Origin of the sequence: Nocardia sputorum (genome assembly GCF_027924405.1) — a bacterium.
Classification (GTDB): Bacteria; Actinomycetota; Actinomycetes; order Mycobacteriales; family Mycobacteriaceae; genus Nocardia; species Nocardia sputorum.
On sequence record NZ_AP026978.1, the window covers coordinates 3078876 to 3194218 of the forward strand.

At 68.3% G+C, this 115343-nt stretch carries 100 protein-coding genes and 3 pseudogenes (2 of these 103 cut by a window edge); 53 read left to right on the forward strand and 50 right to left on the reverse strand.

The window, feature by feature from the left end:
* The 3 genes in view from kstD to QMG86_RS14110 are tightly spaced (at most 58 nt apart) and all read left to right on the forward strand, a layout consistent with a single transcriptional unit that may run on beyond the window.
* Positions 1-148, forward strand: the end of a protein-coding gene (gene kstD / locus QMG86_RS14100; RefSeq protein WP_281880007.1) for a 3-oxosteroid 1-dehydrogenase. Its footprint begins 1553 nt before the window's first position; the window shows 148 of its 1701 coding nt (coding positions 1554-1701); its start codon lies beyond the left edge, outside the window; it ends in the stop codon at positions 146-148.
* Positions 148-879: a glucose 1-dehydrogenase gene (locus QMG86_RS14105; protein ID WP_281880008.1), complete on the forward strand. Its 732-nt coding sequence runs from the start codon at positions 148-150 to the stop codon at positions 877-879. The genes kstD and QMG86_RS14105 overlap by 1 nt, the downstream gene beginning before the upstream one ends.
* A 58-nt stretch (positions 880-937) precedes the next feature.
* Positions 938-1756: an SDR family NAD(P)-dependent oxidoreductase gene (locus QMG86_RS14110; protein ID WP_281880010.1), complete on the forward strand. Its 819-nt coding sequence runs from the start codon at positions 938-940 to the stop codon at positions 1754-1756.
* Between the two features lie 121 nt (positions 1757-1877).
* On the opposite strand, the gene QMG86_RS14115 is transcribed toward QMG86_RS14110, so the two are convergent.
* From QMG86_RS14115 to QMG86_RS14130, 4 genes are all read right to left on the reverse strand, one after another.
* Positions 1878-2258 (reverse strand): peptidase inhibitor family I36 protein, encoded by a 381-nt coding sequence (locus QMG86_RS14115; protein WP_281880012.1) that lies wholly within the window; start codon positions 2256-2258, stop codon positions 1878-1880.
* A 127-nt stretch (positions 2259-2385) separates the two neighbouring features.
* Positions 2386-3354, reverse strand: coding sequence for an AraC family transcriptional regulator (locus tag QMG86_RS14120; protein ID WP_281880015.1), 969 nt, complete (start codon positions 3352-3354; stop codon positions 2386-2388).
* A gap of 434 nt (positions 3355-3788) precedes the next feature.
* Positions 3789-3992 (reverse strand): hypothetical protein, encoded by a 204-nt coding sequence (locus QMG86_RS14125; protein WP_281880016.1) that lies wholly within the window; start codon positions 3990-3992, stop codon positions 3789-3791.
* 250 nt (positions 3993-4242) lie between these two features.
* Positions 4243-4551: a hypothetical protein gene (locus QMG86_RS14130; protein WP_281880019.1), complete on the reverse strand. Its 309-nt coding sequence runs from the start codon at positions 4549-4551 to the stop codon at positions 4243-4245.
* A gap of 930 nt (positions 4552-5481) precedes the next feature.
* On the opposite strand from QMG86_RS14130, the gene QMG86_RS14135 reads away from it, so the two are divergent.
* Positions 5482-6507 carry an NsdA family TPR-like regulatory protein gene (locus tag QMG86_RS14135; RefSeq protein WP_281880021.1) on the forward strand — a complete coding sequence of 342 codons (1026 nt, stop codon included), beginning with the start codon at positions 5482-5484 and terminating at the stop codon, positions 6505-6507.
* Between the two features lie 10 nt (positions 6508-6517).
* Positions 6518-6904: a hypothetical protein gene (locus QMG86_RS14140; protein WP_281880024.1), complete on the forward strand. Its 387-nt coding sequence runs from the start codon at positions 6518-6520 to the stop codon at positions 6902-6904.
* A 30-nt stretch (positions 6905-6934) separates the two neighbouring features.
* Here the strand turns inward: QMG86_RS14140 and QMG86_RS14145 are convergent, their stop codons facing one another.
* A complete protein-coding gene (locus tag QMG86_RS14145; protein WP_281880026.1) occupies positions 6935-8536 on the reverse strand; it encodes a FadD3 family acyl-CoA ligase in 1602 nt (533 codons plus the stop codon).
* 367 nt (positions 8537-8903) lie between these two features.
* On the opposite strand from QMG86_RS14145, the gene QMG86_RS14150 reads away from it, so the two are divergent.
* Both QMG86_RS14150 and QMG86_RS14155 read left to right on the forward strand, forming a co-directional pair.
* Positions 8904-11066 (forward strand): pyruvate, phosphate dikinase, encoded by a 2163-nt coding sequence (locus tag QMG86_RS14150; RefSeq protein ID WP_281880028.1) that lies wholly within the window; start codon positions 8904-8906, stop codon positions 11064-11066.
* Complete coding sequence (locus QMG86_RS14155) at positions 11056-11841, forward strand: tyrosine-protein phosphatase (RefSeq protein ID WP_281880030.1); 786 nt, start codon at positions 11056-11058, stop codon at positions 11839-11841. Before QMG86_RS14150 ends, QMG86_RS14155 begins: the two co-directional genes overlap by 11 nt.
* A 51-nt stretch (positions 11842-11892) precedes the next feature.
* Here the strand turns inward: QMG86_RS14155 and QMG86_RS14160 are convergent, their stop codons facing one another.
* The 3 genes from QMG86_RS14160 to QMG86_RS14170 all read right to left on the reverse strand — a co-directional run bounded on the left by QMG86_RS14160 (position 11893) and on the right by QMG86_RS14170 (position 15898).
* Positions 11893-12093 (reverse strand): DUF7489 domain-containing protein, encoded by a 201-nt coding sequence (locus tag QMG86_RS14160; RefSeq protein WP_281880031.1) that lies wholly within the window; start codon positions 12091-12093, stop codon positions 11893-11895.
* Between the two features lie 417 nt (positions 12094-12510).
* Complete coding sequence (locus QMG86_RS14165) at positions 12511-13416, reverse strand: tyrosine-protein phosphatase (RefSeq protein WP_281880033.1); 906 nt, start codon at positions 13414-13416, stop codon at positions 12511-12513.
* Positions 13417-13495: 79 nt separating this feature from the next.
* Positions 13496-15898 (reverse strand): PEP-utilizing enzyme, encoded by a 2403-nt coding sequence (locus tag QMG86_RS14170; RefSeq protein WP_281880034.1) that lies wholly within the window; start codon positions 15896-15898, stop codon positions 13496-13498.
* 162 nt (positions 15899-16060) lie between these two features.
* Between QMG86_RS14170 and QMG86_RS14175 the strand changes: the two genes are divergently transcribed.
* The 3 genes from QMG86_RS14175 to QMG86_RS14185 all read left to right on the forward strand — a co-directional run bounded on the left by QMG86_RS14175 (position 16061) and on the right by QMG86_RS14185 (position 19657).
* On the forward strand, positions 16061-17542 hold the full coding sequence (locus tag QMG86_RS14175) for an FAD-dependent oxidoreductase (protein ID WP_281880035.1): 1482 nt from the start codon (positions 16061-16063) through the stop codon (positions 17540-17542).
* 97 nt (positions 17543-17639) lie between these two features.
* Positions 17640-18803 carry a 3-hydroxy-9,10-secoandrosta-1,3,5(10)-triene-9,17-dione monooxygenase oxygenase subunit gene (hsaA, locus tag QMG86_RS14180; protein ID WP_281880036.1) on the forward strand — a complete coding sequence of 388 codons (1164 nt, stop codon included), beginning with the start codon at positions 17640-17642 and terminating at the stop codon, positions 18801-18803.
* Positions 18803-19657, forward strand: a complete 855-nt coding sequence (locus QMG86_RS14185) for an alpha/beta fold hydrolase (protein ID WP_281880037.1) — start codon at positions 18803-18805, stop codon at positions 19655-19657. Before hsaA ends, QMG86_RS14185 begins: the two co-directional genes overlap by 1 nt.
* Positions 19658-19673: 16 nt before the next feature.
* On the opposite strand, the gene QMG86_RS14190 is transcribed toward QMG86_RS14185, so the two are convergent.
* The 4 genes from QMG86_RS14190 to QMG86_RS14205 form a co-directional block, all read right to left on the reverse strand.
* On the reverse strand, positions 19674-21953 hold the full coding sequence (locus tag QMG86_RS14190) for an ATP-binding protein (protein WP_281880039.1): 2280 nt from the start codon (positions 21951-21953) through the stop codon (positions 19674-19676).
* 141 nt (positions 21954-22094) lie between these two features.
* Positions 22095-23324 carry a bifunctional 3,4-dihydroxy-2-butanone-4-phosphate synthase/GTP cyclohydrolase II gene (locus QMG86_RS14195; protein WP_281880040.1) on the reverse strand — a complete coding sequence of 410 codons (1230 nt, stop codon included), beginning with the start codon at positions 23322-23324 and terminating at the stop codon, positions 22095-22097.
* Positions 23325-23385: 61 nt separating this feature from the next.
* A complete protein-coding gene (locus tag QMG86_RS14200) occupies positions 23386-23961 on the reverse strand; it encodes a PadR family transcriptional regulator (RefSeq protein WP_281880041.1) in 576 nt (191 codons plus the stop codon).
* Between the two features lie 37 nt (positions 23962-23998).
* A complete protein-coding gene (locus tag QMG86_RS14205; RefSeq protein WP_350356388.1) occupies positions 23999-24829 on the reverse strand; it encodes an IclR family transcriptional regulator in 831 nt (276 codons plus the stop codon).
* Between the two features lie 223 nt (positions 24830-25052).
* Between QMG86_RS14205 and QMG86_RS14210 the strand changes: the two genes are divergently transcribed.
* The 6 genes and pseudogenes from QMG86_RS14210 (at position 25053) to QMG86_RS14235 (ending at position 28198) form a co-directional block, all read left to right on the forward strand.
* Complete coding sequence (locus QMG86_RS14210; RefSeq protein WP_281880042.1) at positions 25053-25559, forward strand: flavin reductase family protein; 507 nt, start codon at positions 25053-25055, stop codon at positions 25557-25559.
* 93 nt (positions 25560-25652) lie between these two features.
* Complete coding sequence (locus QMG86_RS14215) at positions 25653-26795, forward strand: 3-ketosteroid-9-alpha-monooxygenase, oxygenase component (RefSeq protein ID WP_281880043.1); 1143 nt, start codon at positions 25653-25655, stop codon at positions 26793-26795.
* Positions 26796-26806: 11 nt separating this feature from the next.
* Positions 26807-27034 carry a hypothetical protein gene (locus QMG86_RS14220; RefSeq protein ID WP_281880045.1) on the forward strand — a complete coding sequence of 76 codons (228 nt, stop codon included), beginning with the start codon at positions 26807-26809 and terminating at the stop codon, positions 27032-27034.
* Between the two features lie 104 nt (positions 27035-27138).
* A pseudogene (locus tag QMG86_RS14225) lies at positions 27139-27788 on the forward strand (FAD-binding oxidoreductase); the annotation flags it as partial.
* Between the two features lie 23 nt (positions 27789-27811).
* Positions 27812-27967: pseudogene (locus QMG86_RS14230) on the forward strand (2,3-dihydroxybiphenyl 1,2-dioxygenase); the annotation flags it as partial.
* A gap of 84 nt (positions 27968-28051) precedes the next feature.
* Positions 28052-28198, forward strand: a complete 147-nt coding sequence (locus QMG86_RS14235) for a DUF1059 domain-containing protein (protein WP_159840470.1) — start codon at positions 28052-28054, stop codon at positions 28196-28198.
* A 22-nt stretch (positions 28199-28220) separates the two neighbouring features.
* On the opposite strand, the gene QMG86_RS14240 is transcribed toward QMG86_RS14235, so the two are convergent.
* Positions 28221-28820: a TetR/AcrR family transcriptional regulator gene (locus QMG86_RS14240; protein WP_281880047.1), complete on the reverse strand. Its 600-nt coding sequence runs from the start codon at positions 28818-28820 to the stop codon at positions 28221-28223.
* A 65-nt stretch (positions 28821-28885) separates the two neighbouring features.
* On the opposite strand from QMG86_RS14240, the gene QMG86_RS14245 reads away from it, so the two are divergent.
* The gene (locus tag QMG86_RS14245) at positions 28886-30181 is read left to right on the forward strand and encodes a YhgE/Pip domain-containing protein (RefSeq protein WP_281880048.1); all 1296 of its coding nucleotides are present in this window, start codon (positions 28886-28888) and stop codon (positions 30179-30181) included.
* 15 nt (positions 30182-30196) lie between these two features.
* On the opposite strand, the gene QMG86_RS14250 is transcribed toward QMG86_RS14245, so the two are convergent.
* Positions 30197-32428 (reverse strand): glycoside hydrolase family 3 C-terminal domain-containing protein, encoded by a 2232-nt coding sequence (locus QMG86_RS14250; RefSeq protein WP_281880050.1) that lies wholly within the window; start codon positions 32426-32428, stop codon positions 30197-30199.
* A gap of 481 nt (positions 32429-32909) precedes the next feature.
* Between QMG86_RS14250 and QMG86_RS14255 the strand changes: the two genes are divergently transcribed.
* Positions 32910-35813, forward strand: a complete 2904-nt coding sequence (locus QMG86_RS14255; RefSeq protein WP_281880052.1) for a UPF0182 family protein — start codon at positions 32910-32912, stop codon at positions 35811-35813.
* Between the two features lie 31 nt (positions 35814-35844).
* Here the strand turns inward: QMG86_RS14255 and QMG86_RS14260 are convergent, their stop codons facing one another.
* From QMG86_RS14260 to QMG86_RS14280, 5 genes are all read right to left on the reverse strand, one after another.
* On the reverse strand, positions 35845-36396 hold the full coding sequence (locus tag QMG86_RS14260; protein WP_281880054.1) for a DUF2165 domain-containing protein: 552 nt from the start codon (positions 36394-36396) through the stop codon (positions 35845-35847).
* Positions 36397-36639: 243 nt separating this feature from the next.
* Positions 36640-37107, reverse strand: a complete 468-nt coding sequence (gene msrA, locus QMG86_RS14265) for a peptide-methionine (S)-S-oxide reductase MsrA (RefSeq protein WP_434085684.1) — start codon at positions 37105-37107, stop codon at positions 36640-36642.
* 44 nt (positions 37108-37151) lie between these two features.
* On the reverse strand, positions 37152-37607 hold the full coding sequence (gene msrB, locus QMG86_RS14270) for a peptide-methionine (R)-S-oxide reductase MsrB (RefSeq protein WP_281880056.1): 456 nt from the start codon (positions 37605-37607) through the stop codon (positions 37152-37154).
* Between the two features lie 113 nt (positions 37608-37720).
* Entirely contained in the window at positions 37721-38881 is a 1161-nt protein-coding gene (locus QMG86_RS14275) for a DUF7802 domain-containing protein (RefSeq protein ID WP_281880057.1), read from the reverse strand.
* Positions 38882-38892: 11 nt separating this feature from the next.
* Positions 38893-39819: a metal-dependent hydrolase gene (locus QMG86_RS14280; protein ID WP_281880058.1), complete on the reverse strand. Its 927-nt coding sequence runs from the start codon at positions 39817-39819 to the stop codon at positions 38893-38895.
* 231 nt (positions 39820-40050) lie between these two features.
* On the opposite strand from QMG86_RS14280, the gene QMG86_RS14285 reads away from it, so the two are divergent.
* Positions 40051-40671 carry a TetR/AcrR family transcriptional regulator gene (locus QMG86_RS14285; protein ID WP_281880059.1) on the forward strand — a complete coding sequence of 207 codons (621 nt, stop codon included), beginning with the start codon at positions 40051-40053 and terminating at the stop codon, positions 40669-40671.
* A 100-nt stretch (positions 40672-40771) separates the two neighbouring features.
* Here QMG86_RS14285 and QMG86_RS14290 read toward each other — a convergent pair whose 3' ends face one another.
* The gene (locus QMG86_RS14290) at positions 40772-41128 is read right to left on the reverse strand and encodes a hypothetical protein (protein ID WP_434086181.1); all 357 of its coding nucleotides are present in this window, start codon (positions 41126-41128) and stop codon (positions 40772-40774) included.
* Positions 41129-41352: 224 nt separating this feature from the next.
* Here QMG86_RS14290 and QMG86_RS14295 point away from each other — a divergent pair, with 224 nt between their 5' ends.
* Entirely contained in the window at positions 41353-42576 is a 1224-nt protein-coding gene (locus tag QMG86_RS14295; protein WP_281880060.1) for a cytochrome P450 family protein, read from the forward strand.
* A gap of 175 nt (positions 42577-42751) precedes the next feature.
* On the opposite strand, the gene QMG86_RS14300 is transcribed toward QMG86_RS14295, so the two are convergent.
* Entirely contained in the window at positions 42752-43210 is a 459-nt protein-coding gene (locus QMG86_RS14300; protein WP_281880062.1) for a winged helix-turn-helix transcriptional regulator, read from the reverse strand.
* Positions 43211-43324: 114 nt separating this feature from the next.
* On the opposite strand from QMG86_RS14300, the gene QMG86_RS14305 reads away from it, so the two are divergent.
* Positions 43325-44233 carry an NADP-dependent oxidoreductase gene (locus QMG86_RS14305; RefSeq protein WP_281880064.1) on the forward strand — a complete coding sequence of 303 codons (909 nt, stop codon included), beginning with the start codon at positions 43325-43327 and terminating at the stop codon, positions 44231-44233.
* Between the two features lie 270 nt (positions 44234-44503).
* A complete protein-coding gene (locus QMG86_RS14310) occupies positions 44504-46306 on the forward strand; it encodes a CocE/NonD family hydrolase (protein WP_281880066.1) in 1803 nt (600 codons plus the stop codon).
* Between the two features lie 97 nt (positions 46307-46403).
* Here the strand turns inward: QMG86_RS14310 and QMG86_RS14315 are convergent, their stop codons facing one another.
* A complete protein-coding gene (locus QMG86_RS14315) occupies positions 46404-47183 on the reverse strand; it encodes an SDR family NAD(P)-dependent oxidoreductase (RefSeq protein ID WP_281880068.1) in 780 nt (259 codons plus the stop codon).
* A 117-nt stretch (positions 47184-47300) separates the two neighbouring features.
* On the opposite strand from QMG86_RS14315, the gene QMG86_RS14320 reads away from it, so the two are divergent.
* From QMG86_RS14320 to QMG86_RS14330, 3 genes are all read left to right on the forward strand, one after another.
* The gene (locus QMG86_RS14320) at positions 47301-47984 is read left to right on the forward strand and encodes a TetR/AcrR family transcriptional regulator (protein ID WP_281880069.1); all 684 of its coding nucleotides are present in this window, start codon (positions 47301-47303) and stop codon (positions 47982-47984) included.
* A gap of 169 nt (positions 47985-48153) precedes the next feature.
* The gene (locus tag QMG86_RS14325) at positions 48154-49449 is read left to right on the forward strand and encodes an FAD-binding domain-containing protein (protein ID WP_281880070.1); all 1296 of its coding nucleotides are present in this window, start codon (positions 48154-48156) and stop codon (positions 49447-49449) included.
* Between the two features lie 95 nt (positions 49450-49544).
* Positions 49545-50108: a hemerythrin domain-containing protein gene (locus QMG86_RS14330; RefSeq protein ID WP_281880071.1), complete on the forward strand. Its 564-nt coding sequence runs from the start codon at positions 49545-49547 to the stop codon at positions 50106-50108.
* A 107-nt stretch (positions 50109-50215) separates the two neighbouring features.
* Here the strand turns inward: QMG86_RS14330 and QMG86_RS14335 are convergent, their stop codons facing one another.
* The 3 genes from QMG86_RS14335 to QMG86_RS14345 form a co-directional block, all read right to left on the reverse strand.
* Positions 50216-51106 carry a manganese catalase family protein gene (locus tag QMG86_RS14335; protein ID WP_281880072.1) on the reverse strand — a complete coding sequence of 297 codons (891 nt, stop codon included), beginning with the start codon at positions 51104-51106 and terminating at the stop codon, positions 50216-50218.
* A gap of 165 nt (positions 51107-51271) precedes the next feature.
* Complete coding sequence (locus tag QMG86_RS14340) at positions 51272-52348, reverse strand: NAD-dependent epimerase/dehydratase family protein (protein WP_281880074.1); 1077 nt, start codon at positions 52346-52348, stop codon at positions 51272-51274.
* A gap of 52 nt (positions 52349-52400) precedes the next feature.
* Positions 52401-54089, reverse strand: coding sequence for a glycoside hydrolase family 13 protein (locus tag QMG86_RS14345; protein ID WP_281880076.1), 1689 nt, complete (start codon positions 54087-54089; stop codon positions 52401-52403).
* Positions 54090-54215: 126 nt separating this feature from the next.
* Here QMG86_RS14345 and QMG86_RS14350 point away from each other — a divergent pair, with 126 nt between their 5' ends.
* Positions 54216-55043: an SDR family oxidoreductase gene (locus QMG86_RS14350; RefSeq protein ID WP_281880077.1), complete on the forward strand. Its 828-nt coding sequence runs from the start codon at positions 54216-54218 to the stop codon at positions 55041-55043.
* Positions 55044-55052: 9 nt separating this feature from the next.
* Here the strand turns inward: QMG86_RS14350 and QMG86_RS14355 are convergent, their stop codons facing one another.
* The 6 genes from QMG86_RS14355 to QMG86_RS14380 all read right to left on the reverse strand — a co-directional run bounded on the left by QMG86_RS14355 (position 55053) and on the right by QMG86_RS14380 (position 61334).
* Complete coding sequence (locus QMG86_RS14355) at positions 55053-56402, reverse strand: family 1 glycosylhydrolase (RefSeq protein WP_281880078.1); 1350 nt, start codon at positions 56400-56402, stop codon at positions 55053-55055.
* A 79-nt stretch (positions 56403-56481) separates the two neighbouring features.
* Positions 56482-57063 carry a TerD family protein gene (locus tag QMG86_RS14360; protein WP_281880079.1) on the reverse strand — a complete coding sequence of 194 codons (582 nt, stop codon included), beginning with the start codon at positions 57061-57063 and terminating at the stop codon, positions 56482-56484.
* A 101-nt stretch (positions 57064-57164) separates the two neighbouring features.
* Complete coding sequence (locus QMG86_RS14365) at positions 57165-58088, reverse strand: phytoene/squalene synthase family protein (RefSeq protein ID WP_281880957.1); 924 nt, start codon at positions 58086-58088, stop codon at positions 57165-57167.
* 17 nt (positions 58089-58105) lie between these two features.
* On the reverse strand, positions 58106-59641 hold the full coding sequence (crtI, locus tag QMG86_RS14370) for a phytoene desaturase family protein (RefSeq protein ID WP_281880080.1): 1536 nt from the start codon (positions 59639-59641) through the stop codon (positions 58106-58108).
* A gap of 16 nt (positions 59642-59657) precedes the next feature.
* Positions 59658-60773: a polyprenyl synthetase family protein gene (locus tag QMG86_RS14375; RefSeq protein WP_281880081.1), complete on the reverse strand. Its 1116-nt coding sequence runs from the start codon at positions 60771-60773 to the stop codon at positions 59658-59660.
* A 66-nt stretch (positions 60774-60839) separates the two neighbouring features.
* Positions 60840-61334, reverse strand: a complete 495-nt coding sequence (locus QMG86_RS14380; protein WP_281880082.1) for a DUF6764 family protein — start codon at positions 61332-61334, stop codon at positions 60840-60842.
* Positions 61335-61550: 216 nt separating this feature from the next.
* On the opposite strand from QMG86_RS14380, the pseudogene QMG86_RS14385 reads away from it, so the two are divergent.
* A pseudogene (locus QMG86_RS14385) lies at positions 61551-61706 on the forward strand (MerR family transcriptional regulator); the annotation flags it as partial.
* An 817-nt stretch (positions 61707-62523) separates the two neighbouring features.
* Here the strand turns inward: QMG86_RS14385 and QMG86_RS14390 are convergent.
* The 3 genes from QMG86_RS14390 to QMG86_RS14400 form a co-directional block, all read right to left on the reverse strand.
* Positions 62524-63891 (reverse strand): NtaA/DmoA family FMN-dependent monooxygenase, encoded by a 1368-nt coding sequence (locus QMG86_RS14390; RefSeq protein WP_281880084.1) that lies wholly within the window; start codon positions 63889-63891, stop codon positions 62524-62526.
* Positions 63892-63902: 11 nt separating this feature from the next.
* On the reverse strand, positions 63903-65117 hold the full coding sequence (locus tag QMG86_RS14395) for an LLM class flavin-dependent oxidoreductase (RefSeq protein ID WP_281880085.1): 1215 nt from the start codon (positions 65115-65117) through the stop codon (positions 63903-63905).
* Between the two features lie 256 nt (positions 65118-65373).
* Entirely contained in the window at positions 65374-66039 is a 666-nt protein-coding gene (locus QMG86_RS14400; protein ID WP_434085585.1) for a TetR/AcrR family transcriptional regulator, read from the reverse strand.
* A 68-nt stretch (positions 66040-66107) separates the two neighbouring features.
* Here QMG86_RS14400 and QMG86_RS14405 point away from each other — a divergent pair, with 68 nt between their 5' ends.
* Both QMG86_RS14405 and QMG86_RS14410 read left to right on the forward strand, forming a co-directional pair.
* Positions 66108-66614: a DUF6463 family protein gene (locus tag QMG86_RS14405; RefSeq protein WP_281880086.1), complete on the forward strand. Its 507-nt coding sequence runs from the start codon at positions 66108-66110 to the stop codon at positions 66612-66614.
* The gene (locus QMG86_RS14410) at positions 66611-67642 is read left to right on the forward strand and encodes an aldo/keto reductase (RefSeq protein WP_281880087.1); all 1032 of its coding nucleotides are present in this window, start codon (positions 66611-66613) and stop codon (positions 67640-67642) included. Before QMG86_RS14405 ends, QMG86_RS14410 begins: the two co-directional genes overlap by 4 nt.
* Positions 67643-67687: 45 nt before the next feature.
* On the opposite strand, the gene QMG86_RS14415 is transcribed toward QMG86_RS14410, so the two are convergent.
* The 5 genes from QMG86_RS14415 to QMG86_RS14435 form a co-directional block, all read right to left on the reverse strand.
* Positions 67688-68752, reverse strand: a complete 1065-nt coding sequence (locus QMG86_RS14415) for an LLM class flavin-dependent oxidoreductase (RefSeq protein WP_281880088.1) — start codon at positions 68750-68752, stop codon at positions 67688-67690.
* A 234-nt stretch (positions 68753-68986) separates the two neighbouring features.
* The gene (locus tag QMG86_RS14420; RefSeq protein ID WP_281880089.1) at positions 68987-69334 is read right to left on the reverse strand and encodes a hypothetical protein; all 348 of its coding nucleotides are present in this window, start codon (positions 69332-69334) and stop codon (positions 68987-68989) included.
* Positions 69325-69960 carry an MspA family porin gene (locus tag QMG86_RS14425; RefSeq protein WP_281880090.1) on the reverse strand — a complete coding sequence of 212 codons (636 nt, stop codon included), beginning with the start codon at positions 69958-69960 and terminating at the stop codon, positions 69325-69327. The genes QMG86_RS14420 and QMG86_RS14425 overlap by 10 nt, the downstream gene beginning before the upstream one ends.
* A 101-nt stretch (positions 69961-70061) precedes the next feature.
* Positions 70062-72047 carry a glycoside hydrolase family 15 protein gene (locus QMG86_RS14430; protein WP_434085586.1) on the reverse strand — a complete coding sequence of 662 codons (1986 nt, stop codon included), beginning with the start codon at positions 72045-72047 and terminating at the stop codon, positions 70062-70064.
* 126 nt (positions 72048-72173) lie between these two features.
* On the reverse strand, positions 72174-72755 hold the full coding sequence (locus tag QMG86_RS14435; RefSeq protein ID WP_281880093.1) for a TetR family transcriptional regulator: 582 nt from the start codon (positions 72753-72755) through the stop codon (positions 72174-72176).
* 84 nt (positions 72756-72839) lie between these two features.
* Here QMG86_RS14435 and QMG86_RS14440 point away from each other — a divergent pair, with 84 nt between their 5' ends.
* On the forward strand, positions 72840-73316 hold the full coding sequence (locus tag QMG86_RS14440) for a DUF4334 domain-containing protein (protein WP_434086182.1): 477 nt from the start codon (positions 72840-72842) through the stop codon (positions 73314-73316).
* A gap of 3 nt (positions 73317-73319) precedes the next feature.
* Positions 73320-74411 (forward strand): NAD(P)-dependent alcohol dehydrogenase, encoded by a 1092-nt coding sequence (locus tag QMG86_RS14445; RefSeq protein WP_281880096.1) that lies wholly within the window; start codon positions 73320-73322, stop codon positions 74409-74411.
* A gap of 225 nt (positions 74412-74636) precedes the next feature.
* On the opposite strand, the gene QMG86_RS14450 is transcribed toward QMG86_RS14445, so the two are convergent.
* On the reverse strand, positions 74637-75242 hold the full coding sequence (locus tag QMG86_RS14450) for a DUF3558 family protein (RefSeq protein ID WP_281880098.1): 606 nt from the start codon (positions 75240-75242) through the stop codon (positions 74637-74639).
* Positions 75243-75441: 199 nt separating this feature from the next.
* Here QMG86_RS14450 and QMG86_RS14455 point away from each other — a divergent pair, with 199 nt between their 5' ends.
* The 3 genes from QMG86_RS14455 (at position 75442) to QMG86_RS14465 (ending at position 78242) form a co-directional block, all read left to right on the forward strand.
* On the forward strand, positions 75442-76863 hold the full coding sequence (locus tag QMG86_RS14455; protein WP_281880099.1) for a cytochrome ubiquinol oxidase subunit I: 1422 nt from the start codon (positions 75442-75444) through the stop codon (positions 76861-76863).
* Positions 76864-76866: 3 nt separating this feature from the next.
* Positions 76867-77901, forward strand: coding sequence for a cytochrome d ubiquinol oxidase subunit II (locus QMG86_RS14460; RefSeq protein WP_281880100.1), 1035 nt, complete (start codon positions 76867-76869; stop codon positions 77899-77901).
* Between the two features lie 200 nt (positions 77902-78101).
* The gene (locus tag QMG86_RS14465; RefSeq protein WP_281880101.1) at positions 78102-78242 is read left to right on the forward strand and encodes a hypothetical protein; all 141 of its coding nucleotides are present in this window, start codon (positions 78102-78104) and stop codon (positions 78240-78242) included.
* Between the two features lie 266 nt (positions 78243-78508).
* Here QMG86_RS14465 and QMG86_RS14470 read toward each other — a convergent pair whose 3' ends face one another.
* Together QMG86_RS14470 and QMG86_RS14475 are read right to left on the reverse strand one after the other, a co-directional pair.
* Positions 78509-78766, reverse strand: coding sequence for a hypothetical protein (locus tag QMG86_RS14470; RefSeq protein ID WP_281880102.1), 258 nt, complete (start codon positions 78764-78766; stop codon positions 78509-78511).
* A 450-nt stretch (positions 78767-79216) separates the two neighbouring features.
* Complete coding sequence (locus QMG86_RS14475; RefSeq protein WP_281880961.1) at positions 79217-79948, reverse strand: IclR family transcriptional regulator; 732 nt, start codon at positions 79946-79948, stop codon at positions 79217-79219.
* A gap of 204 nt (positions 79949-80152) precedes the next feature.
* On the opposite strand from QMG86_RS14475, the gene QMG86_RS14480 reads away from it, so the two are divergent.
* From QMG86_RS14480 to QMG86_RS14495, 4 genes are all read left to right on the forward strand, one after another.
* Positions 80153-80974, forward strand: coding sequence for a 2-keto-4-pentenoate hydratase (locus tag QMG86_RS14480; RefSeq protein WP_281880104.1), 822 nt, complete (start codon positions 80153-80155; stop codon positions 80972-80974).
* 4 nt (positions 80975-80978) lie between these two features.
* The gene (locus tag QMG86_RS14485; RefSeq protein WP_281880105.1) at positions 80979-81959 is read left to right on the forward strand and encodes an acetaldehyde dehydrogenase (acetylating); all 981 of its coding nucleotides are present in this window, start codon (positions 80979-80981) and stop codon (positions 81957-81959) included.
* The gene (gene dmpG, locus QMG86_RS14490; RefSeq protein WP_281880107.1) at positions 81956-82981 is read left to right on the forward strand and encodes a 4-hydroxy-2-oxovalerate aldolase; all 1026 of its coding nucleotides are present in this window, start codon (positions 81956-81958) and stop codon (positions 82979-82981) included. The genes QMG86_RS14485 and dmpG overlap by 4 nt, the downstream gene beginning before the upstream one ends.
* Positions 82982-83070: 89 nt before the next feature.
* Positions 83071-84003 carry an undecaprenyl-diphosphate phosphatase gene (locus tag QMG86_RS14495; protein WP_281880109.1) on the forward strand — a complete coding sequence of 311 codons (933 nt, stop codon included), beginning with the start codon at positions 83071-83073 and terminating at the stop codon, positions 84001-84003.
* Positions 84004-84059: 56 nt separating this feature from the next.
* On the opposite strand, the gene QMG86_RS14500 is transcribed toward QMG86_RS14495, so the two are convergent.
* The 4 genes from QMG86_RS14500 to QMG86_RS14515 all read right to left on the reverse strand — a co-directional run bounded on the left by QMG86_RS14500 (position 84060) and on the right by QMG86_RS14515 (position 93579).
* Positions 84060-91208: a non-ribosomal peptide synthetase gene (locus tag QMG86_RS14500; protein ID WP_281880110.1), complete on the reverse strand. Its 7149-nt coding sequence runs from the start codon at positions 91206-91208 to the stop codon at positions 84060-84062.
* 462 nt (positions 91209-91670) lie between these two features.
* Positions 91671-91886: a hypothetical protein gene (locus QMG86_RS14505; protein ID WP_281880111.1), complete on the reverse strand. Its 216-nt coding sequence runs from the start codon at positions 91884-91886 to the stop codon at positions 91671-91673.
* Positions 91887-92103: 217 nt separating this feature from the next.
* The gene (locus tag QMG86_RS14510; protein WP_281880112.1) at positions 92104-92829 is read right to left on the reverse strand and encodes a cache domain-containing protein; all 726 of its coding nucleotides are present in this window, start codon (positions 92827-92829) and stop codon (positions 92104-92106) included.
* A 3-nt stretch (positions 92830-92832) separates the two neighbouring features.
* The gene (locus QMG86_RS14515) at positions 92833-93579 is read right to left on the reverse strand and encodes a FadR/GntR family transcriptional regulator (protein WP_281880113.1); all 747 of its coding nucleotides are present in this window, start codon (positions 93577-93579) and stop codon (positions 92833-92835) included.
* A 325-nt stretch (positions 93580-93904) separates the two neighbouring features.
* Between QMG86_RS14515 and QMG86_RS14520 the strand changes: the two genes are divergently transcribed.
* A complete protein-coding gene (locus tag QMG86_RS14520) occupies positions 93905-94162 on the forward strand; it encodes a hypothetical protein (RefSeq protein ID WP_281880114.1) in 258 nt (85 codons plus the stop codon).
* 119 nt (positions 94163-94281) lie between these two features.
* On the opposite strand, the gene QMG86_RS14525 is transcribed toward QMG86_RS14520, so the two are convergent.
* Complete coding sequence (locus QMG86_RS14525) at positions 94282-95883, reverse strand: aldehyde dehydrogenase (NADP(+)) (RefSeq protein ID WP_281880115.1); 1602 nt, start codon at positions 95881-95883, stop codon at positions 94282-94284.
* Positions 95883-96797, reverse strand: a complete 915-nt coding sequence (kdgD, locus tag QMG86_RS14530; RefSeq protein ID WP_281880116.1) for a 5-dehydro-4-deoxyglucarate dehydratase — start codon at positions 96795-96797, stop codon at positions 95883-95885. The genes QMG86_RS14525 and kdgD overlap by 1 nt, the downstream gene beginning before the upstream one ends.
* A gap of 104 nt (positions 96798-96901) precedes the next feature.
* Here kdgD and QMG86_RS14535 point away from each other — a divergent pair, with 104 nt between their 5' ends.
* The 14 genes from QMG86_RS14535 to QMG86_RS14600 all read left to right on the forward strand — a co-directional run bounded on the left by QMG86_RS14535 (position 96902) and on the right by QMG86_RS14600 (position 111361).
* A complete protein-coding gene (locus QMG86_RS14535) occupies positions 96902-97825 on the forward strand; it encodes a LysR substrate-binding domain-containing protein (protein WP_281880118.1) in 924 nt (307 codons plus the stop codon).
* A gap of 125 nt (positions 97826-97950) precedes the next feature.
* Positions 97951-99345, forward strand: a complete 1395-nt coding sequence (locus QMG86_RS14540) for an MFS transporter (RefSeq protein ID WP_281880119.1) — start codon at positions 97951-97953, stop codon at positions 99343-99345.
* Positions 99342-100688, forward strand: coding sequence for a glucarate dehydratase (gudD, locus tag QMG86_RS14545; protein WP_281880120.1), 1347 nt, complete (start codon positions 99342-99344; stop codon positions 100686-100688). The genes QMG86_RS14540 and gudD overlap by 4 nt, the downstream gene beginning before the upstream one ends.
* 151 nt (positions 100689-100839) lie before the next feature.
* Positions 100840-101400 carry a hypothetical protein gene (locus tag QMG86_RS14550; protein WP_281880121.1) on the forward strand — a complete coding sequence of 187 codons (561 nt, stop codon included), beginning with the start codon at positions 100840-100842 and terminating at the stop codon, positions 101398-101400.
* Complete coding sequence (locus QMG86_RS14555) at positions 101400-102080, forward strand: prolipoprotein diacylglyceryl transferase (protein WP_281880123.1); 681 nt, start codon at positions 101400-101402, stop codon at positions 102078-102080. The genes QMG86_RS14550 and QMG86_RS14555 overlap by 1 nt, the downstream gene beginning before the upstream one ends.
* 18 nt (positions 102081-102098) lie before the next feature.
* Positions 102099-102974 (forward strand): lysophospholipid acyltransferase family protein, encoded by an 876-nt coding sequence (locus QMG86_RS14560; RefSeq protein ID WP_281880125.1) that lies wholly within the window; start codon positions 102099-102101, stop codon positions 102972-102974.
* A gap of 90 nt (positions 102975-103064) precedes the next feature.
* Positions 103065-104927, forward strand: a complete 1863-nt coding sequence (locus QMG86_RS14565) for a hypothetical protein (RefSeq protein ID WP_281880126.1) — start codon at positions 103065-103067, stop codon at positions 104925-104927.
* Positions 104924-105112, forward strand: a complete 189-nt coding sequence (locus tag QMG86_RS14570; protein ID WP_281880128.1) for a hypothetical protein — start codon at positions 104924-104926, stop codon at positions 105110-105112. Before QMG86_RS14565 ends, QMG86_RS14570 begins: the two co-directional genes overlap by 4 nt.
* Positions 105112-105498, forward strand: coding sequence for a hypothetical protein (locus QMG86_RS14575; protein WP_281880129.1), 387 nt, complete (start codon positions 105112-105114; stop codon positions 105496-105498). Before QMG86_RS14570 ends, QMG86_RS14575 begins: the two co-directional genes overlap by 1 nt.
* Positions 105495-106832, forward strand: coding sequence for a hypothetical protein (locus tag QMG86_RS14580; protein ID WP_281880131.1), 1338 nt, complete (start codon positions 105495-105497; stop codon positions 106830-106832). Before QMG86_RS14575 ends, QMG86_RS14580 begins: the two co-directional genes overlap by 4 nt.
* Positions 106833-106865: 33 nt before the next feature.
* Entirely contained in the window at positions 106866-107297 is a 432-nt protein-coding gene (locus QMG86_RS14585) for a hypothetical protein (RefSeq protein ID WP_281880132.1), read from the forward strand.
* Between the two features lie 910 nt (positions 107298-108207).
* A complete protein-coding gene (locus QMG86_RS14590) occupies positions 108208-108522 on the forward strand; it encodes a hypothetical protein (RefSeq protein WP_281880133.1) in 315 nt (104 codons plus the stop codon).
* A 467-nt stretch (positions 108523-108989) separates the two neighbouring features.
* The gene (locus tag QMG86_RS14595) at positions 108990-110324 is read left to right on the forward strand and encodes a cytochrome P450 (protein WP_281880134.1); all 1335 of its coding nucleotides are present in this window, start codon (positions 108990-108992) and stop codon (positions 110322-110324) included.
* A gap of 179 nt (positions 110325-110503) precedes the next feature.
* Positions 110504-111361 (forward strand): terpene synthase family protein, encoded by an 858-nt coding sequence (locus QMG86_RS14600; RefSeq protein ID WP_281880963.1) that lies wholly within the window; start codon positions 110504-110506, stop codon positions 111359-111361.
* A 187-nt stretch (positions 111362-111548) separates the two neighbouring features.
* Here the strand turns inward: QMG86_RS14600 and QMG86_RS14610 are convergent, their stop codons facing one another.
* Together QMG86_RS14610 and QMG86_RS14615 are read right to left on the reverse strand one after the other, a co-directional pair.
* Positions 111549-114113 carry a helix-turn-helix transcriptional regulator gene (locus QMG86_RS14610; protein WP_281880136.1) on the reverse strand — a complete coding sequence of 855 codons (2565 nt, stop codon included), beginning with the start codon at positions 114111-114113 and terminating at the stop codon, positions 111549-111551.
* Positions 114114-114447: 334 nt separating this feature from the next.
* A protein-coding gene (locus QMG86_RS14615) for a methyltransferase (protein WP_281880138.1) crosses the window boundary here: on the reverse strand, positions 114448-115343 show its 3' portion. It continues 133 nt past the right edge of the window; only the last 896 of its 1029 coding nucleotides appear in the window; the start codon falls outside the window, past its right edge; it ends in the stop codon at positions 114448-114450.

Consider the following 115343-nt stretch of genomic DNA (forward strand, 5'->3'; position numbering starts at 1 on the left):
GAACAACTCGGCCTCGGTGATGGGCAACGACTACGCGGGCGCGGGCGCGACCATTGGTCCCGCCATGGTGTTCGGCTACATCGCGGCCGGTCACCTGGCCGACAACCAGCCTGGCGCGACTGCGCGGGCAGTGGAAGGAGAACGTTGATGGGACGGGTGGACGGCAAGAATGTCATCGTGACCGGCGGCGCCCGGGGCATGGGCGCGGCGTTCGCGCGGCGGCTGGTCGCCGAGGGCGCCACGGTGGCGATCACCGACGTTCTGGTGGACGAAGGCGTGGCGCTGGCTGCCGAGTTGGGCGATGCCGCGACCTTCCTTCCGCTCGACGTCACCGACGAGTCGGCGTGGAACGATGTGGTCGCCTACACCGAGAAGGTGTTCGGGCCGGTCTCGGGTTTGGTCAACAACGCGGGCATCGTGCACGTCGATCCGATCGAAAAGCTGTCGGAAGCCGACTTCCGCAAAGTGATCGACGTCAACCAGGTCGGGGTGTTCCTCGGCATGAAGGCGGTGCTGGGGTCGATGCGCCGAGCCGGAAGCGGCTCGATCGTCAACATCTCCTCGATCGGCGGCATCATCGCCTTCTCCAACATCCTCGGCTACACCGCGTCCAAATGGGCGGTGCGCGGCATGACCAAGACCGCCGCGCAGGAGTTCGCCGCCGACGACATCCGCGTCAACTCGGTGCATCCCGGCGTCGTGGTCACGGAGATGACCGCGGACTCCGCGCGCTCGCAGGGCATGTCGGGCAACCAGCCGATCCGCCGAGCCGGCCGACCCGAGGAACTGGCGAACCTGGTGCTGTTCCTGATCAGCGACGAGTCGAGCTTCAGCACCGGCTCGGAATTCGTGGCCGACGGCGGCTACACGTCCCTGTGACGACGTCCGGCAGGGCAACCCGGCGGACCTACCGCCGACCGAGACAAGGAAAACAACCGTGAAGAACTTCGAGGGCAGAACCGCCGTCATCACCGGCGCGGGCGCGGGCATCGGCCGGGCGGTGGCGATCGAACTCGCCCGCCGCGGCGCCCGGCTGGCGCTGTCGGGCCGCAACGTGGACAACGTCGCCGAGACCGCGGCGCTGTGTGGCAAGGAAGACGCCCAAGCCCGCGCCTACAAACTGGACGTGACCGACCGGGACGCGGTCTATCGGCACGCCGACGAGGTGGCCGAGGACTTCGGCCGGATCAACCTGGTCGTCAACAACGCCGGAGTCTCGCTGACCGCGAACGTGGAAGAACTCAGCTGGGCCGACTTCGAATGGATCGTCGGCATCAACTTCTGGGGCGTCGCGTATGGCACCAAGGCGTTCCTGCCCCATGTCATCGCCTCCGGTGACGGGCACATCGCGAATGTGTCCAGCATGTTCGGCCTGGCGGCCTGCCCGAGCCAGGGCGCCTACAGCGCGACGAAGTTCGCCATCCGGGCGTTCACCGACGCGCTGCGCCAAGAGATGACCATCGCCGGACACGCGGTCGGCGTCAGCAGTGTGCACCCGGGCATGATCAAGACCGACATCGCCTGGAAGGCGCGGGCGGGCGGCGACCGCGATCGCGACGCCTTGGCCGCCAACTTCGACCGCCTGGCCAAGACCACCCCCGAGCACGCCGCACGGGTCATCGTGAACGGCATCCGCAAGAACAAGGCGAAGATCCTGATCGGCACGGACGCCCATGTGATCGATTGGCTGCCGCGCCTTTTCGGAGCCGGCTACCAGAAGATCCTGACCGCGCAGATGAAGAACGAAGTCGCCTGACGGTCCGGGGCCTTCCCGCCGAGGTGGTCCTACCGCGCTCGAGAAGTTCGAGAACTTCGATGACGTAGACCCTCCCGGCTGCGCGCCGGGAGGGTCTACCGAGTATTGCGAATCGCAACTCTCAGTGGCAGACCCACAGGGCGTCGGCCTTGTTGTCACCGCCGGCGGGCACATTGCCCTTGCTGTTGTCGGGGACCGAGACGAGAAGTTGCCATTCCTGACCGGTCCAGTTGTAGACCCCGACCGTCTTTCCCGTGCGGTTCCAGTACGAGCTCAGACGATCTCCAAGCCCTTCGTTGCCGATGTCGTGCAACAGGCAGTTGTTGTCGACCTGCACGAACATGCCGGTACCGCCGCGCTGGTCGTAGCCGCAGAACAGTCCGCCGGGGCAGTCGTAGGCCGCAGACGCCGGTGCAGGCGCGAGGGCTGCGCCGTACCCGGCGACCGCGAGGGTGGCCGCCGCCGCGACACTGAGACGGCGGAACAGTTTGAGTGAGGACATGATTGACCCTTCGAAGCCGATGGGATCGGGTATCGGTGCGGCGGGAATCCGCCGCACTCATGATGGGTGGACCGGACCGCCCGCGACTATCCACCTCGCGCGAGTTCTGTCCGGGCTGCGCGGCGGGTCAGGCGCGCAGCGTCACCGACGGCGGCACATCCCATCGCCGCCGGTACAGGGCCGAAAAACGGCCCAGATGCCAGAATCCCCAGTCTGCGGCTACCGCGGCGACCGTGGTCTTGGTGGGGTCCGCGGCGGCCAGCGCGGCGTGCACGCCCACCAGCCGAGCTTCACGCAATCGCGCCGTCGGTGTGGTGTCGAGGTATCGCCGGAAGCCCTCCTGCAGGCTCCGCACCGAAAGTCCTACTGCCTCCGCGATATCGGTGACGGTGAGCATTTCGTGCGCGTGGTCGGCGATGAGTTGTTCGGCGAGGCGGATGGGACGCGGCGTCGAGTTCCCTGGGGCACCGTCGAGCAGGAGCTCCGAGTAGCTGTTCGGCTGCGCCAGCAGGAGTTGGGACATCATCAGCTGCTCGACCTGCGGCCGCAGCCGCGGATCCAGGAACAGGCCGGGGCCTTCGGCGTCGGCTTGCAGCATGCGCAGCGATTCGAACCAGATCCGGGCGGCCGGTGACCGCAATTGCATCGCGACGGCCATCCGCAGCGGACGATCCGGCGGCCGGCCCAGCATCCGCCGCAAATGGTCGTCCAACGCGGCACGGTCGAATCGGACGAGTAGTTGCCTGCTGCTCTCGTGCCAGTTCATGTCCAGGGGCGCGTCCGGGTCCGGAACCGAGGCCACCGCCGGGTCGGAGGCGATATCCGTGGTCCCGTTGAGCACCCGGGCCCACCCGGCCAGCGGAATTTGAACCAGGCGGAAGGTTTCGATGGGTTCGGTCCGGATCCGAACCTGAACCCCGTAATGCTTGTAGACCAGGCCGACATCACCGTACCGGACGACATTGCAGCTGGCCTCCATGGTGGAGGCGCCCGGATCGAGCCGGTGCTCACGCAGAATGCCGCTCATCCCCGCCCGGGCCACGTCGGGGTCAGCGGTTCGGAAATAGCGATGCCCCGACAGCGGTTCAACGAACATTCCGACTGCCCTCCAAGCAGCAGGCGCCGCGCCAACGGGCCTGGATCAGCGGATGTCGAAGGTATTGTCCGCCGACACCTGCGGATACACAATCGGTTTCGCATCGCGCCCCGAAACCCCGGCCAGCCCGCCAAGAACGGCGTCCCCACGATCACCGGATGAGTCGCCCCCCTACGGCAATCGTCTTGCAGGCACCGGCGCCACCCCGAGCGCGCCGCCCGGGTCATCGTTAACGGCATCCGCAGGAACAAGGCGAAGATCCTGATCGACAGGGATGATCGCGTAATCAATTGGCTGTCGGACCGTTTCGAGCCGGTCACCAGAAGATCCTGACCGCGCAGATAAAGAACGAGATCGCTTGACTTCGCCTCTAGCGGGTGGCCGTGAAGTTCGGATCGGAGCGGAGGTGAGCGCCACGCGTGCGACGCCATCATTCAACGGCCATCTTCGATCAGTAGCAGATACGCCGACTCTAGATGCACGATGCACTCATCCGGATTGTGAAGGCGGTGAATGTGCCGCAGTTCGCGAGCGCGTTCGACAGTCAGTTCGAGTAAGTGCACTCGGCACATGAATTCGGCGAGCATGCCGTCAGCTTGGACGAAGGTCCTGTGATGCAGAGGATCGGGCAATGTCACGACGACGCTCCTGCTTGTGGTGGCACAGCTCGTGGAGAAGAGAGCGGCGCCCTGTCGGTCTTGACACCCAGCCGAGAAACGGGGCAGTAGGTCGCCGCTGATTCCGGTCGAGCTGCGACAGATGACGGAATGTGGTCGGCTCGTCCGGGGCAATGCCGCATGCCACGTGATCCGGAAGCTGGAAAAGATAGTGACGTCCGCTCCGGCTCATCTGCACGGCGGCAATCGGCGAACGAGTGACGAACGGGGGTCAGTCCCACAGTTCGGCACACGGGAGCGTCGGTAGATCGATACTCACATCGTCGTCGACCGTGATCACAAACTCCGGAAAACCCTGTGCGAGTGCTTCTGCAACGCTCTGCGCTTGTTCGGCGCTGGCTTGGTAGTCCAGCGTCAAAGCACCCATCTCGATGTGGAGGTGGCGGATGCGCCGGCTGGAGCGAGGAGGCCACACGGCGCGGATCACCGAGAGTTGTCGACGGGAGACACAACCCGGACAGCTGTGAATGACGCTCGAAGTGCGGCTGGCATGCATCCGCATTTCGGGCTTGACCAGCAATGCGGAACCGCACCGTCGTGTGCGCGGGTTCGGTCATGCATGGGCTGTTCGGGTCCACGGCGGGTCTCGGGTCGAGTCAACGTGGCGAGTTGGTGGATAGCGAGGGTCGTATAGAGCATCGCGGGAGAACCTTCCCAGAGCATCGTGGATCGAAAGGCGCCCGATACCAAGGGCTTTCGCCACCAGCTCTGGCTCACCGCAGCGGGTGCGCCGACCGAGGAGGTGCGGCGTCAGCTTGGTACCGGGCACGGGTCTAACCATGCCCGCGCGGCCGTATTCGGCTCGATCGCGTATTGGTTGGGTATTGTCCGGCTATCGGGTGTGTTCTACCGGTTCGCACGGCGTGCAATACGGCCACGCGACGGTCAGAGATCCGATGGCCTGGTCCGGGACGCTCGGCGAGGTAGTCACCAAATCAGAAGCTGGCGGCTTCGGAGGGAAGCGGGATGCGTTACGCTGCCGTGAGCGTTTTCCCAGGTCAGATGACGTAACGTAGGTGGGGCAATGGTCAGGGGATGGCAATGGACCGGGTTCGAGGCGGCGGCGCTCCAAGAGGCGATGCGGCGCTCGGTACGTGACTTCGCGGTACTGCTCGGCGTCGAGACCACGACAGTCGTCAATTGGCGCACGGGCCTGAGCGCTGTGCGGCCACGCTCGAACACCCAAGCACTTCTCGACATAGCTCTCGATCAACGAGCGACAAGTGATGATCGTGCCCGGTTCGAACAGATCCTCACTGAGGGGGAAGTCGCTTGGCGGCAGCGACACCCGGTAACACCACACAAAGAGGTCGCGGGCAAATCAGGTACCGATCTGCTCGAACCCCTAACTGATCGATCGTGCGGCTCCCCGGCTCCTTCATGTTCGAGACCAAGCACGCGGACTACTGTGAATCCTGGCCACCCCGCCGGGCACGGCGGTGACTACCCCATGGAGATCACGGATATGAACCGGCGCGAGTTGTTGCGGCTACTGAGTATCGCCACAACCACGCTCCCGGCTCCGGGGGCCGTCGACTGGGAGCGCGTGCACTTTGCTGCAGAGTCCGGCCGCGTCGACTCGACCGTCCTTGATCAGTACGGCCACTTGAATGAGCTGCTCTGGAGGAACTATGCGGAAGCGGAGACGAAGTCGGCAGTATTCGTCGCCGCACGTGAGCACTTGGCCGTCCTAGTCGAAAGCCTTCGCAGTTCCAGGAGCGCAGAGCTACGACGTCGCCAGCTCCAACTGACCGCAGATGCGCTCCAGTTGACCGGCGAGATCCTCCTGGACAGTACGCATTTTGCCGAGGCCGCATACTGCTACGCCCTGTCCGGCACATTCGCGGCCGAAGCTCGCGCGTTCGATCTGTGGGCCTGCGCATTAACTCGACACGCTTACGTCGGCATCATCGATGATCGCTTCGGTGACGCGCTGCCACTGGTGGAAGAGGCATCTGAGGTTGCCCGCCGTGGTGACAGTCTCCTGCCGACGCGCTACTGGGTCGAGAGTGTCCGTGCACAGACCGAAGCCGGCCTCGGCAACGCCAGTGAATGCGAAAGGTCGTTCGATGCCGCCCGAGGCGTACTCGGATTGGTAGAGACGCACTCGTTCGGCTGGCTGCGCTTCTCTGGGGCGCGTATCGACGAGGAACAAGCCAGCTGCCTGATTCGCCTTCATCGACCAGAATCGGCCGAGCGCATCTTGAGCCCACTCCTAGATCGTCCCCTCTCCACTCGTCGCCGTGCCAGCGTCTTGGTTGATCTCGCCGCCGCTGGGGCGCTCCGAAGCGATCCGATCCAGGCAGTCTGGTATGGCGGCCCAGCTGTCGATATTGCCCGCCGGACCCGTTCCGGGTACTTGGGGCGACGTCTGAATCAGTTGCGGCCGCATCTGGCTGACTTGCGGGGTGATCGTCACGTGGCCCACCTCGAGCATCGGATCACTACGCTGACCACGTCGACTGCACATGGATAAGGAGCGCACTGTGAGCAATAGCGACGACCACGGCGGTAGGGTCTTCCGCGAAGCGTGGATTGCCGGCGTCACCACGCACTACCCGGGTACGCCGAAGGATAGTTACATCGCGCCCTGGGAGGACACGCCGGACTGGGAGCGCGCCAGTGCGGCGGCGGTCTACCGCCAGGTGGTCGACTTCATCGGGCTCACGCAGAACGCGGCAGCTCGCCTGAGTCCGGAACTGAAAGGGCAGTTCGTCGCGATCTGCTGGATCGGGCAGATCTTGGCGCGGATACCTGATCCGAAGCCTAGTTATATCGCGCCCTGGGACCAGTTGCCCGAGTGGCAGAAGAAGACGGATATCGGAATTTTCGAGGCAATTGAGCGCCAAGTGAAGTCCTCGGCCGCCTCGTAGCCATACCCAACGGATGCATTCTCGCAGTGCTCAGGGCTGCGGCTCACGCGAACGTAGGACGCGTTTCAGGACCTTGCCGTTGGCGTTCCGGGGTAGTGCCGCTACGACCTCGATGCGACGCGGGAGCTTGTAGGCGGCCAGATGAGGTCGGGCCCACGCGATTAGCTCCGCGGGGGCGATTTCGGCGATGCGGTCGATGACGACGAAGGCGTGGCCGACTTCGCCGAGACGGGCGTCGGGGACGCCGATCACTGCGGCCTCGGCTACGTCGGGGTGGGTACGAAGGATGCGCTCGATTTCGGCGGGGTAGACGTTGAAACCGCCCACCACGAACATGTCCGTGCGGCGGTCGGTGACGCGCAGGTAGCCGTCGGCGTCGAGGGTGCCGATGTCGCCGGTGTGTAACCAGCCGCCCGCATCGATGGCGGTCGCTGTTGCCGCGGGATCATCGAGGTAGCCGTGCATCACATTCGGGCCGTGCAGCACTATCTCGCCGGGGTGACCGATCGGCAGCGGCTGCCCGGCGTCGTCCACGATCTGAATCCGCACGTCCGACAATGCTTTTCCTACGTTGTTTCCGAGCTGGATCGCAGGGGCATCGGGTGGGCAGACCGTGGCGACACCGGTTGATTCGGTCAGTCCGTATCCGGTGAAAACTTCTCCGGCACCCAGTTCACGGCGGATTCGCTCCACCATCTCCGTCGGCACGCTGGAACCACCGGTGCCCGCCAGGCGTAGCGAGCTCAGGTCACGAGGGACGCGCCGGTCGTGGGCGAGCAGGTCGTGGAAGAGCGTCGGAGGACCGGTCAGCACGGTGATCCGCTCGCGCTCGATGACGCCGAACACCCGCTCCGGGTCGAAGCGGTCCACCGGCACCATGGTGGCGCCGCGCAGCAGGCACGCGATGATCCCGGCCTTGTAGCCGAAGGTGTGGGCGAACGGGTTGACCAGCAGATATCTGTCGTCGCCGGAGAGCGTGACCGCATCGGCCCAGTGGGTGAAGGCCTCGATCGTCTGCCGGTGCGTGGTCGGCACACCTTTCGGTACGCCCGTGGTGCCGGACGTGAACAGGATGTCGGAGATCGACTCCGGGGCCACGGACGCACTCCGCGCGTCGGCTTCCGCGACGGTTATCACCTCGCCGAGGGCGAGGAAGTCAGCCCAGGAGAGGTCCTCGGGTCTGTCTTCGCGGGACTTGTCGAGAAAGGCGACGGTCCGCAGCTCCGGCAGCGCGTGTCCCGATTCCCGGAGCATTCCCGGGTAGTCGTTGCCGAGGAAGTCGCCCACGGTGAGCAGCATGCGGCACCGGCTACGAGCGAGGATGCCCGCTGCCTCGGGACCGCGCAGTCGAGTGCTGAGCGGAACCAGCGTCGCGCCCGCACCCAGCACGCCGAGCGCGGCGATCACCCAACGCGCGGTGTTGGGCGCCCAGATCGCCACCCGCTCGCCGGGCCGCACCGATCGCGCCATCACCGCCTGTGTGACACGCCGCGCTTCCGCGGCGAGCTCGGCGTAGGTGAGCTGCCCCTCCGGTGACACCACCGCGATCCGGGCGCCGTCCCGCTGTGCCCGCTCGGCCAGCACTGCCGGAATCGTCGCGAGTTCACCGGTCGCTGCACCGCGTCGATCCATGCCGTGATCGTGCCGCATCGACTGTTCCACGCGGTGTGATCGCGGCCGAATATCCCGTTGACCGGGAATTCTTTCCCGGTCACGCGTTCGCGGGAGCCCGTGCGCCGCCGCACGGGTACCGGTATCAGCGCGGCAAACCGATCGAGCCACGGCCAGCGGAGTCGGACGACACGCCGCATCCGGCGGCTCATCGGGACCGTCCTGCTCAGCGGGACCACGGGTACGGCAGGTGACCGATGGCACGGCAGGCTCGAAACGAGCGACCGGTGTGTGCGCCGCGGGTTCGCGTCCGGTCCGGCACGGACCGGTGTACGAGGTTCCGAATCGCGCTGGGGCGCGGAGTGTTCAGTGAGTGCTAAGGAGTGACATGACGGCCGGAGCAGAGCTAGCGGAGCGAAACGACGAGGCAGCGGGCGCGGGGCCGGTCGTCGAACTCGACGGCGCCTGTTCGCTGTCCCGGGAACGCATCGGCGGGAAGGCGTGGAGCGTCAACCGCATGCGCGCGCTCGGTCTGCCGGTGCCGCCCGCGTTCGTCATCACCATCGAGGGATGGGCCGACTTCTCGGCGCACGGGGAGATCGGCGAGGACGTCTGGCACGGTGTCGAGGCGGCCATCGCCGCCCTGGAACACGGCACTGGGAGGAGCTTCGGAGCCGGCGCCCGTCCACTGCTGGTGTCGGTCCGCTCCGGCGCCGTGGTGAGCATGCCGGGAATGATGGACACGGTACTGAACCTCGGCATGAACGACGCGGTCGCGCGGGCCCTGGCGGCGGAGACCGGGAATCCGGGCTACGCGGTGGATACGCGGGAGCGGTTCCGGACCCAATATCGCGAAACCGTGCTGGGTGATCCCGCCGGTGTGGTGCCCGAGGATCCCTGGGAGCAGTTGCGGGCGGCGATCAGCGCGGTGTTCCGGTCCTGGGATTCGCCTCGGGCGCAGACGTATCGGCGCAACCGCGGCCTCTCCGGAACCCTCGGCACCGCCGTGACGGTACAAGCCATGGTCTTCGGCAATCTGGACGAGAGATCCGGCACCGGGGTGCTGTTCAGCCGCAACCCGAACACCGGCGAGCGCTCGCTGTTCGGCGAATGGCTGGTCGGTGGGCAGGGGGAGGACGTGGTGTCCGGCCGGACCACCCCGCGACCGCTCGATGAACTGGCCACCGTGCTGCCCGAGGTGCACGCCCAACTCGTCACGGCCGCCGACTTGCTGGAACGCGACGGCCGCGACATCCAGGACATCGAATTCACCGTCGAATCCGGCGTCCTGTGGTTGTTGCAGTCCCGCGCCGCCAAGCGATCGGCGCGCGCGGCGGTGCGCGCCGCGGTGGCGATGGCCGAGGAAGGACTCATCGGCGCCGAGGAAGCGCTGAACCGGGTCACCGCCGAACAGGTGCGGACCGTGCTGCGTCCGGCCACCGGCGAGTATTCGGGGACGCCGCTGGCACGCGGTGAATCCGCGTGTCCCGGGCTGGCGTCCGGCGTCGCCGTCAGCGATCCGCATGAGGCCGAACGTCGTGCGGAAGCCGGCGAGGACGTGATCCTCGTGCGCCCCACCACCAGCCCCGATGACCTGCACGGCATGATCGCCGCGCGGGCGATCGTCACCGGGCTGGGCGGCGCCACTTCGCACGCCGCGCTGGTCAGCCGCGAGATCGGCAGGCCGTGCGTGGTCGGCTGCGGCCCCGGCGTCGTCGCGACACTGGCCGGTCGGGTGGTGACCGTCGACGGTGGCGCGGGCACGGTCTGGCCCGGGCGGGTCGAAGGCAAGCCCGTCGACGCGAGCACCCTCGCGGACGTCGGCCGACTGGCCGAGTGCGCGGGCACCGACCGGGACGGGTTGGCGGCCTGGCTGGACGCGCGGGCGAGCGAGGACGCGCCGAAGGTGGACGTGGCGCCCCCGGCGACGGTGACGGAAATACCCGAACTCGATCTGCTGCGGCTGATCGGGATCAAAGGCCGGGCCGCCCACGACGCGCTGGCCGCAGGCGTAGGTGCGCCGACCGAGATCGTCGCCGCTCGATGTGCGGAACTGGTGGCCGGAGGATGGTGCGCCGCGACGCCGATCGGTGTACGGCTCACGCCGGAAGGCAGACAGCACTTGCACGGCCTGCTGGCGACGGAACGACGAACGGTCGACCGCGCCGCGATCGCCTCCGTCTATGCCGAATTCTGCGATTTCAACGGGGTTTTCAAAGAAATCGTCACCGCGTGGCAGATGAAAGATCCGGCCACCGTCAACGATCACGCCGACGCCGATTACGACGGCGCGGTACTGACCCGATTGACCGATCTGCATCGCGCCGCTCAGCCGCTGCTGCGGCGGATCGGCGTGGTCGCACCGCGGCTGGCCCGGTACTCCGACCGGTTCGCGCAGGCGATCGAGCGGATCGCGGCCGGTGATCACGCCTGGGTCGCCCGGCCCGTGCTGGACAGTTACCACACCGTGTGGTTCGAGCTGCACGAGGACCTGATCGGACTGTGCGGCCTGAGCCGCGCCGACGAGGCGGCGGCCGGCCGTGCCCACTGACATCGCGGGGGAGTCGACGGTGCCCGGTGACCGGTGGGTCGAGTTCGCGCAGATCGACAACGTGCGTGATATGGGCGGGCTCCCGGTGCAGGGCGGCGGCACAACCCGGTTCGGCGTGGTCTACCGTTCCAGCACACCACAGAATCTCACCGAGTCCGATATGGCGAAACTGCTCGGACCGATCGGTTTGCGCACCTTGATCGACCTGCGGCTGCCCGACGAAGTGGAGCGCGAGGGCTACGGACGGCTGGCCACCGCCGACGTGCGGCGGGTCTGCCTCCCGGTGCGGAAGTCGCCGCAATCCTCACTGGCGGCACGCGATCTGGTGCCGGACTCCACCCGCGTCGATCTGGTGGACCTGTACCAGAAGCTGCTGGCGGGCAGTGCCGATTCCATCGTGGCGGCGGTACGGCTCGTCGTCGACGCGGAACGCCACTCGGTGCTGTTCCACTGCGCCGCGGGCAAGGACCGCACCGGAGTGCTCGCAGCGGTGCTCCTGGACGCGGTGGGCGTACCGCCCGAGGCGATCGCGGCCGACTACGCGCTGACCGGCGAACGCATGCACCGAGTCCGCGACCGCCTCGACGCGCTCCCGTCCTATACCGGGCTGCCCCCGGTGAGCACCGGCATTCTCGGCGTGGAGGCCGAGGTGATGGTGCGTTTCCTCGCGAATCTGTCGGCCGAGCACGGCGGCGCCGCCGAATGGTTGCTTAGCAGCGGCCTCACCCCGGTGGAGTTGGCGCGACTGCGTGAAGTGCTGATCGCGCCGGAATAGGAGTCGCGTGGGCGGCGCCCGGCACACGGGCGCCGCAGAGGTGGCGACTGATCAGGCCTGCACGGGATCGGCTCCGTCGCGCTGGACGACCGAGTCGCCGACATCCAGCATCTTCCACGATTTCCGATTCACACGGACCTTTATCGTGCTGCCATCCTCCAGCCGGATATGCAGTCGCCGATACAGATTCGCTCCATCGAGCAATCCACGCGACTTCTTGACGACCGTCCCGCGCAACTCTCGCTGTACCACTGCTCGTCTCCTCATTCGTCTCGGCCGCTGACGCCGTAGCGATTCCCCGACCGGCGCAGTTCCAGTGTTGTTTCCCCTCACGTTCGGGACATCAGCAGTGAGAGGCATCTTTCCTATGACGAAAGTCGGACATCGCAGGTGGGTGGCCGCACCTTCAGTCGTACGAATACTCATCCACGGCGGTGACCGCGCGGTCTCCTGCGCACGTGAATCGCCGCGGACGACTCGGCGGGAGCCCGCTCGGGCAACCGATGCACTCTCGTCTACGGGTCAGCACGCCCTGATCCACATCGACGAACTCGTCGCACGGCTGAGTGCACGCCCGACCAGCGATACCGCCGCGGTTCACCTCCGGCGGGTCGAACGACTGAGCGGGCCCGGTGGACAACATCCACCGGACCCGCTCTTGGTCTTCGACTACCGAGGCAGGAGTTTCGATTTCAGCGCCTCGAGCGTCGCACTGTCCACGCCCAGCCCCTCGGTGACGAACCGGTCGAACGATCCGAAGGACGCGCCGGCCTGGTCGAACGCGGCGTCGAGGAAGTCGCTCTGCACGCCGAGGATCGGATCGAGCAGCGCAGGGTCGGTAACCAGGCCCTTGGCCACCAGCCCGTCCACCAGCGCCTTGTTGCCCGCGGCCAGGTTGTCGTTCGATTCCAGATAGTCCTTGTAGACCTGGCCCTTCGGCACGCCGAGCGCCGTCATGAGGATCGCGGTCAGCCACCCGGTGCGGTCCTTGCCCGCGGTGCAGTGGAACAACACCGGACCGCTCGCGTTGGCGACATCCCGGATGGCGGTGCCGAACTGAGCGCGCGCCGTGGTGTCGGTGACCATCCAGCGGTAGTAGTCGCGCATGATGCCTGCGGCCTTACCGTCGCCGAACGTCTGTTGTTGCACGGCCGGACCGCCCTGTATCGCCTTGCCCACCATCAGGTAGAAGTCGTTGGCCGGGTCGTACACCGGACGCGCGAGTGCGGGAATCGACGCCGGAAGCTTGTCGGGGTTGGCTCCCGACTCGTTCGGGCTGCGGAAATCGATCACCGCGGTGATGCCCGCCGCCACCAGCTTCTGCTGGTCGGCAGCGGTGAGCTTGTCGAGGGCGTCGGTGCGGAAGACCACGCCCGTACGCAATTTGCCGTTGCCCTGGGTGGGATAGTCGCCGATGTCCCTGGCATTCGGCGCCGTCGAGAGCTGCATCGAGCGGTCGTGCACTGTGTGCACGATCGCAGGGCCCGCGAAAGCGCTGGTGGTGGACGGGAACACGGCGATCAATGCGGCGGCGACACCGGTCATCGCCCCGCGTAGAGCACGCGAAATCGTCACTGAATCATTCCTTCCATGGGATCGCGGCCCGGCGACGCCGAACCGGTAAGGGGCCGGGGTGTGCCACCCCGGCCCCGGCTCAGGCGTCGACGAGCAGGGTGACCGTGCCGGCCGACCCGTCGACGCGCACCCGCTGCCCATCGGCAAGCCGCGTGCTGGCGGTCTTGGTGTCGACGACGCAGGGGATGCCGAATTCCCGGGCTACGATGGCGGCGTGTGAGGCGGAACCCCCGATGTCGGTGACCACGGCCGCGGCATAGGCGAACATCGCGGTGTGCCCGGTGTCGGTGACCGAAGCCACCAGGATGTCGCCCGGTTCGATGTCGTCGTCCAGCGACAGCACGCGTTTCACGGTGCCTTCCACGACGCCGGGGCTCACTCCGATGCCGGTGAGGCTGTCTCCGGGCGTCAACGCGTCCGCGGCCGGGAGCGGTTCCCAGTCGCCCGCGATCACATCCGGCATGCGGACGCCCTGCAAGCGGGCCAGTTCCGCGCGCCGTCGGGCTACGCGCTCGGCCAGGTCGGCAGGCGCCCAGAGGATCTCGTCGAGGGTCAGGAAACAGGCGTCCTCGGCCTGTCGCAGCAGCCCTTGCCGGATCAGCCGTTCCGCCCGCTCGCGCACGGCGAGACGCAGGCAGTGGGTATACCGGACGACGGCGTCGCGGACGCGTTCGCGCGCCATGGTCGCGCCCGCCGCCATCCGCGCGGTGCGGCTCGGCGACGGGTCGACCGGTTCCCGCTTGGGCGCGGGCATTTGGGCGGCGCGGGCGGCGGCGGTCACCAGCAGTTCGGGCCGGTCGCCGAAGGTGGGGTTGATCAGCTCGCACTCGCCCGGGCCGCGATGCCCGATCCGGCGCAGCTCCTCGTCCAGCGCGGCGGAGAACGCGGGCGAGGCGGCCCGCGCCGCCGCGACATCGCCGGAATGCGCCGCGTCGTGCAACGCGGCGTCGGCACGGCACAGCGCGGCAAGGCGTTCCACCGCGAGCATGGTCCTGGCCGACTCCAACCGCTCCAGGTCGATGGGCACGTCGGCGGCTTCCTTGCCGCGGGAGTGGATGGCAGTGGCCGCGCCGGTCATCATCACACCGATGGACGCCGCCGCCCAAGACTGGTTCAGTCGGTCCCGCCACAGCAGGGCCCGCGCGTGCAGTTGCTCGTCGGTGAGCTCGCGGATCGCGGCGGCGCCCAGTGATTCCTGATGCGCGGCGGCGTTGATGCCGTCGGTGGTTTCGCGATAGCGCAGCGCGGTGCGCAGCACCCGGCCGGCTGCGCGCCAGGTGGCGCGGGTGCTGGCGAAACCGCTCGGGGTGGGTGGCTTGCCGTGCGGGGTCAGCGAAATCTCGGGTGGAATGTTGCCGTAGACGTCGCGGCGGATGCTCTGCTCGTCCCAGCCCGGCATGTTCTCCGCGGCGAGCACCCCGATGGAGGCGTTGATGTAGATGTGGTGCCCGAGCACGGTGGTGACCCGGCTGGTCCAGTGCTCCAGCGCGATCCCGTCCAGCGCGATCATCCTGCCCATCGCGGCGTTGGCCAGCCGGATCGCGCCCGCCTGCAGATCCACGGTGAGCGGCGTGAGCGGTCCGGGCAGCGCTTCGGACGTATTCGTCGCGGTGTGCACCGGGTAGGCCGGATCGACACGGTCGTCGAACTCGCCCTCGAGACCTTCCGGCGCCACCGACACCAGGGCATGGCCGTCCGAGGTGGCCGCGCGGGCGGGAATCAGATAGCCGGGCAGCGGAATCGCCCCGGTCCGCGCGACGAGTTCGTCGCCGTCGACCTTGCGGCCGGCCAGTCCGCGGAGGACGTCCGCCGCGACTTCGGACGCGGTCCATCCGCAGCGGAATCCCCATTCGTCCTGTGCGGCGCTGGTATCCACCTCCGGCACAGTCCGACCACCTGCCATCCGCCGGACCGATCGTGTTCCGATCGCGGCGCGGATATGACGCACGTCCGCACCGGAGACCACGCCGGGCGCGGCGAGTTCGACCACGCCGACGCGTGCCGACTCCGCCGCCAGCACCAGGAAACGCTCGAAGTCGTCGGTGTGCAGCACCTGGAATCCGCCCGCCCGGCGAGATCCGAGCAGCCGCCGCAGGATGCGCCAGCTCTCGCGCTCGACGCACCTGCCCGCGACCGGTGCGGTGCGCACGATCAGAGCCCGCGCACCGCTGGACCGCACGATATCGTCGGCGGCCGAATCCGTCCCCGCGATGGTGGGAACCACGATGCGCGCTCCGGCCGCTCGGGCTGCCGTCGCGATCGCGGCGAGCGAACCGCCCAGATGCACCACCACCGCGCACTCGGCGACGGCCCGCGCACAGCTCGCCGGATCGTCCGGGTCACCGGTGAAAACCTGGACCCGAGGGTCGACGTACCGGTGCCGCGACCGGTCCGACCCGACTACGTCGTGGCCCGCGGCCAGCAGCATGCGCGCCACCGCGCGGCCGGTCGGATCGGACACTCCGGTGACCAGGACCCGCATGAATTCTTCCTCCTCGCTGGCGCCCACGCAGACGTGACGCCGTTCACACACCATCGCCACCCGGCGCGCCCGCGACGGTCCGCAGTCCCGCTGATCGGGACCGGAAGGTCGCTCACCAAGATGGGCGCCGGGCCACCGAGTGCCGAGCGGGAAGGTCGACATATGAGTGATCGGAATTCGGTCGTGCCGAGGGCCGCCGCCGATGTGCGCGCCTACGACATCGAGACCGATGTGCTGGTGGTCGGTTACGGATGTGCCGGGGCGGCCGCGGCGTTCGAGGCGGCAGCGGGCGGCGCGCAGGTGCTGGTACTCGATCGGATGAGCGGTCCCGGAGGCGCGTCGGCGCTGTCGGGCGGCGAGATCTATCTCGGCGGTGGCACGCCGATCCAACGGGCGTGCGGGTTCGACGACGACCCGGCCACGATGGCCGCGTTCCTGTCCGCCGCGCTCGGCCCGGGCGCCGACTGGGCCAAGATCACGCGCTACAGCGCGGACAGCGTCGCGCATTTCCACTGGCTCGCCGACCGTGGCGTGCCGTTCAAACCCAGCCTGTGGGATGCGCCGGTGTGGGTCCCGCCGACGGACGACGGGCTGATGTGGCTGGGGGAGAACAGCAAGCCGTTCGCCGACCTCGCCGCGCCTGCGCCCCGCGGCCATCGCCCGGCCGCCGCCGACTTCGGCGGCAAGCTGCTCATGGACTGCCTCGCCGAGGCCGCCCGATCAGCCGGTGCGACAGCGCTTTTCGACACCAGGGCCGCCTGCCTGATCGTGGCCGGTGACGGCACGGTCGTCGGCGTGGTGGCGCGGCGGTACGGCACGGAGCTGACCATCCGCGCCCGCCGCGGCGTCGTCCTGACCACCGGCGGATTCGTCGACAACGACGCCATGCTCGCCGCCCACGCGCCGCGATTGCTGGGACACACCAAGGTCAGCGCGGGCACCGACGACGGCAGCGGCATCCGGATGGCGCAGGCGCTCGGCGCGGCGGTGCGGCACATGTCGGCGGGGCAGGTCGGCATCTCGCTGATTCCCGGCCTGGCCGCGCGCGGCATGGTGGTGAACGGGCACGGGCAGCGGTTCATCAACGAGGACACCTATCCCGGCCGGATCGGCCAGGCGGCGCTGTTCCGGCAGGGGATGCGGACCTGGGTCGTGCTCGACGAACGGGCCTTCGACGAAGTGCCGGAACCACAGCGCTGGGGTGTGCGGCCCACCCATGTGGCGGAGACGCCCGAGGAACTCGCCGGGCTGATGGGCGTGCCCGCCGCGGCGCTGGCCGACACCGTCCGTCGCTACAACAGCCACGCCGCGGACGGCGCGGATCCCGAATTCGGGAAAGCGCCACGCTGGGTGCGGCCGCTCACGCCACCGCTGGCCGCGATCGACGCGCGGGCGGGAGTGCGGCCGCCGTCGGAGTCCGGCGATCGCCGCGGAACCGGCGCGTCCGTCTTCACCCTCGGCGGTCTGCACACCTCGCTCGACGGCGCCGTGCTCGACCTCGACGGCGTCCCGATCCCGGCCCTGTTCGCCGCGGGCCGCGCCGCGAGCAACCTGCACGGCGAGGGCTACATCAGCGGCACTTCGCTCGGCGACGGCACCTTCTTCGGCCGCCGCGCCGGCGCCGCCGCGGCCCGCACCAGCTGATCCGGGTGGCGGGTTCCGGTCATCGGGATGGATCGGATTCGACGGCACCGCACCGGCCTAGCGTCGAAAGACGGCACTACGAGGAGGACTACCGCATATGACCAACAAGGTGCTCGATCGGGTACGGGATCTGCTGCCCGCGATCCGAGAACGAGCGGCCGACGCCGATCTGCAGCGCAGAGTGCCCGAGCAGAGCATCCGGGAGCTGACCGAGGCGGGGGTGTTCCGCATGCTGCAGCCGTCCCGATTCGGCGGCGACGAATCCTCACCGGTCGCGTTCTACGAGGTGATTCGTGCCATCGCCACCGCCTGCCCGTCCACGGCGTGGGTGTCGTCGGTGCTGGGCGCGCACCCGTGGCAGCTGGCGCTGTTCCCGCTGGAAGCGCAGCAGGACGTGTGGGGCGCCGATCCGGACACGCTGGTGTCGTCGTCGTACGCGCCGACCGGCAGGCTCACCCCCGTCGAGGGCGGCTTCGAGATCAGCGGTCGCTGGAGCTTCTCCTCCGGGTGCGATCACGCCCGCTGGGCGTTCCTCGGTGCGGTCGTGCCGAACGACGAGGGGGGAGCGGAATACCTGACCGTTCTGGTGCCGCGCACCGATTACCGGATCGAAGACGTCTGGCACGTGTCGGGGTTGTCCGGCACCGGCAGCAACGACATCGTCATCGAGCACGCGTTCGTGCCCGCCTACCGGACCTACAGCGCGAGTGAGCAGGCCGAGCTGCGCGGACCCGGTCAGGAGGTCAATACCGCTCCGCTGTATCGCATCTCGTTCGGCGCGGTGTTCTCCAACACCATCACCGCCCCCATCATCGGCGCCGCGCAAGGCGCGTACGAAGCGCACATCGAGCGCATGCGCGAGCGGGTGCGGATCTCCTATGGCGGGCAGAAGGCCGCCGAGGATCCGTTCGCGCACGTGCGGGTCGCGCGCGCCGCTTCCGAGATCGACGCGGCCGTGCTGCAGATGGAGCGCAACATCAGCGAACAGCTGCGCTACGCCGAAGCGGGGGAGGAGATCCCGTTCGAACTGCGAGTGCGCAGCCGGCGCGACCAGGTGCGCGGCACCGAACGCGCCATCGAGGCCGTCGACCTGCTGTTCGACAACTCGGGCGGTCACTCGATCCGCAAACCCAACCCGATCGAACGGCACTGGCGCGACGCGCACGCCGGCAGCGTGCACGTCATCAACGACGTCGAGCGCGCGCTCGTCCTCTACGGCCGGGACGCGTTCGGGCTGCCGGTCACGGATCGGATGATCTGATGACGCTCACCGCCGAGAACACCACGCGTTGGAGCACGACGGACGGTCTTCGGCTGCGTTACCACGAGGCGGGGTCGGGCGCGCCGCTGGTGTTGTTGCACGGCTCCGGACCGGGCGTCTCGGGCTGGGCCAATTTCGGCGCGAACCTGCCGGTGCTGGCCGAACGGTTCCGCTGCCTGATCGTGGATCAGCCGGGCTTCGGCGCCAGCGGCCGCCCGGCGGTGTACGAACGCAACTACCTGCGCATCTCCGCCGACGCGCTGCTCGGACTACTCGACGACCTCGGCCTGGACCGGGTGCACCTGCTGGGCAATTCGATGGGCGGCGCCGTCGCGACGCTGCTGGCGCTGGAACATCCCGAGCGGGTCGACCGGCTGGTGCTGATGGCGCCCGGCGGCGTCGGGGTGAACGTGCTGGGGCCGGAACCGTCCGAGGGCATCACGCGGTTGCTGGAGTTCAGCGCCGATCCCACCAGGGAGCGCCTCATGCCGTGGCTGCGCACCATGGTGTCGAATCCCGCGACCTTGACCGAGGAACTGGTCGCTGCCCGGCTGGCCGCCGCCGCGGATCCGGACGCCATCGCCGCGCTGCGCGACGCTTACGCGACGTTCGCCGATCCAGCGCTCGCCGAACCTGTCCCGCTGTGGGCCAGGTTGCGCGGCCTGCGCCCGGAGACGCAGATCCTATGGGGCCGCGACGACCGGGTGACACCGGTGGAGGCGGCGCTGTTGCCCGCACGCCAGATACCGAATGCCGATCTGCGCGTTTTCGCCCGCTGTGGCCATTGGGTGCAGATCGAGCGCAAGTCGGCGTTCGAACGCGCCGTCGCCGACTTCCTCACCGGCGGGTTGTGATCGCGGCCCACGTCGATCACACCTCGTGATCGCGGACCCATCCCGCGATCTGGGTCCGCGAGGTGAAGCCGAGCTTGGTGAGGATGTGCTCGACGTGGGTCTCGGCGGTGCGCACCGAGATGACCAGGTCCGCGGCGATGCGTTTGTTGCTGTGGCCCGCGGCCACCAGGCGGGCGACGTCCTTCTCCCGGCGCGTGAGGACGTCCGCCGCCCGCGGCTCGGTCGCGGCGGCCCGCGGCGGCCGCGCAGCCGCGGGCGCGCGCCCGAGCGCGTAATCGATCGCCTCGCTCAGCGGCAGCGTCGCGCCGCTGTCGAACAGCTCCTGGAACGCTCGCTCGCCCAATGCTTCACGCACACGGCCACGCATCTTGTCACCCAGCACGCCGGTGATGGCGTGGGCGAGGCGCACCGTACTCCGAGCGAGGATCTCCGCGGCGCCGAGCAGACGTGCGGCGCGTTCGAAGTCGGCTCGGGCCACCGCCGTCCAAGCCAGTCCTTCGAATCCGGAGGCGAGCCAGACGCACCGGTCGAACAGGCTGAACATCTCGATCGAGCGGGCCAGATAGCCGGTGGCGGCGTCCTGATCGCCGCGTCGCCAATGGTCCAGGCCCATCGACCACTGCGCCAGCCCGCCGAGCAGAGACGGTCCGCGTTCGGTGGCGACCCGCAGTAGCCGCTCGGCGAAAGCGGTGGAGCGCGCGTCGGAGAGCACCAGCGCGCACACGAAAGCGAAGGCGAGACTGTCCATCTCCATCGCGTGGTGCCCGCATTCGGCGGCCAGGTGCGTCGCCGTCTCGGCCAATTCGAGGGCGCGGGCGGTGTCCCCGTCGTTGAAGGCGAGCAACGCCGAGTCGAGCATCGCCTCCGCGAGAATGTCGGGCGCGTTGACTTTGCGTGCCAGCGCGACGCATTCGTCCACCAATTGCCGCGCGGACCCGCGATCGGACAGCAGCGCCGCGAGTGAGGCGGCCGCGGAGAGCCCGCGTGCGCGCAGCTCGGTCGGTTCCTCGAACTTCGCCAGCGCGTCGGTCAGCCAGCGGTAGCCCTCGGTGAGGAAACGGTTGTGCTCCCAGAACGGCCGCAGCACGGCGGCCATCTCGAGTGCCGACTGCGGTGCGTCGCCGAGGCCGAACTGCAGCGCCGCGCGCAGATTGGCGTGCTCGCGGTTCAGTTCGCGGAACCAGACCACGTCGTCGGAACTCCAGTACGCGGTCCGGCCGCGCAGCGCCAGCCGCCGATAGTGATCGTGGTGGCGCGCGCGGACCGCGAGCTCGTCCCCCCGTTCGGTCAGCCGGTCGTGGGCGAACTGGCGGATCGGCTCCAACATCGAGTACCGGCCGACATCACCGTCGTAGCGCAGGCTCAGCACCGATTTGTCGACCAGGCCGGTCAACGCGTCGAACAGCGTCCGCGCGCCAGGAGCAGGCAGGCACACGGCTTCGGCGGCGTCGATGTCGAAGCCGCCGGAGAATACCGACAGCTGCTCCCATAACCGCTGTTCGGCCGGGGTACACAGGTCGTAGCTCCAGCGGATCGCCCCCTCGATGGTCTGCTGCCGCTCGGGCGCCAGGCGCGGCCCCGCGCTGAGCAGGCCCATGGTGTCGTCGAGCCGGGCGAGGATCTGCTCGGGAGTGAACATCCGGAAGCGCAGGGCGGCCAGTTCCAGCGCGAGCGGAATACCGTCCAGCCTGCGGCAGATCCCCGCCAATGCGTCCCGGTTCGCGGGGGTGGCCGCGAAACCCGGGTTGGCCGCGCCCGCCCGCTCGGCGAGCAGTCGCATCGCATCGCTGTCCTCGGCCCTTCCGTCCGGTAGCGGCAAGGGCGCCACGGGCATGACCTGTTCCCCCTGCACACCGAGCACCTCCCGGCTGGTCGCCAGCACCCGCACCTCGGGAGTGGTGGCGACGATACGGCCGACCAGTTCCGCGCACGCGTCGATCAGGTGCTCACAGTTGTCCAGGATCAGCAGCAACCGTTTGTCCGCGAGGAACTCGGTCAGCCGCCGCAGGGGCGCCGCCGTGTCGTCGCGCAGCGCCAGCGCCTCCGCGACGCTCACCGTCACCAGGTCGGGGTCGTGCACGTCGGCCAGTTCGACCAGCCACACCCCGTCCGGGAAAGCGCGCGCGACCGCGACGCCGATCTGGCGGGACAGCCGGGTCTTGCCGACGCCGCCCGGACCGAGCAGCGTCAGGACCCGTGTCGTGGGCAGCAGACGCTTCGCCGCGGCGAGTTCCTCCTGGCGCCCGACGAAGCTGGTGACCTCGGCAGGGAGGTTGCCGATGGGACGCCGCGCCATGGGTGTCAACCCTAGGTACCGCACGTGGCGCGCAAGAGCGTTCTGGACAAATTCAACTCCGGTGGGCGTACCCGCGTGGTCCGCCGGCCCGGGGGCTGCGACGGCGTCCCCGGGACAGCGGACCGATCGAACCGTTGCCGCTCATCGGACGGCGACAGCGGTGTCGACCTCGGTCAACTGGTGGCGCATGCGGTCGCGCTTGGCGCGCAGATAGCGCACGTTGTGCTCGGTCGGGCTGGCCTGCAAGGGGATTCGCCGTTCGACGGCGATGCCGTATTCGGTCAGGCCCGCCTGTTTGGCCGGGTTGTTGCTGAGCAACCGGACCGACCGCACACTCAGGTCGGCCAGGATCTGCGCCGCGGCGCCGTAGTGGCGGGCGTCGACGGGCAGCCCGAGCCGCAGGTTCGCGTCGACGGTGTCGGCGCCCCCGTCCTGCAGCTCGTATGCGCGCAATTTGTTCAGCAGTCCGACACCGCGTCCCTCTTGGCCGCGCAGGTACACCACGACTCCGCGGCCTTCGGCGGCCACGGCCCGGAGGGCGGCGTCGAGCTGCTCGCCGCAGTCGCAGCGCAGGGAACCGAACGCGTCACCGGTGAGGCATTCCGAGTGCACCCGGGTCAGCACGTCGTGCTCGCCCGGCGCGCCGAACACCAGCGCGAGATGCTCGGCGTGGTTCGTCGCGTCCCGATAGCCGATCAGCCGGAACTCGCCGAACGGGGTCGGCAGCCGGGTCTCCACGATCCGGGCGACGCCCGGATCGCGCCGGCGGCGGTAGTCGACCAGGTCGGCGATGGAGATGATCGGGATGCCGTGGACCCGGGCCATGGTCAGCAGCTCGGGCAGGCGGGCCATCGATCCGTCGTCGCGGACCACCTCGGCGATGACACCGGCCGGGCGCAGACCCGCCATCCGCGCCAAGTCGACGGCGGCCTCGGTATGCCCGCGCCGACCGAGGACGCCGCGCGGATGCGCTCGCAGGGGAAACACGTGCCCCGGGCGGGTGAGATCCCGGGGTGTGGCGGCGGGATCGGCCAGCAGGCGCATGGTGCGCGCCCGGTCGGCGGCCGAGATGCCGGTGTCCACACCCGCCGCCGCGTCCACCGAGACCGTGTAGGCGGTGCCCTTCGGGTCCTGGTTGACCGCCGTCATCGGCGGCAGTTCCAGGCGGTCCAGATCGTCGCCCGCCATGGGCACGCACAGCACGCCACTGGTGTGCCGTACCAGGAATCCGATGTTCTGCGGGGTCGCCATCTCCGCGGCGAGCACCAGGTCGCCTTCGTTCTCGCGGTCCTCGTCGTCCACCACGAGCGCCATGCCGCCGCTCGCGATCGCCGCCACCGCGGCAGGCACCGTGTCCAGTTCACCGGTCATCGTCCGCCACCTCCATATGCCTAATAGAAATATGGCGAGGCTGGAACAACCAGGCGGCGTCTCACTCAGTGAGGCGATCGATATCCGCGAGCAGTTCGCGGGCGAAGTCGACCTCCGCCTCGTAGTGCCGGACGCACCAGCGCAGCACCAGTTCCGGATAGGCCCAGTCCGGATTCGCCTCGGCGCCTTTCGCGTCGGCTTCGGCGCGCTTGCGCATCCTCTCGGCGTAGGCGATGTGCTCGGTGAGGATGTCGCGCAGCCGGTCGGGCTCGGCGAGATTGCCGAGCCATGCCCGCAACATCACACTGTGCTTGAGCACCGGCGCCTCGACCGGCGCGTGATTGACCCAGTTCGCGGCGGCGGCACGGCCTTCCGGCGTGATGGCGTACATCCGCTTGCCGCGCACGCCGTCCTCCTGCACCACCGTGCGCGAGCTGGCGTAGCCGTGCTTCTCGAGGCGTTTGAGTTCGGCGTAGATCTGGCTGAACGACGGGCTCCAGTAGAAGAACTGCAGACTCCAGTCGGCCCATTTCTTCAGGTCGTAGCCGGAGAGCTCGTCGGCGTGCGAGAGCATGCCGAGCACGGCCCACGCGGTGGTCGGCAGGTCGGGCACCGCGGGTGTGCCGCCATCGGTCATGGTCGGACTGTACCGGTCAGGCATATGCGGATTCGAACTATCGCCAGCGCGCCCGGCGCGGGAACAGCGTCCGGCCCGCCTCGTGCGAGATCTCCAGCAGCACCCGCGCGAGCTTGTCGAAACTCATCGCCTCGGCCCGCCCGGACAGCGACAGCGCCGCGGGGGCCGTGCCGCGACCGCGCAGCGGCGCTGCGACACAGGCGATTCCGTCCATCGATTCCTCGCGGTCCAGCGCCACGCCCTGGCGCAGCCGGATCTGGGCCAGCGCGCGGTGCAACGCGTCGGGCTCGGTGATGGTGTGCGCGGTCAGGCGCGGCAGCCGGGAATGGAACGCGGCTTCGGCGATGCTCGGTTCCAGGGCGGCCAGCATCGCCTTGCCCAGGGCCGTACAGTGCGCGGGCATGCGGCCGCCGAGGCGGGTCGGCAGCATTGCGGCCAAGCGGCCACCGGCCTTGTCCAGGTAGACGACCTCGCGTCCGTCGAGCACCGCGAGGTGGCCGACCATGCCGGTGCGCTGGCACAGCTCGTGCAACAGCGGACTGACGGCGTCGCGGATCTCGTTGTGATCCGCGGTGAGCCCGCCCAGCTCCAGGGTGCGCATGCCGAGCCGGTAGCCACCGGACGTGTGGGCCAGCCAGCGCAGCCGGATCATCTGGTCGAGGATCCGATGGACCGTCGAGCGCGGCAGGCCGGTGCGCTCGACCAGGCCGAGCAGCGTCAGCGTCGGCGTGGCGGCGTCGAACGCGTCCAGGATGAGGGTCATCCGCTCGATCATCGAGACGGGGACGTCCGTGGGGCCGGATTCGACGCTTCCGGGCCGGGCGCGGTGAGGCGCCCGGGTGGCTTCGGGCAGCATGGTGACGGTCATCTGAACCTCCGTCGGTCACATTCGGGCAGGTCGGCCAGGCATTACCTGCCCGGACTCCTGTGTCTCCCATCACACTGACGAATTCGCGACCGGGATGAATCGGGAGAACTACGTAGCTTCCACGGATCTGTATCTCGGTGACCGGACTCCGTTCTTGACCTCCCGCGGGCGGCAGCTGCTGTCATAGCTGTCAGGTATATGCCTGATCGAAATAGGAGGCCCGATGGAACCGGTGCTCGAGATGGACGGATCGCCGCTGGACGTGCGCGACTTCAAAGCCGTGCTGGGGCGCTTCTGCACCGGCGTCACAGTGATCACCGCGCACTCGGAAGACGGGCCGGTCGGATTCACCTGCCAGTCGTTCTCGGCGCTGTCGCTGGAGCCGCCCGCGGTCTGCTTCTGCCCGGCGCGCACGTCCACGTCGTGGCCGCGCATCCGCGCGGTGGGCCGGCTCTGCGTCAACATCCTGGCCCACGACCAGCAGGACATCTGCCGTCGGCTCGCGCGCAGCGGCACGGACAAGTTCGCGGGGGTCGACTGGGAGCCTTCGCCGAACGGCTCGCCGCGGCTGGCCGGAAGCATGGCGTGGCTGGACTGCGAGGTCGAGCAGGAGGTCGACGGCGGTGACCACACCATCGTGATCGCGCGCGTCACCGCCCTGTCGGAGCACCGTGAAGCCGCGCCGCTGCTGTTCTACCGCTCCGCGTTCGGGCGGCTCGGTGGAGCCTGAGCGCCTCCCGGCCAGTGGGACTGCGCATTTCCGCCCCCGCATGCCGAACCGAAATATCGAGGTGACAAACGTGCGCGAATTGTGGAGGAACCGATGACTACCGACACCGAGGTCCGAGTGATCGACGCGGGCGCTCCGCCCGCCCGGTACGCGCGCGGCTGGCACTGCCTGGGCCTCGCGCAGGACTTCCGGGACGGAAAACCGCACACCGTCGAGATCTTCGGCACCGAACTGGTGGTCTTCGCCGGTGCCGGCGGACAGCTCCACGTGCTGGACGCCTACTGCAGGCATATGGGCGGGAACCTGGGCGACGGCCGGATCAAGGGGGACTCGCTCGCCTGCCCCTTCCACGACTGGCGCTGGGGCGGCAACGGCCGCTGCACCGGCATTCCCTACGGCCGCCGCGTGCCACCCCGGGCGCGGACCCGTTCGTGGCCGACCCTCGAGCAGAACAAGCAGCTGTTCGTATGGAACGACCCAGAGGGCAATCCGCCCCCGGGACAGGTGACGATCCCGCGCATCGAGGGCGCGTTCAGCGACGAGTGGACCGACTGGACCTGGAACACCATGACGATCGACGGCGCGAACTGCCGCGAGGTGATCGACAACGTGGTGGACATGGCGCACTTCTTCTACGTGCATTTCGGTTTCCCGACCTACTTCAAGAACGTCTTCGAAGGTCACATCGCCAGTCAGTACATGACGTCGGTGTCACGCGAGGACATGATGGGGGAGACCGCGAAGGCGCTGGGCGGCAAGAATGTCCTGCACTCCGACGCCTCGTACTACGGCCCGTCCTACATGATCGATCACCTGCGCAGCGAGAGTGCCGGACTGACGGTCGAGGGCGTGCTCATCAACTGCCATTACCCCGTGTCACCCACGAAATTCGTGCTGCAGTACGGCGCGATCGTGAAGAAGCCCCACGGCGTGTCACCGGAGCAGGCCGAGGACATCGCGGCGAAGTTCGCCGGCGGTCTGGGCCGCGGCTTCGAGCAGGATGCGGCGATCTGGCAGCGCAAGACCCGCATCGACAACCCGCTGCTGTGCGAGGAGGACGGGCCGGTCTACCAGTTGCGCCGCTGGTACGAGCAGTTCTACACCGACGTGGCCGAGATCGACCCGAAGATGACCGACCGTTTCGAGTTCGAGGTCGACACCACCCGGGCGGTCACGGCCTGGGAGGCGGAGGTCGCCGAGAATCTCGCCGGGCAGCGCGCCGCCGCCGGAGCCTGAGCGAGATCGCGATGGAACGGATCACCTGCCGTACCTGCGACACCTGCGTGCTGGTCGAGAAGTACAGCCCGCAGCACACCAGCGTGCAGTGGACCACCGGCGCGGTGGCGGCGTGCGCCGAGTTCGCCGGGGCGGACAGCGCGCGGGTGCGGACCTGCGTCGCGCTGCGCGACAGCATCGATGCCGCCGTCGCCGGGGGTCGCCTCGGCATCGCCACCCGGGACGGGGACGTGCCGTGAGCGCGGCACACGCCGTGGACGACCGGAGAGGAGACAGAACAGTGGATCGGGCGGCCGTGGTGACGACGCAGGTTTCCGGCGACACCGACAGCCACCCGAGCGCGATGGTGCCCCTGCGCGTGCTGCAGGTGATCCGGGAGACCGACGATGCGGTGTCGCTGGTACTGGATCCGGCCTCTGGAGAGTCGAATTCGATCGCCTATCGGCCGGGTCAGTTCCTGACGCTGCGGATACCGAGTGAGCTGACGGGTTCGGTCAGCCGGTGCTATTCCCTGTCGAGTGCGCCGCATGAGGAAGGGCCGCTGAAGGTCACCGTCAAGCGAACGCCCGACGGCTACGGATCGAATTGGCTGTGCGACAACGCCGTCGCGGAACGGTTCTGGACGCGCTGCCGCCCGCCGGTGTCTTCACTCCCGCGTCGCTCGACGACGATGTGCTGTTGTTCGCGGCCGGCAGTGGGATCACCCCGGTGCTGTCGATTCTGAAATCGATACTGGCCGCCGGGGCCGGGCACTGCACGCTGATCTATGCCAACCGCGACGAACGATCGGTGATCTTCGCCGCCGAACTCGCCGATCTCTCCGCCCGCTATCCCGGTCGCCTGGTCGTGGTGCACTGGCTGGAGAGCGTGCAAGGGCTGCCGACCCGCGCGCAGCTCGCGGCGCTGGCCGGACCGTGGTCCGCGCGGGAGGCGTTCGTCTGTGGCCCCGGTCCGTTCATGGACGCGGTATCCGCGGCGCTGATCGGACTGGGCGCCTCGTCATGCGCGCGGGCTGCCCGCTGTCGTCGACGCTCGGCAGGCACACCAACGACAAGATGATCTCCTTCTACGTCCGCCCGCCCGGTGGCTGGGATCTCGAATACGGCACCGAGGGCATGCTGGTCGACGAATCCACCTACAGCGCCGAGGAGATCACCGCCGACAGCTACTAGGGCCACGAATGGTCGCGCGGCTGACTCGGCGGGTCTGCCACGCGGCGGCGTCCTAGACTGTCGATTCGAGGAGGAAGGACGCTGATGAAGCGAAATCTCAATTGCCCCTGCGGAGAGCGGATCGTCGGAACCGACGAGGACGATCTCGTGGCCAAGACGCAAGCCCACCTGGCGGAGAACCACCCCGGGCACGAGTACTCGCGCGACGAAATCCTGTTCATCGCGTATTGAGCGACGAGGGCTGCGCTCGGACTCACGCTCTCGGGCGCAGGCCTTCGATCATGTGGGTGGTGGTTTCGTCCACCAGTTCGTCGGCGGTCTCCGCGGCGATCACCCCCGAGCCGACGAAGGTGGCCAGACCTTGTAGCGCGGCGACCGCGGACAGCGCGATGCGCCGCGGATCGCCCGCGATCACTTCTCCCCGCTTCTGCGCTTCGGTGATGAGCGCGACCGGCGTCGCGAACGCCGCGTCCACGGCCCGGGACATCGCATCACCCGCGGCGGGGCTGTGCCTGCGCGCGAACATCAACGCGACGAGTTCCGAATTCTCGGTCGCGAAATGGAGATAGGTCCGGGCGAGGGCCCGGATGTGCCCGTCGGCCGAACGCGCGGCCGCCGTCTGCTCCAAGGCGGCGGCGAGACGTTGGAATCCGGACACCGCGATGGCGTCCAGTAGCGCCTGCTTGTCCTTGAAATGCCGGGTCGGAGCGGCGTGACTGACTCCGACGTCACGGGCCAGTCCGCGCAGTGACAGGCCGTCGACGCCGGATTCGCGCAGCGTCGCCTCGGCACGCTGGAGCAGCTCGGCCCGCAGGTCGCCGTGGTGGTAGGACCGGCTTCGAGTGATCGGCATGGTGTATGCAGGATAACAAAATGTAGGCGTTGCCTACTTTGTAGGCAGTGACTACATTGACTCGCATGACGGTTCGGACCTTCACCGCCCCGATCGCAGTGCTGACGGTCTTCGCGGCGCTGCTGGGCACGATGTACCTCGGCTACGCGAGCAATACCGAGAAGAACCTGCACGACTTTCCGATCGCCCTGGTCAATCAAGACGTCGGCGACACGCTCGACGGCAAGCCCGCCAATGTCGGCGCCCAGGTCACCGACGCACTGGTCGCGGGTATGCCGGCGGACAAGATCGACCTGCACGTCGTCGGCATCGCCGAGGCGCGCAAACAATTGCAGCAGGGCGAGGTCTACGGCGCGATCGTCATCCCGTCCGATTTCACCAAGCGGCTGGCGATCCTGGGCGCGGGCGCCGTGGTGCCCGGGCAGATCGAGCGCCCGGTGATCACGATCAACACCAACCCGCGGATCGGCCCTTACACGACCGGCATCATGCAGCGCATCGCCGATCGTGCGCTGAGCCAGGTGGACGAGACCGTCGGCAAGAACCTGACCGACCAGGTGAACTCCGCCCTCGCCGCGGGGCCGGGCACGCCGGTCGAGGTCAGTGGCGCCGCCCGCCTGATGCTCGCCGACCCGGTGCAGATCGTCACCGCGCCGTATCGTCCGATGGACGACGGGGCGGGCCAAGGCCTGGTCGCCTTCTTCTACACCTTGATCCTGCTGCTGGCGGGCTTCACCGGAGCCATGATCATCCACACGCTCGTCGACTCCGTCCTCGGATTCACTCCCACCGAGTACGGCCCCTGGTTCGTCCACCCGCCCGCCACCGGGATCTCCCGGCTCCGCACTCTGCTGGTGAAGTGGGCGGTCATCATCACCGCGGCGCCGATACTGTCCGGGATATTCCTCGCCGTGGCCGCGGTGCTGCGGGTTCCGCTGGACAACCCACTGCTGCTGTGGCTCTACGGCATCCTCGCCATCGTCGCCGTCGGCGTGACCGCATTGGCCGTCCTGGCCACATTCGGGACCGCCGGACTGCTGGTCAACCTGATCCTGTTCGTCGTCCTCGGCCTGCCGTCGTCGGCCGCCACGGTCCCGCTGGAGGCGACGCCCGCCTATATCGCGAAGCTGGCCGCCTTCGAACCGATGCACCAGATCTACCTGGCCGTGCGCGCCATCCTCTTCTTCGATGCCCGCGCCGAAGCCGGTTTCGGTGCCGGGCTGTGGATGACGTTGCTCGGTCTCGGCATCGGCTTGGCGCTCGGTGTCACGGCCACCTACGCCTACGACCGCCGCGGACTGCACCGCGCGACAGCGCCCGGCAGCGCTCCGGTCGTGGGTGCGCCCGCTGTCGCCGGGTGAGTCGGAACCGGGTGATCAGTCGTCGGCGGCGGCCAGGAGCGCGTCCAGCCGCTCCGGGTCGACGCCGAAGCCGGTGAGGCGGTCGAGCGGGATGGAGGCGATCATCCGCATCATGTCCACGCCGAGCGCCGTCGCGTCACCCATGCTCGCGGACATGCCGCCGAACACTTCGGCCAGCGCGGCCGCCGCCTTCGGATCGGCCAAGGCCTCGCCGAGCGTCGACTCCGCCGTGATCGGGATACGCAGTTCGTCTCCGGCGACGTCGATCGACGCGGTGGCGCGCAGGTCACGGCTGGACGCGCCCGCCCACACCTGGTAGGCGCCGCCTTCGACGACCCAGCGGTCGACCCGAGTGTCCCAACAGGCCAGATCGTCTCGCGGAAGAAGCAACGAGACCTCTTCGCGCGCACCGGGTTCGAGTTCGGCGGTGACTGCGACACCCTTCAGTTCGCGGGCAGGACGCGCGACGGGCGAGCCGGGCAGCGTCGTATACACCTGCACCACTTCCCGGCCTGCGCGCGAGCCCGTATTGGTGATGCCGACGCGGACCGTGATCCCCGCTTCGTCTGCCTCGAGGGTCAAGTCGGAGTAGTCGAACGTGGTGTAGGACAGTCCGTGCCCGAACGGATAGCACACGTCCATATCCCGGCTGTCGTACCAGCGGTAGCCCACGTATAGGCCCTCGCCGTAGCGCACGTGCGAATGCTCGCCGGGGAAGTTCAGATAGGCCGGGGTGTCCTGCAACCGCATCGGCACGGTCTCCGCGAGCCGTCCCGACGGATTCACCACGCCGAACAACACGTCGGCGAGTGCGCCGCCCCCGGCTTGGCCGAGTAGCCCGCCATCCAGGATCGCGGGCGCGAGGGCGGCTACCGGGGCCAGCCGCACCACGCCGCCGTGCGCGAGGACCACCACCGTGTCCGGTTGCGCTCGCACCACCGCGTCCAGCAGTTCGAGCTGCTCACCGGGCAGCTCCAGGTGCTCTCGGTCGAATCCTTCGGATTCTTGCGCGGCGGCCGAGCCGAGGAACAGGATCGCCACGTCCGCATCCCGGGCTGCGGCGACAGCGTCCGCGCGCAGCGCGTCGTGGTCGGTGTCGGTGCGGTTCGTGGTGAATCCGGGACTGTAGGAAACGGTTCCGGCGCCCGCGAGCGCGCGGATCTCGTCGAGCGGCACATCGAGCCGGGTCGGGGTGACGTGCGAGCTGCCGCCGCCCTGGTATCGCGGTTCCACCGCGAATTCGCCGATCACGGCGACCGAGCGCCCCGGGGCGAGCGGCAGGAGGCCGCGGTGGTTCCGCAACAGCACCACGCAGCGTGCGGCGACCTCTCGGGCCAGGCGGTGGTGCTCGTCCGCGGTGTACCGCGTTTCGTCCTGCTCGCGTCCGGCTGCGACCCGTGCCGCCAGTGTCGCAACGTTCCGCGCGGCGCGGTCGACGTCGGCCGGGTCCAGTGTGCCCGACGCCATCTCCGCGACCACTCGTGCGTCGGAGATGCCGGTGCCGCCCGGCATCTCCAGATCCAAGCCGGCCGTCACGGCCGCAGGACGGTCGGCCACCGCACCCCAGTCCGAGATCACCGCGCCGTCGAATCCCCATTCGCCACGCAGCACGTCGGTGAGCAGCCATCGATTCTGCGCGGCGGGCACACCGTTGATCCGGTTGTAGGAGCACATCACCGTCCACGGCCGGGCGGTGCGCACGATGTGGGCGAACGCGCGCAGGTATATCTCGCGCAGCGGGCGTGGGTCCACGTCGGAACTCGACCGCATCCGGTCGTGTTCGGCATTGTTGGCGGCGAAATGCTTCAGGGAGGCGCCCACTCCGGTGCCCTGCACACCCGTCACCCATGCCGCGCCGAGCAGACCGGTCAACAGCGGATCCTCCGAGTAATACTCGAAATTGCGGCCCCCGCGCGGATCGCGCTTGATGTTGACTCCTGGCCCGAGCAGCACGTCCACGTCCAGTGCGCGGGCCTCCCGGCCCAGCGCCGCGCCCACTCGGCGCACCAACTGGGCGTCCCAGCTCTGCGCGAGCCCGACCGCGGGCGGGAAGCAGGTGGCGGGCAGGCTCGCGGCCAACCCGAGGTGATCGGTCGCGCCGGCCTGCCTGCGCACACCGTGCGGGCCATCGGTCATGGTCACCGAGATGACGGGACCGATCGCCTTGGTGGTCCAGAAGTCGGCGCCGCTGCCGAGCGCGGCGCGTTGCTCCGGGGACAGATCGGTGAGGTCGGGTTCGCTCGTCATCGAGGCTCCTCGGGTCGAGACCGGTACCGAAAACAGTATGCGAGCTCTACGCCCTTTCTCCGTCGAAGCGACCCCGCCTGGCCACCCGCCCACGAGTATTCTCGCGACCGCTACCGCACGGTCCGCGACGCCCTCGCCCGCGCTGTCGCCGACCTCCGCGAAGCGGGCCGCCTGTCGGCAGATCTGGGACCCCGATCGCTGCGCCGTGCTCGCCATGGCTCTGCTCGACGGACTGCAGACGCAATGGCTGTACGACTCGGACGTGGACATGGCCGACCACGTGGCCGCCGAAACCTGGCGCACCCGGCTGTCGGCAAGGTCGTGCACGACGGTCTCGCGGCCGCGCCGGCCGGATCGTTCGCGGCCCGCGAACCCGTGCGTGATCGGGCACGATGCTGCGACCCGCCCCCGGTAGTATCGGGCTTGGTGGTTCGCCTCGGCCGTCCCTCGCTCGGCCGGGCGGCGGCCACGGGAGTGGGAGATGAGCGCGCGCGACGGCCCCAGCCTGCGGCGGTTGCATCGCAGCACCCGGGTGCTGGTGATCGCCGCCACGGTGTTCGTCGTGTCGTTGCTGGTCGTTCCCCGGCTGATCAGGGCCTATGTCGGCTGGCTGTGGTTCGGCGAAGTCGGATTCCGTGGTGTCTGGCTGACCGTGCTGCTCACGCGGCTGTCGGTGTTCCTCGTCATCGCATTGCTCATCGGTGGCGTCCTTTTCACGGCGATGTGGCTCGCGTTCAGATTCCGCCCGCTGTTCGTTCCCGAGTCCGAGGAAGAAGACAGCCTCCGCCCGTATCGGGCCGCGGTGCTCCGGCGGCCGCTGCGGTTCGGTCTCGGCGTCGCCGCCACGGTGGGGCTCATCTGCGGCCTGGCCGCGCAGTCGAGCTGGATGACCATCCAACTGTTCCTGCACGGCGGGTCCTTCGGTGTGTCGGATCCGCAATTCGGTCACGATGTCGGGTTCTTCGTCTTCGACCTGCCCTTCTACCGATTCGTCGTCAACTGGCTGTTCATCGCCGTCGTCCTCGCCTTCGTCGCCGGGCTGGTGACGCACTATCTGCTCGGCGGACTGCGGCTGTCCAGGAAAGCGGGCGGCCTGACCCACTCGGCCCGCGTCCAGCTCGCGATCTTCGCCGGCGCGTTCATCCTCTTGAAGGCGATCGCTTACTGGCTCGACCGGTATTCGCTGCTTTCCAGCCGCAGCAAGGAGCCCACCTTCGCGGGACCGGGCTACACCGACATCAACGCGGTGCTTCCGGCTCGCCTGATTCTCTTCGCGATCGCCCTCATCTGCGCCGCGGCGGTCTTCGCCGCCGTCGTCGTGCGCGATTTGCGGATTCCGGCGATGGCCGCCGCGCTGCTGCTGTTGTCGTCGATCCTGGTCGGCGCCGTCTGGCCGTGGGCCGTCGAGCAGTTCTCCGTCCGCCCGAACGCCGCCGACATGGAGCGCGTGTACATCGAACGCAACATCGCGGCCACCCGGCAGGCGTACGGGATCGGCGGCGATCGAGTCGAGTACCAGCCATATTCCGGCGTCGGTAGCAAGCCGCCGTCCGAGGTCCCCGCGGACGTCACCACGCTCGCCGACGTCCGCCTGCTGGACCCGAACGTCCTCTCCCGGACGTTCACCCAGCAGCAACAGCTGAAGAACTTCTACAGCTTCCCACCGCATCTGGATCTGGACCGCTACCGCATCGGTGGGCAACTACGCGACTACGTGGTCGCGGCGCGCGAGCTGACCCCGAGCGCGCTGAGCGGCAACCAGCGCCATTGGGTCAATCGGCACACCGTCTACACGCACGGGAACGGATTCGTCGCCGCACCGGCCAACCGGGTGAACGCGGCGGTCCGCGAGGCCGCGGGCGACGCCGCCAGCAGCAACAGCGGGTACCCGATCTACGCGGTCGGCGACATCGCGTCGCAAGCGTCCGGTCATCAAGTGATCCGAGTGGATCAGCCGCGGGTGTATTTCGGCGAAGTGATCGCCCACGCCAGTCCGGACTACGCCATCGTGGGCGGCGGCGCCGAGCCCCGGGAGTACGACACCGACACCACCAAATACACCTACACCGGCGCGGGCGGGGTGCCGATCGGGAATTGGCTCAACCGCCTCGCCTTCGCCGTGACGTACACCGAACGCAACATCATCTTCTCCAAGGCGATCGGTCCCGAGTCGAAGATCATCTTCAATCGCGATCCGCGCCATCGCGTCGAACTCGTCGCCCCGTGGCTGACCACCGACAACAACCCCTACCCAGCCGTCGTGAACGGCCGCATCGTGTGGATCGTCGACGCGTACACCGCGATCGACGGCTATCCCTACGCCAAGCGCAGCTCGCTGGAAGCCCTCGAACCGGGGGACGACAACCCCCGCGGGTCTCCCCGTCAGGTGTCCTACGTGCGTAACTCCATCAAGGCCACCGTCGACGCCTACGACGGCACGGTCACGCTGTACCAGGTCGATCGACAGGATCCCGTCCTGGCGGCGTGGATGAAGGTCTTCCCCGGCACGGTCGAACCCGAGGACGCGATCACTCCGGAGTTGCGCGCCCACTTCCGGTACCCGGAGGACTTGTTCACGATCCAGCGGGAGATGCTCGCCAAATACCACGTCGACGAACCGCGAGAGTTCTTCACCACCAACGCTTTCTGGTCGGTCCCCAGTGACCCCACCGTGGAAACCAACCCGCACCAACCCCCGTTCTACGTCCTGATCGGCGATCAGAGCAGCGCCGAACCGTCGTTCCGGCTGGCCAGCGCGATGGTCGGATACAACAGGGAATTCCTCTCCGCCTACGTCTCGGTCCGCTCCGACCCCGAGAACTACGGCAAGATCAGCGTGTTGCAGCTGCCCACCGACACGCTCACCCAGGGCCCGCAGCAGATCCAGAACTCGATGATCTCCGACACCAGAGTGGCCTCCGAGCGGACGCTGCTCGAGCGCTCGAACCGGATCCAGTACGGCAACCTGCTCACCCTGCCGATCGCCGACGGCGGCGTCCTTTACGCCGAACCGCTTTTCACCGAGCGGATCTCGACCGCACCGAACGCCTCGACGTTCCCGCAGCTGGCGCGAGTGCTGGTCAGCTACCGCGAACCCGGCACGGGCGGCGTCCTGGTGGGCTACGCGCCGACCCTCGCCGAGGCGCTGGACCAGGTCTTCGGTCCCGGCACCGGCCGGCTCGCCACACCACCCGGCGGCGGCCCAGGCGCGCCACTGCCGCCAGGTCAGCAGCCCGCGCCGCCGCCGGCAGCGCAACCGCCCGCGCAGGCGCAACCGCCGGATCGCGCGAAGATCGCCGAACTCAACGCGCAGATCGACGAAATCCGGGCCGCCCTGGAACGTCTGCAGAAGCAGCTCAACGAACTCGAGCGCAACGGTCGCTGACGTTCGCGTCCTGGACCTGTCGACTGCGGCCCTACTCGGATTCGGCTGCGGCCGAGGCGCTTTCGACGGACGGGGCAGGCCGCGCGTCCGGCAGGTGGACGAGGATCAGGCCGACGCCTGCGATCAGGAAGTTCTGCAACGCGGCCGACGACGCGTTCACGTCGTCATTGGCCCACATGCGGAACCACTCGCCGCCGACGGTCAGGAACCCGCCCGCGAACAGCATCACCGCCATGGTCCAGCCCAGGCTCGACAATTTCGCCGCCACCTCGAGTCCGGCTCGGATCCGGCGCGGCCGTCCGCTCAGCGCCCGCACCCACGCGGCTCCCGCGGCCAGCAGCACGAAGGCGATCAAGAACTCCCAGATCACCACCAGGATGTAGGCGACGAGCGCGACATTACCGTTGGTGATCGCGCGCCAGTCCGTTCCCGGATTGTGGATGGTCGCCTTCATCGACAGCACCGCCGCCACGCCGTTGCGGTTGGTGTCGGTGTCCACGCAGTTGGTGAACGCGACGAACAGGTAGTAGAAGCCGGTGATGGTGGCCAGTGTCGCCACCGCCATCCGACGGCTGCCCACCACATCGAGAACCTTTGCGCCGCTGCGCATCATCTGGCCTACCTCGGGTCGATGGCATGGATGTCCGGACTTGAAGGCGTCGACGATCGTATAGGCCGCCGAACGCGGTCTCTCCCCACAGCGGGGGAGCCGGATCGCGTCCGAGCCCGGAAACGCGGCGACTGCGCCACCGGGCACGGTGACGCAGTCGCATACTGCGGGCTCGAACGTCTCAGCGGGGGGCGCGATCCCGCCGAGCTGTCCGTCTTACTGTGCGGTGGTCTGCCGCTTCGGCAGCTTCCATCCCGGCCGCGGGAAGTGGCAGGTGTAGCCGTCCGGGTAGCGCAGCAGGTAGTCCTGATGCTCCGGCTCGGCCTCCCAGAACTCGCTCGCCGGCGTCACCTCGGTGACCACCTTGCCGGGCCACAGGCCCGAGGCGTCCACGTCGGCGATGGTGTCCAGGGCGATCCGCTGCTGGTCGTCATCGAGATAGAAGATCGCCGAACGGTAACTGGTCCCGATGTCGTTGCCCTGACGGTCCTTCGTCGTCGGATCGTGGATCTGGAAGAAGAACTCCAGCAATTCCCGGTAGTCCGTCCGGGCCGGGTCGTAGACGATCTCCACGGCCTCCGCATGGCCCGGGTGGTTGCGGTACGTGGGATGGTCGTTGCGCCCACCGGTGTAGCCGACGCGCGTCGACACCACCCCCGGCTGCTTGCGGATCAAGTCCTGCATGCCCCAGAAGCATCCACCGGCCAGAATCGCCTTCCGCGTGTCGGTCACGCCTCCTCCTTCGCGAAGAGAGTCCTGTACTGCCCGTAGCCTTCCGCCTCGAGGTCGTCGAGGTGGATGAACCGCAGCGCTGTCGAATTGATGCAGTACCGCAAGCCGCCCGCCGCGCGGGGACCGTCGGTGAACACATGCCCGAGATGGCTGTCCCCGAACGCCGAACGCACCTCGGTCCGGACCATCAGATGACTGAAGTCCCGCTTCTCCACCACGTTCCCGGCTTCGAGCGGTTTGGTGAAACTCGGCCATCCCGTGCCACTGTCGAACTTGTCGACCGAGGCGAACAACGGTTCACCGGAGACCACGTCCACATAGATGCCCGGCTCGTGGTTGTCCCAGTACTCGCCCGTGAACGCCCGCTCGGTCCCGTTCTCCTGAGTGACGTGGTACTGCTCAGGGGACAAGGCGGCGACCGCCGCAGGATTCCGGTTGTACTCCCGTGCCACATGACCTCCTCATATCGGCCCCAGGTACAACCCGCGCGCCCGGCCGGAAAATCCCGGCGAGCCGGGCGTCACACCCCGCTGCGGCCGCCCGTGCCCGGCGGTTCGGTTCGCGGCTACGCCGTGGGGCTCACGGTGGCTTCCGCGGCTGCCGGAGCAGCGCTTTCCGGTGCCATTCTCCGCGGCACCGTGAACACGGCGAACAGGCAGAAGATCGCGACGACGAAGCAGGCGAGGGTGTACCACAGATTTCCGATAGGGTCTCCTTCGCCGGTCACCCCGTCGACGGCACCGAAGAAATCGGGCAACGCGGTCACCCAGAGGAAAGCCATCACGCACAGGTACACCGCGCTGCAAATACGGATGAAGTCGTTCCGATAGGGCACTGCGTCCGCCGCGTCGCGCCGTAGCCGTAGCCATTGGCCGCAGAGAACGACGACGGCGACAACGGTGACGACGACCAGTTCGGCGGCGTAGAGAATTCCGCGCACAGTCGTGCTACCCATGCCGAATACCGTCGCGGGAATGGGCAGCACGGCGGTGCCCAACGACGCGAGTACGCCGATGACGATCGTGCGCCCTACCAATTGCGGGCCGGAGAAGATTCGTCCCCGGTCGACGTGGCGGCCGACGAACAATTGGACGCAGAACGCGAGGGACATCGGCCACAAGGCGGCGAACACGACCACACTCGGGAGCGGCACGGAATCGAACATCGGCTGATTCATCGGGTTGTCGGTCGACCACTCCCACCAGCGCAACTGCGGGCCGAGATGGTCGAAGATCTCGTAGAACGCGTGGTGGACGAAACCCACGCACGCGGATCCGACGAGAACCCCGTACTGCCGGAATACCCCGAGCATCCTGACGATCTCGAACGCCAGCGTAGCCATGAACGGGTAGATCGCGATGATGTAGAGCGGTAATCGACCCCAGAGGAATTCCACGGTGAACAGGTTGTGCGCGAACATCGTGTCGACGTGCGCGTCGATGCCGAACGCCGCGGGAAAGTACAGCGGTGGCTCGATGATGAACAGATACGCGGTCGCGCCGAACCAGAGCACCAGATTGGTGGGGTCGCCATGGCGGCGTAATCGCACGATCGCGTAGACGAGCGCGAGGATGGCGCCCAGGACGATGGTGAATTCGAGGACGGGCAGCGTCCAGTTCTCCAACGCGAACGGGTTTCGTATCTCGACCGGTCCGCCCGCCTCCTCGCATGAGAAGCCGAGCGCCGTGGCGAGCCGGTCGAAGGTGGGTGCGCAATGATCAGCCATCGGTCCGGCTCCTAGCGCGCGACCGCGTCGGCGGTGTACCAATGTGAGACGTCGTAGCCGGCTTCGTAACGCTCGAACCACACGTCGGCGAGCGCGGGCAGCTTCTCGTGATCCGGGTTGTGCTTGGGCAGCTGGCTGCGGATGATGCCCACGAGAGCCACGAGTTGCTCGCCGAGCGGGAGATGGTCGAACGCGCGCGGCATCGGGCCGTTGTCTTCCGCGTGCAGAAACGGCAACCATTTACGCAGCTTCTGCCCGCGCCGGTACGTCGCGAACATCGATAAGGCGTCGACCTTTCGTTCCTCCAGGGGGACATGCTTGTTGAAGCCTGCGCAGGCGACCCTGATGACCTTCATCACGTGACGGAAGATCGACGGCGCCATCCGCATGCGATACACGTCGCTTCCGACGACAGAATCGAAAATGATCAGCGCGGAACTGCGGTGTTCGACCTCTTCGACGAAGTGCCAGATGAACAATGACGCCACGCGGTCGTCTCCCGGCCGGAACAGGGTCGAGTCGTTGTCCAGCATCAGTTTGAACACCGGGGTGAAGGTCGCCTCCAGATCGGCGGTATAAGCGAGCCGGTATTCGACCGGAGTGTTCACGGTGAGGCGATCGAATTCCCCGATCACTTCGTTGAGCGTCTCTTGCAGCCCCGGATAGCGCCTGATCAAAGCGTTGGCGTGCTGGCGGTGCGCGGTGGAGTGCTGCCCCTCCTGGCGCACGAACGCGTCGGCTTCCTCGGCGACCTCCGGATCGGTGATCAGCGGCATGGCCTCGCGGATCATGTTGACGATCATCTTCTCGAAGCCGATCGCCAGGAAGGACACCGCGTTGGCCATGGACGAGAAGGCCGGGTTCTCTTCGTTCCACAGGAAGGGCACGTCGTAGTCCGCGAATGCGAAGCGCATCTTCCGGACTTGCAGATCGGTCACGTGGTTATACCTCGACTTTCGAAATGAACCGGTCCGGCGGCACCACTCGGATGCGCCGAGCCGTGGTGGAGCTGATCATACACACAACTGTCCGAGTGTATGATCAGAATCGACGCGTCGACCCGGGGCGCGATCGCCTTGTGATACGGTCGAGCCCTTGATCCGGATGGTCGGCAGGCGCTCCATCCAGCGGGTTCGCAAGCGACGGGCTTCGAGTCGAGGAAGCGGGCAGTGGCAGGAAGGCGCGGGTGGGGCGGGAGTCCGCCGAAGGACGACGAGGAAGCCTCTCGCCGCATCGTCGACGCCGCGGTCGATCTGATCGGGCGGACGGGTTCGGAGATCAGCATCGCCGACGTCGCCGAGTCGCTGGGGGTCATCCGGCAGACGGTCTACCGATACTTTCCCAGCGCCGACGCGCTGATGACGGCCGCGGCGATGGCGTCGGTCGACGGTTTCCTCGATCGGCTGACCCAGCAGGTCAGCGGTATCGAGGACGCCGTGGAAGCGATGACCGAGGGCGTGGTGTACACCTTGGCCGAGGTGCGCCGAACGCCGCATCTCGGCATCTTGTTGTCGAGCACATACTCGAACGTGCACCCGGAGAGCCTGACCTCAGAGGAGGCGCAGGCCTTCGGGATGACGATGATCAAACGCTTCGACGTCGACTGGGCGCGCTACGGGTACGACGACGAGTCGCTGCACGAACTCGTCGAGTACGTTCTGCGCACGATGCAGTCGTTCTTCATTTCCCCGGGCAATCCGCCGCGTGGAGAGGACGACCTGCGGCGCTATCTCCGACGGTGGATGGGGGCCGCGATCCTCGCCCAGATGAAGCCCTCGGCGAGCGTGTAGCCGGAGCGATCGTCGCAGAGTATCGCCGCGCGCACAGCGGCGGCAACGAACCGGGGCGTCTCGCGGTGGCCCCTTCCGGTGCCCGATGGGGACGTGGCGGTCAGCTCTTGTCGTCGAGGCGGACGTTGACGAAGACACGGCCGCGTTCATCGCGTCGAGCTACCGCGTGTCCGCGCCTATCCACGCCGTGCAAATGCAGCGTGATGGGTCCGCCCTCGCCCAGGAAGTTGCGCCACCAGGTCTTCTTGTCCGGCATAGCGACTCCGATGACGAGCCCGTCTCCCTTGCGCCAGTAGTTGACGGGTGTGCTGAATGTTCGCCCGGACCGACGGCCCACATAGGTGATCACCACGAATCCCCTGCCCAGCAGCCGCCCGAGCACCGGCGCGCCGAGTAGGGCGGCCACTCCGGCGTTCACCGCATGTACAGCGCGTCCCGCCACCGTCTTCGATCCCACGACTTCCTCCCGAACATCCGGCGAACACCGTCACCCTAATCGCTACCGCGAAGACGAGCTCGATCCAGGAGTGGGGAAGCGCACCATATTTCCGTTTTGCGACGCCCGGCTTCTGGTTGGAGGCAGGAATCGCCGATTGGTCGGCCCGCCCGGTGAGCGCGGCTCGATACTCGTGCACGACCGTCGTCACGACGGCCGGAGGCGAACGCACAGAAGGGAAACCGATGACAACCAGCCTGCCCGCATTCCCCGCGGCGAACGAGGATCTGCTGGACACCTGTATCCGGCTCCGGGAGATCGCGCCGGTGGTCGAGGTGGAATTTCCCGGCGGCGTACCCGCCTACCTCGCACTGACGCACGACGCGGTACGCGAGATCCTCGCCGGAGACAACAAGACATTCGCGCGGGATCCGAAGCATTGGCCCGCCCTGCACGACGGTTCGATTCCGGAGGACTGGCCGCTGCGCGCCGTCGTGCAGGGCGACCATCTGTCCACCAAGGACGGCGACGACCACCGGCGCCTGCGCGGCCTGATCAGCAAGGCGTTCACGCCGAGCCGGGTACAGGCGCTGGAGCCGCGCGTGCAACAGATCATCGACAAGTTGCTGGACGAGGTGGTGGCCGCCGGTGACGGCGTCGATCTGGTCCCCACCTTCACCGAGGCGCTGCCCATGGCGGTGATCTGCGAGCTATTCGGCGTGCCGGAACAGGAGCGGGATCGGCTGCGGCGCTGGACGGCTACCCTGCTGGCGCACACCACGCCGCCCGAAGAGGCGTTCGCGACCCAGAACTCGCTGATGACCTACCTGTACGAGCTGGCGGACCGGAAGCAGGCGGAGCCCGGCGACGACCTCACCACGGGCCTGGTGCAAGCGCGCGACCAGGACGACAAACTGACGGCCGACGAACTGGTCGCCGTTCTGTGGATCATGCTGGTGGCCGGCCACGAGACCACGGTGCACATGCTCGGACACGCCATCCTGGCGCTGGCGCAACACCCCGATCAGCTCGCCCTGGCCAAGGCGGAGGACCGCTGGGCCGATGTGGTGGAAGAGACTGTGCGCTACCGCCATTCGGTGATGATGACGAGCTGGCGGTTCACCCTGACGGAAGTCACCGTTGGCGGTGTGACCATCCCCAAGGGTAAGGCGGTCGGTGTCGCCTACCAAGCCTGCGGGATCGACCCGGCGGAGTACGGGGAGACCGCGAACGAGTTCGACATCACCCGGCGCCAGCGGGGCGGACATCTCGGGTTCGGCCACGGCCCGCGCTACTGCATCGGCGCCGGCTTGGCCCGTCTCGAGGGCAGGCTCGCGCTCGCCTCGCTCTATCGGCGGCTGCCGGACCTCGAGCTCGCCATCGACCCCGCCGAGATCCCGTACTCGCCGTCCTTCTTCACGGTCGGCCCGCTCTCGATCCCGATCAAACTGGGTGCCGACAAGAAGTGAGTCCTGCTCGACGCGGCGACCGGTCCGGGGGTCTACGGACTCGCACGGTGCCGCTTGCCGCGTCGCGCGCACATTCCGTCAGTGGACAGCGTGGTGAACGCATGCGCATAGCCCTCACCGACTGAGCGTTCTCCGCCATCACAGCAGTCGAGGGGCATGAGGACGGCGCTCGAAGTCAGCTCACCGCTTCCGGCGTGGGGGATGCGGTGTCGTATCTCTCCCGATTGGCGAGCACCTCGTCCATATGGCTCTCCGCCCACACCTTGACGCCGCGCATGATCTCGTGCAGCGAGAGCCCCAGGTCGGTCAGTTCGTAGGTGACCGTGACGGGGACCGTCGGTGTGACCGTGCGAGTCAGCAGCCCGTCACGCTCGAGGGAGCGCAGGGTCTGGGTGAGCATCTTCTGACTGACCCCGGCCAGCCGCTGCGACAGCTCGGAATATCGCAGCGCTCGCGGCTGGCCCGCGCACTCCGCTTCGGCGTGCGGACCGTCGCTGCCCAGCGCGGCCAGCACCAGCGCCACCCATTTGCCGGAGATGCGGTCGAGCAGCTGACGGCTGGGGCACTGCGCGAAGAACGCGTCGTAGTCCAGCTTCTCCTGCGCCCGTCGCTGGGCTGCCGTCCTGGTCGGCATCGGCCTTTCCTTCCTACCGCGCGGTGGTATACGCACTTCGAAGTGCGTACTTCCTGTTGGAGAGTTACTCGCCCATTGTGGGGTAGCAGTACCCACAACTCCAGGAGGCAGCACATGTCCACCACATTTCGCGCCGCGGTCGTCCGGACGCCGAGCGGCCCGGACGCCATCGAGATCATCGACGTACCGGTCGTCGACCCGGGCCCGGGTCAGGTCCGGGTCGCGATCGCCGGGGCCACGGTCAACCCCGTCGACTTGGCGATCGTCGCCGGGGGGTTCCACGAACTCGGATTGATCGACCAGCCCGACCACACCGGCCTGGGCTCGGACTTCGCGGGCACCGTCACCGCGGCCGGTCCGGATGTCGGGTTGCCGGTAGGCAGCCGCGTCGCGGGCTTGCTCGGCGGATTCGACCGCGACTTCGGCACCTACGCCGAACAATTGATCGTCTCTGCAAGCGACATCGTCGCGGTGCCCGATGGACTGGACCTGATCGCGGCGGCCACGGTGCCGCTGAACGGCTTGGCCGCGGCCCAGACGGTCGACCTGCTCGGCGATGGCGGCGGCCGGACCCTGCTGGTCACTGGGGCGGCGGGCGCGGTCGGCGGGTACGTCGCCGCGCTGGCCCAGGATCGCGGCTGGCGGGTCACCGGACTGGCCCGCGCCGAGGACGAGGAGTTCGTGCGCGGCCTCGGCGCCGACTTCACCGCGACGGCCGTGCCCGGCTGGGACGCCGTCGCCGACGGTGCGGCGCTCCAGGGGGAGGGGCTCGCCCTTGTTCGCGACGGCGGCCTCTTCGTCGGCGTGCGGCCGGGAATGGCGCCGGCCGCGCAACGCGACATCACCGTGCGTGCCGTAGAGACGCGGTTCGACGCCGCCCAGCTCACGCAGCTACTCCACGCCACCGTGACCGGCCGACTTCCAGCGCGGGTGCACGCCACGCTACCGCTCGAGCAAGCCGCCGCGGCGCACCGCGCGGTCGCGAAGGGCGGCGTGCGCGGGAAGTACGTGCTCCGGCCCTGAGCTTCGGTGCGTGGGATCGCTTCGCCGACGAGTTCGGGCACGGCGCCGGCGGTCGGTGCGCGTGCACTCGGTCGCCGGCCCCGCCGGAGGACGGACCGCAGCTCGCCGAGCGAGCGGGCGGTAATCCAATTCTGCAACGTTTCCGCTGGTCAACAGCCGATTGCGAACGGAGAACGCCTCGCCGATTCGTCAGACGATTCATTACTTGTCATGTCACGCTGCTGCGGTCCGCAGTTCCTCGGCAACTGGCAGGAAGGATCGATGACGCGTATGTCACAAGGAGTTTCGATCGTCGGGACCACCTCGGAACAGCTCGCACGCATCGCCCGGGAAGGGGCTTGGGACCCCCAAGGGCAGGTTCGGCCGGAAGCGGTGCAGTTCGCGTCGAACTTGGTGACCGCCGTGCGGGAGCGCAGTGGCGAGGGGCTGGTGCCCGGCGACGTGGCGGACCTGGTGAACCGGGCGCTGAACGTGGCCGTGCCGACGTTCCCGCGCATCGAAGTGTCCGGCGGGATCACATTGTCGGCGCACATGCTGCGGCAGACCACCACCCAGCCGTGCCCGCTGGTGGTCTTCCCGGCGGGGTGGACACCGTTCGGATGGCCGCTGTTCGAGTACGCCTACCTCACGCTCGCGGCGAAGGGCTACCACGTACTGGCCTACACGCCGCGGGGAATCGGGTTGTCCGCCCTGCCGGGCACGAACGTGCCCTGGTTCGGCACGTCCGAAGGCACCGTCGATGTCGCCGGTCCGAAGGACCGGACGGACGGCTCCACGGTGCTCACCTACGCGATAGACGCCCTCGCGCCCAGCCGCATCGCCTTCATGGGCGAATCCTACGGCTCGGGTATCAGCCAGCTCGTGGCCGCGGAGGACGAACGCGTCGATGTCGTCGTCGCCCTGAGCACCTGGGGCAATCTCGCGACCAGCATGTACGACAACGGCACCCGCCACGTGCGGGCCGTCGAGGCGCTGATCGGCTTGACCGGCGGCGCGCAAGAGGAGAAGTTCGACGCAGAGGCGCTGGAGATCCTGGCGAAGTTCGACGCCGGTGACGACATGGATCCGGTGGTCGATTGGGGCAACGACCGCGCCCCGGAGCGCTACGCCGGTTCCCGCGAGATTCCGACCTTCTTCTCCAACACCTGGCACGAAGGACTTTTCCCGGTGAACCAGGTGCTGGAGACCTTCGAGAAACTCCCGCGGCCGAAACGGCTGAACATGTGGATCGGCGACCACGCGGCGCCGGAAGGCCCCGGTCTGATCGCTCCGCCCGCGCACGGCGCAGGACCGAACGTGCCCTTGCTCGAGGCCTATGCCTGGCTCGATCACTATCTCAAGGACGAGGACAATGGCGTCGACAAGTGGCCGGAGATCAGCAACCAGGTCATGTTCACGTACGTGACCACTCCGGCTTCGGGCGACGGTCGGAACGTGATCGTCGAACCGGCGCGCCGCGAGGAGAAGGCCTCATGGGCCGACGTCACCACCGACACCGAATCGCTGTCCCTGACCGACGTGCGCGAGGGCGGCGACGGCGCGCTGAGCCCCGACATCGCGTCCGGCTGGCAGCGTAGCTTCGTCGTGGGCGACGAACCCGAGGTCATCGCGATGGACAAGCTCATGCGGACCGGTCAGGAAGAGTGGGCCGGGAATCCCAAGATCTACCGCACCGACGAGATAGACCGCTCATATGCCCTGGTCTGGTCGACGGGACCGCTGCTGGCCGCCCGAGGCGGCGTCGCCCGGCAGATCCGTGGCGTGCCCCGGCTGGAACTGACCGTCGACAGCTCCGACGAGTCCGCGACGGTCGTGGCCTACCTGCTCGACGTGGACGAGGACGGCACGGCGAGAATCATTACGCACGAGCCCAAGACGATCGAGTCGGGACTGCCCGCCACTGTCGCCTGGGAGTTGCAAGGCGCCGCCTACGACGTGCCGGACGGTCACCGGCTGATGCTGGTCATCGACGGCATGGACCCGTTCTATTCCAGCGTCAACCGGGTCGGGTCGACCATCACGATCAGCGCACCGGATGACGCGCCCTGCTGTTTGGAGCTGCCACTCGGCTGACCGCCGCACGTGGCCCGGGCGGGTAGCGGACCCGGGCCACGCCTGGATCGACCCGACGTCGTCCGCGCGCCCTCGGCGGGGGTCAACGGGCGGCGACTCAGGCGGGCGCGGAGATGATGCGGTTGGCCTTGGCTTTGACCGCGTCGGGCAGGACGTGGTTGGCCAGGCCAAATGCCTTGGTGAGCAGCGAGGCGGCGAAAATCTGCTGGCGGCCGCCGAGCAGGGCATCGACGCCCTGGCGCGCGACGTCGGCGGGGTCGTCCTTGGGCAGTCGGCCGATGCGAGTGCCGAGCATCCCTGCGCGGCGGAAGAAGTCGGTGTCGGTCGGGCCGGGCAGTAGCGCGGTCACGGTGACATCGGTGTCGCGGAGCTCTTCGCGCAATGCTTTGGCGAACGACTGGATGAAGGATTTGGACGCGTTGTACACCGCCTGCCGGGCGCCTGGCATCGTGGCGGCGATGGACGAGGTGAACAGCAGCTTGCCGTCGTTGCGAGCGACCATGTCGCGCACGACGAGTTTGGCCAAGTGCACCGTCGAGCGCACGTCCAGATCGATGACGGCGAGTTCGTCGTCGAGGTCGGTCTCGGCGAAGGCGCCTCCGCGGCCGATGCCCGCGTTGAGCGCGACGGCGTCCGGCTTGCGGTCGTTCTCGGTGGCCGCGCGGTAGAGCTGCTCGACGCCGTCGGCGGTTCGCAAATCGACCTGCACCGGCCGCACCTCGTGCTGCGGGTGATGCAGCGAAGCGGCGGCGGTCTTGATGGCATCGTCCTCCGCGGCGATCACGACGTCGTAGCCGTGTTCGATGAACTGCCGGGCCAGTTCGAAGCCGATACCACTGGAGGCTCCGGTGACAAGTGCTAGTGGTTTGTCGGTCATGTGCTGCGGCTACCCACTTCAGCCGTCCCCATACCCGCTGGGTCGGCGGACCGCGGCCGCGGGCGGTGGACCGCTCTCGTCTCGGCGTGGGCGCGCCCGGCTCGGTAATCTGCAGGAGTGTCCGCCGCGCCCGCCGACGCCGACGCACCGATCGCTCCGGTGCGAGACGGAGTGTTCTTCACACTTCCCGCCGCGTTGCCGCGTGGCCGCCACAATCTGGGGCGAGAGCAGGTGCTGGCGGCGCAACGGGAACGGCTGCTGGTGGCGGTGACCGAACTGCTGGCCGCGCGCGGTTACGCCGGCTTCGGCCCCACCGACGTCGCGAAGCGGGCCGGAGTCTCGCTGGCGGCTTTCTACGACGCGTTCGCCAACAAGGACGAGTGCGTCTTCGCGGGCTACGACCGTTTCATCCAGGTACTGCTGACCCAGCTCACCGGCGCGGAGGTGGTGGGCCGGGACCGGCGGTCCATCGTGGCGGAGGCGCTCGGCCAGTACCTCGGATCACTGCAGAACGACCTGGTGGTCGCGCGGGCTTACCAGGTGGAGATCGACGCGCTGGGTCCGGCCGCGCGGCGGCGCAGGCGGAAATCGATCCGGCTGTTCGCGGAGTACATCCGCGGTCTGGTGCGAAGCGCGACGGGGAATCGGCAGCCGCTGCTGTCCGTCACCGCTTACATGGCCGTCGTCTACGCCGTACGTCAGCTCACCGCCGACGCGCTCGACGAGTCGGACGAGCCGGATCTCACCGTACTGAGCGCCGACCTGGAGCCCTGGCTCACCGATCTGTTCCGCGAACGCTGATCCGCCGTGCGCGGTAGCGCGGCCGAGCTTGACATGACAGCCGCCGTCCCGCAGCATTGGCGTAAAGCCCGTTACTTCGATACCGCCCGCATCGGCGTGGCACGCCGCCGACCGTCCGATACCGCCGTCGTCGATCCTCGCGACGGATGCCTGTCGTCGAGAACCTCGAATGGCCGTAACAATCGCACTCTTCACCCGTGACCTGCGCGTCCACGACAATCCGGCCCTGCTGGCCGCCGTACGCGAGGGCGCGGCGGTGATTCCGCTCTACGTCGTCGACGACCGCATCGTCGGCAGCGCCCGACCGGCCGGGAACAAACTCCGCTTCCTCTCCGCCGCGCTGGCCGAACTCGACGCCGAACTCCGCTGCGCCGGAGGGCAACTGGTGGTTCGGCACGGAGACTACGTCGACGCGGTGGATCGGGTGGCCGCACAGGTACATGCCGACAGCGTCCACATCGCCGAGGACGCCACCTGGTCCAGCCGCTGCCGGCTCCGGGCGCTACGCGAACGGCTGGAGCGCCGCAGCTGCCTGCTGCACATCCATCCGGCCACCCTCACCGCCGTGGATCCCGCCGACTGCGTCCAGCACCGGCCGGACGACGAGGTTCCCGACTTCGCGACGTACTTCCGCCGCTGGCTGGCGGCGCCGAAGCGACGTCCGCTGGGCAAGCCCACGGAATTGATCGTCCCCCGTGTCGACAGTGATCCCGTGCCGAGATTCGACGAACTCGGCGACGCGCTCATCTCACCGCAGCTGGCGGTGGGAGGGGAGATCACGGGTCGTGCACTGTGGCGGGGCTGCACCGCCGACCGGCGGCAACCACGCGGCCGGTCGAATGGTGACCTCACCCGCGAGGGATGCGCGCGCCTGTCGCCGTACCTGTATTTCGGTTGCTTGTCCGCCGCCGAAATGGCGTACCACACCGACATGGCGACGACGGATGGACGCGCGTTCGTCCGCCAGCTCGCTCGGCGCGACTTCCATCTGCAATTCCTCGTCGCCCGGGCCGACATCGCGCGGTCCGGGGATCGTCCGGACGAGCGGCAGGCGCAGGACCCGGTCGTCGTCGGCGCCTGGCGCGACGGCCGCACCGGATATCCGATCGTCGACGCGGGCATGCGGCAACTGGCCGCGCAAGGATGGATGCCGGAGCGCGCCCGCGTGATCGCCGCCGGTTTCCTCACCACGACGCTGCGCGTGGACTGGCGGATCGGCGCGGAGCATTTCCGCCGGTGGCTGCTCGACGACGCCGCGAGCGACCGGTTGACCTGGCAGCAGGCAGGGCGTTTCGACCCCGCGGCCGTCGGCAGCGCCGAACGCTACGATCCGGACGGAGACTACGTGCGGCGCTGGATCCCGGAACTGGCTTCGCTGCCGGGTTCGGAGATCCATCGCCCGTGGCGCCACAGCGTGCCGACCTCGGTCTATCCCGCACCCATCACGGGCACCGTCAACGCCTGACCGACCGGTCGGGCGGTTTCGCCCGCGCACTGTCGGGTACCGCCGCGACGGACGTAGTTCGTCAGCCCGTCCCGAAAGTGCGAGGGAGATCAACTATGGCAACCACGATCGACTCGACCACCGACGCGATCGATTTCCTCATCCATCAGCACGACCGGATTCGGCAGTTGTTCATCGAGACCGCCGACACCTCCGATCCTGTGGAGCGCGAAAGCAAGTTCTTCGAGCTGCGCCGCCTGCTCGCGGTGCACGAGACCGCCGAAGAAGAGATCATCCATCCACGCGCCCGGCGTGAGCTCGGCGACGGCGGCGCCATCGTCGACGCACGGCTGGAGGAGGAGAACAAGGCCAAAAAGCAGCTCGCCGAGCTGGAGTCGCTGTCCATCAGCTCGATGGAATTCCAGGTCAAGCTGGCCAAACTGCGCGAAGCGGTGCTGGCGCACGCCGACCATGAGGAACGCGAGGAATTCAATCGGCTGCGCGCGGAACTCGACGACGAGACTCTGCAGCGGCTGCGCCGGACGGTCGAACTCGCCGAGACGATGGCGCCGACCCGGCCCCATCCAGGCGTGGAATCGGCAACCGCGAACGTCCTGGTCGGTCCGTTCGCCGCAATGATGGATCGCGCCAAGGACATGATCGGCAAGCCGAAGCAGTGATCCGGTCCGTGTCACGGACGCGAGCGGCGCGCGGCCCCCGAGGAGCCGCGCGCCGCGCCGTCAGTGCCTGAAGTGCCCTGCGGAGCCGGCGCAAGGCACGTCGAAGGTCAGTCCGGAATGTGCGACTCGTGCGTGAACGGCTTGGTGCCGCGGACCGCGGGCTCGCCTTCCGGGTTGGTCTCGGCGCCGTGATTCACGCGGTCATCGGAGCGGAGCCACTCGGTGACCGGGTTGTCGATGTAGCGCCATTCCGTGCCCGACGGCCACGGTCCCTGCCCTTCGTTCCACGGGCCGCGGGCACTCGCGGAGCCGTTGGACATGTTGAACGCCACGTTCTGGAACCGATCGTCGCCGGGCAGCGCACCGGGCGGGAAATTGACCGGCAATTCGTTCAGCGCCGCGGTGAACTGCTGGAAGTGCGCGATCTCGCGCGTCATCAGAAATGACAGCGTGTCCTGCACACCGGGATCGTCGGTGAACTGCTTGAGGTATTCGTAGACGATTTTGGCGCGTGACTCCGCAGCGAGATTGCTGCGCAAGTCGACCGAGGGCTCCCCGTTCGCGTCGACGTACGCACCCGACCACGGCACACCGGCGGAGTCCTTCACCACGGGCCCGCCGCCGCTCAGTGCGAAGTACATCGGATTCACCGCGACCTGATGGATCACCTCGTCACGTCCGCCGGGTGTCGCCACGACCGGCATCCAGTCGCACCGCTGGTTGGCCTGCTTCAAGTCGTCGTTGAGCCCGTCGAGGAGCATGGTGATCATGGCGCCGACGATCTCGAGGTGACTGAGCTCCTCGGTGGCGATGTCCATGAACAGGTCGTAGGTCTTCGGATGCTTGCCACGCAGCATGAACGCCTGATTGAAATACTGCATGGCGGCCTTCAATTCGCCGTTGGCGCCGCCGAATTGTTCTTGCAGCAGTGTTGCGAAGCGCGGATCAGGACGGTCCACGCGAACTTCGAATTGGAGATCCTTGTTGTGGGTGAACATCGCTCTCCTTACCAGTACGGTCGGCTGTGCGAGATGACTTCCGGTGCCTAACCCAGCGCAGGACGAGCAAGAGAGGTGTTGCTGTTTCGCTGGCGACGATACGGGTCTCGGCAGCCGGCCTTTCGCAACGACACGAGGTGCGGCAATCCGGGCGAGCGCTGTCGCTTACCGGTACGCACGGTGCCCGTCGTGCGGGCGCTGGCTCTGATGGGACGGGCGTCCGGCCACCGCGGTGCGAGCGGGTGCGAGAGGCGGGCTGTGACCGGGCTGCCCCGCCCGCATGGCGGCCACGAGTTCCGCGCAGATTTCGCTTGCGCCGAAGTGAGGCGCCCAGCCGAGTTCCCGGCGTGCCTTGGCCGAGTCGATCAGGCATGCACGGTCGGCGAGGGTCAGCCACGCCGGGTGCAGCGGCTGCAGCCCGGTGCGCCAGCCGACCCAAGCGGCGGCGTCGAGCGCGCGCCGAGGTGCGGGCAGGCGGAACCCGCCGAACATCGCCGCGAGCGCGTCCGCACCCAGGCAGGGTTCGGCGGCGAGATTGAACGCTCCCGCCGCACGACGCTGCACTATCCGCCGGATCGCCGTAGCCACATCCGAGCTGTGCACCAGTTGCAGCCGGAAGTCGCGCCAGAGTGGCACGGGGGACAGGCGCGTGCCGATCAGCCGCCGCGGCAACCAGGGCGGCAGGATCCAGTCAGCCAGTTCCGCGGCGGCCTCGGCCTGCGCGATCCCGCACGGACGGAGGCGCGCGGTGCGGATCTCGGGATGACGAGCCTCGAAGCGATCCAGCTGCGTCTCCAGCGCCGCCTTGGACATGCTGTACGCGCTGCCGAGCACGCCGGACACCGGCCATTCTTCCGATACCCGCCGCCACCGCTCGGCCGGGGCATAGGCGGCGCAGGAGGACGCGGCGACGAGCTGGGGCACCGCTGCCTCCGCCACGGCACGCAGCACGTTCTCGGTGCCGATCAAATTGGTTCTGCGCATCGGCGGATCACCCCGACGCGGATGGATCGCCCACGCGAGATGGACCACCACGTCGGCGCCGGTACATGCGGCGCGCAGTATCTCGGCGGAGTCGGTGGCACCGAGATCGCAGGGCACCCACCGGACGGCCGCATACGGTTCGAGTGCGCGATCGGGTGCCCGCCGGGCGATGCCGACGATCTCGCGATCGTCGCCGCGCAAGGCGCGCAACAGCGCCGTTCCCACATTGCCGGTGGCGCCGGTAATGACGACTTTCATCGGCCGTGCCGCCCGCTATCGCCTCGCGAAGTCGCCGACATGCGCCACCTCCTTACCCTCGCCCGGGTACCCCGTCGGTGGGAAAGGATGTCGCTGCGGCTCGCTGAGAGGCGTGGTGGTCGCCGACTTGGAGCCATGCGGCGCTGTCGGCGGGCAGGGCACCGTCCGGCAACGGCTCGCTGGACAGCAACACCCGCTCGTGCCGGGGCAGCGGGGTCGGCCCGGCCGAGATATTCACGACGCACACCAGGCCGGGCACGCGATGGAGTGCCAAGATCCCCGGCGCGCTGGGCAGCCAGGACCACGCGCCCTCGCCGAGCGCAGGGTGGTTGCGGCGCACACCGAGCGCTCGGTGATAGAGAGCGAGCATCGAGTCCGGTTCCCGCTTTTGGAGTTCGGCCGTCAGTGATACCCAGCGCTGTGGCTGCGGCAGCCAGGGCGGGGTGTCGCCGGGGCTGAACCCGAATGGCGGCCGGAATCCGCTCCATGGCAGCGGCACGCGGCACCCGTCGCGCCCGCGCGCGGTGCGGCCCGACCGCTCCCACGTCGGATCCTGCAGCACCTCTTCCGGAAGGTCCTCGAGCTCCTCCAAACCCAGTTCCTCGCCCTGATAGAGGTAGGCGCTGCCGGGAAGGGCGAGCATCAGGAGCAACGCCGCTCTGGCGCGCCGCCGCCCCAGCGCCACGTCGACGGGGCCGTGCGATTCGTGCTGCGAACCGCCGCCACGGGTGGACGCCCGGCCGTAGCGGGTCACATGCCTGGTGATGTCGTGGTTGGACAGCACCCAGGTGGGTGGCGCCCCGACCGCATCCAGCGCCCGGGTCGTGCAATCGACCACGGCACGGAGCGCGTCGGCGTGCCAGGAACAGCGCAGGAAGTCGAAGTTGAACGCGGTGTGCAGTTCGTCCGGACGCACGTAGCAGGCGAGGCGCTCGGGTTTGGCCACCCACGCTTCGGCGACGAAGACGCGATCCGGGCCGTAGGAGTCCGCGATCGCGCGCCAGCTCCGATAGATGTCGTGCACTTCGGGCCGGTCCCAATGGGGATGGTCGGTCCGATCCGGCGGCTCCAGCATGTCCTCGTGATCGGTCTGGATATCCGGTAGATCGGCATGCTTGACCAAGCCGTGCGCCACATCGATGCGGAAGCCGTCCACCCCGCGATCCAGCCAGAAACGCAGGATCGACTCGAACTCGGCGCGGACGTCCCGGTGCTGCCAATCGAGATCGGGCTGGTGGACGTCGAACAGGTGCAGATACCACTGACCGTCCGCCACGCGAGTCCATGCCGGGCCGCCGAACACGCTTCGCCAATTGTTGGGCGGGCCGCCGGATGATGTGCCGTCCCGGAACAGATAGCGGGCTCGCTCCGGCGAACCCGGCCCGGCCGCCAGCGCCTGCTGAAACCACAGGTGCTGATCGGAGGTGTGATTGGGGACCAGGTCCACGATGATGCGCATCCCGTGCGCGTGGACCTCGTCGATCAACTCCTGCGCGTCCGCGAGCGTGCCGAACCGGGGATCAATGTCGCGGTAGTCCGCGACGTCGTAGCCGCCATCCGCCATCGGCGAGGGATACCAGGGAGTTATCCATACGGCATCGACGCCGAGGTCACGAAGATAGGGCAGCCGAGACCGGATACCGGCGATATCGCCGAGGCCGTCCCCGTCGCCGTCGCCGAAGCTCCGGATGTAGATCTCGTAGATCACGGCGTCGCGCCACCAGGAAGCGTCAGTGGGCATCGTCGCGCCCTCCTCTCGGCTCGTTCCAGGCCGGGTACCCGGAATCGGAGGGCGTAACGTCGGCGAGGTCGCGCGTGGGCCGGCGGGCCGCGGTGTGGTCCGTGCCGGGCCGGGTAGTCGCGGAACATGGGTACTACAGCTCCACTTCCGGAAGAACGAGCAGGCGCTCCGCGACGAGCCGTGGTGACCGGGGGAGACTCCGGGATCGGCGCGGCGATCGCCGTCGCGCTCGCCGCGGGCGGAACCGACGTCGGGCTGACGTTCCGCAGCGACCAGCGCGGCGCGCAGGAGACCGCCGCACAGGTACGCGAGCAGGGGAGGACCGCGGCCGTGCGCCGCTTGGATCTGACGAACCTGCCGTCCGCCGCGTCGGTCGTCGACGAACTCGCCGACGAACTCGGCGGCGTCGATGTGCTGGTGAACTGCGCCGGGACCGGGTCGGCGCAGAAGGTGATGGAGATGGACTTCGACACTTGGCGGCAGGTGCTGTCGGTCGATCTCGACGGCGCGTTCCTGTGCGCCCAGCGCGCTGCCGAACACATGATCGCCGCGGGCAACGGCGGCCGGATCATCAACATCACCAGCGTGCACGAGCACGCTCCGCGCGTCGGCGCCGCGCCCTACTGCGCGGCCAAGGCGGGTCTCGGCGCGCTGACGAAGGTGCTGGCGCTGGAACTCGCCGAACACGACATCACCGTGAATTCCGTGGCGCCCGGCGAGATCTCGACACCGATGACCGGCCAGGAAGACGTCGATCCCCGTGAGCAGTCCCGCCCCGGCGTTCCGCTGGGACGAACCGGTCACGCCAAGGAGGTCGCCGCCGTGGTGGCGTTCCTGGCCACGCCGGAGGCAGGCTATGTCACCGGCGCGTCCTACGTCGTCGACGGCGGCATGCTCCTGATGGGACCGCAGGCGAGCAGCCTGTTGACCGACGAGAAATGGCGCACGCCTTGACTCGCGCGGCTACCTTTCCGCTACTGGGCTGAGGCAGCTGGCAGGCGGATCGACGAACACGCACAGGGCCGGGCCACGGGTGGGACGGTAGTTGTCGGGGACTCCGCCCCCGGCGATGAGCTGCGTGTAGGTGCCGACGGCGTCGGTGGGGCGGCGGGTCAGCGTCGGGTCGGTGCGCACGTCCACGGTGTAGAGGCCGAAACGTGGTGTGTAGCTGCCCCATTCATAGTTGTCGGTGAGGCTCCAATAGTTGTAGCCCATGATGTTCATGCCGTCGGCCTTGGCGCGCTGGATCCAATAGACGGTGTCGCGTAGATGATCGCTGCGGGTGTAGCCGTCGGCGCGCAGACGGCCGTTGTCGGTCGGCATCCCGTTCTCGACAATGTACAGCGGTTTGCCCGGCAAGCGGCGCGAATAGTATTGCAGCGCATAGTAGATGCCCTCGGTGCGCAACGGCAGGTCCCAGATCTGCGGTCCGGGCAGGTTGGGCATGGCCGAACCACTGGCCCGCACGATGGACTCGATCAGCGACTGCGCCGGGTCGTAGGCGAAGTAGTAGTCGACGCCGACGTAGTCGAGCCGATCGGCGATGCGGTCGATCAACGGGCCGTTGACCTGCGCCTCGGATCCGGCGACGTAGCCGACATTGCTGGTCACCTGCGCGCCGGGCTGCCTCTGGTGGATGTAGTCGTAGGCGGCGTTGTGCACCTGAGCGACTCGCTCCAGCATCTCTCCGGCGTCCGCGGCGCCCCGGCGGACCTCGTGCATGATGTAGGCGACGGGCTCGTTCACGGTCACCCACAAGGGATTGCGCGAGGCGTACCGGTCGACCACGGCGCGCATATTGGCCAGCCAGTCGTCGACCATGCGCGGATTGCGCCAGCCCCCTCGATCGACCGCCCAGCCGGGGTACACCCAGTGGTCGAGGGTGATCATGGGGCGCATCCCGGCCTGCTCGACGCTCGCGATGACCGCGTCGTAGAAACGGAACGCGCCCTCGTCCCAGACTCCCGGCGCGGGTTGCACTCGGGCCCATTCGATCCCGATCCGGAACACCCGCGCCCCGAGGTCCGCCGCGAGTTGGATGTCCGACGCGTATCGGCCGTAGAAGTCGACCGAATCGCCCAGACCGTCGTAGCCGGGAGTCGCGCCGACGTACCGTGTCCAATTGCTGTCCGGCGTATGGCCTTCGGACTGGAACCCGGAGGTCGAGACCCCCCAGAGGAAGTCCCCGCCCAGCGCCGGTAGGCCTGCGACCGGCTGAACCGGCGGAGTGGCCGGGGAATGCGTGGTGAGCAGCAGCGTGGATGCCGCGCCGGCGAGCGCGGCCAGGACGTACCGACGGAACCGAGATCGCATTGGCCCAGACTAACCGCGGCGGTCCGCCGATTGTCGGAATCCGCGTATCAGCGCGATTCGAAAACGTGCCCCTCCGCTGCTATTGCATGGCGAAGCGCAACAGCGCCTGCATGTCACCCTGCTTGATCTTGCCTTGGCGGTTGAGCACTTCCAGCTGCCACTGGTCGCCGTTGCGGAACGCGCGCGCCACCGCGTTGGCGTTGTCGGTACCGAGCAGCGAGGGCCAGATATCCGCGACTTGCTGGCTGCTGCCGCCGGTGGCGTCGTAGATCTTGAAGGAGATGTTGTTCGCCTTCTCGAAGGAACTGCCCTTCTTGAAGGCGGCGGCGACGAAGATGATGGCGTCGATCGCGGTGGGGACGTCGGCGAAGGTGACGTGGATGGTCTCGTCGTCCCCGGCGGCGGCGCCGGTCTGCTCGTCCCCGGTGTGCGCCACCGAGCCGTTGCCCAACGGGTCGAGCGAATCGAGTCCCGCGAAGCGCACCGGCTCGCTGCCCTGCATGAGGACGGCGATCAGATCGAGGTCCACCCCGCGTTTGCGGCGTGCCCAGCCGAGTGCGCCGCCGCTCGTGCCGGAGGACGGGTCCCAGCTGACTCCCACACTCAATTTCGCGATCCCCGCGAGGTCTGCGGCACCGTCTTCTTTCCTGAGCGTAATCACGACATCAGGATACTGATGACGGCCTCCCGCGCCCGGCGAGCGAATCCGTCGGCCCGACAGTCCCGTCCGGTCGCGTGTCACCGTGGTCATCGCCGGTACGGTCACCGATCCCGGCGTCGTGCCCACCAGGCATTGATCAAACCGGTTGCGCCGACTCGGGCCCGCCTCCGGTTCGGCACGGTGGCGCGATGGTCGAAGACCGCGAAATCGCTGTCCTCGATACGGTTCAGGATTTCCGAGTAGAGCGTCGCCGCCGTCGTGACGCACGCGCGCGAACGACGGTGCAGCAGGGCGATTCCGGCGCGCGCGAAGCGGTAGATGTCGCGGGTGAGCGCATGCTGCGCGGCCAGGGCCTCGCGAACCCTTGGCTCGGTACGTTGCCGCGCCAGACACCAGTGCAGCAGGTCGCGGTCGACTCCGAACGCGGCCAGTTCGTCGGCGGGGAGATACACCCGGTCGCGCAACAGGTCTTCGCCGACATCCCGCAGGAAATTGGTGAGTTGGAAGGCCTTGCCGAGAGCGGCGGCATAAGGCGCCGCCTCGTCGGCGCAGGTGGCCCCCAGGATGGGGAGCAACTGCAATCCGATCACCTCGGCCGAACCATAGATATAGGTGTCCAGTGCGGCGCGGTCGGGATAGTCGGTGACGGTCAGATCCATCCGCATCGAGGCCAGGAAAGCATCGAACAGAGCCTGGGGAATGCGATAGCGCTCGGCGGTGTCGAGAACCGCGGGGAGAACGCCGTCGGCACCGGTGTCGCGGTTCCGGAGATGTCCTGCGAGGGCGTCCAATTGACGGGCCCTGTCGGCGGGCTCGCGATGCGGTTCGAAATCGTCGAGGATGTCGTCGGCTCGGCGCGCGAACCCGTACAACGCGTGTACGGCGGGGCGTTGGTCGGGTGCCAGCAGTCGCGTCGCCAGGAAGAAGGTCTTTCCGTGGCGTGCGTTGAGCTTCCGGCAGTACCGGTAGGACCGCTGCAATTCCGGGTCGCCGGGTCGGGTGGTGTCGAGGTCGGTACGGGTCATCTCGATTCCGATCACTGTCATCGATCGATGCGGCTGGTGGTGAGCGCGGCTCGCACGGGGACGGCGCGGCGGCGCGGGGCAGGACGGAGGCCGGTGACACGGTCCGCGGCCAGACGGCCGGAGATCAGCACCGGCGGTATGCCCACACCCGGCACGGTCGAGCCACCGGCCAACACGACGTTGTCGATGCCGCGGATCATGTTGGCGGGCCGGAACGGGCCGGTTTGGGTGAAGGTGTGTGCGAGCGCGAACGGACTTCCGGCGAGCATGCCGCGGCGCGCCCAGTCGGCCGGGGTGTCCACGCGCAGCAACTCGACATCGCCGAACCGCGAACCGAGGCGATCCTGGGCGATGTCGAGCATCTGCTCGGCGTAGCCCGCTCCCGCGCGCTCCCAATCGATCCGGCCCCGTTCGAGGTTCGGCGCCGGCGCGAGAACGTACAACAGGTCCCGTCCCGCCGGAGCCAACGACGGATCGGTCGCCGTGGGACGGGTGACCAGCAGCGAAGGATCGCGCATCACCTGCCCGCGGACGATGACATCCCCGAACGACTCCGCCCAGGCGGCCCCGAACAGCAGACTGTGGTGCGCCGACCCGGTCTCGGGCGCGCACCCGAAATGGGCGATCACCGCCGACGGGGCGGAGGTCAGCGGAACCGGACGCCGCGGTGTGCGCGCGAGCAGGCGGTACGCCTCGTGCAGTTCCGTTGTCAGCACCACGGCGTCGCAGGGGATTCGCTCGCCGTCCGCGGTGCGCACACCGGTGATCCGCGAGCCCGTGCGCTCCAGGGCGGTCACCGCGGTGTCGTAGCGGAATCGGACCCCCGCTTCGGTCGCGGCGGCAGCCAGCGCATCCGGAAGCGCCCGCATGCCACCCTGCGGAAAGAACACGCCGCCGACGGTGTCCATGTAGGCGATGACGGCGTAGGCGGCCAGCGCCCGGCTGGGGGCGACGCCCGCGTACAGCGACTGAAAGGTGAAGACGCGCCGCAGATCCGGATCGCGGATGTAACGTGCGACCGCGCGATCCCATCGGCCGAAACCGCCCAAGGCGATCAACCGCGCCAGCTCGGGAGTGACCATCGACAGCGGTGAGTCGAAATTCGCGGCGATGAAATGATCCATCTCCGCGCGGTACAGACGCGTCAGCCAACTCCGCAGACGGCGATAGCCGTCGGCCGCGTCGGCTCCTGCGAAGCGGCGGATCTCCTCTTCCATGCGCTCGGCGCCGGTGTGCACCTCCAGCGTCCGGCCTCCGGCGAAATGCGCCCGGTAGGCCGGTTCCACCGGCGTCAACCGCAAGTGGTCGGTGGCCTGCGCTCCGGCTGCCGCGAAGACGTCTTCGACGAGGTCGGGCATGGTCAGGACCGTGGGGCCGGTGTCGAGTCGGTAGCCCGCGAGATCAGCGTGTCCCGCGCGTCCACCCGGTACCGGATCGCGTTCGACGACGATCACCTCGCGGGACCGGCCGATCAAGTGCAAGGCGGCGGACAACCCCGCCAAGCCGGCCCCGACGATCACGACCCGGTCGGTAGCGCCTTCGATTCTGCGCATCGATGAAATCCTCCTGTCAGGCGACGCGTTCGGTGCAGGCGGCGGCCATGTACCCGAGGGCGGCGCGCATCGGCGCGGCGAAGAGCGTGGGAGCGAGTGCATCGCGTGCCCGGCCGACCCGCTCGGCGATCATCTCCTCGATCCGCGCGGGTGCACCGGACTCGGTGATCAGCGTCCGGGCCCTGGTGATCTCCGCGGCGCCGAGCCGAGGGCGGTGCAGCAGTTCCGACAATTCGGCCCGCGCAGGCGAAGTCGCCATCTCCCGGGCGAGGACTACCACGCTGGTCGCCGTGCGTGTCCCGAGATCGGTGTCGACGGGTTTTCCGGTCACGGCTTGCGACCCGAAGATCCCGAGAATGTCGTCGCGCAACTGGAACGCCTCACCGACGGCGGCACCGTAGCGGCCCAAGGCGTCCAGGACGGTCGCGTCGCATCCGGCCATCGCGGCGCCCATCTCCAACGGGCAGCGCACGGTGTAGTTCCCCGACTTGGCTTGTGCGATGGCCAGCACCGCGGCCAGGGGCGGCTCGGTGCGCGCGTCGTTGAGCAAGTCCGCGAACTGGCCCGTCGCGAGTTCCACCCGCATGCTGTCGTAGCCCGGCCACACCCGCGCGAGCGCGCGCTCGGCGATGCCGCTTTCGCGCAGCATCTGCTCGGCCCACACCAGGCACATGTCCGCGAGCAGCGTCGCGGCGGACTCGCCATATCGGACGGAGGAGCCGGGCGCGCCGGTGCCGCGGTGCACCGCGGCGAACCGGACATGGGCGGCCGGGGCCCCGCGCCGGGTCGCGGATTGGTCCATGACGTCGTCCTGCAGCAGCGCGAACGCGTGCAGCAGTTCCAGACCGGCCGCCGCGCGCAGCGCTGCCGGATCGTCCGGTGCCCCGCACAGCCAGCCGAGATACATGAACGTCGACCGCAAGCACTTTCCGCCCAGGGCGTATTGGCGCAGAACGTCTTGCGCGCCCAGGTGGCGAAGCGCGACGGGGCAAGCTCGCGGAAGGAAATCACCGATCTCGTCCAGCACTGCCCGCCGCACCGCATCTCGCCACAGCGGGAAGGAGGTCGCGGTACCGAGGACCGGAGGCGCGCCGCCGGAGTCGGCCACGGCTTCGGGCGACACGATGCTCATTCCCGATCCCTTCGTATGTCTCGTGTAACCACCCGCGCCTCCGCAATGGTTCGCATAAATGATGCACTATCGATGCGAGAAGCAACCCTGCCACATTTGGAAGTCGCCCGCGAAGCCGAAGCCGCCGCTGCAAGTCGGCGGCGTGACACCGGTGACCGCGACCGTTGCACCGGGACCCGCGATGCCGATCGACAACCCGGGGCGCGCGCCGGTTGCCGTGACCGTAGCCCCGGGGCCGATGGCGATCACGGCAGGGCCGGAAAGATCGGCCGAATCGGCGGTCGCTCGACCGCCGTTCTGCGCGATTGCGAGAGCGAGACTGGTCGGCTCGGCGTCGGCACTGGCTGCTCCATCGAAGCCGTAGGCGGCCGCGGCTCCGCCTGCGCCACTGTTCGCCGAGCACGACCCTCCCGCGCCGGTGTCCTGCGTCATCGAAGGACCCGGCGCGGGGCACTCCGCCGGGGCGGCGGTGGCAGTGGGTGCGGCGACCAGCACACCCAGCCAGGCCGCCCCGACGCCGGCCGTCAGTCCGAGTGATCGCCTGAGAGTGAGTCGATCCATGACGTCCTCCGGTAGGAAGCTTGGGCTTATAGGGCTTCACGCTACGCCCTTATTGATGCAAAAGCGATGCATTCCGTCAATTTCTGTAAGGAGCGGACGACGTGCTGATCCGGACGCCGCCGGGAAGCAGCTCGGCCTGCGATGTCATCGAAGCCCGGCCGAGGTCGACGCCCGGCATCTCGCGCCGTGCCCATCCGGGGCGGATGCGATTCGGCGATGGCTGAGGACCAAGCCGCTCGATATACGGTCGGCGCGGTGGTGAGGCGACTCGGCATCGCGGTCGCCACCCCGCGCAGCTGGAATCAGCGCTACGCGATCGGACCGCCGCGAGACCGGCCAGGCGTGCACCGCCGCTATTCCGAAGCGGATATCGCGACCGTGCGGCGCATGATCGAACTCGTCAGGGCCGGTGCCGCGCCCGAGGGAGCCGCACGGCAAGCCCTCGCCGAGGCGCCGGACTCGGCAGCGGACCGCAGCGCCCTGCTTGGAGCGGTCGAACGACTGGATCCCGATGTCGCGCTGACCATCATCATGGCTCGCCTGGCGCGCGACGGGGTCGTCGCGACGTGGAACGAGCTATGCCGTCCGGCGTTCGCGACTCTCGTGACCGGGCAAACCGATGGGCGCGGCCTGGTCGAAGTGGAGCACCTGCTGTCCTGGTCGGTGATCGCGGGACTGCATCGGATGTTCCCGCCGGTCCGGCGTCCGGGATTCCAGCCACCGATCCTCTTGGCGTGTACCGCGGGGGAGGACCACGTGCTGGCTCTGGAAGTGCTGCGCGCCGCGCTGGCCGAGTGCGGCATCGTCGCGTTGCTGCTGGGCGCGGCGGTGCCGGACGCGGCGTTGGCCGACGCCATGGCCCGCCATGACCGGTCCTGCGTGCTCATGCTCTGGTCCCAAGTGCCCGCGACCGCCCGGGCGGAGACGATCCGTGCCGTGTGGCGGGTCGCGGAACGCGTGCTGGTCGCCGGACCGGGGTGGTCCGCGGTCCGGTTGCCGCTCGAGGTGTCCTACGTCCGCACCTTGGAGGAGGCGCTCGGGATCTTGCGTGACCTCGGGCAGGGCACCAGCTGTCCGCTATTGATCCGAGCGGCCGCTGGTGACCGCCCGCATCGGAGCGCCCGCACCGCGACCGTGGCAGCGCGAGAGCCATCCGGTGCGGGCGGGCGAGCCACGACCGCGGCGGAACTCAGCTGCGAGCCGGGACAGTTGTGGCCGATCGCACGTCCGGGAGACCGAGATTGTCGCGCAGAGTGGTGCCGGTGTATTCGGTGCGCAGCGCGCCGCGATCCTGCAACAGCGGAACCACCTTGTCGACGAATTCGTCCAGGCCCCACGGCACCAGGTGTGATCCGAGGATGAAACCGTCGGATCCGTCGTTCTGGACGAACGCGTCGATCTGCTCCGCGACCTGGGCCGGGGTCCCGACCAGGGGACCGCGCTCGAATTGGTCGATCACCACCTCGCGGAGGTTGAGCTTCTTCGCCTCGGCGACCTGCCGCAGACGTTCCACGGTGGCGAAGCGGTCCTGGTGGACGAAGGCGCGCCCCTGAATGATCGGCGCCGCATCGGGATCGGGGTCGATATCGGGCACCGGCCCTTCGGGATCGTAGCCGGACAGGTCGCGGTTCCAGATCTGCTCGAGCAGGATCAGCGCGGTCTGCCCGGTGACCTGCTCGTCGAGGATGGCATGGTGCTTCTCGATCGCCTCGGCCTCGGTGTTGCCTAGCACGAAACTCGCCGACGGAAGGATCTTGATGTCGTCGGCCGCACGTCCCGCCGCGACCGCGCGCGATTTGATGTCGCGGTAGAAATCCGCCGCCTCCGGCAGCTTGCCGTACGGGGAGAAGATCGCATCGGCGTTGGCGGCGGCGAAGGCCCGTCCCTGCGGTGACACCCCGGCCTGCAGGATCACCGGTCTGCCCTGCGGGCTGCGCGGCACGGTGAAACGGCCGGAGATGTCGAACTGGCTGCCGTGGAAGGCGAACGCCCCGGCGTCCGGACGGGCGAGGAACCGCCCGGCGTCCTTGTCGGCGACGATGTCGGCGGCGTCCCACGAATCCCACAGGGCTCGAACAGCCTCGAGGGTCTCCTCGGCGCGGACGTAGCGGTCGGCGGGATCGAGGAATCCGCCGCGCCGGAAGTTCTGTCCGGTGAAGGCGTCGAAGGAGGTCACGACGTTCCAGGCGGCGCGGCCGTCGGACAGGTGATCCAGGCTGGCGAGCTGGCGGGCCAGCTCGTAGGGCTCGTTGAAGGTGGCGTTGATCGTGCCCGCGAGCCCGAGATGCTCGGTGACCGCGGCGATCGAGGCCAGCACGGTGAAGGTGTCGGGACGGCCGATGATGTCCTGATCGAAGATCTTGCCCGCGCGCTCACGCAGGATGAGTCCTTCGGCGAGGAAGAAGAAGTCGAACTTGCCGCGTTCGGCGGTGCGCGCAGTGTGTTCGAAACTGCTGAAATCGATTTGACTGCCCGCGGCGGGATGCCACCAAGCGGTGTGATGATTGACGCCGCCGAGATAGGCGCCCAGGATGACCTGCTTACGGGGGGTGCTCATGGTGGCCTCGCTCAGGCGGTCGCGTAACGGTTGGGGACGTCGGTGGGCAGACCGAGCAGCGCGCGCAGCGGGCCGTCCGGATAGCCGGTGCGGAAGACGCCGCGGCTCTGCAGCGCGGGGATGAGCCGGTCGGCGACCGCTGCCAGGTCATCGACCGCGACACCGGGCCGCAGCCGGAACCCGTCGACACCCTGTTCGCTCCAGTCGGCGAGCAGGTCGGCCAGTTCGTCGGCGCTACCGGCGAAAATCGCTGCGTCGGTGTCGAACTCGGTACCCGCGACGCCGTTGAGCCGCGCGAGGCGCTGTGCACCCGCCTCCTCGTCGGTATCCAGGAAGACGGTGATGTCGGCATAGACCCGCAGCGAGTCGCCGATGCGTTCCACGCGAGCGGCGGCGGCCGCGACCTGTTCCAGGACGGGCCCGGGACCCGCCTCGCGGGTGGGTGTGACGAACACCAGATCCGCGGCGCGTGCCGCGAATTCGTAGACCAGCGGACTGTGCGCGAGAGCCGCCACCACCGGCTGCCCTTGGGGTGGTCGCGGCGTGATCGACGGTCCGCGAACGCTGAAGAAGCGGCCCTCGAAGTCGATGTAGTGCAGTTTGTCGCGATCGATGAACCGGCGGGTGGCCACGTCGCGGATCTCCGCGTCGTCCTCCCAGCTGTCCCACAGTCGCCGCACGACCTCCACCGCGTCGGCGGCTTCGTCGAACAGATCGTGCACATGGCGGGGAAAGGCGCCCGACGCGACCGCTTCCGCGATCTCTGCCGGGGTGAGGTCGCGCACCGCGCGGCGGCCGAAATGGGCGGCTTCCTCCGCGGTGGCGGACACCCGCGCTTGCCAGCCCGCCCGGCCTCGCGAGGTGTAATCGAGCGTGGCGATCGACTTGGAGACGTGGAAGGGTTCGGTATGCGTCGTCGTCACGGTCGGGATGAGCCCGATATGCCGGGTGACCGGCGCGACCCGGGCGGCGATCAGATGCGCATCGATCCGGGCCCGCACCCGGTCGACGACATCGTCGGACGACGCGTGCCGCTCGCCGGGGATGCGCAGGCTGTCCTCGATGCTGACGAAATCGAGCAGTGCGCGCTCGGCGGTGGCGACCAGATCGGTCCAGTACCGCGGACCGAACAACTCGGTCGGCCGGGAATTCGGCTCCCGCCATGCCGCCGGATGCCAGCCCGCCCCGTCGAGGGCGACGCCGAGATGCAGTGGGTTGGATGCCATCGTCTCCCGTTTCTCTCCATGCGCGAATGTCACGCCGTGCAACGCGCGAACCGGCTCTGCCACGCTCCGCGACGGCCCGGGCGAGAATTGCGGGGTTCGGCCGATCGGTGGCGGGGTCGGCCGCAACGGTCGCCGGGGAACGTAAAAGCGGAGGCCACGTGTGGCAAGCGGACGGGCATACGCGGCACGGCGTTCCACGACCAGCGGGAGTCAACGATTGAGATCAGCTCGAGCTATGGGAAATACCCGCGGTGACTCACTGCGGCGGACGCAGAAGGTATTCCCCGGCGAGTTGGACGGCCTCACGCTTGGTGTACCCGGGGTGGTCGGCGACGATGAAGTGGCGGCCGATCGCGAGCGCGAACGTGAGGGTGGCTCGTGCCTCGATTTCGTCGGGGTCGGTGATGAATGCCCCGAACATCCTGCGCAAGAACGCCATTCGCTCGTTGTCGATACGCCGCAGGCGCGTCGCGACGGACTCGTCGTGGCGAGCCCATGCCCGCACCGCCAGATCGATCCGGTGCAGGTCCTCGGCGAAGGTCAGCCGGCCTGCGCGGCGGATCCGGTCGGCGGCATCGCCGCCTTCCGCCTCGGCCTGCGCGAGGACTTCGGTCGAGCAGCGGCGTTCCCACTCGTCGAGCATTTCGGTGAGTAACGCGGGGCGGCCGTCGAAGTACCCGTAGAACCCGCCCTTCGTCACGCCCAACTCCGCGGCGAGCGTCTCGACGCGGACGGCGTCGGGACCGCCGCGGGCGAGGGCGGCCAGACCCGCCTCGATCCAGCGGGCTCGGGTGGTGCGGGGCACTGCGGGAATCGGGTCACCTCCATTGATCGTGCCGGTTCTATACGTTACCGTACAGATCAAGTGTACGGCACCGTATAAACGCTGGGCCGCAACGTGAGCTGCGGAAGTCGTCGCCATCGTCCACGCCGCCCACCGCAGGGTGGGACCGGCCGGAACAATGCCGGAGTAGGAAACGGAAGGTCACCATGAACAACGGAAAGCGATTGCTCCGCTGGGCCGCTGCGATCATGCTCGTGCTGGGAACGGGGCACCTGGCGCTCGTGACGCTCTTCTCCTGGGACGACGTCACCGGCTGGTTCGATCGCGGAATATGGGCAGCCGTCCCGCTCACGCCCGGCGACACCACGCAGACGACGCAGTCCCTGCAGAACGAGCTCACGTTCTGGGCCGGTCCGGGCAGCTTCGCCGTGCCGCTGATCCTGCTCGGCGCGCTGATCTGGCACCTCGCGGGGCGCGGGGTGGCCGTACCCGCGGGCGTCGGCTGGGGGCTCACGGCATGGTGTGTGCTGGGCGGCGTTCTTCTGGTGCCCTCCCCATACTTCGTCGGCGCCGTCGCCGGGGTTCTGGTCGTCGTAGCGGCCAGGAGGACTGCGGGTTCCGATCAGGGTGAGCCGACCGGTCGCGCCGGAATGGACGGAAATGGTCCACTCTCCGGGAGCGCGCAACCGAAAGGAAGAGACACCCACCGATGAGTCATGGCCCCTTCGATTCGACCTACGCGGCCGCGGCGGACCGATACGAGAAGGTCCCGTACCGCCGTACCGGCAACTCCGGCCTCGACCTGCCCGCCTTCTCGTTCGGCTTGTGGCAGAAGTTCGGCACCGACTACCCGTTCGCGACGCAGCGCGAGATCATCCTGCACGCCTTCGACCTCGGCATCACCCACTTCGACAACGCCGACCGCTACGGCCCGCCGCATCGTGCCGCCCAGAAGAACTTCGGCGCGGTGCTCGCCAAGGACCTCGCGCCCTATCGTGACGAGCTGATTCTCTCGACCAAGGCGGGCAACCCGATCGGCCCGAGCCCGTACCTCCGGGGCGGTTCCCGCAAGTCGATCCTCACCTCACTCGACCACAGCCTGCGCGATCTCGGCACCGACTACGTCGACATCTTCTACCATCACAGCCCGGACCCGAGCACGCCGTTGGAGGAATCCGTCGGCGCGTTGGTCAGCGCGGTACAGCAGGGCAAGGCGCTCTACATCGGCCTGTCCAACTACGCGCCCGACCGCACCCACGAGGCCGCCGAACTGCTGCGGCAGGCGGGCGTCCCGCTGCTCATCCACCAGGCCCGCTATTCGATCTACGACCGCCGTCCGGAACGTGACGGCCTGCTGGACACCGCCGGCCAGGACGGCTTCGGCGTGATCGTCTACTCGCCCCTGGCGCAAGGCTTGCTGACCGACAAGTACCTGGAGACCATCCCGGACGGTGCGCGGGCGCAGAACAGTGCATTCCTGTCGCCGGATGTCATCGACGAGACCTACCGGCAGCGAACCACCGCGCTGAACAAGATCGCCGAGGCCCGCGGGCAGTCCCTCGCGCAGTTGGCGTTGCAGTGGGTGCTGCGGCGACCCGAAGTCACCTCGGCGCTGATCGGCGCGAGCTCCACCGCGCAGCTCGACCACAATATCGCGGCGTTGCACTTCCCGGCGTTCACCGACGACGAACTCGCCCTCATCGACGAGCACGGCGTGCACGGGACCGGCCTGAAGCTCTGACGCCACAGCGGGATTCGGGAGGGGCAGCGGCTTGCGCTGCCCATCTCAGCCTCGCAGCAGCGGCAGCAGCTGATCGCCTTGGCGCTCGATCTCCGGCAGGTACGGGGTGTCGGAGAGGACGAAGTGCGTGATGCCGAGGTCCTGATACTTGCGAAGCGACTTGGCGACGTCTTCGGGGGAGCCGACGAGCCACGTGGTACCCGCGCCGGCGCCGCCGAACTTTCCCGGGGTGGTGTACAGGTTGTCGTCGAGCACCTCACCTCGGGCGGCGAGGTCCAGCAGTCGCTGTTGCCCCACGGCCGTTCGGCGGTGCGGGTTCGGAACGGGCGCATGGTGGTTCTCCGCCATGCCCACGACTTTCGCCTCCGCTTCCGCCCACGCCTGTTCCGTGGTGTCACGGACGAAGGTCGTGATCCGCAGGCCGAATTCGAGTGGCGGATGCTCGCGGCCGAGTTCCTCGCTCAGCGACCGCAAACGCTCGATCCGTTCCCGGACTCCCGAAAGGGGTTCCCCCCAGAAGAGCTGGACGTCGGCCTCGGTCGCCGCAACCCGCTCCGCGGCCTCCGACGCACCGCCGAAGTACAACTTCGGGTGGCGCCGGTCGGCGCGAGGCACGATCCGGGGCAGCACGGTGGAATCGGTGACCTGGTAGTGCTCGCCCCGGTAGGTGACGTTCTCCTCGGTCCACAGCCGGCGGACGAGCTGAAGGAATTCTCTGGTGCGGGCGTAACGGTCGGCCTGTTCGCTCTCGCTCTCGCCGTAGGCGCCCAGGTCGTCCTTCCCGGACACGATGTTCACCCGCACCCGGCCGCCCGAGAGATGGTCGAGCGTCGCCGCGGCGGATGCGAAATTCGCCGGCCGCCAGTACCCCGGCCGGATCGCGATGAGCGGCTCGAAGGTCGTGGTCCTGGCGGCCACTGCCGTCGCGACGGTGAGGGTGTCGGGGCGGCCCCATCCGGTGCCGATCAGCGCGCCCTGCCATCCGTGCGCCTCGAGTGCCTTCGCCTGGGCGCTCAAGGTGTCCAGGCTGTTGTGATCGGCCGCGATGGTGTCGCCGCGATGTCCCGCCGTAACCTGATTCGGGATGTACCAGAGGAATTCGAGACTCATCGGGGGATTCCTGTTCGGTGGCGCGATCAACGGGCGAAGCTGGATGGGCTGCGCTCGGTGAACGCGCTCGACCGACGGATCGACCAGCCTTCGGACACCCGAGATTATTAACCTCGAAAGGAGCCCCGACTCGTTGACAGCCGCCGGCTTTCAGCCGGTGCGACCGTGCCTGAACTGCGATGATCCGCTGCGATGAGACATAAATTCAGCGAGATTCCAGGTGCGCTTTCCGCGCTACCCGACCGGCACGATCGGCCTGCCGCCGCCCGGCCCCGGCGCGGGCGGCACCAGCGCGCCTGCGGGCGTATTGGTGTTGGGCGCCGACGCTTTCGGCGGAGGCGCCAGCACCTGCAACGGCAGAGCAGGCGGTGGCGCCGCGGGCCCGCCCCGAGTCTCGGGGACGGGCTTGTCGTTGCCGCATCCAGGAGCTGTCGCCGAGCCCTGGCTTTCGCCGCAGGCAGCTCCCGGACCAGCCGGAACGATCGGTTCGGCGGAGGCGGCGGCCGCGGCGATGATCAGCGAAACCGACACGCCGAGCGGTGCCATCCACAGCCGCCGGCGCCCCATATCGATCACAGCCATATCGGGTCACCGTAGACGGCGACGGAATTGTCGGCCGTAGCCGTGGAGATCGACACGATCGCGAACGACCGCAGGCTCACCGCGCCCGCGCACGCATCGATCTTGATCTGAATCTGATCGACGGAGATCGAACCGTGCGGCCCCGCAAGCGGTTTGGTGCCCATCGTGATGCTGGTGATGGTACCGGGCTTGATGGTCGTGGACATGCTGGGCAGAGCGAGCGCGCTGCCGCCGACCGCCAGGCCGGGCGAGGGGGCGACGGTCACCATGGCGTTCGGGCCGATTGCCCCGGACAAGCCCACGGTGAGGCCGTTGGAGACATCGGCCTGGCAGCCGATCTGGTAGCCCAGCTGCAGCGTTCCGGAGTTCACCGCCTCCCGTCCGTCGCCACTGATGTCGGCCGCCGCCGACAAGGTGACGAACCCCTCCCGAGTGAACGGCGTCGCGGCGAGATTGGGTACGCGTTGCAGATCTTCCGCGGTCTTGCTGATCCGCAACTCCCAACCGTCCTCGGTCTCGACGACGCGAGATTTGTCTGCCACCTGATCTGCGGTCGCGGGTGCGGCGGTGATGCCGAAAGCCGCGGTCGCGGCGATGCCGAGCATCGCCATCGTCGAGCCTCTCAATGAATTCCTTAGTCCTGTTAACAGTCGGACGTGATACTAAGTGACCCGGCACCGGACGAGGAACCCCCATCGCTGGGTGGCAACGAATTTCGCCGCTCGGGTCAGCGGTGGATATATCCGCGGGTGAGCGGTGCGTCATCCAGCCGCGGAGCGATGGACTCACCACCGAGAGCCTGCCGCAGGATCGCTTGTTCGTCCTGGATGACGTGCATCACCGCGTTGATGAGGGCCAGGTGGGTGAACGCCTGGGGGTAGTTGCCCCAATGCCGGCCGGTTCGCGGGTCGATCTCCTCGGCGTAGAGACCCAGGGGGCTGGCGTAGCCGAGAAGTTTCTCGCACAGTTGCTTCGCGCGCGTCTTCTCGCCGATCTCCGACAGCGCGGACACCAGCCAGAACGAGCAGATCGTGAAAGCGCCTTCTTCCCCGGCGCATCCGTCGTCGGTCTCATCGACGCGGTATCGCAGGACGAGGCCGTCTTCGGTCAGTTCGTCGGCGATCGCGAGCACGGTGTTGCGTACTCGCTCGTCGTCGGGTGGCAGGAAACGAACCAGGGGGATGAGCAGGGTCGAAGCGTCCAGCGACGTGCTGCCGTAGTACTGGGTGAACACCCCCCGGGAGTCGACGGCATGGGCGCAGATGTCGGCGTGGATCTCGTCGGCGGCCTTCTGCCAGCGCTGGGCGCGTTCCAGGTCCTGGTGGATGCGAGCCAGCCGGGCGCCGCGATCGGCGGCGACCCAGCACATGACCTTGCTCGAGGTGAAGTGCCGAGGCTCGCCGCGAACCTCCCAGATACCGTGGTCGGGTTCGCGCCAGTAGGTGAGGGCGCTCTTGACCGCACGGCCGAGCAGCGGCCAGGCCCGCGCATCGATTTGATCTTGATGTCGGCCGTAGAGGTACACCGCGTCCAGCGCCGCGCCCCACACGTCGTGCTGGCGTTGCCGGTATGCCTCGTTACCGATGCGCACCGGGCTCGCGTTGTCGTAGCCGCGCAGGTGCGGGAGGGTCTGCTCGGTGAGGTCGGTTTCGCCGCCGATGCCGTAGACGATCTGCATGTCCCGGGCTTCTTCGGTCAGATCGAGGATGTAGGAGAAGAAGTCGTTCGCCTCCCAGGTGAAGCCCAGGGTGTACAGGCCCCACAAGGCGAATGCCGAGTCGCGGATCCAGGAATAGCGATAATCCCAATTCCGCTCTCCGCCAGGGGTTTCCGGCAGGGACGTGGTGGCGGCCGCGGCGACGGCGCCGGTGGGGGCGAAGGTCAATCCTTTGAGCGTCAGCGCGCTGCGAGTGAGTTCCGCGGTCCACGGGTGGTCCGGGAATCGCCCACCGGCCAGCCAGTGCCGCCAGTGGTGGATCGTTCGCAGCAGCCGCTCCTCGGCCTCCTCGACGTCGCCGGGAGCGTCGCGACTTCCCCAGGCCAGCGCGCAGAAGCGCGTGTCACCGGTCTTCAGCAAGGTGCGGGCGACCGCGTGGGTGCCTTCCAAGCCCAGGCGCATGTCCGTGCTCAACGTCAGCTGGAGGTCGGTCCCGTCGGCGTCGGCCTGCGCGAGGTAGTAACTGCCGAGGTAGTTCCACCGGGCGCGATACCTGCCGTAGCCGAACGCCGGTTGGCAATCGAGCCCGAATTGGATCTGGCCGGTCTCGCAGTGCACCGTCCGCAGCAGGATGTGCTCGGCGTCGTAGTCCGTTGGCGTGCGCCGATGGGCGCTGCGGCCCGGTGTCTGGTGCCGCCACGGCCCGACCAGCAGCACGTCGCGCACCGTCGCCCATCCGTCGCCGCTGCGCCAGCTCGTCTCCATGACCATCGTGCCCGGGATGTAGCGGCGATCGGTGGGCACCATGAAATCGGCGGGAGCGAACCGGAACGAGCCGGCGGACCGATCGAGGATGGCCGCGAAGACACTCGGCGAGTCCATCCGCGGCAGGCACATCCACTCGATGGCCCCGCTGGGGGAGATCAGTGCGGTGACCTCGCAATCGGAGATGAACCCGTAGTCGTCGATGCGTGGAAACGCCGTGAGCCGCGGTGCGCGTTCGAACTCGGTCATGCGTTTCTCCCTCGTCTTCTCGGCGCGAATCCGGCCGGTCATCCACCGGCGCTTACCTGCTGCACCGCCTCTCTTGCCGGGAGACACCGCGAGCGGTATCGAGGCATGGGTGATGTGACGCTGCCCTCAGCCCATCACCTGCTGGGTCGGCTCGGCAAGCACTGCGCGCTAACGATGGTCGCCGGCCGGGCGCGCCTGCGGGCTGACCAGCCGACGAGCGGCCAGCACGGTGGCGGCCCGTCGTTCGGCGACGTTGTGGTGGTCGGTGCGGGTGGCGTGCATGGCTGCCGTGCGTGCGAGATCGGTCAGCATGACGATCAGGGTGATGGGCTGGAAATCCCCGGTAACCAGCCCCTGGTCTTGCCCCCGCCGAATCTCGGCCAGCTTTCCCGCGATGATCCGGCGGATGGCCTCTTCGGCGGCGGGTATGTGGGTCTGCTCGATCTCTGCCCAGGCCTGTAGCCGGGCGTTGTCGGGGTGCGCGACGTAGTGGTCGAAGAGCCGGCCCACATAACCGGGCAGGTCCGCGGCGTCGAGGGCGGTTTCGTCGGTCGTCTGGGTGACCCATTCCTCGGTGACCGCCGCGTACAGCTCGTCTTTACCCGCGAAGTACGCGTAGAGCCGGTCCTTGCTCGCCTTGGCGGCGTCGGCGATGCGATTGACGCGCGCTCCGGCGATGCCGTACTGGGCGAACTCCGCTTTGGCCGCGACGAGGATTCGTTCGCGGGTGGCCTGACCTGCTGCGCGCATGGCCGCATCCTATCTTGCCGAACCGTTTGGTTCGGATATACAGTTGCCGAACCAAATGGTTCTGGAATTGCACCGGGAACGAGGATGGCTATGGGCTCTGTGGGGACTGGCTGGCGGGATCTCGCCGCGCGGGAGAGCGGGGTGACGGCGGCCGAGTTGGATGCCTTGTGGACCGACCTGCCGGTGGCGCGCGCCGAGGACATCCTGGGCGAATGGAAGGGGGCGGCATTCCCGACCGGCCATCCGCTGCGCAAAGCGTTGTCGGCGAGCCGCTGGTACGGCAAGACCTTTCACAGTCTGCTGGACGCGAAGCCGTTGATCTGCCGCGCGGAGGACGGATCGCTGTTCTCCAACGTCGAGCTCGGTGGCGGTGGGGAAGCCACGCTGTGGAACATCGAATTCCGCGGTGAGGTGACCGCCACCATGGTCTACGACCGCCGCCCGGTCTTCGACCACTTCAAATGGCTCGACGAGAACACGCTGATGGGCATCATGAACGGCCGGCCCGAACTGGTGCTGGCCGATGGCGAGTACTTCTACTTCCTGCTCGAGCGGGCCTGAGCGATGGTCACCACCACCGCGGTGCTTTCGCGTGACCCGGCCGCGCCGTTCACCGTCGAAACCGTCGAGATCGACGACCCCCGCGACGACGAGATCCGCGTCCGCATCCAGGCCACCGGCATCTGCCACACCGACCTGGTCACCAGGGCGGCGGGTGCGACCGACCATCCGGTGCTGCTCGGGCACGAAGGCGCCGGAGTGGTGGAGGCCGTCGGCGCGGCGGTGACCGGTGTGCGCCCCGGCGACCGGGTTGTGCTGACCTTCCGGCACTGCGGCACGTGCCGCAACTGCCGAGCCGGACGGCCTGCGTATTGCGTGCGAGCGGCGAAACTCAATCAGTTCGGCGCCCGGGCGGACCGATCCGCTCGGGTCACCGTCGCGGGAACCCCGGTGCGGGATGGGTTCTTCGGCCAGTCCAGCTTCGCCGCGTACGCCTTGGCCACCGCCGACAACACCGTGGTCATCGACACCGAAGTCGATCCGGCCGTCCTCGCCCCGCTGGGCTGCGGGTTCCTCACCGGCGCCGGAGCGGTGCTCAATGTGCTGCGTCCGGACCGGGATGCTCGCGTCGTCGTCTACGGCGCGGGCGCGGTCGGAATGGCGGGCGTGCTGGCCGCGCTGGTGTGCGAGGTCGACGAACTGGTGGTGGTGGAACCGTCACCGGTGCGGCGGGCGCTCGCGCTGGAACTGGGAGCCACCGCCGCCCTGGATCCGGCAGCCGACGATGTCGTGCCCGCGATCCGAAAGCTGACCGACGGCGGGGCGAGTCATGCCCTCGACACCACCGGGTCGGCGCGGGTGCTCGCCACCGCGGCTGCCGGAGCGGCGATCGGCGGCACGGTGGTGGCGGTCGGGCTGGGTACCGGGGTCCCCGACATCGACCTGCGGGACATCGTGCTGGGCGGCAAAGCGATCCGCGGTTGCCTCGAAGGCGACGCGGTGCCCGCGACCTTCATCCCGCACCTGCTGGACCTGCACGCCGCCGGGCGGTTCCCCATCGACCGGCTCGTCACGACGTACCCGCATACCGACATCAACGCCGCGCTCGCGGACCAGCGTGCGGGCATGGTCGTCAAACCGGTTCTGACCTGGTGATCTGACCTGGTGAGGTGATCGCGCTTCCCCGCAACGGGAACAGATCGCTGTGCTGAGCAAACGAGGTGCAGGACGCCATCTCGACACCGACATCGGCGTATGGGCGGCCACGGCCCGGTGACCGAGGCCGGAAGAGGGAGGCACGGACACGGAGCGGCCGGTGTCTCCAGCGCACCGACCGACCCGTTCGACGCCAAGCCGAGCAGCAGGCGCCGCAACCCCCGGTCAGCGCAGGCGTGCGGCGATAGTGGTGGCGACGTCGATGGTTTTGGCGCATACGTCCCAGTCGACGCCCGTAGCTATCCCGGATACGGCGATTCCCAGGTAGAACGATCCTCCTGATGGTACGGACACGTGAACATCGCAGCTGCCGTTGCGGCCGTCCGGACGGGTGCTCGGCTCGAGCACGGCGCGGTGTCCCGCGACCGTGATCTCCCGCGCGAGCGGATCCCGCACCCGGCGCTGCCCGAGATCGCCGAGGCCGGTGGTCTGGGGCGCGAATCCGATGGTGAAGCCGCCGGACACCCCGGTCTGGATGGAAGACCAGGAGCAGCGGGGCAGCTGCTGCGGCGGCGTGGCCGCCTTGGCGTCGGGTTCGAGTACGTAGCGGGCGATATCGTCCGGGCCGAGCACGCTGCACGGATGATAGGTGAGGTCGGCCGGCGTCCACGGCTGCGGCGGCAACGGCGCGACCGACGACGTGGTGACGTCGCCCGGCGACCCGACCGGCGGACGGTCGTCGGTGTCGCACCCGACCACCGTCATCGTGGCCACCAGACCGCACATCACCCCGGACAACCATCGGCGTCGATCACGCCAAGAATTCGGCATCGGCAATCCTCCCTGCCCCGATCACACCAGGTTCGCGGCGAGCCGGCCACTCACGCGCTCTCCACGCGCGGCTCCGCTACGACGAGCACTTGGATCTGTACTACTTCGCCTGGTTGGCGGGGTGCAAAAGGGGGATATCCGCGAAAGGGCCGGATGCATGTGAGACATGCGGCTGCCGAGAATGCGGAAAGGGGCTGGCATGGTGTCGAGCACGCTCGCCGCGCTCTACCAGGCGTCGGCTGAGGGGCCGCCCGGCCTGCTGCCCGCGCGCCAGCAGATGGCGTTCTCGCTGGGGTGGCACATCGTGCTCGCCTGTTTCGGGGTCGCTTTCCCCGCCATGATCTATGTGGTGCATCGCCGTGGCATCGTCCGCGACGACCGGACGGCCCTGGGATTGGCGAAGCGGTGGGCGACGGTTTCGGCGATCCTGTTCGCGATCGGCGCGGTCTCCGGGACGGTGCTGAGCTTCGAAATGGGCTTGCTGTGGCCGGGGCTGATGGGCCGCTACGGCGACGTGCTGGGTTTGCCGTTCGCCTTCGAAGGGCTTTCGTTCTTCATCGAAGCGATCTTCCTTGGCATCTATCTCTATGGCTGGGGTCGCATGGCCCCGCGCCTGCACCTCGCCATGCTCGTGCCGATGGGCGTCGCGGGGGTGATCGGCACCTTCTGCGTGGTCAGCGTCAACGCGTGGATGAACAACCCGACCGGCTTCCGCCTCGTCGACGGCGAGGTGACCGAGGTGAATCCGTGGCGAGCGATGTTCAACGACGGCGTCTACCTGCAGTTCGCGCATATGTGGGTCGGGGCGTTCATGGTCGTCGGATTCCTGGTGTCCGGGGTCTACGCGGCCGGTCTGCTGCGGGGACGTCGCGACGCACACCATCGGCTGGGGTTCACGGTCCCGTTCGTCTTCGCTACCGTCGCCGCGCTCGCGCAGCCCCTCATCGGACATGTCCTCGGAATGCGCGTGCACGACACGCAACCGTCGAAGCTGGCCGCGTTCGAACTCGCCCCCGCCGCGGAAGGGCCCGCCCCGCTGCGATTGGGCGGCGTCCTCGTCGACGGTGAGGTCAGGGGTGCGCTCGAGATTCCGCGCTTGGGTTCGATCATCGCCCGCAATTCCCTGACCGCCCCGGTCCCGGGTCTGGATGCCATACCTCCCGAGGATCGTCCGCCGGTCAACCTCACCCACCTCGCCTTTCAGAGCATGGTCGCCATCGGCACCCTGCTCGCGCTCATGGTGACCGTGTTCTGGCTGCTGCGCTGGCGGCGGCGCGACCTGCTGGCCGAACGCTGGTTCCTGGTCGCTGCGGTAGCCGCGGGGCCCTTGGCGATTCTCGCGCTGGAGTGCGGCTGGATCGCCACGGAAGTAGGCCGTCAGCCGTGGACGGTGTGGCAGGTGCTGCGCACCACCGACGCTGCCAGTACGAGCACCGGCCTCTGGTGGAGTTACGTCAGCGTGCTGCTGGTGTACGTCGGGATGACGGTGGGTGCGATCGTCGTCCTGCGTTCCATGGCCCGGCGCTGGCGCACCGGCGCCACGACCATCACCGCCCCTTACGGGCCGGGAGCGTCGCCGGTCGACCAAGCGCAGCGTGCCCGCAGCGTCGGAACGGGGTGACCGATGGATCTTTCCGACGTGGTCGCGACGGCGATGTTCACCGGGGTGGTGCTGTACGCGCTGTTCGCCGGCGCGGACTTCGGCTCCGGATTCTGGGACCTGACCGCGGGCGGGCCCCGGCGCGGCAGCCGCCTGCGCGTGCTCATCGACCACAGCATCGGACCGGTCTGGGAAGCCAATCACGTGTGGTTGATCTACATCCTGGTGTTCTTGTGGACCGCTTACCCGACGGCGTTCGCCGCGATCATGACCACTTTGTTCATCCCGATGAGTCTGGCCCTGCTCGGTATCGTGCTGCGCGGGGCGAACTTCGCGTTCCGTAAGTACTCCGCGACTCTGCGCCAGGCTCGCCTCTTCGGCGCCCTGTTCGCCGGCGCGTCGCTCATCACGCCGTTCTTCTTCGGCACCGCCGTCGGCGCGATCGCCTCCGGGCGGGTGCCCGCCGAGGGGTACGGCGACCGGGTGCGGTCGTGGCTGAATCCGACCTCGATCCTGGGCGGGACGCTGGCCGTCGGAACGTCCGCGTTCCTCGCCGGGGTCTTCCTCACCGCCGACGCCGCGCGTTCGGGCGACGACACACTCGCCGGTTACCTGCGCTCCCGCACCCTGATCGTCGGTGGCGTGACCGGGGCGGTCGCGATCGCCGCGATCGCCCCGATCCGGCACGACGCACCGACCCTGGGCTCCGGACTGCTCGGGCGCGCCTTGCCGCTGATCGCGCTCTCCGCCGCCGCCGGTGTGCTCACCCTGGTGCTGGTGTACCGTCGCCGATTCGCGTGGGCCCGCGTGCCCGCGACGGTCGCGGTCGCCGCGATCGTCATCGGGTGGGCGGTCGCGCAGACGCCGTGGATCCTGGTCGACGAGATGCTCATCGCGGATGCCGCGGGTGCCCGAGCGACTCTGGTCGGATTGCTCGCCGTGGTCGCGGTCGCCGCCGTCACGGTGCTTCCCGCGCTGACCTATCTGTTCTGGCTCACCCAGACCGACGCGTGGGTCCGCGACGAGCCCGCTCAGGTCCGATCTCCGGAGAAGGCGTAGCACCCTTGCCGGCGGTGAACCGTGTGACGGGAATCCCATGCGAGTACCGGAAGAACGGTTTGTTTACGGTCGCCCGTGGTACCCGGTGCACGTATCGGCCCGACAGCGCGGTCGTGCCGGTACGCAACCAGGGCCCACCGCTCGATGACCGGAGCGGGAGGCGCCTCTTCCGAGGGATTGACGGCGCAAAGGATTGCATCGTGATCGAGGACGCGAACGTGCCCAGCATCGACGACGACCGAGAGCGGATCATCTGGCCCGAGTCCAGCGCTTTGAGCGCATGGTGGGCGGATGTCATGGGCCACCGATTCCCCCGCGCGGAGACCACGACGCCGAGTTGACCCCATCCCGGCGGCCGGCGTCCCGTCGCGGCTGCCGTTCGTCGGTCGCGAGGTGTCGACCGGATCCCGGATCCGAGCGCTACGCCGCATCTCTTCCGGTAGCGGCCGTTCGAATCATGCCGATGACCACCGAAGAGACGCGCTGGCGACGTCTCGTGGGGCCAGCCACGGCGGAGACCGCGCGGCGTTCCCGCGAGATGTCGCCGCGGTAGATGCCCACGGCAACCGCACCGTCCCGTCGGCAGATGGTTCGTCGTGCGGCCGTGCTACATGCCGGAGCCTTCGGGCGCCGGTGACCGGCGCAGCGCGAGTAGCCTGTCGACCAGCTCGATCGCCGTCAGCGTCGACGGTACGGAGTCGGCGACGCGGATCTGGGCGGCGAGGCCGGCGGGGCAGCCGGGCCCCGGCCGGGAGGTTGTCGCGCATGCCGTACAGCCCTCGACGGCATCGGCGAGGTGGGCTTCGACATTGCGCGCGTCGAGCGCGGCGATCAAATCGAGCCCACTCAAGAAGTTGATCGGCATGTCGATGGTTTCCTCCGGCTCAATGTCCGATCGGGCGGCGAGTCGCCCACGATTGTCGCGGTCTTTTCCGCACCACGCAGCGCGACTCGCCTGAACGCCGGGTGGTGCGAGGCGGGCTGGCACCTGGCGGGGTGGCGATCCGTTGGGCGGCCGACGGCATTGTCGGCCTCCGACGTCATTGTCGGGTCGGATGTCCTGCGACGACTTTGTCGTACGGACGACGCGCAGCACGTGTTTATATAGGCTCCGCATCGGTAATGTAACAGATGGATATACCTGCGGGGAACCCGTCAGCGAACTTCTATACGACGAGTTACGCGCCTGCCTGTGCCCGGTTTCGAGAGCATGGGAGCGCGGTGGGTAAATCACCAGCGACGCATCGCAACGGTATGGTCTCCACACTTGGTCCGGCGACGATCGTCGGCTTGTTCGGTGCGTTGTGCGCTCCGCTCAGGCGGGCGGCGTGCGCAGCAACCGAGCCCGCCGGGTGAGGGTTAGCCCGATGCCCTCGGCGGCCGCGCGGACGGAGGCCGCGTGGGCATCGGGATGGAACCGGTGGGACGGGCCTGCCACGCTGATCGCGGCCACCACTCGGTCGCCCTCACGAACCGGGGCGGCCACGCACACGAGGCCGGGAGTCGATTCCTCGAATTCGAAGGCCACGCCGTCGGCCGCGATGCGATCGAGCTGCTGGCGCAGCGTGCCCGGCAGGACCATAGTCCGCGGGGTGTAGCGACGAAGCGGTCCGGCCAGCACTTTTTCGCGAAGTGCCGGATCGGCGTTGGCCAGCAGCACCTTGCCGATGGCCGTGCAGTGCACCGGCATGCGCCCCCCGATCCGCGACGGAGCGCTGGCCTGCCTGCGCCCGCCGATCTTGGTCAGATATACGACCTCCATGCCGTCGAGAACGCCCAGATGCGTGGTCTCGTGCATGCGGGCGTTCAGCTCCTCGAGGAACGGAATGGCCACCTCCAGCAGACTCCGCTCGACCGACGCGCGCATACCCAGCTCGAACAGATAGCCGCCGAGCCGATACCCGGCATCGGTGCGGTCCAGCAGCCGCACCGTCACCATATCGGCGAGCACGCGGTGCAAGGTGCCCTTCGGAATGCGGGTCCGTCGCGCGAGTTCGGCGAGACTCAAGGCCGTGTCGTCGATGGCGAACGCCTCGAGCACCGCCATGATCTTGCCCAGCACGGTCGTACCGTCGACCGCACGGCCTGCGAACGCGGATGACACCGTAGACCTCCGAACCTTTTCGGCACCCCGGGTCACTCTACCGGTGCGGCGTTCGGCTCAGTGGAACGCATTGCTGGCGGCGCGGTCGCGGCCGCGGCGACAGTGAGACCACTGTTTCGCCCTCCTCACCAGAATCCGGGACTGCCGATGCCAACACCTCCAGACCTCGACCGACGCTCCGCGACCGCGGACACGGCCACGCTCGCGGCCGGCCGGCTCAGCGCCGCTGCCCGCTCCGGCACCCCGTGCGCACCGGTACGCGACTTGATCGGCGCCGACGACATAGCCGCCGCGTACGCGGTGCAAGAGCTGCTCACCGCCGAGCGCATCGCGGCGGGCGCCGAAGTCGTCGGACGCAAGATCGGCTTGACCTCCCCGGCGGTACAGCGACAGCTCGGCGTCGACCAACCCGACTTCGGCGTGCTGTTCGATGACATGCGCTACCGGCAGGCCACGCCCGTGCCGCTGAGCCGGTTGCTGCAACCGAAGGTCGAAGCGGAGATCGCGTTCGCGCTCGCGGCGGACCTGGTCGACGGCCCACTCGACGCGGAGCAGGTGCGCAGCGCGGTCGACTATGCGGTTGCCGCACTGGAGATCGTCGACAGCCGCATCGCCGGCTGGGACATCACGTTCGGCGACACCGTCGCCGACAACGCCTCGAGCGGCCTTTTCGTTCTCGGCACCGATCGCCGCACCCTCGATTCCTTCGAGCCCGTCGCGGCACAGATGCGGATGGCGATCGACGGTGCCGAGGTGTCGACCGGAACCGGCGCCGCCTGCCTCGGCGATCCGCTGCACGCGCTGGCCTGGCTGGCCCGCACCACGCGGGAGTTCGGCCGTCCCCTGCGGGCTGGTCAGGTCGTTCTCTCGGGAGCGCTCGGACCGATGGCCGCCATCGAAGGCCCCGCAACCGTCACCGCGGACATCACCGGGCTCGGTTCGGTGACCGCGACCTTCATCCAGGAGTGAACCCATGAACGACAGCCCCGCCAAGCTCGAAGTCGCGGTGATCGGATCGGGCAACATCGGCACCGATCTGATGATCAAGGTGATCCGGCACTCGGAGGTGCTGAAGATGGGCGCCATGGTCGGTATCGACCCCGGATCCGACGGCCTCGCCCGCGCGCGCAGGCTCGGGGTCCCGACCACGGCCGACGGCGTCGAGGGACTGCTGAAGCTGCCGAACTTCGACGACATCGAGGTGATCTTCGACGCGACTTCCGCCAAAGCCCACGCCGCGCACGCCGCGGTGCTCGAACCGCTCGGCAAACGCCTGATCGATCTGACGCCCGCCGCGCTCGGCCCGTTCGTCGTACCGGCGGTGAACCTCGACGAACATCGTCATGCGCCCAACGTCAACATGGTGACCTGTGGTGGCCAGGCCACCATTCCGATCGTCGCCGCCATCTCCCGCGTCACACCGGTCGCTTACGCCGAGATCGTCGCGTCCATCGCCTCGAAATCCGCCGGACCGGGTACGCGCGCCAATATCGACGAGTTCACCGAGACCACCGCGCACGCGATCGAATCGGTCGGCGGCGCCCGGCGCGGCAAAGCCATCATCATTCTCAATCCGGCCGACCCGCCGCTGATCATGCGCGATACGGTGCTGTGCCTGGTCACCGCGCCGGATTCCGGTACCCACCAGGCGATTCGCGAATCGGTGGAGCAGATGATCGCGCATGTGGCGACCTATGTGCCCGGCTATCGCCTCAAGCAGCAGGTCCAGATCACCGCCGTCCCAGAAGACCAGCCGGTGCACACGCTGCTCGGCCCGGACGCGGCGGCCTCGCCCACCCACCAGGTGACGGTCTTCCTCGAAGTCGAAGGAGCCGCCCACTACCTACCGGCCTACGCGGGCAATCTCGACATCATGACCTCGGCGGCCGTGCGCTACGCCGAATCCATCGCCGACACGATCGCCGCACCGGCAGAACAGGGAGCGCTCCGATGACCACCCAGCTGTTCATCCAAGACGTCACACTCCGCGACGGCATGCACGCGGTGCGCCACCGCATCACTCCCGACGACGTCGGGCGGATCGTGGCCGCGCTCGACGCGGCGGGGGTCGACGGCATCGAGGTCGCCCACGGCGACGGCCTCGCCGGAGGTAGCTTGAACTACGGCCCGGGGAGCAACACCGATTGGGAGTGGATCGAAGCCGCCGCCGCGAATCTCACGCACGCCAGGTTGACCTCCCTGCTGTTGCCAGGCATCGGCACCATCGAAGAACTGAAGCACGCCTACCGACTGGGCGTCCGGTCGGTGCGGGTGGCCACGCACTGCACCGAAGCCGATGTGTCCGCCCAGCACATCGCCACCGCGCGGGAACTCGGCATGGACGTCTCCGGGTTCCTGATGATGTCGCACATGGCCGAACCAGCTCGCCTGGCCGAGCAAGCGAAACTGATGGAATCCTATGGGGCGCAGTGCGTCTACGTCACCGACTCGGGCGGCCGGTTGACCATGAACGGTGTCCGTGACCGGGTCCGTGCCTACCGTCAGGTGCTCGATCCGGGCACCGAGATCGGCATCCACGCGCACGAGAACTTGTCGTTGTCGGTGGCCAATTCCGTTGTGGCCGTGGAGGAAGGTGTCACCCGGGTGGACGCCTCGCTCGCCGGGCACGGGGCCGGGGCGGGCAACTGCCCGATCGAACCGTTCGTCGCCGTCGCCGACCTGTACGGCTGGAAGCACAACTGCGATCTGTTCGCTCTGCAAGACGCCGCCGACGACCTGGTGCGGCCATTGCAGGATCGCCCGGTGCGCGTGGACCGGGAAACCCTGACTCTCGGGTACGCCGGGGTCTACTCGTCCTTCCTGCGGCATGCCGAAACCGCCTCGCGGCGCTACGGAATCGACGTGCGCACGATCCTGCTCGAGGTGGGACGCCGCGGACTGGTCGGCGGGCAAGAGGACCTCATCGTGGACATCGCCCTGGATTTGGTCGCCGCGTCCAGCAGCTCCGCGGACTGACCGCGTCGACCTCTCCGATGGTGGTGGTCGTCGTCACCGAGCCGAGGCCCTCCCATGATTGCGTTGCACGCGTGCGAGACTCGGGGACGATGCTCACCTACTTTCAAGCGACTGTCATCGGTGCGGTGCAGGGTGTCACCGAACTGTTCCCGATCTCCAGCCTCGGCCACTCCGTGCTGGTCGCGGCGTGGCTGGGCGGCGATTGGGAGAAGCTGACCGGCGAGGGCGAATCCGGCACACCGTATCTGGCGTTCGTGGTGGCGCTGCACGTGGCGACCGCGGTGGCGCTGCTCGGCTACTACTGGCGCGACTGGTGCGCGATCGTCGCGGGTCTGTTCACCACGCTGCGCACCGGGCGGCTCGACACCATTCCGCAGCGGCTGGCGTGGCTGATCGTCATCGCCACCGTTCCCGTCGGCGTCCTCGGCTTTCTGCTGGAGCATCCGCTGCACGCCTTGTTCGGGACGCCCGTCTACGCCGCCTTCTTCCTGGCGCTCAACGGTGTCGTGCTGATCATCGGCGAGGGATTGCGCCGTCGGAACGAGCCGTCCCTGGCCGAATACGGCCGACGGTTCGCCCGGCAGGAAGCCCGGCGCGGCACGCTCACCGCCGAGGCGGAGACCCGTCGCCAATCCGACCGGCCGCTGGCCGCCCTCGGGGCACGGGATGCCCTGGGGATCGGTTTCGCCCAAGTCGGCGCGCTGCTGACCGGTTTCAGCCGTGCTGGCCTGACCATGGTCGGCGGCTTGTGGCGTGGTCTCGCGCACGAGCACGCGGCCAAGTTCGCCTTCCTGCTGGCCACCCCGGCGATTCTGGGCGCGGGTCTGCTCGAGATTCCCGAACTGGTGGGTCCGAGGACCGAGGGCATCCGCGGGCCGGTGCTGGTCGGCGCCATCGTCTCCGGAGTGTCGTCCTGGCTGGCAGTACGGTTCCTGGAGCGGTACTTCCAGACCCGCACCCTCCTGCCGTTCGCGGTGTATTGCATCGCCGCCGGGGCTGTCTCACTCGTCCACTTCGGCTGAGGTCGCCTGGACGGAGGTCTACGGCCCGGCTCCGGCGAGCCGGGCCGATCAACCGGTTACGCGCATTCGTCGGTCGGCACCTCACTGTCGTCATCCAGGACGACCGATGCGCCGACGCTGCCGGCGGCGACCAGTTCGATCAGAGCGGCGGACGATCCCGGTTCCTCGCGCTGCACTATTTCGGACTCGTAGGTGAGTTCGGCACCGTCGCGCAATTGCGCGGCCGCGGCCGCCAAATCGTCATAGCTCAGGGTCTGCTCCCCGACGAAAGCCGCGTCGCTGCCGCGCAGGGCGCGGGTGCGGTGGGCGTAGGTGACCGGGCGGGGGGATTCGGCGGCGATCTCGGCGACGAGGGTGGGGTCGTCGAGGGCGAGCCAGTCCAGCGCGCCGGTCGAGCCGGAGCCGCCGGTCGTGAGACCGATCTTGATCTCCGGTTCGTGCGGCAGCGGTGCGTCGAGTGCGTCGACCGGGACGACCGCGGCGCCGGTCTTGAGGACGGCCCAGGTGGCGATGACCGCCTCGATGCCGCGGTCCAGCCGCAGCGCGACGCCCGCGCCCGGTCCGCAGCCGCGCGCGATGAGAACCCGCGCCAACCGCGACGAACGCGTCTCCAAACCGTGGTAGGACAGCTCCTCGTCGCCGGACGCGACGGCGGGGGCGTCGGGGTCGTCCTCCACCGCGGCCACGAGTGCTTGGGTGAGCGTGGTGCCCGCGGTCGTGGCCGAACTCTGCGGTGGAGCGGCATCCCTCTTGGCCGTGCCGAATTCCCGTTCGGCGTCGTCGAGGATGTCGATGTCGCCGATGAGGGTGTGCGGGTCGGTGGCGATGGTGGTGAGGATGCGTTCGAGTCGGCGGCCGAGGGTTTGGACGGTGGTTTCGTCGAACAGGTCGGTGGCGTAGGTGAACACGGTGTCGAGTTCGCCGGGGGTGCCGTCGTCGCGGTGGTGGGGGTTGACGTTGACCTGCAGGTCGAATTTCGCTGCGACGCTGCCGGTGTCGAGCGCGGCGACGGTCAGGCCGGGCAGCCGCAGGGTGGGTTGTTCGTTGTTCTGGAACGACAGCACGACGCCGAACAGGGGGTTGTGGGTGGTCGCGCGGCCGGGGGCGACGACTTCCACGACGCGTTCGAAGGGGATGTCGGCGTTGGCGAAGGCGGCCAGGTCGGTTTCGCGGGCTTGGTCGACCAGTTCGGTGAAGCTCATGCCCGCCTCGACGCGGGTGCGCAGGGCGAGGGTGTTGACGAACATGCCGACCAGGTCGTCGAGCACGCGTTCGCCGCGTCCGGCGATGGGTGTGCCGATGGCGACGTCCGGGTCGCCGGACAACCGCGCCAGCAGCACCGCCAAGGCGGCGTGCACGACCATGAACAAGGTGCAATTGTGCTCGCGCGCCAGGGCCGTGAGGGCCTGATGGATTTCCGGAGACAGGGCGAAGCCGGTATGGGCGCCGCGCATCGAAGCCACCGCCGGGCGGGGCCGGTCCAGCGGCAGGTCGGATTCCCCGGTCAGTCCGTCGAGTTGACTGCGCCAGTAGGCCAGTTGGTGGGCGGCGACGGAGGTGGGGTCGTCGTCGGTGCCGATCACACTGCGTTGCCAGATGGCATAGTCGGCGTACTGCAGTTCCAGCGGCGACCAGCGGGGGGATTCGCCGCTGCTGCGGGCCAGGTAGGCGGTCACCAGATCGCGCGCCAGCGGCGCCATGGACGCGCCGTCGGCGGCGATGTGGTGGGCGACCACCGCCAGCAGATGCTCATCGGCGCCGGCCCGCGCGAGCAGTGCCCGCACCGGCACCTGCTCGGTGACATCGAACCCGGTCAGCATCAACTCCGTCACCTGGGTGAGCGGGTCGTCGGTGGCGGTGATCTCCAGCCCGCCGGGCAGGGCTTGCTCCACGGGGAGGATCTGTTGGTACGGCAATCCGCCCGGCCCGGCCGGATACCGGGTGCGCAGCGATTCGTGGCGTTCGAGCACGTCCGCCATGGCGGACCGCAATGCGGCGACATCCAATTCCCCGGTCAACCGGATCGCCATCGGAATGTTGTAAGCAGGGGAGGCTGGGTCGAACTGGTTGAGCACCCACATCCGTTGCTGCGCCAGCGACAACGGGATCGGTTCCACCCGCTCGGCGCGCGAAAGGTGGGGGCGGGCGCCGCCCCCGGCGCCGGGCACCACCCGCGCGGCCAGCGCTGCCACCGTCGGCGCTTCGAACAGCTCGCGCACCGCCACATTCGCGTCCAGCGCCTCGTTGATCCGCGCCACCGCCCGCGTGGCGACCAACGAGTTACCGCCCAACGCGAAGAAGTCGTCGTCCAAGCCGACCTCTGGCGCACCCAGCAACGCGGCGAACACTTCCGCCACCGCCTGCTCCACCGGCGAACTCGGCGCGCGGTAGGCGACCGCGCTGCTGATCTCCGGTGCGGGTAGCGCGCGGCGGTCGAGTTTGCCGTTGGGGGTCAGCGGCAGCGTTTCCAGTGTGACGACCGCGTCGGGGACCATGTAGCCGGTGAGGAACTGCGCGAGTTGCGCGCGGATCGCGGCCGGATCGATGGTGGCGCCGGTGTCGGCCACTACATAGCCGATGAGGCGTTGACCGGTGTGCTCGTCGTCGCGGACCAGCGCGACCGCCTGACTCACTCCCGGGCAGCGCAGCAGCGCCGCTTCGATCTCGCCGAGTTCGATACGAAAACCACGCAATTGGACCTGCTGGTCGCCACGCCCGGCGTACTCGAGGACGGCGTCGTCGCCGCGTGTACGCCAGCGGCCGACATCACCCGAGCGATACATTCGCGACCCCGGCGCACCGAACGGATCGGCCACGAACCGGGTCGCGGTCAGTCCGGGACGGCCCAGATACCCGCGGGAGAGCTGCGCACCCACGACATGGATCTCACCGGCCACCGCCACCGGCGCCGGGTGCAGCCGCCAGTCCAGCACGTACGCCGCCAAACCGGGCAGGGCGCGGCCGATCACACTGGCCGACTCCCGCGCATCCTCTGCGGCCAAGGGCAGGAACGACACATGCACCGTGGTCTCGGTGATGCCGTACATGTTCACCAACCGGGTGCGTTCACCGTGGCGGTCATACCAGCGGCCCAGCTTCCGCAGATCCAGCGCCTCCCCACCGAAGATGACGTACCGCAACGCCAGCTCACCCGCGCTCGCCGCCCGATCGGCCTCCACCAACTGGTAGAACGCCGAGGGCGTCTGGTTGAGCACGGTCACCCCTTCCCGGATCAGCAATTCACGGAACTGCTCGGGGGAGCGGGAGGTCAGATAGTCGACCACGATCACGCTGCCGCCGTGCGCCAACCCGGCCCACAACTCCCACACCGAGAAGTCGAAGGCGAAGGAGTGGAACAACGTCCACACATCGGTTTCGTCGAACTCGAACAACGGCTGGGTATTGGCCAGCAACTCCAGCACATTGCGGTGCGCGACGCCGACGCCCTTGGGCACGCCGGTGGAGCCGGAGGTGTAGATGACGTAGGCCAAATTGTCCGGGCGCAGCGGCCGTACCCGCTCGCCATCTTCGACCGGCGCATCCGAGTAACGTGCCGCGTCGGACAACGACACCACCGGCAACGCACCCGACGGCACCGCCTCCTGCCCGGTGGTGGTCAGGACGCACACCGGCGCGGCGTCTTCGAGCATGAATTCCAGCCGCTGTACCGGGTAGCTGGTGTCGATCGGCAGGTAGGCCGCGCCGGAGATGAGCACACCGAGCAGCGCGACCGGTAGCTCCTCGGTACGCGGCACGGCGACCGCGACCACCGTTTCCGGGCCCGCGCCGTGGGCGATCAACGCGCGCGCGACCTGGTTGGCGCGGCGATGCAGTTGCTCGAAGGTGAGTGCGGTCTCGCCGTAGCGGACCGCGACCGCCTCGGGCCGGTTGCGGGCTTGGGTGGTGATGACATCGACCAACGTCACCTCCGGCACGATCGCCCCGGGAGTGGACCATTCGTGCAGCACCAACTCCCGCTCCCCGGGGGCCAGCACATCGATATCACCCACCACCACCGACGCGTCCGCGGCGACCGCGGCCAGGATCCGGGTGAACCGGTCGGCGAAATCACGCACCGTCGCGGTGTCGAACAGATCGGTGGCATAGGTGAACGCCGCCGACAACCCGCCCGGGCGGCCGTGCCGGTCGAGGTTCTCCGCGACCGCCAACTGCAGATCGAACTTCGCCAGCCCCACCGCCAGATCCAGCCCCGACACCGACAAACCCGGCAACGCCAACTCCGGCACCGTCAGATTCTGGAAGGTCAACATCACCTGGAACAACGGATGCCGCGCCGGGGAGCGCGGCGGGTCCAGCACCTCCACCAACCGCTCGAACGGCACATCCGCATGCCCGAACGCCGCCACATCCACCGACCGCACCCCCGCCAGCAACCCCGCGAACGACACCCCGGGATCGATGTCGGTGCGCAACACCAGCGTGTTGACGAACATGCCGATCAGATCATCCAGCGCCGCTTCCCCGCGCCCGGCCACCGGCGTGCCGACCGCGATGTCCCGCGAATTCGACAACCGCGCCAGCAACACCGCCAACGCCGCATGCACCACCATGAACACCGTCGCGTTGTGTTCGTGCGCGACCCGGCTCAACCCCGCATGCACCTGGGCATCGATATCGAACCCGAGGGTGGCACCCCGATACGACGCCACCGCAGGCCGCGCCCGATCCGCGGGCAACTCCACCTGCTCGGGCAACCCCGCCAACGCCTGCCGCCAGAACCCCACCTGCTGCGCCAGAACCGAATCCGGGTCCTGCTCCGCACCCAGGATCTCCCGCTGCCACAACGCGTAATCCGCGTACTGCACCTCCAACGCCGGCCACTGCGGCGCCCCGCCGCGCATCCGGTCCACATAAGCGCTCATCAGATCGCGAGTCAACGGCCCCATGGAAAACCCGTCACCCGCGATGTGATGCACCACGCACACCAGCACGTGCTCGGACTCGCTCAACACGATCAACCGCACCCGCACCGGCGGCGCAACCGTGACATCGAAACCCTCGGTTACCGCGGCTGCCACGAGCTCGGGCACCTCGGGCTCCTCGGCCTGCTCGACCACGAGTTCCGGCACGGCACGCGGATCGGACGTGGGTAGCACCACCTGGTAGCCCTCGCCGTCCACATCCGGATACACCGTGCGCAACGCCTCGTGCCGCGCCACCACATCCGCTACCGCAGCCCGCAACGCCGCCATATCCAACGCGCCGCTCAACCGCACCGCGACCGGAATATTGTTCACCCCACTCGCGGGATCGAACCGGTTCAAAAACCACATCCGCTGCTGGGCATACGACAACGGCACCCGCTCCGGGCGCGGCCACGCCCGCAACGCCTGCCCCGCCGCGGACCCCGCATGTTGCTCCACCCGCGCCGCCAACCCAGCGACCGTCGTCGCCTCGAACAGCAACTGCACCGGCACCCGCACATCCAACGCCGCACCGATCCGCGCCGCCGCCTGCGCCGCCAGCAGCGAGTTCCCGCCCAATTCGAAGAAGTCGTCATCCGCGCCGACGCGGCCGTCCTCCTCCGGCACCAGCAACGCCGCGAACACCTCCGCGACGATCTCCTCCACCGGCGTCGACGGCGCCCGGAACGCCCGCGCCGCGAACACCGGCTCCGGCAACGCCGCCCGATCCAACTTCCCCACCGGCGTCAACGGAATCTCGTCCAGCACGATGATCGACGCGGGAATCATGTACGCGGGCAACGACTCGGCGATGAAGTCGACCAACGCGGCGGTGTCGATGCCTGCCATGTCGTCCTTCGGCAGCACGTAGGAGACCAACATGGTCAAACCGTTCGGTTGCCGCTTGCCCAGCGTCGCCGCGAACTCGACATCCGGATGGCGGCTCAGCGCGTCATCGATCTCGCCCAGTTCCACGCGGAAACCGCGGACCTTCACCTGGAAGTCCGAGCGACCCAGGACCTCGATGCCGCCCGTGTTCAGGCGGCGCGCCAAGTCGCCGGTGCGGTACATGCGCGAGCCGGGATTGCCGGCCTCGCCGCCGAAGGGATTGGCCACGAATCGCTCGGCGGTCAGGCCCGGCCGGTTGAGGTAGCCCTGCGCCAGCGCGGGGCCGGACAGATACAGTTCGCCGACCACGCCGGCCGGGGCCGGGCGCAGGCGGGAATCGAGTACGAACAGGCCGAATCCGGGTATCGCGTTGCCGATCGTGATCGTCTCACCCGGGACGAGCGGCGCGCTGCTGGTCGCGATGACCGTCGCCTCGGTGGGACCGTAGCCGTTGATCATTGCGCGGCCGTCACTGCTCCACCGGTTCACCAGGTGGGGTCCGAACCGGTCGCCGATGACCATGACGACGCGCAGGTCCGTAAGGCCCGCGGGATCGACCGATTCGAGTGCGCCGGGCGTGATCAGCATGTGGGTGACGCGTTCGCGCTGAAGGAGTTCGGTGAGTTCGAACCCGCCGAACACCGTCGGCGGCGCGATCACCAGCGTCGATCCGGTGGCGAAAGCGAGCAGCAGTTCCAGCACCGATACGTCGAAGTTCGGCGAGCAGATGTGCATCACCCGCGAGCCCTCCGTGACGTCGTAGCGCTCCCGTTCGGAGGCCACCATCGCGCCCAATCCGGAGTGGGTGACCACGACGCCCTTGGGCCGGCCGGTGGAGCCGGAGGTGAAGATCACGTAAGCGGGATGATGTTCGGTGAGCAGCCGCACCCGATCGGTGTACGACACCGGGTGTGCGGTCCGCCCCGCGATCCGCTCCTTGTCTCGCGGATCGTCGAGTTCGATCCACGGGATGGAAGTACCCAGTGCCGCACGGTATACGGACGTGGTCAGACCCAACGCGGCTCCCGAATCGGACACCATGTAGCTGATCCGCTCGGGCGGGTAGGTGGGATCGATCGGCACGTAGGCGGCGCCCGTCTTGGCCACGGCCCACACCGACAGCACCGACTCGAGGGAGCGCCGAATGCCGATGGCCACCACGTCGCCGGGGCCGATTCCCCGGTCGATCAGCTCGCGCGCCAACCGTGACGACGATTCGTCGAGCTGCCGGTAGGTCAGCTCGACGGTATCGGCGGAATCACCCGTCGGGCTGAATCGGATCGCGACCGTGTCTGCGGCGGATTCGACCGCGGCGGTGAGCAGCTGCCCGAAGAGCAGACCGCCGGAACGGCGACGGCGGTTTCCACGCGCGGAACGGCGGTCCATCTTCATTTCCCGTGCTTTCTCACTCAGGTGGCGCCGGCTCCTCTGGCCGAACACCATCGATCCAACCCACAACCTCGCTACTTGCTCGCAATGGTGTCGCAGACAGACCGGTGCTCCTCGCACGAGAAGCACCAGACCCTCTGCCCCCGTCGGGGGACAGTACACAGCCGGTCACCTGCCCACGCCACGGCATACTGCAGCGCCTGGCGAATTATGCTGTGTTTCACACCTTTCGCCGACCAAGTGCTGAAATGCAGCGCAAACCCCATGATGCGCCTCGATCGGCCTGCTCGTCCGGCGTACGCGACCCCTCCGCTCCGGGGCGGGGGACGAGGTGCGGCGTGTGTACGAGATGTCCGCCGCACGAAACGATCGCGGCGGCATCCCGGCCGTATCAGAAGGTTCGTGCTCGTGTCTCGGCCACCGCGAACCTCCAGGCTGCGCCCGGACCGGTCGCCGCCCGCGGCATCAGGGGAAGGTGCAGACGGGACCGCCTCCGGAGCTGTCGACGTATCCGGCGCGCAACATGCGCAGCAGCAGGCACAGCGCTTGGGTGGCCGGTCCGGTCGAGGCCGACCCGGTATCCGCGATGGTCGCCTGCTGCTCGAACGGCGCGGCGGACGCGGTCGATAGCGGTGCGAGGAGTGTGGCCGTCACGAGGAGGCTCGCGGTGATCGCCTTCATGGGCATGAGTATTCGGCGAATGCCACCGCGCCGCACGACCCCATTCATCGGGGCGCACCGGCACGACGCCGCCCTGCGGGTCGTTGCTCACCGATGGCCCGGACTGACGCACCCAGTTCTCCGGCAGGTCACGGCCGTTGTGGACGGAGCCTATGCCCCTGAATCCGTCGCGGTGTGTCCGAGCGGCGAGAGCACCGACGTGTGTGCGCATGGGGGATCACAGCGGTTGCAACGACCACGGCATCGCTTCGATGGGCACCGCGGCGGCAGGCGGGTTCATCCGGCTCGTCCTGGATCCCGTGGTGAATTCGGGATCGGTTCCCATGATGACGCGGCCCTCGTTGTTGACCAGCAGCACCCGGTCCTCGAATGCCCGGAATCGTGGAAGGAGGCACTCCTCGATCGACGCGACCGGAACGTCGGCCCCGGCGATTCCGAGAAAGGCGCCCGATCCGACCGTCACCGGTAGAGCGAAGGTGCAGACGTACTGATCGGTGCAGGCGTAATCGAGGCACGGCCCGTGCACCCAGCGCCGTGCCTGGTCGCGCGGGATCTCGAACCATTCCATAACCGTGTAGTCGTAGAAGTACTCGTTCTGCGGATTCAATTCCAGGACGAGGCGTTGCGGTCCGCGTTCCGCGTCGATCGACCACCACTCCAGATATCGGGGGCGATCGGCGAGAACGGCGTCGGCCATCACCAAGCCCGCGCCTGCGAACAGTTTTCCGCGCCGCTCGAGTTCCGCGACGATAGTGTCGCGCAGCGGTGCCAGATCGGTCGATCGGGGCGTGTGCCGCGGCCTCTCGGCCAAGCCTTCCCACAGCGCCGCCAGCCCGGCCCCGATCGTCCCGAGCGATTGATAGACCTCGTCGGCGAGTTCGGTGACGGCCTCGGCGAGCGACTCGACGGTCACCGGGGTGGAAAAGCTATCGGTATCCCGCATCGATCAACTGAGTTCCAAGCGTAGGGCGACGAGGCGGCGGATTCGTGATTCGGTTTGTGATTCTGCCAGTTCTCTCGCCCGGATGTCGTCTTCTTGTTCGATGGCGTCTACCAGATCGCGATGGGCGACGGCTTCGGCCGCCGGATCCAGATTCAGCCGGGGCAGCCAGAGCAGGGCGGAGAGTTCGGCCTGCAGAGCGACCTGCGCGCGCGTCAGCCGGGTGGATTGCGCGCACACCGCCATCTCGATATGAAAGCGGCTGTCGGCCCGGCGCGCCGAAATGGGTTCACTGCTGTCTTTCAGCCGATCGGCCAGGGACCGGAGGCGAGCGATATCGGCCCGCACCCCGCGGCGCGCGGCGAACACGGCAGCCGCTCCGGTGACGGCGAAGTGTTCGTCGCCCAGGTCGCGCAGCTCCTGGATGCTCATCTGCTGCAACCGCGCCACCGAGGCGCCCTCCAGGACGTCCGCCGCACCACGGATGAAACTCCCGCCGCCGCGTCCGCGCTTGGTGTGCACGATGCCGCGCTGCCGGAGCACGGCCAGCGCCTCGCGCAGGGTCATGGTCGACACGCCGAGCTGGTTGGCCAGATCGGTCTCGCTCGGCAACTGCTGGCCGTCTGCCATCAGGCCCAGGCTGATGGCAGCGCACAGACGCTGCACCACGGCCTCGGTTTTCGGGCCGCCGCCCTCGAGCGGTGACAGCACGGCGCCGAGAGCGGTCAGACCGGCGCTCTCCTGCTTGGACAACGCGACTCCTCGATGGGTTTACCTCCCGAGCCTAGTCCCGAACACTTGAAATATGAACTCTGAAATTAGAGGTACACCAGCGGTGATGCCGCGATCGGCGGCCGCCGAGGCGGCGAACGCGACGAAATCGTTGCCCGCCGCCCATTGAGCTATGACATCTAATGTCTTATGTTATAGGTCGTGAGCTGCCCACCAGGGCACCCGGACGCGTTGATGTCACGATCGAAGCAGGATTTCTCCATGTGTGAGAGCCAGAGCAGTCATAGCGAACATCCACGACGGCGTCTCCGCGACCGTCGCGAGTCGTCGGCCCGGGGTGTCGAACATGCCTGATACGCACCACACGGAAGTCGACGGCGTGCGCGTGACGTGGCGTTTCGTCCAGCACCACCTGATCGCGATCGTCGCCGTGGACAAAACGTGCGATGCCTCGCCGGTCGCCTCCTTCGGCCCGGGGAACTACCCGGATCTCGCGCAGGCGCGCGAACTACTTCCGGAATTGACGAGGCTGTGGGACGCGGTGCGCCGCGAATTCTGGGCGAAACTCATCCCGCCCCTGTGCGGGCAGCCCGCATGGGCGTGAACTCGACCGAACCCCGCTCCGCGCGATAGGCGTCGTGTTGGACTCGGCCGGCGACCCAGACGACTGCGCGCCCGGCCGCAGAGCCGGGCGCGCGGCTTCGTACCCGCGCGGACTGGATCTCAGTCCCGCGTGACCGCCCCGTCCACGCGCCGCCAGATGCCGAGCGGGTTGTCCGCGCGGATCTCGTCGGCGAGAAGGTCGTCGGGGACGTTCTGGTAGGCGACCGGACGCAGGAAGCGCTCGATGGCGCGGCTGCCCACGGAGGTGGTCGAGGGTGCGCTGGTCGCGGGGAACGGGCCTCCGTGGACCACCGCGTGGCCCACCTCGACGCCGGTCGGCCAGCCGTCGAAGAGCACCCGGCCCGCGATCAGTTCGAGCTTGCCGAGCAATGTCCGGGCCAGCTCGCGGTCCGCCGGCGTGGTGTGCACCGTGGCGGTGAGCTGGCCCTCGAGTTCGTCGACGAGAGTGGCGAACTGCTCCGCAGCGCTCACCCGCACGATGACCGAGGCGGGTCCGAAGACTTCTTCCTGAAGCTGCCGGTCGGCCAGGAACCGCTCGCCGGTGGTGACGAACAACTGCGGAACGCCGGTGCAGGCGGCCCCGGCGTCGCCGCCCGTCGCGACTGTCCGCACGGCCTCGGTGGCGGCCAAGCGGCGCACCCCGGCGGCGAACGCTGCGGCGATGCCGGGGTTGAGCATCGGTGCACCGGACGCCGCTGCGACCGCCGCGCTCGCCGCGTCGACGAAGTCGTCGGCGCCGGGGCCGTCGGCCAGGAAGACCAAGCCCGGGCTCGTGCACAGCTGGCCGACACCGGTGGTCAGCGAGGCGACGAAGTCGGCGCCGAGTTGTGCGCCGCGCTCAGCGAGGGCGCCCGGCAGGACGAAGACCGGGTTGACACTCGACATCTCGGCGAAGACCGGGATGGGCACCGGCCGGGCCGCGGCTGCCGCGACGAGCGCGAGTCCGCCGCGCCGGGAGCCGGTGAAGCCGACCGCCCGGATCCGCGGGTCGCGTACCAGCGCCGAGCCGGTGTCCACGCCGCCGTGGATCAGCGAGAACGTGCCTTCGGGCAGGTCGTGCTCGCGTACGGCCGCGCGCACCGCCCGGCCCACCAGCTCGGAGGTACCCGGGTGAGCGGGGTGGGCCTTGACCACGACGGGTGCGCCCGCCGCGAGGGCCGAGGCGGTGTCGCCGCCGGCTACCGAGAAGGCGAGGGGGAAGTTGCTCGCCGCGAACACCGCGACCGGCCCGAGCGGGATCCGGCGTTGCCGCAGGTCGGGTTTTGGCAGCGGGCTGCGCATCGGGTCCGGCCGATCCACTCGGGCACCGGTCCAGCTGCCCTCGCGCACCACCTCGGCGAACAGCCGCAGCTGTCCGGTGGTGCGAGCGATCTCCGAGCGCCCCCGCGCCTCGGGCAGACCGGTCTCGGCGATCACGCGGTCGACCAGAACATCGCCCAGGCCCTCGATCTCCCGGGCGATGCTCTCCAAGAAGGCCGCGCGCGGACCGAAACCGGTGTGCCGGTACGCCTCGAAGGCGGCCGCGGCGAGCTCGGCGGCGCGGGCGACGGTCGCGGCGTCGGCCTCGCCATACACGGGGTCGAGGGCATCGCCGTTCGCCGGGTTCGTCGCGTGGAACGACCCCGCCGCGCCGCGGACGTCGACCGCGCCCACCAAGTTGTCGCCGGTCAGTCGCGCGGTGTCGATGCGTGCGGTGGTCATCAGCTCACCTTCTTCACGAGGTCGGCCAGCTCGGCGAGTTCCACCTCGTCGAGATCGGTCAACGGGCTGCGGACCGGCCCTGCCGGGCGTCCGATCACTTTCATGCCCGCTTTGATGATGCTCACCGCGTAGCCCGGCTTCCGGTTGCGCAGGTCGCAGTAGGGGATCACGAACTCGTTCAGCGCGGTGCGTACGAATTCGGTGTCGCCGCGGCGCAGCGCCCGGTAGAAGGCGAGCGCGAACTCCGGGACGAAGTTGTAGATCGCCGAGGAGTAGGTGGTGACGCCGAGCGCCAGATACGGCAGCGCGAACATCTCCGCGGTCGGCAGGCCGCCCACGTAGGTGAGCCGGTCGCCGAGGGCGGCGTAGATGCGGGTCATCTGCTCGATGTTCCCGATGCCGTCCTTGAATCCGATGAGGTTCGGGCACCGGTCGGCGAGTTCGGCGACGGCGGCCTCGGTGTAGGCGGCATTGGCCCGCGAGTAGATGATCACGCCGAGATCGGTGGCGGCGCACACCTGCCGGACATGCGCGACCAGCCCCTCTTGGCTCGCCTCGGTCAGATACGGCGGCAACAAGAGGATCCCGTGCGCGCCCGCCCGTTCCGCTGCCCGCGCCATCTCGACCGCGGTGGCGGTGCCGTAACCGGCGGGCGCGATCACCGGCAGTCCTTCGGGCGCTTCCGCGACCGCGGCGGTGACGACCTGCTCCACCTCGGCGGGGGTGAGCGAGAAGAACTCGCCGGTGCCGCCCGCGGCGAACAGACCGGACGCGTCGTAGCCGCCGAGCCAGGCGATGTTCTCCCGGTAGGCGGCCTCGTCGAACGACCCGTCGGCGCGCAGATGGGTGACCGGGAAGGACAACAGTCCGGAGCCGAGCTTCCGGGCGATCTCCTGCGGTGCGGCAGTGGTCATGGGGGCTTCTCCTGTTCGATGGGCCGGCTGAGCCCACCCTAGGAACGACTTATGATTCACGTCCAACACTGTTTGCATATCCATCAATACAAGGTCGGTATCGAATGTTCACCTTCGTGCAGCTCACCCACTTCGTGGCCGTCGCCGAGGAACTGCATTTCGGGCGTGCGGCGGAGCGTCTGCGGATGACGCAACCGCCGCTGAGCAGGCAGATCCAGCTGCTGGAGAAAGAAGTGGGCGCGGAGCTGTTCGATCGCGCCAACCGCACCGTCCGGCTCACCCGGGCGGGTCAGGCCTTCCTGGTGGACGCTCGCCGCCTGCTCCAGCAGGCCGAGCGCGCGACGCTGGCGGTGCGCCGGGTGTCGGCGGGCACCGGCGGGGTGCTGCGGGTGGGCTTCACCGGCGCCAGCGTGCACTCCGGCCTGCCCCTGGTGCTGGCGACCGCGCGCTCACTGCTGCCGGACGTCGACGTGGAGCTGCGCGAACTGGTGACGATGGACCAGGTGGAGGCGCTCTCGGACGGATCACTGGATCTGGGCATGGTGCGCCCACCGATCACCCGCCCCGATCTGACCACGCGGACCTTCGTGCGGGAAGGATTGATCGCCGCGTTGCCCGGCGGTCATCCGCTCGCCGCTTCGGCCGAGCCGCTTCCGGTCACGGCGCTGCACGGCGCGGATATGGTGATGCACGCCCCGGTCGAGGCCCGCTACTTCCACGAATTGGTGACCAGCGTGCTGCACGCCGCTTCGGTGGTGCCGGTGGTCGCCCAGTACATGACCCAGGTGCACAGCATCCTGGCTCTGGTCAACCTGGGCTGGGGCGCGGCGCTGGTGCCCGAATCGGCGGCGGGCATGCGGTTCGACAACGTCCGGTACCGGCCGCTGGCCGAAGTCGACAAGGTAGTGGAGCTCGATCTCGTCTGGCGGCAGGACAACGAGAACCCCGCGCTGGCCCGCTTGTTCTCGGGGCTGGGCCAACGGACGGGCACAGCGTCCGATACCTTTCCTGTATCGATTCATCCGTAATTGGTGTTGGACGGGAATCGTCACTGTTCTCTAAGTTCGGTGCTGTGAGGCGAGTCACTCGCCACGACGATCTTTTCCCACGGCACCGCGGCGCGCGGTGGTGGTTCGACCGAAAGGAGTGGACGATGTCGTTCACTCGGCAGCCGACGGCAGAACTGGATGCGGCCGTATCGAAATTCTTTCGACGCGTCGTTCCGCTGTTCATCGTCATGTTGATCTGCAACCAAATCAACCGAGCGAATATCGGTTACGCCCGCGAATATCTCGAGGCGGACGTCGGCATCGGCGCTGCCGCGTACGGGTTCGGCGCGGGGGTGTTCTTCATCGCCTACGCGCTGTTCGAATTGCCGAGCAACGTGATGATGGAGAAATTCGGCGCCCGCATCTGGCTGACCCGGATCATGGTGAGCTGGGGTCTGATCTCCGCGGCGATGATGTTCGTGCAGAACGCGACGATGTTCTACGTCCTGCGCTTCCTGCTCGGCGCCGCCGAGGCGGGCTTCTTCCCCGCCGTGATCTTCTATCTGGCCAAGTGGCTGCCCAACAGCCACCGCGGCCGCGCCACCGCGCTTTTCGTCGCCGGGTCGTCGATCGCGGCGGCGATCTCCGGGCCGCTGTCCGGACCGTTGCTTTCGCTCGACGGTGGCGCCGGCCTGCACGGCTGGCAGTGGATGTTCGGCATCGAGGGGATGGTGTCGGTAATCGTCGGCTGTATCGCCTTTCTCTTCCTGGATTCCCGGATCGAGGACGCGAAATGGCTGACGGCGGGGGAGCGGAAAGCATTGAGCGAAACCATTGCCGACGAGGAGATCGACAAGGCAGTCAATTCGGGTGTGGCGCACAAAGTGTCGCGCTGGCGGATGCTGGCCGATCCGAAGCTCCTCTTGTTCTGCTGGATCTATTTCGCGATCCAGCTGTCGATCTACGCCAACACCTTCTGGCTGCCCTCGATCATCCGCCGCATCGACGGCGTGAACGACATCACCGTCGGCCTGCTCGCCTCCTTGCCGTGGATCTGTGCCGTGGTCGCCATGTATCTGTCGGCCCGGATCGGTGACCGCACCGGAAACCGGAAGCCGCTGCTGATCATCGCGCTGCTGACCGCGGCGGTCGGCACCTATCTGGCCGCGATCGCCTCGCCGTGGCTCGCGTTGGTGTTCCTGTGCATCGCCGCCATGGGCTTCAAGAGCGCCAGCCCGCTGTTCTGGTCCATCCCGCAGTCGGGTCTGCACCCGTTGGTCCTCGCGCCCGCCATCGCCATCATCAACTCCATCGGCAACCTCGGCGGCTTCGTCGCACCGTACGGCTTCGGGCTGGTCAAGTCGGCCACCGGCGAGGTGACCTGGGGTCTGTACGCGCTGGCCGCCGCCTCGGTGCTCGCCGCCGCCTCGGTGCTGCTGGTGCGCCGTACGCGCACCGCCGAGGGCACCGGTTCCCGCATCGTTTCCGAGGTCGCCGACGATTCCGCGCCGGTCGCCTCCCCGAACGCCCTCGCTACCCCTCTGGAGACTCGGTCATGACATCCTCGCCTCGCACTCCTCGCGTCATCGACATGCGCGTCGTGCCGATCGCGGGCCACGACAGCATGCTGCTCAACCTCAGCGGCGCGCACGCTCCGTACTTCACCCGCAACTTGGTGATCCTCACCGATTCCGAAGGCCGGACCGGGGTGGGGGAGGTGCCCGGCGGCGAACGCATCCGCGCCACGCTCACCGACGCCAGGGAACTGGTGCTCGGCCGGTCCGTCGGCGAGTACCACGCTGTGCTCGGCGACATCCGCCGCACCTTCGCCGCCCGCGATGCGGGCGGGCGCGGCAACCAGACGTTCGATCTGCGAGTCACGGTGCACGCCGTCACCGCGGTGGAATCCGCACTGCTGGACCTGCTCGGGCAGCACCTGGAGGTGCCGGTGGCCGCGCTGCTCGGCGAAGGCGTGCAGCGCACGGAGGTGCCGGTGCTCGGTTACCTGTTCTTCGTCGGCGACCGCACGCGCACGGACCTGCCGTATCGCTCCGGCGCCGACGAGCCCGCCGACGCGGACACCTGGCAGCGGTTGCGGCACGAGGCGGCGCTGACCCCGGACGCGGTGGTCGCGCTGGCCCGTGCCGCGCGGGAGCGCTACGGCTTCCGGGACTTCAAGCTCAAGGGAGGCGTGCTCGCCGGGCGGGAGGAGGCCGCCGCGGTCCGCGCGCTCGCCGAGGAGTTCCCGGACGCCCGCATCACCTTGGACCCCAACGGCGGATGGCTGCTGAGCGAGGCCGTGGAACTGTGCCGCGAACTGACCGGCGTGCTCGCCTATGCCGAAGACCCGGTCGGCCCGGAGGGGGCCTACTCCGGTCGCGAGGTGATGGCCGAGTTCAAACGGGCCACCGGTCTGCCCACCGCCACCAACATGATCGCCACCGACTGGCGCGAACTCGGCCACACCGTCCGCGCGGGCGCGGTCGACATCCCTCTCGCCGATCCCCACTTCTGGACGATGGCAGGCTCGGTCCGGGTGGCCCAGCTCTGCGATGCGTGGGGGTTGACCTGGGGGTCGCATTCGAACAACCACTTCGACGTCTCCTTGGCGATGTTCACTCACGTCGCCGCGGCCGCCCCAGGAACCATCACCGCGATCGACACCCACTGGATCTGGCAGGACGGCCAGCGGATCACCCGCGAGCCCTACCGCATCGCCGACGGCCTGCTCACCTTGCCGTCGCGACCCGGTCTCGGCGTCGACCTCGACGAGGAGCAGGTGGCCGCCGCGAACGAGCTCTATCACCGGGAGGGCTTGGGCGATCGCGACGACGCGGCCACCATGCAGTACCTGGTGCCGGGCTGGCGCTTCGACAGCAAACGCCCGGCGCTGGTGCGCTGACCTCGCTCGACCCATCCGACAGGCCGGCTGGATTCGCTTCGCAGCGTGCCGGCCGGCCCGTCGGCGTTCGTCGAACCCCTTGCTGGACATGTGTTTGGAATCACCGTGGGGAGGCATTACCCGAGCGAAGAAGCTCGACAAGGAGGTTCAGATGTCGACTGGAGCATGGGTGATCATCGTCGTCATCGCCATAGTCGTCCTCGCGGCCCTTGTCGCGTTCCTGGTGGTACCGATGCTGCGCAGGCAGCGACTACGCCGCAGGTTCGGACCCGAGTACGACCGGACGGTCCAGGAACGTGATGACCGCAAGACCGCCGAGCGGGAACTCGCCGAACGCGAACGCAGGCATGCGCAGTTGCGCTTACGCGAACTGTCGGAGGACGAGAAGCGGGTCTATTCCACCCGTTGGGTAGAGGTGCAGGAACGATTCATCGATGACCCCGCCGGGGCATTGACCGAAGCCGACCGCCTCGTCACCACGATCATGGCCGAGCGCGGCTATCCCACGGAGAACTACGAGCAGCAACTGGCGGATCTTTCCGTCGAGCATGCCGAGCCGTTGGGCCACTATCGCGCGGCGCACGACATCGCCACCCGCCCGGCGGGCAGCGCGGTGTCCACCGAGGACCGTCGCTCGGCGATCGTGCACTACCGGGAACTGTTTCAGGACTTGGTCGGCGTGTCCGGCCAAGAGAACAAGGACGTGAAGTAATGAGCACCGAGTCCGAGCGGCGGACCTACACCACTGACGCACAACGTGATTCGGCGAAGGCGGGCGAGACCCGCGCCGAGTCCGGATACGACCGGGCCGCCGAAACCGGCCGTGGTCCCGAAGTCGAGCCCGGCGCGGCCCGGCACGACGCCGAGCGTACGGCGAACCCGGAGTCGGTCGATCCGGCCGGGCGCGCACCGGCCACTGAGGAGACGCCCGTTCACGAGGTCGGCGAATCCGAACCCCTCGGCGAGCACGCTTCGGCAGGGCCGCGCGCGACAGGCGCCGAACGCCCCGACCACGTCGGCGACTCCGGGCACAGCGGCGTCGCGACGTCGGAGCAAGCGGTTCCCGCCGGCCCGGCGACCGGCTCCGGTGTCACCCCGTCCGCCGCCGCGGCGGAAGAGCAGCCTGTGCCGCTGTTCGCCGAAACCGATCGCGATCGCCTGCGCACGCAGTGGCGGGAGGTTCAGGTCACCTTCGTCGACAGCCCGCGCGACGCCGTCCACCGGGCGGACGAACTGCTCGACGACATCATCCACCAGCTGACCACCACCTACGAGCAGCGCAAACGCGAACTCGACGAGCGGCGCGGCGACACGTCCGACACCGAAGGTCTCCGGCAGGCGCTGCGCGGGTACCGGTCGTTCTTCGACCAGCTGCTCTCGATCGGCGGCTAGCCGCGGAAGTTGTCGTCCATGAGCGTCTTTCGAACGGCCGCCGGAACGGTCGATCAAGCGGCGAACTGGGTCGCGCGGCAGGTGAAGGCGCGGGTTCCCACCGCCGACCCCGCCGATCGCGACCCCGGGTTCATCGCCGACACCATGGACATCGGCTGGCTTCTGGTCCGCCTCTATTTCCGGGCGGAGGTCCGCGGCCTGGAACGAATACCCCCGGAGGGGCCGGTGTTGCTGGTCAGCAACCACTCCGGGGGAAACGTGTCGCCGGAGGTCATGGTGACCACCCTGGCATTCGTCCGCCGTTTCGGCCCGGACCGGCCGTTCTTCCAGCTCGCCCACGACATGGTGATGGCCTACCCGGTGATCGGCTCGTTGCTGCGCCGCTTCGGCACGGTGAGCGCCGATCCGGGCAACGCCACGCAAGCGTTGCGCGCCGGCGCTGCGGTGCTGGTCTATCCCGGCGGTGACTGGGAGGTGCACCGCCCGACCTGGGAGGAGGATCGCGTCGATTTCGCCGGGCGCACCGGTTTCCTCCGCCTGGCCTGGAAGGAGCGGGTGCCGATCGTGCCGGTGGTGAACATCGGTGCGCAGCAGACCCAGCTGGTACTCACCCGTGGGGACCGGATCGCCCGCCTGCTGCGGCTGGACCGGATGCTGCGCCTGAAGGTGTTCCCGATCTCGATCGCCCTTCCCTGGGGACTGGACATCGGTGACCTCGCGGGACATCTGCCCCTGCCCAGCAAGATCATCGTCGAGTTCCTGGACCCGATCGATCTGCGGGCCGAATTCGATGCCGAACTCGATGTCGAGGCGGCCTACGAGCACGTCACCGGAATAATGCAGGGCGCGCTGAGCAGGCTGGACGAGGAACGCGACCTGCCGATCGTCGGGTGACCACGGGTGGCGGGGCAATTCCGGCCGCTACTCCGGATTTTCATGGTACCGTTCGTAACATATATCCCTTTCGTGTGATGGAGGTCTCCCATGCGCGATGCGGCGCATGAAACGGTCGCATGGTTCGCCGCGCCGGGCGCAGAGGGCGGCGGAGCGGCGCTGGACCAAGTGGCGATCATGACCGGCGCCGCCGGGCTCGTCGCCCTCGTGTTGCTGTGGGTCGGCTATTTGCATCGCACCCGGCGGATCACCTGGCTGCAGCGGCTCGCCGACCGCCTCGGGCGGCTGTTCAACCGCCCCGGCTGGGTGGCCCTGCCGCTCGCGATGTTCCTCGCGACAATCCTGACCGCCCTGTTGGGCTTCATCTGGGACGTCAGCCTGCACGTGGGCAACGGCCGGGACAACGGGCCGCTGGCCAATCCGGCGCACTACTTCATCCTGGCGGGCTTGTTCTTCTTGTTCACCGCGGGGATGTCGGCCATCGTGCTGCCACTGGACGAAAAGCCCGGCGCCGCGGCGGTGCGCATCACCCGCGGCTGGTACGCACCCGTCGGCGGCATCCTCATCGCGGGATCCGGCCTCTACGCTCTGATCGGCTTCCCGCTCGATGACGTCTGGCATCGGCTGTTCGGTCAGGACGTCACGCTCTGGGGGCCGACGCATCTGATGCTCATCGGCGGCGCCGGCCTGTCGCTGGTCGGTGTGCTGCTGCTCGAGTTCGAGGGCAGGCACAGCCGACCCGACCCGGACCGAGCCGACGGCAGACTGATGTGGCTGTTGCGGTCCTTCGCCTTCGGCGGCCTGCTCATCGGACTGTCGGTCTTCCAGGTGGAATACGACTTCGGAGTGCAGCAGTTCCGGCTCGTCCTGCAGCCGATGCTGATCGCCGCCGCGGCCTCCGTCTCCCTGGTCGCCGCTCGCGCCAGCCTGGGGCCGTTGAGCACCCTGGTGGTGGTGGGCTTCGCCGCCGCGGTCCGTGCGGTGGTGGCGGTGCTGGTCGGCGGCCCGATCATCGACGCGCCACGCAATGTCTTCCCGCTCTACCTGGGCTGCGCGATCGTGGTGGAACTGCTCGCGCTGCTGCCGCTCACCCGTCGACCCATCTGGTGGGGCGCGGTGTGCGGACTCGCGATCGCGACGGTCGGGCTGTGGCTCGAATCCCTCTGGGTTCGTGCGATGTTCGTCAATCCGTGGCCTGCGGCGATGTGGCCTGAACTGCTCGCGATGGCCGTCCCCACCGGTATCGCGGGCGGTGTCGTCGGCGCGCTGCTGGCCATGACGCTGCGCGGCGAACCGCTGCCGCGTCCGCCGGTGCGGCGCGGCTTGATGGTCGCCGCGGTCCTCGTCGTGGCGGCCACGACCGCCAACGGGCTGCTGATCGATGTTCCGGAGCAGGCCACCGCGACGGTCACGCTGCGCGACGCCGAGCCGGGGCCGGACGGCCGGATGGTGCTGGCGGACGTCCGCGTCACGCCCGCCGATCTCGTCGGCTCCGACCCCGAATGGATGCAGATCTTGTCCTGGCAGGGCGGAATCGGCTCCGACAGTCCGGGCCGGGGTCTGGTCGTCGACCACTTGCAGCGAGTGGGTCCCGGGCACTACGTCTCCACCGAACCCGTCCCGGCTCATGGCTCGTGGAAGACCGTCCTGCGTATGCAGGACGGGCGCGTCCTGACCGCAGCGCCGATCTTCATGGCCGCCGACCCCGGCATCGGTGTGGAAGAGGTCCCCGCACTCGCCTCGTTCACCCGCCCGTTCATCGGCGAGATCTCCGTGCTGCAGCGGGAACGCTCGTTCGATTACCCGTCCTGGCTGTTCGGCGCGGCATCGCTGGTCGTACTGGTGTGCAGCCTCGTCCTCGTCGGGGCGCTGTCCTGGGGCGCGGCGCGGATCGACGATCGGTATCCACGTGTGAGCCGTAGGACCGAGGCGGAACCGGCGGTTTCGCGATGACCCGAGGCGCCGACGGCGTGGACGTGCTGGCCGATCATTCGATCCTGCTCGCTATACCGGCATTCCTGCCCGCCCTGGTCGTGGTCGCTGTCGTCGTTGTCGTCGCTCTGCGTGATCGTCGCGCCGAGGAGCGCGATCGGGCACCCGGTTCGCCGTCCGAGCACGGCGCGGAGAAGGAGGAATGATGGCGTCCGTGCGCCGCTGGGGCGCGCTCGTGCTGTTGAGTGGTCTGCTCGTGACCGGCTGCGCTGCCTCCGATCCCGCTACCGCCCCGTCGACGAGCGTGACGGCCGGAGACTCGGACGCGCTCGTCGTCACCGTGCGGATCGCCGCAGGCTCGGTGACCCCGGCCGACGCCCGTCTGGAGACACGGGTGGGACGACCGATCGAGGTCGTTGTCGACAGCGACACCGATGACGAACTGCATGTCCATGCCGCGCCCGAGCACACCTTCGCGATCACCCCGGGCGCCGGCCAGCGGTTCCGTTTCGCCGTGGACGTGCCAGGGCGGGTGGAGATCGAACTGCACCACGCCCGGCGCACGGTGGCGACGCTGCTCGTGCGCGGATGACGGTTCTCGCCCACGGCATCGGCGGCGCCACCGACCTGCCGATTCCTCTGTCGTTCGCGCTCGTCGGCGCAGCCTGGGCCTTGACGTTCTCGTTCGCGGTGCTGGTGCTGGCCTGGCGTGAACCGCGGCTGGAGCCACGATCACCGGGATACGCGCTCCCGGCGCCGGTGCGGGCCGTCGTGGACGCCAGGGTGGTCCGGGCCGCGATTTCGGCGATCAGCGTGGCCGTCACCATCGCCGTCGTCGTGATCGGCCTCTTCGGTCCTTCCGACCCGGCGCGCAATCCCGTTCCCGGCGTCGTCTACATCTTCCTGTGGGTCGGAGTCATGGTCGCCTCACTGGTCGCCGGACCCGTCTGGCGGGTGTTGTCCCCGGTGCGGGCGGTGCATCGCGCCGTCTGTCTGGTGTGGCGGCGTCAGCCCAGCCACGGTTGGATCCGTTATCGCAGTTCTTGGGGGCAGTGGCCCGCGGTGCTGGGCCTGTTCTCGTTCGTATGGCTCGAACTCGCCTATCCGGAACCGGGTTCGGTCGCCGCGGTGACCACCTGGTTCGTGGCATACCTCGTCGTGAACACGACCGGACTGCTCGTGTGCGGCAGCATATGGGCCGAGCGCGCCGACCCGCTCGAGGTGTACAGCAGTCTGCTGGGCAGGCTGAGCCCGTTCGGACGTCGCGATACCGGCGAACTCGTGCTGCGATCGCCGTTGAACAACCTGGCGGGCACTCCCGCCCGGATCGGCGGGGTGGCCGTGGCCGCCACTCTGCTCGGCTCGACCGCGTTCGACAGCTTCACCACGTTTCCTTCATGGCGCGGGCTGCTGGCCGACGCCGGGAGCAGCGGATCCGACGTCCTTCCCGCCCTGCTGAACACGGTGGGATTGCTGGGCTTCATCGTCGTCGTCGGGGGCGTCTTCCGCACCGCCGCCCGGGCGACCGGCGGCCTGCCCGAAGCCGAGCGCAGACGTCTTCCGGCTCGCCTCGCGCACAGCCTGACTCCGATCGTCGCTGGTTATCTGATCGCCCACTACCTCACGTTCTTGGTCGAGAAAGGCCAGGCCACGGCGCTCCTGCTCGCCGATCCGCTCGGGCGGGGATGGAATCTCGCCGGTCTCGCCGACCGCGATGTCGCCTACATTCTGTCCACCCACCCCGCGGCACTGGGGACGATCAAGGTGCTGGCCGTGGTGATCGGGCACATCCTCGGCGTCGCCGCCGCGCACGACCGCTGCCTGCGACTGCTGCCGCCGGCACATCGGGTCACCGGCCAACTGGCTTTGATGCTGACCATGGTCGGTTTCACCTTCACCGGCCTCTACCTGCTGTTCGAGTCCTGAGGGGCCTGGCCAGTCAAGGCGACCAGTGCCTCGATGACGTCGAGCAAGCGCCAACGCCGCGTTCGCGCTGTGCAGATTGCGGGCACAGTGGATGCCGCCGCTCGGCTCTGCGGATCGGCGGCGGATACAGTCCAGATCGATAGGGATCGCAGGAGGGTACCGCTGATGTCCGTGAACATTCATCTCTCGCTGTACGTCGAAAAGCTCTCCTCTCCAGCGGAGGCCGACGCCATCGAGGTGGCGGTGGAAAAGGTGTTGAAGGAGCACGGGATCGACCCGTGGACGGTGGTCAGCGTCTTTCACAACCCGCCCTGGGTGAAGGCAACCAGCGAGAACGGCCCGATCATCGTCCGCGGGTTCGGCGAGTGGAGCAAGATCTTCGAACGCGACGTCACAAATGTCATTCGCGATATTGCGCCTGAAGCGGACATCGATCTCGAATGGGGTTATCCGGACGGGGACTGACCTGCTGGTTGAGCTTGCTGCGCCAACTCGGCTTCGAATTCGGATCGACTTGTGATCTCTTCCAAGATGGCGATGGGTTATCTCGGTGACTCCGGCGGGGCGGCCGCGCAGCCGATATCGGCACCACGCCGTTGTTGTTCAGAGCCTGCATGAGGGCGGTGATCGAACCGGGGTCCAGTTTCGACGGAGGTGGCGGGTTCGGCGTAATGGCGTCAGCGTTGCCCTGGGGTGGCGGTAGCGAGTCTCCGTCGGCTGGACAAGGGTCGCCGGGATCGCCACCATCCAGCAGACGACGTCCAGCAGCGAGAAGGACGGGACGCCGAAATCGTTGAGAATGTTGGTGATCGGCGCCGCCGTGTGTAGGAACCAACGCGGAATGCTCGCCGAGTTCGCGATCAACCATTTGCCTGTAGTCACCACCGCTGGCGCTTCGCGCGAAAACGCCGAGGTGCTTATCCGGCCACATCCGCACGGTGCCCCCGTGCTTCGATCCGCGGGCAATCGATGGAGTTCGACGAGCGCAACGTCGAGGTCGGCTACTGCGACGAGTCCGAAGGCGATCGTCGCCGAGCGTCTCCTCGGGACAGGTGGAGAACCGTAGTTGCGGCCATACGTAGTGCAGGCACTCCGGCTACCGATGTGTCTTTTCTACCTATCCCGGAATCCTCGGTTTGTCGGTGGTCGGCGGCTACGCCCAGCGGGATCGAGGGGTTCTCGCCGGGTGTGATCGCCAACTGCGCCGCGGAACGCGCGGTGATGCCGGCGAAAAGACCCGGTCGGCACTCCATCGCCGGGTTCGGACGTTCGAAGGCCGGCCTTCGCGCTCGAGGGAGACCGGTGGAAAGGGTTGCCGTCGGTCGAGGCAGACGCTTGTCTGAGCCGGCCGACATGAACAGAAACGGTGTCTGCGATGACCGACGTACTGCCCCTTGCCTACGGGTACCTGCGCGACGATTTGCTCGGCGAACGCGACGCGGCAGAAGACACATTACGCGCTGCCGCGAACGCGCTCGGCTACGAGCTGGGAACGGTGTTCCACGAGCCACGGTGCGGGAGCGAGGGGCTGCCGCCGGCGTTCGTCGATCTGCTCGCCGAATGTCGGCGGGCAGCCGCGGAGGCGGTGATCACACCGCAGGGCCATCTGTCGGAGACAGTATTCCGAACCGTCTTGCAGTCGGCCCTGACAGCGCGTGGCGAGTTGGTCGTACACGAGGTCGGCTCCTGATGTCGAACGGACCCGACAGGATCTGCCGCCCCGCTTCGGCGGGGTCCACCTGCCCGTCGCCCGCCGCGCCCGCAGCGGCGAAGCCCACCCCCGCCGCAGGTTCGAAAGCCACGCTGCGCTCATACCCCGAATTCACATCGTCGGATTCCGGTCCGGACCCGGGTCGGTGCCTGACTCCCGCCGATTGGAGAGCGGTGGCCGGTTGGCTCGATCCGGGCCGCACTCCGCTCGAGGGTTGGATGGGGGCGGAGTGACCGGTTCCGCGTGCTTCCGTATCACCGCTCGACGGTATTGAAGATCGAAATACGAAGGTGAGCGAGTCGCAGATATGCGAGTAGAGGAAGCGAGGGACGTCCGCGTATTCAGCTGGAGTGCTATTGGCGCCACTCGTCGCCGGTTGGGCGCCCGCAATGGCTGAGTCAGGGATCCCACCGGCGTCGGGTTCGGTCTGGCCGGTCGGTCATGCTGTGGCGTTGCTGCGAGATCCGCTGGCGTTTTTGTCGTCTCTGGCCGATGCCGGCGATGAACTCGTGAAGATACGAATCGGTCCTGGGGCCGCGGTCGTGGTCTGTGACCCGGACATTGCCGATCGAGTCCTTCGTGACGATCGTACTTTCGACAAGGGTGGCCCATTATTCGACATAGCGCGAAAAGTGGTGGGTGACAACGTGATAACCTGCCCGCACAGTATGCATCGTCGGCAGCGACATTTGATCCAGCCGACGTTCAGTCGCTCCCGGCTCGAAAACTACGGCCGAGCGATGACGGCCGAGGCCGATGCCATGACCGCTGCTTGGAGCGACGGTCAGGTCGTGGATATGTTGGCCGAGGCATTGCGCCTGGCTACTCAAACGGTGATGGCGACTATGTTCTCCGGTGCGCTCGCGCCGCACGTCCGCGATCGGGCATTGGACGATGTCGCGGTTATCGTCAACGGGCTGTACCGACAGATGCTGTCGCCGCCACTGCTGAATCGGCTACCGACTCCCGGGAATCGCCGGTATGGGCGAGCGCACGCAAGTCTCCGCGAGTTGATGACGGCAATCGTCGCCGAACGGCGGATCGATGACACCGACCACGGGGACCTGATTTCGGCCATGCTCGCGGCCCGAGTCCCCACCGAGACGACCACAACCACCCGCATCAGCGTCGGCATGACCGACAGCCAGATCTGCGATCAGCTCATGTCCTTCTTCATCGCCGGATCAGAGACCACCGCCAGCGCGCTGGCCTGGGCATTACATCTGCTCGTGGCTCATCCCGACATCGAGGAACGTCTGCACAAGGAAACGGACCGGGTGCTCCACGGGGCTCCGGCTCGCTACCGGGACCTGCCCGACCTGCCGCTGACGGGGCACATCATCGCCGAAGCATTACGGCTCTATCCCCCCGGCTGGTTGTTCACCAGAACAGTCACGGCCGATACGCGACTGGGCAGCTACGACCTTCCCGCCGGAACCTCTCTGGTGTACAGCCCTTACCTCCTGCACCGGCGCAACGATCTCTATCAGCACCCGAATCGCTTCGATCCCGACCGATGGGACACCACGCAGCCGCCGGTCCCGCGGAAGGCGTTCATGGCATTCGGCGCCGGACCGCGGCGATGCGTCGGCGAGGCCTTCGCTCTCACCGAACTGTCCCTGGCACTGGCCACGATCGCCAGTCGGTGGCGGATACGCCATCGCGTCGGCAAACGGGTCCGTCCTGCGGTGGCGATGGCCCTGCATCCTCGCGAACTGCGGATACGTATCCAGTCAGCCAGTCGGGGCGTTGCTCGGCCGTCAGCAGAAGGTGACCGATGAAAGTTCCCGAACAGCCTGCTCTGCCCGGGATCTTCTGCCCGATCGAATCGAACATCCATCCCGCAGTCGGCACGATGGAAAACCGGTCGATCGGTTGGTTGAGGGCCGGCGGGTTCCTCGATGATCCCCACCAGGGACGCGCACTGGTCGCGACCAGATCGGCCGAGTTCATGGCGAGGATGGCACCCCACGGCTGCGTCGATCGACTGCAGATCGCTTCGGACTGGGCCTACTGGGGGTTCGCGTTCGACGATCGCTTCGACCGTGGTCCGCTGTCGAAGGATCTCGGTGGGTTCGTGTCCTATGCCAACAAGCTCGTGCGCGTGCTGGAGGCGCCCGGCTCGGAATTGGCGCAGGCAGACCCGCTCGTGCGAGGGCTCATCGATATCTCGACACGGTTCGCCGGCCGTGTGACACCGGTTCAGCATCGTCGATGGATCCAGGCCCACCGTGCCTGGCTGTTCGGAGTCTGCGCCGAGATGAGTACGACCACGACGCCGAGCGTCGACGAGTATCTCGCCATCCGGATCAACAACGCGGCAGGCGAGGTCGTCACCGTCATCACAGAACTGGTGAACGAGTACGAACCTCCCGCGGCAGAGTTGGAGCTGCCTCGGGTCCGGGCACTGACCGAGATGACACGTGTGCTCGCGGCACTGGACAACGACCTACACTCCCACCCCAAGACAGTGGCTTTGAACGAAAGCAACCAATACAACCTGCTGACGGTGATCGCAGCGCGCCATGCCTGCGGGCCGGACGAGACCATCGCCCGAGCCGTGCGGTTGCGCGACCGGATCATGTGCCGGTTCCTCCTCGCCGGAGCACAGACCCGCGGGCTGAGCAGAGACACCCGTCACTATCTCCACGGTCTACGGCACGTGATCCGCGGAAACCTCGATTGGGCGCTCGACGTGGAACGGTACAAAGTAGACGGTCGAACCGTGGCGGACCGTTTCACCATCAACGATTCACCTACCGATTCATCAGCCGAAGCCCCAGGAATGTCATCGATCAACTGGTGGTGGCAGGTATGACGCGAGGCGATTCGTGCAGGGCGTCCATGCGGCAGCGCGTCCGCGCGAGCTGACCGGATGTGCAGAAAGTAGATGTTCTCGCCATCGATCTCAGTGGTGAACTGCGGGTAGGCGTTCAAGCGATGGCCGGATCCGGCGGTGGCCAGATGGCTTCGCCACCGAGCGTGACGCGGACTTTCGCCGGGGATCAGAGACGAGGATTCGAACGGCCGCGCTGTGGCCTGCGCGCGGCTTCGGCGCTCACGTGGGCTTGTCGATCGGCCGGTACGAAAGAGCGGATAGCTGCTCGGGAGCTGATCATCAATTTGTGAAGTACAGCGGCCATTTGCGCGTCGACAGTCTTGTAGGAACTGCCGCGTCGGGCAGCGATGGCCGTGTTGGTCCACCCCGCCGCGGCGAGTACGGCGACCTCCTGCTCGGCCTCCGACAGCTGGGGCCACGGTGAGGGGCGGCTACGCCGGACCGGATGCTCGACGGGCAGCTTGTCCATGGACAGGCTCCCCAGTGCCAGTTGCGCCACTTCGTCCAACTCCGGCCGCAACAGGGCACCCTCTCGTTCGGCCTCCGCGAAGGCGTCGTCCCCCAATATCTTCCGGGCGGTGTCTGCGGCGAGTTCGGTCTCGGTGGCGAACGGGCCGAGGTGGGCGATATCCACGCCTAGCCCTGCACGAAGCGTGGCCCCGCCGCCGAGCAGGCGTGCGATATCACGCGCCTGTGCCGTCACGGCTGCGGACGGTTCATCGCCGACGGCGCCGACCATGCGAGCCAGGGTCCATGCCAGCATGTGCACGGCCCATACCGCGCCCCACCGGTCGCGCATCGCGAGCTGTTCCGATAATGTCGCGCGTCCCAGGGCAAGCGCCTCGTCCATGTCGCCGTGCTTACTCGCCGCGATCACCCATGCCAGCTTCGCCCAGCAGATCGCCCATTGGGCCCCCGAACGCTCGGCATTGCCGAGGTGGACGCGGCAAGTTTCCAACGCTTGTTCGGCTGTGCCGAAGAACGCGGCGGCCAGCGCTTCGAACAATTCGCTCATCGCGGCACCGCCCCCGTCACTCTCGGCGGCGAAACGCGCCCGCGCCCGGGCCAGGACGTCGATCGCCCGCGTATCGCAGCGAATCAGCATCAATTCCGCACCTCGGGCGAATTCGACCGCAGCGGGGAGCCCGAGGTCCACGTCGGGTTCCTCGCGCCAGCGCAATCGGTCTGCGCCGCCGGGCACGCAGCGGGCGACGCATTCGTCGAGCAGGTGTTCGGCATCATGGTGCACCCCCTGGCACATACTGATCCAGGCAATCAGTGACATCGCCACGACCTGCAGCGGTACCGGCTCGGGATCGAGGTCCCGGGTTGCCGCGAGCGCGCGCTCAGCCCACCGGCGCGGTTCCCGCAGTGAGCCGGTAAAGAACGGTATGCGCAAGGCGATCAGCCCGGCGGCGATCTCGAGTCCGACCGCCGCCTCGCCCGGCGTGGCGATACTGCTCTCCATGGCCGACAGCAGGTTGTCCCAAGCGGCCCGCGCCCAATCGAGCAGCGCCTGCTCGTCGGGCCCGAACCAACCGGCACGGGCCGCAGCCACCTTGTCGCGGTAGTAGCGGCGGTGCCTGCGCGCCAGCCGCTCGGCTTCCGCACCGTGGTCCCGGAGGCGTTGCTGGGCGAAGAGGCGAATGGTTTCGGCCATCGAATAACGCACCGTGGTCTCGGTCAAGTGGATCGAGACCAAGGACTGATCCACCAACCGGACCAGCAGGCCTTCGATCTCGGCCCGGGCCAATCCGTCCGCACGGCCGGGTTCGTCGTCGGCGCAGACCGCTTCGATGGCTTCCAACTCGGCGCCGACATCCTGTCCGGCCGCGTCGGGGCTGTCGCTGCCGATGTCGTACCCGGCCGCGAACACCGACAGGCGGTCGAACAGCAGCCGTTCCTTGTCCCGGCAGAGGTCATAGGACCAAGCGATGACATCGCGGATGCCACGATGCCGGACGTCCGCTCCGACTCTGGGTCCGTTCTGCCACTGCAAGCGCCGGTCGCCCGCCGCACCGCTGAGGTCACGCAGAATCAGGGGCAGCGGCTGACGGGACAGTCGGGCGGCCGCCAGCCGGATATAGAGCGGGTGATTGTGTACATGCCGGCAGATCGCTGAGGCCAGGTCCTTTTCCTCGTCGGCGAGGGTATGCCCGACAAGGTCGGCGCGGGAGCGGAATAAAGCAAGCGCCTGTTCATGCGATAGCGCGGGCACCGGCACCAGTTGCTCGTCGACCCACCCGATCGCCTCGCGGCTGGTGGCCAGCACGGTGAGCCCGGGTACCGCGTCGAGTAGGCCGGCTATCACAGCGCCCGCGCCGTCGAGCACATGTTCGCAGTTGTCCATGACCAGGATCGTCTGCACATTCCGCCCGGCTGCGTCGCGGCGGCGCAGCGTGTCCAGTACGGCGTCCCATGCCGACCTTCCGGAGAAATCGGCCTCGATCACCGAGCCCGCGATCTGTTCCTCCACTGCTGTCGCCTCCGCGCCCCGAGGCAGTACTGCCAGCCGTACCCAGTGCACCGGGACGCGCCGCGCCCGTTGGAAGCGCTGCACAGCCTCGGTCGCCAATCGGGTCTTTCCGATGCCACCCGCACCGATCAACGTCACCAGGCGAGTACCGCCCAGCAACGCCAGCCCGATTCTCTCCAGCTCCCGATCGCGGCCCACGAAATCGTTGGCCGCCGCCGGCGGCAATCCGCTGACAGAAGTTCGTCCTGCCGACACACAGGCAGCCTAGCGGAACCAGGAATCGACGGTCCCGGGTGAGAATACGATTCCGGTACGGACGCTGGGTGTAGCGCGATCGTCGTCCCTTGTCCTGGGGAACCGGCGCTTTGGTGGCCGCCGTGCGGCCGGGCAGCAGCCCCTGGCGTGAGGTGTCAGAACGGTGGTAGAGCGCCTGGCGGGTTGCGAGTTCGCTACGGAAAGGTGTTCTACCTGCTGTTCGAGTCCTGAGGGTTCTGCGGGATCCGCTGCGGCGCAGCGCAATCCGTGCCGAAATCTGCTGGACGGAATGACAGCGGCCGGAACAATACGGCGCTCGGAGGTGGTGTCGGTTCTATGGGTGATCGGATCGGCGCCAGGGGCGTAACTCGATGAGCGAGCGCGAGCGAGCCGGTACGACGGAGCTGATCTGCAAGGAGGCCGACTCGGCCAGTTCGCGCAGCTGGTCGAGGGTGCGTTCCCGGCCACGGACGTAGCAGAGCATTCGCAGGTCTCCCTCGGTGTCGAGTGCGTTTCCGTCGACAGCGCCGATGTGGTCGAGGACCAGTACCCTTCCGGTCTCCGCGGCCGCCTCGGCGCAGCATCGCAAGATCCGGGCGGCAGCGTCGTCGTCCCAGTCGTGCAGGATGCCCGAGAGCAGATAGCCACCCGCTCCCGCGGGAAGGGGATCGAAAAAGCTGCCGACCTGCGCGCGGGCTCGATGGGCCAGCCCGGCGGAGGCGATGGCCTGTTCGGCGCGTGCCACCGGGCCGGGCAGATCGAGGACTGTCCCACGCAGTTCGCCATGGGCGCGCAGGATGGCGATCAGCAAGTCGGCGGCGCCGCCACCCACGTCGACGAGGTGACCGAGCGCGCCCCATGGGTAGGCCGCGGCCACCACGGGCGCGTCCTCCACCAGGCGGGCCCCCATCAGCGCGTCGAACGACGCGCCCCGCACGGAGTCCGCCGACAGATCGTCCCAGAACGTCCGGCCGAACTGGCGCGGGAAAGCGGGCTCACCGGTGCGAACGGTGTGCAACAGCTGGACGAAGCATAGATCGGCGCGGCCGATGGCGCCGTCGAGATCGATCCAGCGTCGCACTCCTTCCGGATCATCGTCGCGCAGGCGCTCACCCAACGCCGTCAAGCCGTACTTGCCGGTGCTCGCACGAAACAGCACTCCGGCGGTCACCAGATGGTCGAGGAGGCGGCCCAGCGCGTCCCGGTCCGCATCCACCGCCGCGGCCAGCG

Excerpts from the sequence above, each read along its gene's own strand:
- QMG86_RS14105 (WP_281880008.1), top strand. The coding sequence starts at position 148 with ATGGGACGGGTGGACGGCAAGAATGTCATCGTGACCGGCGGCGCCCGG.
- QMG86_RS14115 (WP_281880012.1), bottom strand. The coding sequence starts at position 2,258 with ATGTCCTCACTCAAACTGTTCCGCCGTCTCAGTGTCGCGGCGGCGGCC.
- QMG86_RS14120 (WP_281880015.1), bottom strand. The coding sequence starts at position 3,354 with ATGTTCGTTGAACCGCTGTCGGGGCATCGCTATTTCCGAACCGCTGAC.
- QMG86_RS14135 (WP_281880021.1), top strand. The coding sequence starts at position 5,482 with ATGGAGATCACGGATATGAACCGGCGCGAGTTGTTGCGGCTACTGAGT.
- QMG86_RS14145 (WP_281880026.1), bottom strand. The coding sequence starts at position 8,536 with ATGGATCGACGCGGTGCAGCGACCGGTGAACTCGCGACGATTCCGGCA.
- QMG86_RS14150 (WP_281880028.1), top strand. The coding sequence starts at position 8,904 with ATGACGGCCGGAGCAGAGCTAGCGGAGCGAAACGACGAGGCAGCGGGC.
- QMG86_RS14170 (WP_281880034.1), bottom strand. The coding sequence starts at position 15,898 with ATGCGGGTCCTGGTCACCGGAGTGTCCGATCCGACCGGCCGCGCGGTG.
- QMG86_RS14175 (WP_281880035.1), top strand. The coding sequence starts at position 16,061 with ATGAGTGATCGGAATTCGGTCGTGCCGAGGGCCGCCGCCGATGTGCGC.
- hsaA (WP_281880036.1), top strand. The coding sequence starts at position 17,640 with ATGACCAACAAGGTGCTCGATCGGGTACGGGATCTGCTGCCCGCGATC.
- QMG86_RS14185 (WP_281880037.1), top strand. The coding sequence starts at position 18,803 with ATGACGCTCACCGCCGAGAACACCACGCGTTGGAGCACGACGGACGGT.
- QMG86_RS14190 (WP_281880039.1), bottom strand. The coding sequence starts at position 21,953 with ATGGCGCGGCGTCCCATCGGCAACCTCCCTGCCGAGGTCACCAGCTTC.
- QMG86_RS14195 (WP_281880040.1), bottom strand. The coding sequence starts at position 23,324 with ATGACCGGTGAACTGGACACGGTGCCTGCCGCGGTGGCGGCGATCGCG.
- QMG86_RS14200 (WP_281880041.1), bottom strand. The coding sequence starts at position 23,961 with ATGACCGATGGCGGCACACCCGCGGTGCCCGACCTGCCGACCACCGCG.
- QMG86_RS14205 (WP_350356388.1), bottom strand. The coding sequence starts at position 24,829 with ATGACCGTCACCATGCTGCCCGAAGCCACCCGGGCGCCTCACCGCGCC.
- QMG86_RS14210 (WP_281880042.1), top strand. The coding sequence starts at position 25,053 with ATGGAACCGGTGCTCGAGATGGACGGATCGCCGCTGGACGTGCGCGAC.
- QMG86_RS14215 (WP_281880043.1), top strand. The coding sequence starts at position 25,653 with ATGACTACCGACACCGAGGTCCGAGTGATCGACGCGGGCGCTCCGCCC.
- QMG86_RS14220 (WP_281880045.1), top strand. The coding sequence starts at position 26,807 with ATGGAACGGATCACCTGCCGTACCTGCGACACCTGCGTGCTGGTCGAG.
- QMG86_RS14235 (WP_159840470.1), top strand. The coding sequence starts at position 28,052 with ATGAAGCGAAATCTCAATTGCCCCTGCGGAGAGCGGATCGTCGGAACC.
- QMG86_RS14240 (WP_281880047.1), bottom strand. The coding sequence starts at position 28,820 with ATGCCGATCACTCGAAGCCGGTCCTACCACCACGGCGACCTGCGGGCC.
- QMG86_RS14245 (WP_281880048.1), top strand. The coding sequence starts at position 28,886 with ATGACGGTTCGGACCTTCACCGCCCCGATCGCAGTGCTGACGGTCTTC.
- QMG86_RS14250 (WP_281880050.1), bottom strand. The coding sequence starts at position 32,428 with ATGACGAGCGAACCCGACCTCACCGATCTGTCCCCGGAGCAACGCGCC.
- QMG86_RS14255 (WP_281880052.1), top strand. The coding sequence starts at position 32,910 with ATGAGCGCGCGCGACGGCCCCAGCCTGCGGCGGTTGCATCGCAGCACC.
- msrA (WP_434085684.1), bottom strand. The coding sequence starts at position 37,107 with ATGCAGGACTTGATCCGCAAGCAGCCGGGGGTGGTGTCGACGCGCGTC.
- QMG86_RS14275 (WP_281880057.1), bottom strand. The coding sequence starts at position 38,881 with ATGGCTGATCATTGCGCACCCACCTTCGACCGGCTCGCCACGGCGCTC.
- QMG86_RS14295 (WP_281880060.1), top strand. The coding sequence starts at position 41,353 with ATGACAACCAGCCTGCCCGCATTCCCCGCGGCGAACGAGGATCTGCTG.
- QMG86_RS14300 (WP_281880062.1), bottom strand. The coding sequence starts at position 43,210 with ATGCCGACCAGGACGGCAGCCCAGCGACGGGCGCAGGAGAAGCTGGAC.
- QMG86_RS14305 (WP_281880064.1), top strand. The coding sequence starts at position 43,325 with ATGTCCACCACATTTCGCGCCGCGGTCGTCCGGACGCCGAGCGGCCCG.
- QMG86_RS14310 (WP_281880066.1), top strand. The coding sequence starts at position 44,504 with ATGTCACAAGGAGTTTCGATCGTCGGGACCACCTCGGAACAGCTCGCA.
- QMG86_RS14315 (WP_281880068.1), bottom strand. The coding sequence starts at position 47,183 with ATGACCGACAAACCACTAGCACTTGTCACCGGAGCCTCCAGTGGTATC.
- QMG86_RS14325 (WP_281880070.1), top strand. The coding sequence starts at position 48,154 with ATGGCCGTAACAATCGCACTCTTCACCCGTGACCTGCGCGTCCACGAC.
- QMG86_RS14330 (WP_281880071.1), top strand. The coding sequence starts at position 49,545 with ATGGCAACCACGATCGACTCGACCACCGACGCGATCGATTTCCTCATC.
- QMG86_RS14335 (WP_281880072.1), bottom strand. The coding sequence starts at position 51,106 with ATGTTCACCCACAACAAGGATCTCCAATTCGAAGTTCGCGTGGACCGT.
- QMG86_RS14340 (WP_281880074.1), bottom strand. The coding sequence starts at position 52,348 with ATGAAAGTCGTCATTACCGGCGCCACCGGCAATGTGGGAACGGCGCTG.
- QMG86_RS14345 (WP_281880076.1), bottom strand. The coding sequence starts at position 54,089 with ATGCCCACTGACGCTTCCTGGTGGCGCGACGCCGTGATCTACGAGATC.
- QMG86_RS14350 (WP_281880077.1), top strand. The coding sequence starts at position 54,216 with ATGGGTACTACAGCTCCACTTCCGGAAGAACGAGCAGGCGCTCCGCGA.
- QMG86_RS14355 (WP_281880078.1), bottom strand. The coding sequence starts at position 56,402 with ATGCGATCTCGGTTCCGTCGGTACGTCCTGGCCGCGCTCGCCGGCGCG.
- QMG86_RS14365 (WP_281880957.1), bottom strand. The coding sequence starts at position 58,088 with ATGACCCGTACCGACCTCGACACCACCCGACCCGGCGACCCGGAATTG.
- crtI (WP_281880080.1), bottom strand. The coding sequence starts at position 59,641 with ATGCGCAGAATCGAAGGCGCTACCGACCGGGTCGTGATCGTCGGGGCC.
- QMG86_RS14375 (WP_281880081.1), bottom strand. The coding sequence starts at position 60,773 with ATGAGCATCGTGTCGCCCGAAGCCGTGGCCGACTCCGGCGGCGCGCCT.
- QMG86_RS14380 (WP_281880082.1), bottom strand. The coding sequence starts at position 61,334 with ATGGATCGACTCACTCTCAGGCGATCACTCGGACTGACGGCCGGCGTC.
- QMG86_RS14390 (WP_281880084.1), bottom strand. The coding sequence starts at position 63,891 with ATGAGCACCCCCCGTAAGCAGGTCATCCTGGGCGCCTATCTCGGCGGC.
- QMG86_RS14395 (WP_281880085.1), bottom strand. The coding sequence starts at position 65,117 with ATGGCATCCAACCCACTGCATCTCGGCGTCGCCCTCGACGGGGCGGGC.
- QMG86_RS14400 (WP_434085585.1), bottom strand. The coding sequence starts at position 66,039 with ATGGCGACGACTTCCGCAGCTCACGTTGCGGCCCAGCGTTTATACGGT.
- QMG86_RS14405 (WP_281880086.1), top strand. The coding sequence starts at position 66,108 with ATGAACAACGGAAAGCGATTGCTCCGCTGGGCCGCTGCGATCATGCTC.
- QMG86_RS14410 (WP_281880087.1), top strand. The coding sequence starts at position 66,611 with ATGAGTCATGGCCCCTTCGATTCGACCTACGCGGCCGCGGCGGACCGA.
- QMG86_RS14415 (WP_281880088.1), bottom strand. The coding sequence starts at position 68,752 with ATGAGTCTCGAATTCCTCTGGTACATCCCGAATCAGGTTACGGCGGGA.
- QMG86_RS14420 (WP_281880089.1), bottom strand. The coding sequence starts at position 69,334 with ATGGCTGTGATCGATATGGGGCGCCGGCGGCTGTGGATGGCACCGCTC.
- QMG86_RS14430 (WP_434085586.1), bottom strand. The coding sequence starts at position 72,047 with ATGACCGGCCGGATTCGCGCCGAGAAGACGAGGGAGAAACGCATGACC.
- QMG86_RS14435 (WP_281880093.1), bottom strand. The coding sequence starts at position 72,755 with ATGCGCGCAGCAGGTCAGGCCACCCGCGAACGAATCCTCGTCGCGGCC.
- QMG86_RS14440 (WP_434086182.1), top strand. The coding sequence starts at position 72,840 with ATGGCTATGGGCTCTGTGGGGACTGGCTGGCGGGATCTCGCCGCGCGG.
- QMG86_RS14445 (WP_281880096.1), top strand. The coding sequence starts at position 73,320 with ATGGTCACCACCACCGCGGTGCTTTCGCGTGACCCGGCCGCGCCGTTC.
- QMG86_RS14450 (WP_281880098.1), bottom strand. The coding sequence starts at position 75,242 with ATGCCGAATTCTTGGCGTGATCGACGCCGATGGTTGTCCGGGGTGATG.
- QMG86_RS14455 (WP_281880099.1), top strand. The coding sequence starts at position 75,442 with ATGGTGTCGAGCACGCTCGCCGCGCTCTACCAGGCGTCGGCTGAGGGG.
- QMG86_RS14460 (WP_281880100.1), top strand. The coding sequence starts at position 76,867 with ATGGATCTTTCCGACGTGGTCGCGACGGCGATGTTCACCGGGGTGGTG.
- QMG86_RS14470 (WP_281880102.1), bottom strand. The coding sequence starts at position 78,766 with ATGCCGATCAACTTCTTGAGTGGGCTCGATTTGATCGCCGCGCTCGAC.
- QMG86_RS14475 (WP_281880961.1), bottom strand. The coding sequence starts at position 79,948 with ATGGCGGTGCTCGAGGCGTTCGCCATCGACGACACGGCCTTGAGTCTC.
- QMG86_RS14480 (WP_281880104.1), top strand. The coding sequence starts at position 80,153 with ATGCCAACACCTCCAGACCTCGACCGACGCTCCGCGACCGCGGACACG.
- QMG86_RS14485 (WP_281880105.1), top strand. The coding sequence starts at position 80,979 with ATGAACGACAGCCCCGCCAAGCTCGAAGTCGCGGTGATCGGATCGGGC.
- dmpG (WP_281880107.1), top strand. The coding sequence starts at position 81,956 with ATGACCACCCAGCTGTTCATCCAAGACGTCACACTCCGCGACGGCATG.
- QMG86_RS14495 (WP_281880109.1), top strand. The coding sequence starts at position 83,071 with ATGCTCACCTACTTTCAAGCGACTGTCATCGGTGCGGTGCAGGGTGTC.
- QMG86_RS14500 (WP_281880110.1), bottom strand. The coding sequence starts at position 91,208 with ATGAAGATGGACCGCCGTTCCGCGCGTGGAAACCGCCGTCGCCGTTCC.
- QMG86_RS14505 (WP_281880111.1), bottom strand. The coding sequence starts at position 91,886 with ATGAAGGCGATCACCGCGAGCCTCCTCGTGACGGCCACACTCCTCGCA.
- QMG86_RS14510 (WP_281880112.1), bottom strand. The coding sequence starts at position 92,829 with ATGCGGGATACCGATAGCTTTTCCACCCCGGTGACCGTCGAGTCGCTC.
- QMG86_RS14520 (WP_281880114.1), top strand. The coding sequence starts at position 93,905 with ATGCCTGATACGCACCACACGGAAGTCGACGGCGTGCGCGTGACGTGG.
- QMG86_RS14525 (WP_281880115.1), bottom strand. The coding sequence starts at position 95,883 with ATGACCACCGCACGCATCGACACCGCGCGACTGACCGGCGACAACTTG.
- kdgD (WP_281880116.1), bottom strand. The coding sequence starts at position 96,797 with ATGACCACTGCCGCACCGCAGGAGATCGCCCGGAAGCTCGGCTCCGGA.
- QMG86_RS14535 (WP_281880118.1), top strand. The coding sequence starts at position 96,902 with ATGTTCACCTTCGTGCAGCTCACCCACTTCGTGGCCGTCGCCGAGGAA.
- QMG86_RS14540 (WP_281880119.1), top strand. The coding sequence starts at position 97,951 with ATGTCGTTCACTCGGCAGCCGACGGCAGAACTGGATGCGGCCGTATCG.
- gudD (WP_281880120.1), top strand. The coding sequence starts at position 99,342 with ATGACATCCTCGCCTCGCACTCCTCGCGTCATCGACATGCGCGTCGTG.
- QMG86_RS14550 (WP_281880121.1), top strand. The coding sequence starts at position 100,840 with ATGTCGACTGGAGCATGGGTGATCATCGTCGTCATCGCCATAGTCGTC.
- QMG86_RS14555 (WP_281880123.1), top strand. The coding sequence starts at position 101,400 with ATGAGCACCGAGTCCGAGCGGCGGACCTACACCACTGACGCACAACGT.
- QMG86_RS14560 (WP_281880125.1), top strand. The coding sequence starts at position 102,099 with ATGAGCGTCTTTCGAACGGCCGCCGGAACGGTCGATCAAGCGGCGAAC.
- QMG86_RS14565 (WP_281880126.1), top strand. The coding sequence starts at position 103,065 with ATGCGCGATGCGGCGCATGAAACGGTCGCATGGTTCGCCGCGCCGGGC.
- QMG86_RS14570 (WP_281880128.1), top strand. The coding sequence starts at position 104,924 with ATGACCCGAGGCGCCGACGGCGTGGACGTGCTGGCCGATCATTCGATC.
- QMG86_RS14575 (WP_281880129.1), top strand. The coding sequence starts at position 105,112 with ATGGCGTCCGTGCGCCGCTGGGGCGCGCTCGTGCTGTTGAGTGGTCTG.
- QMG86_RS14580 (WP_281880131.1), top strand. The coding sequence starts at position 105,495 with ATGACGGTTCTCGCCCACGGCATCGGCGGCGCCACCGACCTGCCGATT.
- QMG86_RS14585 (WP_281880132.1), top strand. The coding sequence starts at position 106,866 with ATGACGTCGAGCAAGCGCCAACGCCGCGTTCGCGCTGTGCAGATTGCG.
- QMG86_RS14590 (WP_281880133.1), top strand. The coding sequence starts at position 108,208 with ATGACCGACGTACTGCCCCTTGCCTACGGGTACCTGCGCGACGATTTG.
- QMG86_RS14600 (WP_281880963.1), top strand. The coding sequence starts at position 110,504 with ATGGCACCCCACGGCTGCGTCGATCGACTGCAGATCGCTTCGGACTGG.